General features: G+C 39.8%; 93 protein-coding genes, 3 pseudogenes and 1 CRISPR repeat array. Of the genes and pseudogenes, 17 read left to right on the top strand and 79 right to left on the bottom strand.

The features are described 5' to 3' along the window. Positions 1 to 15: 15 nt before the first annotated feature. From IEV91_RS00460 to IEV91_RS00430, 8 genes are all read right to left on the bottom strand, one after another. Positions 16 to 723, bottom strand: a complete 708-nt coding sequence (locus IEV91_RS00460) for a metallophosphoesterase family protein (RefSeq protein ID WP_188494974.1) — start codon at positions 721 to 723, stop codon at positions 16 to 18. A 405-nt stretch (positions 724 to 1,128) separates the two neighbouring features. Continuing rightward, positions 1,129 to 2,208 (bottom strand): Gfo/Idh/MocA family protein, encoded by a 1,080-nt coding sequence (locus IEV91_RS00455; protein WP_188494972.1) that lies wholly within the window; start codon positions 2,206 to 2,208, stop codon positions 1,129 to 1,131. Between the two features lie 101 nt (positions 2,209 to 2,309). Further along, positions 2,310 to 3,338 carry a sulfatase-like hydrolase/transferase gene (locus IEV91_RS00450; protein ID WP_229745329.1) on the bottom strand — a complete coding sequence of 343 codons (1,029 nt, stop codon included), beginning with the start codon at positions 3,336 to 3,338 and terminating at the stop codon, positions 2,310 to 2,312. A 96-nt stretch (positions 3,339 to 3,434) separates the two neighbouring features. Beyond that, on the bottom strand, positions 3,435 to 3,785 hold the full coding sequence (locus tag IEV91_RS21555; protein ID WP_229745328.1) for a sulfatase-like hydrolase/transferase: 351 nt from the start codon (positions 3,783 to 3,785) through the stop codon (positions 3,435 to 3,437). 73 nt (positions 3,786 to 3,858) lie between these two features. Then, positions 3,859 to 5,154, bottom strand: a complete 1,296-nt coding sequence (locus tag IEV91_RS00445; protein ID WP_229745327.1) for a sulfatase-like hydrolase/transferase — start codon at positions 5,152 to 5,154, stop codon at positions 3,859 to 3,861. A 111-nt stretch (positions 5,155 to 5,265) separates the two neighbouring features. Then, positions 5,266 to 6,087 carry an MBL fold metallo-hydrolase gene (locus tag IEV91_RS00440; RefSeq protein ID WP_188494968.1) on the bottom strand — a complete coding sequence of 274 codons (822 nt, stop codon included), beginning with the start codon at positions 6,085 to 6,087 and terminating at the stop codon, positions 5,266 to 5,268. A 34-nt stretch (positions 6,088 to 6,121) separates the two neighbouring features. Continuing rightward, on the bottom strand, positions 6,122 to 7,867 hold the full coding sequence (locus tag IEV91_RS00435) for a glycoside hydrolase family 35 protein (protein WP_188494966.1): 1,746 nt from the start codon (positions 7,865 to 7,867) through the stop codon (positions 6,122 to 6,124). A gap of 172 nt (positions 7,868 to 8,039) precedes the next feature. Further along, positions 8,040 to 9,551 (bottom strand): sulfatase family protein, encoded by a 1,512-nt coding sequence (locus IEV91_RS00430; RefSeq protein ID WP_188494964.1) that lies wholly within the window; start codon positions 9,549 to 9,551, stop codon positions 8,040 to 8,042. A gap of 398 nt (positions 9,552 to 9,949) precedes the next feature. On the opposite strand from IEV91_RS00430, the gene IEV91_RS00425 reads away from it, so the two are divergent. Together IEV91_RS00425 and IEV91_RS00420 are read left to right on the top strand one after the other, a co-directional pair. Next, entirely contained in the window at positions 9,950 to 11,182 is a 1,233-nt protein-coding gene (locus tag IEV91_RS00425) for a winged helix-turn-helix domain-containing protein (protein WP_188494962.1), read from the top strand. Between the two features lie 414 nt (positions 11,183 to 11,596). Beyond that, positions 11,597 to 12,118: a GNAT family N-acetyltransferase gene (locus tag IEV91_RS00420; RefSeq protein ID WP_188494959.1), complete on the top strand. Its 522-nt coding sequence runs from the start codon at positions 11,597 to 11,599 to the stop codon at positions 12,116 to 12,118. Positions 12,119 to 12,163: 45 nt separating this feature from the next. Here IEV91_RS00420 and IEV91_RS00415 read toward each other — a convergent pair whose 3' ends face one another. The 11 genes from IEV91_RS00415 to IEV91_RS00365 form a co-directional block, all read right to left on the bottom strand. Further along, positions 12,164 to 14,101 carry a DUF2207 domain-containing protein gene (locus IEV91_RS00415; protein WP_188494957.1) on the bottom strand — a complete coding sequence of 646 codons (1,938 nt, stop codon included), beginning with the start codon at positions 14,099 to 14,101 and terminating at the stop codon, positions 12,164 to 12,166. 1,287 nt (positions 14,102 to 15,388) lie between these two features. Continuing rightward, entirely contained in the window at positions 15,389 to 18,544 is a 3,156-nt protein-coding gene (gene ebgA, locus IEV91_RS00410) for a beta-galactosidase subunit alpha (RefSeq protein ID WP_188494955.1), read from the bottom strand. Positions 18,545 to 18,793: 249 nt separating this feature from the next. Further along, on the bottom strand, positions 18,794 to 20,383 hold the full coding sequence (locus IEV91_RS00405; protein ID WP_188494953.1) for an APC family permease: 1,590 nt from the start codon (positions 20,381 to 20,383) through the stop codon (positions 18,794 to 18,796). Between the two features lie 434 nt (positions 20,384 to 20,817). Continuing rightward, on the bottom strand, positions 20,818 to 21,423 hold the full coding sequence (locus IEV91_RS00400) for a response regulator transcription factor (protein WP_188494951.1): 606 nt from the start codon (positions 21,421 to 21,423) through the stop codon (positions 20,818 to 20,820). Positions 21,424 to 21,425: 2 nt separating this feature from the next. After that, positions 21,426 to 22,568, bottom strand: coding sequence for a sensor histidine kinase (locus IEV91_RS00395; RefSeq protein WP_188494949.1), 1,143 nt, complete (start codon positions 22,566 to 22,568; stop codon positions 21,426 to 21,428). 153 nt (positions 22,569 to 22,721) lie between these two features. Further along, complete coding sequence (gene desA, locus IEV91_RS00390) at positions 22,722 to 23,774, bottom strand: Delta(5) desaturase DesA (RefSeq protein WP_188494947.1); 1,053 nt, start codon at positions 23,772 to 23,774, stop codon at positions 22,722 to 22,724. A gap of 485 nt (positions 23,775 to 24,259) precedes the next feature. Then, positions 24,260 to 24,787: a YwhD family protein gene (locus IEV91_RS00385; RefSeq protein ID WP_188494945.1), complete on the bottom strand. Its 528-nt coding sequence runs from the start codon at positions 24,785 to 24,787 to the stop codon at positions 24,260 to 24,262. 28 nt (positions 24,788 to 24,815) lie between these two features. Further along, a complete protein-coding gene (locus tag IEV91_RS00380; RefSeq protein WP_188494943.1) occupies positions 24,816 to 25,061 on the bottom strand; it encodes a YuzB family protein in 246 nt (81 codons plus the stop codon). Between the two features lie 26 nt (positions 25,062 to 25,087). Further along, on the bottom strand, positions 25,088 to 25,927 hold the full coding sequence (locus tag IEV91_RS00375; RefSeq protein ID WP_188494941.1) for an FAD synthetase family protein: 840 nt from the start codon (positions 25,925 to 25,927) through the stop codon (positions 25,088 to 25,090). A gap of 14 nt (positions 25,928 to 25,941) precedes the next feature. Further along, positions 25,942 to 26,178, bottom strand: coding sequence for a 4Fe-4S dicluster domain-containing protein (locus tag IEV91_RS00370; RefSeq protein ID WP_188494938.1), 237 nt, complete (start codon positions 26,176 to 26,178; stop codon positions 25,942 to 25,944). A gap of 70 nt (positions 26,179 to 26,248) precedes the next feature. Beyond that, on the bottom strand, positions 26,249 to 26,866 hold the full coding sequence (locus tag IEV91_RS00365; protein ID WP_188494936.1) for a superoxide dismutase: 618 nt from the start codon (positions 26,864 to 26,866) through the stop codon (positions 26,249 to 26,251). 183 nt (positions 26,867 to 27,049) lie between these two features. On the opposite strand from IEV91_RS00365, the gene IEV91_RS00360 reads away from it, so the two are divergent. Continuing rightward, complete coding sequence (locus IEV91_RS00360; protein ID WP_188494934.1) at positions 27,050 to 27,670, top strand: helix-turn-helix transcriptional regulator; 621 nt, start codon at positions 27,050 to 27,052, stop codon at positions 27,668 to 27,670. Between the two features lie 116 nt (positions 27,671 to 27,786). Here IEV91_RS00360 and IEV91_RS00355 read toward each other — a convergent pair whose 3' ends face one another. Both IEV91_RS00355 and IEV91_RS00350 read right to left on the bottom strand, forming a co-directional pair. Continuing rightward, complete coding sequence (locus tag IEV91_RS00355) at positions 27,787 to 28,803, bottom strand: Gfo/Idh/MocA family protein (RefSeq protein ID WP_188494931.1); 1,017 nt, start codon at positions 28,801 to 28,803, stop codon at positions 27,787 to 27,789. Between the two features lie 34 nt (positions 28,804 to 28,837). Further along, on the bottom strand, positions 28,838 to 29,725 hold the full coding sequence (locus IEV91_RS00350; RefSeq protein ID WP_188494929.1) for a sugar phosphate isomerase/epimerase family protein: 888 nt from the start codon (positions 29,723 to 29,725) through the stop codon (positions 28,838 to 28,840). Positions 29,726 to 29,914: 189 nt separating this feature from the next. Between IEV91_RS00350 and IEV91_RS00345 the strand changes: the two genes are divergently transcribed. Next, positions 29,915 to 30,775: an AraC family transcriptional regulator gene (locus IEV91_RS00345; protein ID WP_188494927.1), complete on the top strand. Its 861-nt coding sequence runs from the start codon at positions 29,915 to 29,917 to the stop codon at positions 30,773 to 30,775. Positions 30,776 to 30,802: 27 nt separating this feature from the next. Here the strand turns inward: IEV91_RS00345 and IEV91_RS00340 are convergent, their stop codons facing one another. The 29 genes and pseudogenes from IEV91_RS00340 to IEV91_RS22025 all read right to left on the bottom strand — a co-directional run bounded on the left by IEV91_RS00340 (position 30,803) and on the right by IEV91_RS22025 (position 66,675). After that, positions 30,803 to 32,257, bottom strand: a complete 1,455-nt coding sequence (locus IEV91_RS00340) for a flavin monoamine oxidase family protein (protein WP_229745325.1) — start codon at positions 32,255 to 32,257, stop codon at positions 30,803 to 30,805. 154 nt (positions 32,258 to 32,411) lie between these two features. Continuing rightward, positions 32,412 to 33,470: a tartrate dehydrogenase gene (locus IEV91_RS00335; RefSeq protein ID WP_188494925.1), complete on the bottom strand. Its 1,059-nt coding sequence runs from the start codon at positions 33,468 to 33,470 to the stop codon at positions 32,412 to 32,414. A gap of 281 nt (positions 33,471 to 33,751) precedes the next feature. Then, complete coding sequence (locus IEV91_RS00330) at positions 33,752 to 34,453, bottom strand: SDR family oxidoreductase (RefSeq protein WP_188494923.1); 702 nt, start codon at positions 34,451 to 34,453, stop codon at positions 33,752 to 33,754. Between the two features lie 72 nt (positions 34,454 to 34,525). Next, positions 34,526 to 35,269 carry a cis-4-hydroxycyclohexanecarboxylate dehydrogenase gene (chcB2, locus tag IEV91_RS00325; protein WP_188494921.1) on the bottom strand — a complete coding sequence of 248 codons (744 nt, stop codon included), beginning with the start codon at positions 35,267 to 35,269 and terminating at the stop codon, positions 34,526 to 34,528. Positions 35,270 to 35,427: 158 nt separating this feature from the next. Beyond that, positions 35,428 to 35,700 carry a hypothetical protein gene (locus IEV91_RS00320; protein WP_188494919.1) on the bottom strand — a complete coding sequence of 91 codons (273 nt, stop codon included), beginning with the start codon at positions 35,698 to 35,700 and terminating at the stop codon, positions 35,428 to 35,430. A 19-nt stretch (positions 35,701 to 35,719) separates the two neighbouring features. After that, positions 35,720 to 36,280 carry a class I SAM-dependent methyltransferase gene (locus IEV91_RS00315; RefSeq protein ID WP_188494910.1) on the bottom strand — a complete coding sequence of 187 codons (561 nt, stop codon included), beginning with the start codon at positions 36,278 to 36,280 and terminating at the stop codon, positions 35,720 to 35,722. A gap of 36 nt (positions 36,281 to 36,316) precedes the next feature. Then, positions 36,317 to 37,015 (bottom strand): hypothetical protein, encoded by a 699-nt coding sequence (locus tag IEV91_RS00310; RefSeq protein ID WP_188494908.1) that lies wholly within the window; start codon positions 37,013 to 37,015, stop codon positions 36,317 to 36,319. Between the two features lie 394 nt (positions 37,016 to 37,409). Further along, a complete protein-coding gene (locus IEV91_RS00305) occupies positions 37,410 to 38,108 on the bottom strand; it encodes a GOLPH3/VPS74 family protein (RefSeq protein ID WP_188494906.1) in 699 nt (232 codons plus the stop codon). Between the two features lie 177 nt (positions 38,109 to 38,285). After that, positions 38,286 to 39,266 (bottom strand): aldo/keto reductase, encoded by a 981-nt coding sequence (locus IEV91_RS00300; RefSeq protein ID WP_188494904.1) that lies wholly within the window; start codon positions 39,264 to 39,266, stop codon positions 38,286 to 38,288. Between the two features lie 172 nt (positions 39,267 to 39,438). After that, positions 39,439 to 39,798 (bottom strand): YciI family protein, encoded by a 360-nt coding sequence (locus tag IEV91_RS00295; RefSeq protein ID WP_188494902.1) that lies wholly within the window; start codon positions 39,796 to 39,798, stop codon positions 39,439 to 39,441. Between the two features lie 162 nt (positions 39,799 to 39,960). After that, positions 39,961 to 43,083 (bottom strand): FAD-dependent oxidoreductase, encoded by a 3,123-nt coding sequence (locus tag IEV91_RS00290; protein WP_188494900.1) that lies wholly within the window; start codon positions 43,081 to 43,083, stop codon positions 39,961 to 39,963. A 112-nt stretch (positions 43,084 to 43,195) separates the two neighbouring features. Further along, on the bottom strand, positions 43,196 to 45,301 hold the full coding sequence (locus tag IEV91_RS00285; protein WP_188494898.1) for a YyaL domain-containing protein: 2,106 nt from the start codon (positions 45,299 to 45,301) through the stop codon (positions 43,196 to 43,198). Positions 45,302 to 45,349: 48 nt separating this feature from the next. Beyond that, complete coding sequence (locus tag IEV91_RS00280; protein ID WP_188494896.1) at positions 45,350 to 47,185, bottom strand: MBL fold metallo-hydrolase; 1,836 nt, start codon at positions 47,183 to 47,185, stop codon at positions 45,350 to 45,352. Between the two features lie 195 nt (positions 47,186 to 47,380). Next, positions 47,381 to 48,667: an ABC transporter substrate-binding protein gene (locus tag IEV91_RS00275; protein ID WP_229745350.1), complete on the bottom strand. Its 1,287-nt coding sequence runs from the start codon at positions 48,665 to 48,667 to the stop codon at positions 47,381 to 47,383. Positions 48,668 to 48,748: 81 nt separating this feature from the next. Further along, positions 48,749 to 49,630, bottom strand: coding sequence for a carbohydrate ABC transporter permease (locus tag IEV91_RS00270; protein WP_204871235.1), 882 nt, complete (start codon positions 49,628 to 49,630; stop codon positions 48,749 to 48,751). 12 nt (positions 49,631 to 49,642) lie between these two features. Further along, on the bottom strand, positions 49,643 to 50,548 hold the full coding sequence (locus tag IEV91_RS00265; RefSeq protein ID WP_229745322.1) for a carbohydrate ABC transporter permease: 906 nt from the start codon (positions 50,546 to 50,548) through the stop codon (positions 49,643 to 49,645). A gap of 286 nt (positions 50,549 to 50,834) precedes the next feature. After that, complete coding sequence (locus tag IEV91_RS00260) at positions 50,835 to 51,836, bottom strand: LacI family DNA-binding transcriptional regulator (protein WP_188494892.1); 1,002 nt, start codon at positions 51,834 to 51,836, stop codon at positions 50,835 to 50,837. A 456-nt stretch (positions 51,837 to 52,292) separates the two neighbouring features. Continuing rightward, positions 52,293 to 53,288: an SPFH domain-containing protein gene (locus IEV91_RS00255; RefSeq protein WP_188494890.1), complete on the bottom strand. Its 996-nt coding sequence runs from the start codon at positions 53,286 to 53,288 to the stop codon at positions 52,293 to 52,295. A 30-nt stretch (positions 53,289 to 53,318) separates the two neighbouring features. After that, positions 53,319 to 54,095, bottom strand: a complete 777-nt coding sequence (locus IEV91_RS00250; RefSeq protein ID WP_229745321.1) for a TPM domain-containing protein — start codon at positions 54,093 to 54,095, stop codon at positions 53,319 to 53,321. Beyond that, entirely contained in the window at positions 54,092 to 55,120 is a 1,029-nt protein-coding gene (locus IEV91_RS00245; protein ID WP_188494886.1) for a TFIIB-type zinc ribbon-containing protein, read from the bottom strand. Before IEV91_RS00245 ends, IEV91_RS00250 begins: the two co-directional genes overlap by 4 nt. A 35-nt stretch (positions 55,121 to 55,155) precedes the next feature. After that, complete coding sequence (locus IEV91_RS00240) at positions 55,156 to 55,806, bottom strand: PspA/IM30 family protein (protein WP_188494884.1); 651 nt, start codon at positions 55,804 to 55,806, stop codon at positions 55,156 to 55,158. Positions 55,807 to 56,919: 1,113 nt separating this feature from the next. Then, positions 56,920 to 57,366, bottom strand: a complete 447-nt coding sequence (gene lspA / locus IEV91_RS00235) for a signal peptidase II (RefSeq protein ID WP_188494882.1) — start codon at positions 57,364 to 57,366, stop codon at positions 56,920 to 56,922. Positions 57,367 to 57,521: 155 nt separating this feature from the next. Beyond that, a pseudogene (locus IEV91_RS21550) lies at positions 57,522 to 57,605 on the bottom strand (hypothetical protein); the annotation flags it as partial. After that, positions 57,587 to 57,874: a hypothetical protein gene (locus IEV91_RS00230; RefSeq protein WP_229745316.1), complete on the bottom strand. Its 288-nt coding sequence runs from the start codon at positions 57,872 to 57,874 to the stop codon at positions 57,587 to 57,589. The gene IEV91_RS00230 and the pseudogene IEV91_RS21550, both read right to left, overlap by 19 nt. Before the next feature lie 534 nt (positions 57,875 to 58,408). Then, a complete protein-coding gene (locus tag IEV91_RS00225; protein WP_188494880.1) occupies positions 58,409 to 58,588 on the bottom strand; it encodes a hypothetical protein in 180 nt (59 codons plus the stop codon). A 98-nt stretch (positions 58,589 to 58,686) separates the two neighbouring features. Continuing rightward, positions 58,687 to 60,176: direct repeats of the CRISPR family, unit length 36 nt; unit sequence GTGCCCTTTATTACTGCTTCTTCTCTTTGTTTGGAC. Positions 60,177 to 60,526: 350 nt separating this feature from the next. Then, positions 60,527 to 60,820 (bottom strand): CRISPR-associated endonuclease Cas2, encoded by a 294-nt coding sequence (gene cas2 / locus IEV91_RS00220; RefSeq protein WP_188494878.1) that lies wholly within the window; start codon positions 60,818 to 60,820, stop codon positions 60,527 to 60,529. A 12-nt stretch (positions 60,821 to 60,832) separates the two neighbouring features. Continuing rightward, the gene (gene cas4g/cas1g / locus IEV91_RS00215; protein ID WP_188494876.1) at positions 60,833 to 62,503 is read right to left on the bottom strand and encodes a CRISPR-associated endonuclease Cas4g/Cas1g; all 1,671 of its coding nucleotides are present in this window, start codon (positions 62,501 to 62,503) and stop codon (positions 60,833 to 60,835) included. Then, positions 62,485 to 65,880, bottom strand: a complete 3,396-nt coding sequence (gene cas12b / locus IEV91_RS00210; RefSeq protein WP_188494874.1) for a type V CRISPR-associated protein Cas12b — start codon at positions 65,878 to 65,880, stop codon at positions 62,485 to 62,487. Before cas12b ends, cas4g/cas1g begins: the two co-directional genes overlap by 19 nt. Positions 65,881 to 66,594: 714 nt before the next feature. Further along, positions 66,595 to 66,675, bottom strand: coding sequence for a putative holin-like toxin (locus IEV91_RS22025; RefSeq protein WP_373284384.1), 81 nt, complete (start codon positions 66,673 to 66,675; stop codon positions 66,595 to 66,597). A 232-nt stretch (positions 66,676 to 66,907) separates the two neighbouring features. Here IEV91_RS22025 and IEV91_RS00205 point away from each other — a divergent pair, with 232 nt between their 5' ends. Then, positions 66,908 to 67,630 (top strand): M48 family metallopeptidase, encoded by a 723-nt coding sequence (locus IEV91_RS00205; protein WP_188494872.1) that lies wholly within the window; start codon positions 66,908 to 66,910, stop codon positions 67,628 to 67,630. A 35-nt stretch (positions 67,631 to 67,665) separates the two neighbouring features. Here IEV91_RS00205 and IEV91_RS00200 read toward each other — a convergent pair whose 3' ends face one another. From IEV91_RS00200 to IEV91_RS00190, 3 genes are read right to left on the bottom strand one after another with little or no spacing between them, the layout of a single operon-like run. After that, positions 67,666 to 70,611, bottom strand: coding sequence for a type I restriction endonuclease subunit R (locus IEV91_RS00200; protein ID WP_188494870.1), 2,946 nt, complete (start codon positions 70,609 to 70,611; stop codon positions 67,666 to 67,668). Further along, on the bottom strand, positions 70,608 to 71,747 hold the full coding sequence (locus tag IEV91_RS00195; RefSeq protein ID WP_188494868.1) for a restriction endonuclease subunit S: 1,140 nt from the start codon (positions 71,745 to 71,747) through the stop codon (positions 70,608 to 70,610). The genes IEV91_RS00200 and IEV91_RS00195 overlap by 4 nt, the downstream gene beginning before the upstream one ends. Next, positions 71,737 to 73,218 (bottom strand): type I restriction-modification system subunit M, encoded by a 1,482-nt coding sequence (locus IEV91_RS00190; RefSeq protein ID WP_188494866.1) that lies wholly within the window; start codon positions 73,216 to 73,218, stop codon positions 71,737 to 71,739. The genes IEV91_RS00195 and IEV91_RS00190 overlap by 11 nt, the downstream gene beginning before the upstream one ends. 188 nt (positions 73,219 to 73,406) lie before the next feature. On the opposite strand from IEV91_RS00190, the gene IEV91_RS22020 reads away from it, so the two are divergent. Then, a complete protein-coding gene (locus IEV91_RS22020) occupies positions 73,407 to 73,520 on the top strand; it encodes a putative holin-like toxin (RefSeq protein ID WP_373284377.1) in 114 nt (37 codons plus the stop codon). A gap of 286 nt (positions 73,521 to 73,806) precedes the next feature. On the opposite strand, the gene IEV91_RS00185 is transcribed toward IEV91_RS22020, so the two are convergent. The 6 genes from IEV91_RS00185 to IEV91_RS00160 form a co-directional block, all read right to left on the bottom strand. Next, positions 73,807 to 74,244 carry a hypothetical protein gene (locus IEV91_RS00185; protein WP_188494864.1) on the bottom strand — a complete coding sequence of 146 codons (438 nt, stop codon included), beginning with the start codon at positions 74,242 to 74,244 and terminating at the stop codon, positions 73,807 to 73,809. Positions 74,245 to 74,250: 6 nt separating this feature from the next. Then, entirely contained in the window at positions 74,251 to 76,248 is a 1,998-nt protein-coding gene (locus tag IEV91_RS00180; RefSeq protein ID WP_188494861.1) for an AAA family ATPase, read from the bottom strand. Continuing rightward, a complete protein-coding gene (locus IEV91_RS00175; protein ID WP_188494859.1) occupies positions 76,245 to 76,433 on the bottom strand; it encodes a hypothetical protein in 189 nt (62 codons plus the stop codon). Before IEV91_RS00175 ends, IEV91_RS00180 begins: the two co-directional genes overlap by 4 nt. After that, positions 76,430 to 80,596 (bottom strand): sigma-70 family RNA polymerase sigma factor, encoded by a 4,167-nt coding sequence (locus tag IEV91_RS00170; protein ID WP_188494857.1) that lies wholly within the window; start codon positions 80,594 to 80,596, stop codon positions 76,430 to 76,432. The genes IEV91_RS00175 and IEV91_RS00170 overlap by 4 nt, the downstream gene beginning before the upstream one ends. A gap of 241 nt (positions 80,597 to 80,837) precedes the next feature. Beyond that, on the bottom strand, positions 80,838 to 84,611 hold the full coding sequence (locus tag IEV91_RS00165; RefSeq protein WP_229745315.1) for a PDDEXK-like endonuclease domain-containing protein: 3,774 nt from the start codon (positions 84,609 to 84,611) through the stop codon (positions 80,838 to 80,840). A 244-nt stretch (positions 84,612 to 84,855) separates the two neighbouring features. After that, complete coding sequence (locus tag IEV91_RS00160; protein ID WP_188494853.1) at positions 84,856 to 85,065, bottom strand: hypothetical protein; 210 nt, start codon at positions 85,063 to 85,065, stop codon at positions 84,856 to 84,858. A 260-nt stretch (positions 85,066 to 85,325) separates the two neighbouring features. Between IEV91_RS00160 and IEV91_RS00155 the strand changes: the two genes are divergently transcribed. Then, positions 85,326 to 86,198 (top strand): nuclease-related domain-containing protein, encoded by an 873-nt coding sequence (locus IEV91_RS00155; RefSeq protein WP_188494851.1) that lies wholly within the window; start codon positions 85,326 to 85,328, stop codon positions 86,196 to 86,198. Between the two features lie 359 nt (positions 86,199 to 86,557). Here IEV91_RS00155 and IEV91_RS00150 read toward each other — a convergent pair whose 3' ends face one another. The 4 genes from IEV91_RS00150 to IEV91_RS00135 form a co-directional block, all read right to left on the bottom strand. Further along, a complete protein-coding gene (locus tag IEV91_RS00150) occupies positions 86,558 to 87,673 on the bottom strand; it encodes a PDDEXK-like family protein (RefSeq protein WP_188494849.1) in 1,116 nt (371 codons plus the stop codon). Between the two features lie 176 nt (positions 87,674 to 87,849). Next, the gene (locus IEV91_RS00145; RefSeq protein ID WP_188494847.1) at positions 87,850 to 88,104 is read right to left on the bottom strand and encodes a hypothetical protein; all 255 of its coding nucleotides are present in this window, start codon (positions 88,102 to 88,104) and stop codon (positions 87,850 to 87,852) included. 174 nt (positions 88,105 to 88,278) lie between these two features. Continuing rightward, entirely contained in the window at positions 88,279 to 89,097 is an 819-nt protein-coding gene (locus IEV91_RS00140; protein WP_188494845.1) for a VOC family protein, read from the bottom strand. A 501-nt stretch (positions 89,098 to 89,598) separates the two neighbouring features. After that, complete coding sequence (locus tag IEV91_RS00135) at positions 89,599 to 90,345, bottom strand: restriction endonuclease (RefSeq protein ID WP_188494843.1); 747 nt, start codon at positions 90,343 to 90,345, stop codon at positions 89,599 to 89,601. A gap of 258 nt (positions 90,346 to 90,603) precedes the next feature. Here IEV91_RS00135 and IEV91_RS00130 point away from each other — a divergent pair, with 258 nt between their 5' ends. The 3 genes from IEV91_RS00130 to IEV91_RS22015 all read left to right on the top strand — a co-directional run bounded on the left by IEV91_RS00130 (position 90,604) and on the right by IEV91_RS22015 (position 92,990). After that, on the top strand, positions 90,604 to 91,368 hold the full coding sequence (locus tag IEV91_RS00130) for a BRCT domain-containing protein (protein ID WP_188494841.1): 765 nt from the start codon (positions 90,604 to 90,606) through the stop codon (positions 91,366 to 91,368). A gap of 66 nt (positions 91,369 to 91,434) precedes the next feature. Continuing rightward, the gene (locus tag IEV91_RS00125; protein ID WP_188494839.1) at positions 91,435 to 91,932 is read left to right on the top strand and encodes a hypothetical protein; all 498 of its coding nucleotides are present in this window, start codon (positions 91,435 to 91,437) and stop codon (positions 91,930 to 91,932) included. A gap of 581 nt (positions 91,933 to 92,513) precedes the next feature. Further along, a complete protein-coding gene (locus tag IEV91_RS22015) occupies positions 92,514 to 92,990 on the top strand; it encodes a type II toxin-antitoxin system PemK/MazF family toxin (protein ID WP_188495432.1) in 477 nt (158 codons plus the stop codon). A 283-nt stretch (positions 92,991 to 93,273) separates the two neighbouring features. Here the strand turns inward: IEV91_RS22015 and IEV91_RS00115 are convergent, their stop codons facing one another. The 3 genes and pseudogenes from IEV91_RS00115 to IEV91_RS00105 form a co-directional block, all read right to left on the bottom strand. Then, complete coding sequence (locus IEV91_RS00115; protein ID WP_188494837.1) at positions 93,274 to 94,098, bottom strand: phosphoenolpyruvate hydrolase family protein; 825 nt, start codon at positions 94,096 to 94,098, stop codon at positions 93,274 to 93,276. Beyond that, positions 94,064 to 95,328, bottom strand: a pseudogene (locus IEV91_RS00110) (Tm-1-like ATP-binding domain-containing protein). The gene IEV91_RS00115 and the pseudogene IEV91_RS00110 overlap by 35 nt, the downstream one beginning before the upstream one ends. Before the next feature lie 90 nt (positions 95,329 to 95,418). Beyond that, a complete protein-coding gene (locus IEV91_RS00105) occupies positions 95,419 to 96,618 on the bottom strand; it encodes a phosphoenolpyruvate hydrolase family protein (RefSeq protein ID WP_188494835.1) in 1,200 nt (399 codons plus the stop codon). A gap of 254 nt (positions 96,619 to 96,872) precedes the next feature. On the opposite strand from IEV91_RS00105, the gene IEV91_RS00100 reads away from it, so the two are divergent. Beyond that, positions 96,873 to 97,451: a hypothetical protein gene (locus IEV91_RS00100; protein ID WP_188494833.1), complete on the top strand. Its 579-nt coding sequence runs from the start codon at positions 96,873 to 96,875 to the stop codon at positions 97,449 to 97,451. 90 nt (positions 97,452 to 97,541) lie between these two features. On the opposite strand, the gene IEV91_RS00095 is transcribed toward IEV91_RS00100, so the two are convergent. From IEV91_RS00095 to IEV91_RS00085, 3 genes are all read right to left on the bottom strand, one after another. Further along, entirely contained in the window at positions 97,542 to 98,084 is a 543-nt protein-coding gene (locus IEV91_RS00095; protein ID WP_188494831.1) for a PadR family transcriptional regulator, read from the bottom strand. A gap of 52 nt (positions 98,085 to 98,136) precedes the next feature. After that, positions 98,137 to 99,300, bottom strand: a complete 1,164-nt coding sequence (locus tag IEV91_RS00090) for a YhgE/Pip domain-containing protein (RefSeq protein WP_188494829.1) — start codon at positions 99,298 to 99,300, stop codon at positions 98,137 to 98,139. A gap of 409 nt (positions 99,301 to 99,709) precedes the next feature. Then, entirely contained in the window at positions 99,710 to 100,030 is a 321-nt protein-coding gene (locus IEV91_RS00085; RefSeq protein WP_188494827.1) for a hypothetical protein, read from the bottom strand. Between the two features lie 343 nt (positions 100,031 to 100,373). On the opposite strand from IEV91_RS00085, the gene IEV91_RS00080 reads away from it, so the two are divergent. Both IEV91_RS00080 and IEV91_RS00075 read left to right on the top strand, forming a co-directional pair. Then, entirely contained in the window at positions 100,374 to 100,703 is a 330-nt protein-coding gene (locus IEV91_RS00080) for a PadR family transcriptional regulator (RefSeq protein ID WP_188494825.1), read from the top strand. After that, positions 100,703 to 101,380, top strand: coding sequence for a DUF1129 family protein (locus IEV91_RS00075; RefSeq protein ID WP_188494823.1), 678 nt, complete (start codon positions 100,703 to 100,705; stop codon positions 101,378 to 101,380). Before IEV91_RS00080 ends, IEV91_RS00075 begins: the two co-directional genes overlap by 1 nt. Positions 101,381 to 101,451: 71 nt before the next feature. On the opposite strand, the gene IEV91_RS00070 is transcribed toward IEV91_RS00075, so the two are convergent. From IEV91_RS00070 to IEV91_RS00050, 5 genes are all read right to left on the bottom strand, one after another. Further along, positions 101,452 to 101,910: a GNAT family N-acetyltransferase gene (locus IEV91_RS00070; protein WP_188494821.1), complete on the bottom strand. Its 459-nt coding sequence runs from the start codon at positions 101,908 to 101,910 to the stop codon at positions 101,452 to 101,454. Between the two features lie 49 nt (positions 101,911 to 101,959). Next, on the bottom strand, positions 101,960 to 102,385 hold the full coding sequence (locus tag IEV91_RS00065; protein WP_188494819.1) for a MarR family winged helix-turn-helix transcriptional regulator: 426 nt from the start codon (positions 102,383 to 102,385) through the stop codon (positions 101,960 to 101,962). Positions 102,386 to 102,531: 146 nt separating this feature from the next. Continuing rightward, on the bottom strand, positions 102,532 to 103,434 hold the full coding sequence (locus IEV91_RS00060; RefSeq protein ID WP_188494817.1) for an NAD(P)/FAD-dependent oxidoreductase: 903 nt from the start codon (positions 103,432 to 103,434) through the stop codon (positions 102,532 to 102,534). A 72-nt stretch (positions 103,435 to 103,506) separates the two neighbouring features. Beyond that, on the bottom strand, positions 103,507 to 103,929 hold the full coding sequence (locus IEV91_RS00055; RefSeq protein WP_188494815.1) for an RrF2 family transcriptional regulator: 423 nt from the start codon (positions 103,927 to 103,929) through the stop codon (positions 103,507 to 103,509). Positions 103,930 to 104,286: 357 nt separating this feature from the next. Continuing rightward, positions 104,287 to 104,754 (bottom strand): DinB family protein, encoded by a 468-nt coding sequence (locus tag IEV91_RS00050; RefSeq protein WP_188494813.1) that lies wholly within the window; start codon positions 104,752 to 104,754, stop codon positions 104,287 to 104,289. A 338-nt stretch (positions 104,755 to 105,092) separates the two neighbouring features. On the opposite strand from IEV91_RS00050, the gene IEV91_RS00045 reads away from it, so the two are divergent. Then, entirely contained in the window at positions 105,093 to 106,085 is a 993-nt protein-coding gene (locus IEV91_RS00045; protein ID WP_188494810.1) for an aldo/keto reductase, read from the top strand. 226 nt (positions 106,086 to 106,311) lie between these two features. Here the strand turns inward: IEV91_RS00045 and IEV91_RS00040 are convergent, their stop codons facing one another. After that, entirely contained in the window at positions 106,312 to 106,533 is a 222-nt protein-coding gene (locus tag IEV91_RS00040) for a hypothetical protein (protein WP_188494801.1), read from the bottom strand. A gap of 413 nt (positions 106,534 to 106,946) precedes the next feature. Here IEV91_RS00040 and IEV91_RS00035 point away from each other — a divergent pair, with 413 nt between their 5' ends. Beyond that, a complete protein-coding gene (locus IEV91_RS00035; RefSeq protein ID WP_188494799.1) occupies positions 106,947 to 107,657 on the top strand; it encodes a response regulator transcription factor in 711 nt (236 codons plus the stop codon). Beyond that, the gene (locus IEV91_RS00030; protein ID WP_188494797.1) at positions 107,635 to 108,957 is read left to right on the top strand and encodes a sensor histidine kinase; all 1,323 of its coding nucleotides are present in this window, start codon (positions 107,635 to 107,637) and stop codon (positions 108,955 to 108,957) included. Before IEV91_RS00035 ends, IEV91_RS00030 begins: the two co-directional genes overlap by 23 nt. Before the next feature lie 90 nt (positions 108,958 to 109,047). On the opposite strand, the gene IEV91_RS00025 is transcribed toward IEV91_RS00030, so the two are convergent. The 4 genes from IEV91_RS00025 to IEV91_RS00010 form a co-directional block, all read right to left on the bottom strand. Then, the gene (locus IEV91_RS00025; RefSeq protein ID WP_188494795.1) at positions 109,048 to 110,328 is read right to left on the bottom strand and encodes a VTT domain-containing protein; all 1,281 of its coding nucleotides are present in this window, start codon (positions 110,326 to 110,328) and stop codon (positions 109,048 to 109,050) included. Between the two features lie 511 nt (positions 110,329 to 110,839). Next, positions 110,840 to 112,756: a squalene--hopene cyclase gene (shc, locus tag IEV91_RS00020; protein WP_188494793.1), complete on the bottom strand. Its 1,917-nt coding sequence runs from the start codon at positions 112,754 to 112,756 to the stop codon at positions 110,840 to 110,842. 215 nt (positions 112,757 to 112,971) lie between these two features. Next, on the bottom strand, positions 112,972 to 113,925 hold the full coding sequence (locus IEV91_RS00015; protein WP_188494790.1) for an NAD-dependent epimerase/dehydratase family protein: 954 nt from the start codon (positions 113,923 to 113,925) through the stop codon (positions 112,972 to 112,974). A 146-nt stretch (positions 113,926 to 114,071) separates the two neighbouring features. Further along, a complete protein-coding gene (locus IEV91_RS00010; RefSeq protein WP_188494788.1) occupies positions 114,072 to 114,599 on the bottom strand; it encodes a TetR/AcrR family transcriptional regulator in 528 nt (175 codons plus the stop codon). Positions 114,600 to 114,999: 400 nt separating this feature from the next. On the opposite strand from IEV91_RS00010, the pseudogene IEV91_RS00005 reads away from it, so the two are divergent. Next, positions 115,000 to 115,343: pseudogene (locus IEV91_RS00005) on the top strand (transposase); the annotation flags it as partial.

The raw sequence follows: 115,343 nt of genomic DNA, 5'->3' as shown, positions 1-115,343 counted from the left end.
TAATAGTGAATAGCATCAAGGTCCTTCAGTCGGTGGGTTTAAAACATGGTCGGCGAAATCCCTTGCCATTGGCACCCCTGACTTGAGAATGTGTTCTGCTGCAAGCTGATAATTATATTCTGTCTCACGCAACGCTACATCAGGACCAAGTATGGCCCAACAAGCGCCTCTTGCAGCACTTTGAAGCCCAACGCTTCCCGCATTAATAATCCTTTTACCTTTTATCCTTCGGTCAAACTGAACATGGGTGTGACCGCAAACGATAATGTCTTCTTCTACCGAATGAATCATCGGTTCAATCTCTATTTCTGGAGTAGCTTTGCGAATCGCTTCTTCATCACTTCTCGGTGAGCCATGAACAAATAAGACTTCACCTAATCCATCGATATGTAGCGTCACCTTTTCTTGTAAATTGTTAAGGAATTCGAGTTGAGATTTCGTCAATTGGTCTGTGCACCACTGATTGATTTCGGCTGTTCCCTCATCGAGTCCTTGTTCAACACCATATCGTCCTGCCACTTCTCTATCAGCATTTCCTTTTATAAAAAGAACATTGCCCTCAAGAGCCATCAGCCGCTCCATAACCAATGCAGGCTGTGGTCCCCAAGCCAAATCCCCACCAACGACAATGGTATCAACGTCACAGTTACGGACTTCTTCCAAAACAGCATTTAGAGCAAAATCATTGCCATGAATGTCATAAATCGCTGCGACTTTTCTCATCCTTCTCTGCCCTCCCGTTTAACCTATATAGGCTCTTCAACGCTCATTAATAATCTAAAATTACAAAGCACTCTGAAAAACATTATTGGGATTTTAAAGTTGAAGATTGCTGATCTCAACAAGCATCCTCTATCTTAATATGAGGATTTCTAGAGTGTAATGCCTTTAAAAATTCACTCTTTTGGGGGAGATCTTAACACTTTTTTGCTGGAGTGCTTTGTTATAAAAAACTCAATACTTTTGAAGGCACCCGTCAATCTTATGCAAGATCAATCAGCATGACCTTTCCTAGCTTGTTTTAAATACTACCCTCCCCACCCACCTTTAAGAATGCTGTATATAGAGAAGAAGGCCGAAAGTATGTAACACCTTCGGCCCCTCATGTTATACAATGCTAATTTCATCTTAAAAATAGACAGCTTCCCCAGTTCTAGAGGATTCATAGATTGCTTCTAAAATCTGTGTCACCACTAATGCCTCTTCTGGTTTAACAACCGGTTCGGTATCATTGATGATACTTTCAATCCAAAGACGTGCTTCAAGATCGGCATCGCTTTCGGCTTTACCGTCATAGAAGGCTACCCCACCTGCACCTAATTCGACCTGAGTAGTATAGAGCTTGCCTTCATTTTCACCATTAATGCGCAAGCCATCTTTCATATCCGCTCCGCCTTCTGTACCCGCTAATGTACATTGAGCTTCGCGAACGTCTAAGGAATTAAGGGCCCAGCTTGATTCCAAAACAATCGAAGCTCCGTTTTCCATCGTAATAAAGCCGAAGGCAGAATCTTCAACAGTAAACTTCTTAGGATCCCATGGTCCCCAAGCATTAGCCGCATTTTCTTTTTGACCAAGTTTGTGATAAGTCGTTCCTAAAACAACTTTTGGTTTATAGTTATTGAGCATCCATAATGTAAGGTCAAGGGCATGTGTCCCAATATCAATAAGTGGACCGCCGCCTTGCTGCTCTTCATCAAGGAACACTCCCCATGTTGGCACCGCACGTCGACGAATCGCATGCGCTTTAGCAAAATAAATGTCACCAAGATCGCCTTTCTCACATACGGTATGTAAATATCGGCTATCTTCTCTAAAGCGGTTTTGGTAACCAATGGTAAGTTTTTTTCCTGTTCGCTTGGCAGCTTCGACCATTTTCTGAGCCTCAGCGGATGTTTTAGCCATCGGTTTTTCACACATGACGTGTTTACCTGATTCAAGCGCAGCAATTGAAATCTCTGCATGAGATGCGTTTGGTGTACAAACATGAATAACATCTATCGAGCCATCCTGCAAAAGCTCTTTATAATCGGTATACACCTTTGCTTCTTCAACACCATATTCCTGAGCTGCCTTTTCAGCTCTTTCTACAACAAGGTCGCAAAAAGCAACGATTTCAGCCTGCTCGACCTTTGCTAGACTAGGCAGATGCTTTCCATTTGCGATGCCCCCGCAACCAATAATTCCTAAACGTAACTTTTCACTCATCCTTCAAACCTCCATGGAAAAATAATTTATCTCTTATTCTATTAAGATATATTAAATGAAGAAAAAATGTAAGCGTTATAACTCAATTTATGAAAATTTTTTTATTTTTCCTCCTTATGAGCGATGTCAAATCGTTCATATTGTTCAGAAGGGGCATCATGTTTTCGCATTAACGCTGCCATATGATTGACCATAAGTGCTTCAATATCAGGGTCTTGTATGGGATGTAACTGCTCCGGATCCTTTTCTAAATCAAACAACAGAGTGTCTTGAAGATAGGGATTAACCAACGTATTGGCCTTTATTTTTAGTACCTGACAGCCTTTTGTAAAACGAAAAGGTGCTACTAATTCCATATTGGACAATTCTTCAATATTAAATCTCCTATTCATATGTGTAGGAAACAAGGTATATTCAAAAAGAGGTTCATTATTGGCAGTTACCGGTGCTCTCATATAAACATATCTGCCATCGGTACAATTCAACTGCCCCCCGTGAATACCAAATAAAGCAGCCTCTCTCGCCTTAACTTTTGATCGGATGACCTCCCCTAATGGCGTCCCTTCCACATCAGGAGTAGGCTCTAATCCGAAGTAATCTAACAATGTCGGTGCTATATCTATCGTTTGAACTAAGGCATCTGACCGTTCATTTTTCACATTATATCTCGGATCCCATATAAAAAGAGGGATATTGACAATCTCATTATAAAGGGGCTGAATGTTTTTTCCCCACCATTCTTTCTCCCCAAGCATAAAGCCATGATCCGTATTTACAATCAACATCGTATCTTTCCAAAGATCATAGCGGTCAAAGGCGTCTAGGACCCTTCCTAAAGAATGATCACACATACTAAGTAACGCCGCATATTCCTTCACAACGTGGTCAACTTCTTCAGCATTCTCATTCACCTTTCCATAATCAGGCCAGTCAAAATGCTTACCACTATACTGATGGGGATATAAATCTTTATACTTTTGTTGTGTGAAATAAGGCTCATGAGGATCAAAGGCTTCAATTTGTAAGAACCAATCATCTTCATCATGATTACGCTCAATAAACTCTAATCCATGGGAGAAAGTGACAGTTTGTGGATGTTTCTCTTCAGTATCCATAAACTTCCGATTCACTCAATCATGACGCCATAAATCGCCTGTTCTGCGGGTTAGGGTTTCAGGAATATCCGGTTCAGCCACGACGCCTTTCCAGTGATCACCTTCTTGCCCTCAAGCAATCTCCCACGAATTATATCTTGTATGATAGGTCGCGCCACCGTCTTCTAAATAATGCATATGATCTGTTGCTAGATGCGTATAGATTCCCTTGTTCTTCAAAAGATCAATCATTGAATCATCAAAAGGTTCTATTGGCCCCCAACTCCGGTGCAAAAAATTATATCTTCCCGTGTGGAGTTCCCTTCTTGCTGGCATACAAGGGAGACTCCCCGCATAGCAATTATCGAAAGTCACACAACGTTCTGATAATTTTTCGAATTGTGGGGCATGAACCCAATCACAGCCATAGTTTGGAAGCATCCGCCTGTTTAAAGAATCAAACATTACCATAACTGCACGCATTGATCAATCATCTCCACCCTATAAATTTTAATAGTCACTTGTGCAAAAAAGGCTAAATCATAGTGGTAACACCTTATAATACACCGATCTCAATTGACCATGCTTCAAGGTCTCGTTCCAGTCGGGCAGCTAGATCTGGATATTGGTCGACGAGATTCTTTTGCTCTCCAGGATCCGCCTCCATATCAGAAAGGTGCAGGCTATCTGCCACTTTTCTATCAAAATCTAGCATGCCATCTTTAACAAGCTTCCACTTTCCTTCTCTCACCGCCAATTGTCCACTATATTCCCAAAACGCTTGTTGATGCGGACTCTCTGCTCTTTCAGTCACCATAGATAAGATATTTTCTCCATCCATGTCTTGAAGCTCATGATCATCCACACCACAGATTGCCGATAACGTGGGAGCGATATCCATCATCATCCCGACTTCATCACACACCTGACCTCCAGGAATGACTCGTGGATAGCTCAAAATTGCCGGCTCGCGAATGCCACCATCGAACAAGCTCCCCTTATGTCCGCGGAATTGTCCAGCACTGCCTCCAAAATAAGGCGTTTCTGTGCCATCGAGATAATTACGAGATTCAGTAGATGGGCCATTATCACTTGAGAAAAATATAATAGAGTCTTCATATTTATCAATACTGCGTAAGGTTTTTACTATTTCCCCGACTCCATCATCAACCGCAGCAATCATAGCGGCCATAATACGCTGCTCGGGAGGTAAATCCGGAAAGCGATCAAGATAGTGCTGTGGTGCATGCATAGGATAATGGGGTGCATTATAAGGCACGTAAAGAAAAAAGGGGTCTTCGGCATGTTCCTTAATAAACTGAGTCGCTTTTTCCGTAATTACTTCAGTCAAATAAGAGCCATTGTCCCAAACTTCCTTCTCATTGTGCCAAAGATCATGGACCGGGTTAACCCCGTTCGCCTGCTGCCAATAAAAAATGTGAGAATAATAGTCGACACACCCAGCCAGAAAACCAAAAAACTCATCAAAGCCGTGAGCATTGGGACTATTCTCAGGTGTCACTCCCAAATGCCATTTTCCAAACAAGCCTGTCGCATATCCTTCCTCTTTTAATCGCTTCGCGAGAGTTATTTGGGAAGTGGGCAAACCTTCTGTTCCACGTTTACCACCAAGAATTTGACTCACCCCTGTCTTATAAGGGTGTTTTCCCGTTAGTAATGCCGCTCGAGAAGGTGAACACACCGGTGAATTAGAGTACCAGTTGGTAAAACGGACACCCTCTTTGGCCAATTGATCGAGATAAGGTGTTTTCATCGTTTTTGAACCAAAACAACCTAAATCCCCATATCCCAAATCATCGCAATAAATAATAATCACATTAGGTTTACCCAATCGCCGTTCTCCCCTTTCATTATTCATTCTCCATTAATCTAACGTACATCGTACCTGACGCCCATTGGCCAAAGATTTCATAGGAAGAGGTGATCAAACGCGCCCTATATTTTATAGATAAACTGTCATCCCATCATAAGCGACCTGGATATCGTAGGGCTTAAAGGCTTCGACGAAGTCATCATGAACAAGCTCGGCGTTATGCGTAAAATGTGTGGCAATAATTTGACCCCTAGCTTTCAAAATTCCAGTCCTTTCAAAGGCACTTTGGACTTCTAAAACGGTTTCAATACACATGTGATTTCGACTTCGTTTATTCGAATTATAGCCGCCGGTACAATCTAGGATGGCAAGATCAAGTGGTTTGGTTTTCAACCATTCCCATGTCTCGTCAGGAAACCAGCCCGTGTCATTTCCATATAGGATAGTTTTGCCATCCTTTTCAATATAGTATAGCAAGCAAGTTTCCATTGGATCATGGTCAGCAAGTAAGGGTGTAATTTTAGCTGTCTGTGTCTGTACTTCCTTGAATGGAAGGACGCGGTGATAGGCAAACCGTTTGCCCTCTTGTAACGTTGGTAACGCTAGCCTACAGCCCTGAATCGCTAGATCGTTTCCATAAATATGTAGCGGTTTATCGATCCCGTGAGCAAACCCTTCAATACGCATTTCCAAATCAGCAGGATTATAATGATCACAATGTGTGTGCGTGATAAGTAAATCCTCGACTTTAGACAAATCGATTCGGTCGCGAAGAGCATGGTAAAACGAATCCGGAGGATAATCTACTTTTAAAGTTTCATCGATCAATACTGAAGTCCTTGAACGAATGTTACGGCCGCCAAGATGTCTTGTTTTTTCACAAACCTCGCAGTGACAAAAAGGGTTGGGAACACCTTCAGCCGCTGCTGTTCCCAGAAAATGAACTTTCATTGTTATCTCTCCTTATATTCTTAGATTCATAGTCTTATCCCAACACAGCCGAATCGCGAAAACGTACGACAGGTTCCTCCGTGCCATGTAATTCAAAGATGACAAGATCATTCTCACCTTTTTTTAATAAGGGCCCAGGAACATATAACGTTTTTTGTGGCCCAATCTCCCAATAGCGGCCGAGATTAAAGCCATTGATAAAAGCGACCCCTTTTGTCCAACCTTCAAGTTCTAAAAAGGTGTCTCCAATGTCATCAATATTAAAAGTCCCTTTAAAAAAGCCTGGTCCCTCCATCATATTATCTTTTATCTGTTCAAAGACCAAAGGCGATACATCCTCTAAGGGTAAGGCATATATGGTCCAATTGTATAAAAACTGTTGCCCGAGTTGAATCCCCTCTGTTACCCCTTTGCGATCACGTAATTGCGGGCCATAATTGATCCGTCCCATATTTTCAACTAAAACATCAAGCTGTCCACCTTCTTCTGGAATGTCTAAAACAACAGTAGAGGGTTTGCCACGTTCAATAACGCCTTGATAGCTGCCATCTAAGAATATCAGTGATCGATCATGAACTTCCCGAATATTAAGCGTCATAGAAGTTTTAGGGCCACTAACTTTCGTTCGATAAAGAATAAATCCGTAATTTTGCCCCAATTTTTCCATCGGTTCGGGATGGGTACGCTCTACGGCTTGACTTAACTGCTCCAAGGACGCAAATAACTGAGCATTTTCAGTCAGTTTAACAGCGCCATAAGCCCTTTTGGGAATGGGATCAGGAAGTTTAAGCTCACCAATTTTTTGATAGCTTGCGAGGACCTTTCGGACAGCATGAAACTTCGGCGTTACATCTCCTGCCTCACTTAATAACGAATCATAATCATAGCTTGTGATTGTCGGTTCGTAGTGCTCACTCATATTAGCTCCACTGTAGAATCCAAAATTCGTCCCCCCATGAAACATATAAAAATTGACAGAAGCACCCGCTTGCATCATCTCGTCAAAAGTTTTAGCTGCATCATGCGGTTCTCGAGTATGGTGTTTCTCGCCCCAATGGTCAAACCATCCATTCCAAAATTCCATACAGACTTTTGGTGAACCAGGACGATACTCCTCTAATTTGTCAAAGGCTTCAGTTGCCCTTGAGCCAAAATTAACTGTCGCCAGAATACCGGGAACAGTTCCTCCTTGGAGCATAAAATCAGTCGGTCCATCCGATGTGAATAAAAGAACATCAATCCCTCTTTTGATCATCGCCTCTTTTAAATACGTTAAATAATCAAGGTCATTCCCATAGCTACCATACTCATTCTCAATTTGCATGGCAATAATAGGACCTCCATTTGTACTAAGTAAGGGTCCTAACTTTTCCATTAAAACATCGTAATAGCGATCAACCCTTTTTAAAAAACGTTTATCCGATGAGCGAATGCGCATGGTATCATCGGCAAGTAACCAAGCAGGAAGCCCCCCAAACTCCCATTCTGCACAGATGTATGGGCTGGGTCTCACAATGACATGGAGATCGAGGCTTGCCGCCGTTTCAATAAATTGGACAACATCCGCCATGCCTTCAAAGTTGAACTCATCAGGGTTAGGCTCATGAACATTCCATGGAACATAAGTTTCGACTGTGTTAAACCCACACGCTTTCAACTTCAGCAACCGATCCTCCCAATATTCAGGCACCACTCGAAAATAATGGATGGCCCCTGATATTATTTGAATTGGTTTTTCATCATAAATGAATTGATTGCCTCTATAACTTAATTTCGCCATATCACTTCAGCTCCTATTTAAACAATTCCAATAGCATAAATATCCTAAAATAATAAATCCGATCTACGCTAGACCATCCCCTGATTCGTGCACCTTTCTAAAGCCAAAGCCTGATTTTGTGACTTAGACTTGCTCTTTTGAAATTGGCAACACTTTTTGAAAGGACCAATGATTACGCACCTGAAGTTCTTGGCATAGGAAATGGTTCTTTACCCAGCTCGGCCCAGATATACTTTAATAAAAGTTCAGATTTTAAGGATGCTGCATGCGGATCATTCCATAAATTATGAATTTCATCGGGATCATTTTGTAAATCGAAGAGCTCACCATATGTTTGATTAAAGTAGACTGTGATTTTATAACGTTTATCCACATAAGTCTTTTGATGAACTCTTGTAGGCTGCGTACGGAATTCACATATCGCATGGTCTCTCACTGCTCTTTTCTCCCCTAACCATACGTCTTTTTGGTCAATCCCTGTCATTGACCTTGGTACTTCAATACTCGCAAAGCTTAAAAGGGTAGGGGCAAGATCAACGAGAGACTGAAAGGCTTGTGAGGTCTTTCCACTTGGTATGCGCCCTGGATAGCGGGTAATAAAAGGCAACCGGATTAAATCTTCATAATGGAAGCCGCCTTTATCATGGAGACCATGCTGACCAAATAAGTGGCCATGATCCGTAGTAAAAACAACGATGGTATCCTCGGACAACCCTAGTTCATCTAATTGATCTAGAATTTTCCCCACATATTTATCTAGCATACTGATCATCCCATAATAAACCGCCATATTTTTTCTGGCTTCATCATCGGACACGTTGGCATGAGAGTGGTAGCCAATGCTTCCAAATGCCGTTTCCTGATAGTTTGAAAAATCAGGAGCGTGTTCTTGGGTCAATTGAAAATGCGGAGGGTTATGTTCATGTTCACCAGGGACAAGCTTAGGAACGCTAAGATCACTGGGATTATAAAGTTTATCCCAAGGCTCGGGCACTAAGTAAGACGGGTGGGGATCAAAAAAACTTGCCCATAGAAAAAAAGAGTCACCATGCTTTTGATAATGCTTAAGTCTTGCATTGGTCCGTTCAGCAATCCACGTATTGTAATGATATTTTTCAGGAAGTGGCCATTTGTACTTCATAGAGGAATCCATTGTACCCGTTGGAGGTAAAAAATAATCGCGCCAATTTTCGAGTCCATTTTCCTCCATCCATAAGGCATAATGTTGACCAACATGGGCCTCATTAGTGTGATTCCGTGCTAATTCAATATGTTCAAAGCCATAAAAGGGACCATGGAACCGCCTCCAATAGTCTAAATCTTGAAGTATAGGATAGGCCTCTAGGGAAGGATACTCTTCTGTTGAAGCGAGGGGCTGAAAATGTGCCTTTCCAATTAAGGCTGTACGATAACCTGCTGCTATAAAATCCTCCCCCACTGTATGGCGATCCTCCAATAGCTTAGTGCCAATGCTGTAGGCGCCATGCTGACTGGGATAACAGCCTGTAATAATCGAAGAGCGTGAAGGTGTACACGTTGGATTTGGGCAATAAGCTCTCTGAAATGTTGTTCCTTCATTTACAAGTCGATCGAGATTCGGTGTTTTAATATCTTCATTAAATGCACCAATCGTATTCCAATGTTGCTGGTCAGTCGTTATAAGCAAAATATTTGGTCTTTTCAACTTACAAACACCCCATTTTCATTGATTGATCTCCTCTTTGTCCCTTATTCATCCTGACATTCCTTCAATAAATACTCTCAGAAAATCACTAAACACCTTGATGAACCATATTTACGAATACGTCACTCTTACACCCCTCCCCTCCATCTTTTCCTGCTCCCCATTCTTTATCTAGCCTTAATCCTTAAATACAGTCTACTAAATATTCAGAAGTAAAGATATAATAAACCTTAAAGAGAAATGCCAAAGAAAATGTGGTAAAGCCTGGTCTTTATTAAAGCACACTGAAAAAGTTTTTAATGCTAAAAGCCACTTCAGCACCATTGAAATACTTATATTAGGTGTGTTCCTCAGTGTCACTAACTCAATGATCTGACGTTATAACAAAGGAGGCAAAAATGAAGCCACCCTATAAAATCTCTCGTAAGGCAGTTCGACAATTTTTACTTCACCGTCAACATCTCTTTTTGCCTTATTCTTCTAGACAAGGAACCCAAGAGCGCACCTTGGACATGCTCAAGCAGTTAGAATGTATCCAGATTGATTCCGTTGCTTCTGTCACTAAGAATCAACATCTTGTCCTTGATGCTCGCTTGCAGCAATACAAACCGGACTTTCTCAACACTTTACTGAGGCAGAAAAAAACATTTGAGTACTTCGCCAATGCCATGTGCGTGATTCCGATGGAGGACTTCCCCATCTTCAAGCCTATTCGTGAAAGATTACAAGCGCAAATAGCGCCTTCTCTTAAAACCTTACAATCAGTCTCTCAAGAGATTTTAACGTGCTTGGCGGCAGAAGGACCACTCCCTTCCAGAGCCTTCAAGTCAGCAAACAAGGTCCATGGGTATTGGGATAATACCCATCCGAAAACAAAGGAAACCTCCCATGCGCTCAACCTGCTCTTTGATAGTGGTGTGATCCAAGTGGCTAAGCGTGAAGGCTCTGAACGTTTTTTCGATCTCACCGAACATTGTATTCCTAAAGATATACTAGACCAAGCAACAGAAATATCCTTGTCAGAAGCGCAGCAGGTCCTCATTGAAAAATATATAAGGGCTTATCGTATTTTTTCTGGGCACACCTCACGATTTGGTTGGTTGAATTTAAAAGCTGCTGAACGCCAGACCCTATTAGATGACCTACAACACCAAGACAAGATCCAGACGTTAGAAATAGAAGGTATCAAAAGGCAGTATTATATTAGGACTGAAGATCTTGAAGAGCTCAATGCCTTCGAAACGACACCTAAAAAGTATTTCTCTCATCCCATCGCCTTTTTACCTCCACTCGACAACTTATTATGGAGTCGAGAGCGCATCCAAGATTTTTTTGCTTTTGATTATAAGTGGGAGATTTATACACCGCGTGCTAAGCGCCGCTATGGGCCATATGCGATGCCAATCTTATGGAAAGACAAGTTTATCGGGAGAATCGATGCCACATTATCCAAGCAAAATCAACAATTCACCGTGCGTTTGTTACAAATTGAGCCACACATAAAGATCACGAATACCTTGAGGAAACACTTAGTACACGCCCTCAATACTTTTGCACAAAACCATGGCGCTAAGACGATCACCATTGAAAAAATTGAAGGACAAGAACTAACGATTAAAGAACTTTTATGAGAAAAACCGAGCGAAAAACATGCCCGATCCACATTCAGTTGGAATTTAAAATGTTTTTTCATTAAAATGCTTCTTCAGTATCAAGTGAATTGGAGCGGAAGACGCGAGATTCGGAACACTTATACAGAGTGTGTTCCTCAGCGCCGCTGACTCACGGATGCCTAAACTAGAGTCCTTCGGGAACAGCACGTGTCCGAAGATCCATTTTGGAACACACAGATTAACCATTACAAAATTAGCTGAGGCCACTAAGGACAATCGACTAAAATCGTCACGTCCTGTGACAACACCGATCCTACCCACTTCCTGTGGGCATGAGGAAAGCGAGCGTTCTGTAGCGGAAATCCACACCGTCCTGATGACCAGCACTTTATAATTTCGGATCTTTTGAAAAAGACGGGAGGTAAGATCAAAATGAACAAAGAAAAATTAGACGTGAGTATAAAACCTGCAGAAGCTGATCAACTCGAACTGCTTGTCAAACAATTTTCTCCGGATAATCCGATGTTTCAATATAACAGATTCGACGTCCAATCAAATGGGAAAGGCCTTTACTTAATTGCTTGGCATCATGAAGTTCCCGTAGGTCATTTCTTGTTAAGATGGTCAGGACCAGAGGATGAGGCTGTCACTCAACGCCTCAACATCGCACAATCCGCTTATCTTGAAGCTGGTTTAATAATAGAAAAGTATCAAGGAAAAGGAGTAGCCACAGCGATCATCCACGAATGCGAACGTTTAGCAAAACAAAAAGGTTGCAACCATATTGGCTTGGAAGTCGGCTTAGAGAACTTCAAAGCGAGAAGCCTTTATGAAAAATTAAATTATAAGGCCTGGGAACATGGCTCCTTTTCAATCAGTTGGGAATGCCTCGATGACAAGGGAAATATATCAATTGACACGGAAGTCGTCACCTACATGCAAAAGGCTTTATAGGAAGACACCTATAAAGCCTTTTTAGAGTTTAGTCATATCTCATTTTTAAAAAGCCCCTGCTCCCCCACCGCCTGTTGAAGTCGGCGTAGAACTGGTCGTCGAGGTGGCGCTCGAACTTGTTGCAAACATCAGAAGAAACAAGCTCGGATCCATGCCTGAAGTCATAAGATCAGGATTTTGCAATAAAGGGGAGGTCTTTTCGAGCGTCTGATAGCGATCATCTTTTTGATAAGTAGCCATAAAGTCCTCGCTGATCCCTAAAACAATGGCTATATATAATAGATCCTCTAAACGCTCCTGATCCAGAAAGTTAACAGAGAGGCGCTCGGCCTTCACACTGCGTTTCCAAGCTTTTAATAACCGCCGTTCATTTAATTTTTCCTCAAGCCATCTTTCACTCGGGATTATTACAAATAAACAAACAATAGCCAAACCGGCTAAAAGACTTAAGGCTATAGGGGCTCCAGTATGTAAAAACAACAGACTGATCAAGCCCACGAAAAAATAGCCATAGAAAACGATCTTTATATGATGGACCATTAAATAGACAATAAAGCTAGCGAGCAGCAGAATAGCAAGACAAATATTAACCGCAACGATCACCCCAATTGCCATGCCATCAATAAAGAATAAAAGGTTAACAACGCCGGCAAATACCACTGTCAGAAGCAAGGCTATGATAGGGAAAGCACGCACAGACGTCTTGAAACGCTCTCGTGAAAAAGCAGGCATATCTAAGAGTAAATCCTGCCATTCTGAAAACTTTTCTTGAAAACGCTCTGCCTTTTTCTTAAAAGCCTTCTCAGATTTCTCTTTTTCTTTTTCTGTTGGTCCATAAATACTATCTAAAGTAAAACTAGGTTTTCCTTCATACCTTTCAGTGAATAACCAGCTTACAAGAAAGCGATCGGCTTCAGATAAAGACTTTTTATCCACTAAAAGAGTGAAACGTAAGGTTTCATTTGGAAAGTCTTCATCCTTTATGTATTTTTCATGAATTGTCGCCTTCTCAAGCCGCACCACTCGTCTTCGAACCAAAGATAATAATCCCGCGGTTAAAGCGCCATGAGAAAACGCTAATCGTTGATCCAAAAAATGAACATATAAGGGATCAAGCTCCCCTATCTCCATTTCAACGATCTCCTCTCTTCGACTCATTCTTCTCTGTATCTTTATGATCAACGCCATAAAGACTAAAACAAGCACAACCCCCGACAGCACCAGTAATGGCTGTTTAATCCCTTCAAGCCGTTCGGAGCGGTGAATGAGCCGCTCATGAAGCTTATCCTCCTTTTGTTGTAAGGCTTCATATTTGTTTTCAGGTGCATCTGTTGCTTTTTCTGAGAACGCTGAAGGCTCGAGCAAGAAATGAACTTCCGTTGAACTTCCAGCGGGGAGAGTATCAATGTGATAGTCAAAGCCTTTCTTTGCCTTTTGAAGCTCAGCCTTCCCTGTATAGTCATGAAGATAAGCATGATCCCGCTCATTTAAGGCCTGAGCAAACTGATAATGAATCGTCACATTATGTAAATCACTTTCATTCTCACTATCGTAAAAGGAGTAATTGATGAATGCTGCATCCCTATACTTCTTGACAACATTTTTTACTGTATAAGTGTAAAGCACCTGCTTACTTTCGTTCTGCGACTGGGTATACGTTTTATAGATAGTATTATCATCATCGTCCTTATCTTTCGTTGTTTTTAACGGAATAGCATTCTTTGTGCTAAATTTATCTTTTGTATTTGAAGGAATGAGATAAGCCTTAAAATTTTCAACCTTCGCATCATGAATACTACGGGTGGTTCCTTTAAATGATCCCTGAAAATGGTAGTTATAGAGTTCCTTCACTGTCATAGAGCCATCTGCTAAAATATCGGTCTTAATCTCTACTTGGTTAATAGTAAACGTCTTGTCTCCGCATCCTGCAAGCAGGAAAAAGACACCAAGGAAAAAGATAAGACTTCCCAAAGCTTTTTTCATTTCCATTCTCCTTCCTACTTATGTTGTATACGACAAAAAATAGAAAAAGTTTCAAATGGGGCTCTCATTTCCATAGGAATAAAGGACATCTAGGAGAAGTATAATGTCCGTTTTCAGATGGAATAGGCAAACGAGCTTCAAAGCCCCCTTTCTATGAATCAATTACTTTAAAATTTCGCTTTGAAATCAAATGTTAAAGTAACAAATTGTCATTATCAATAAAATTCCAATCGTAAATGACATGACTCAAAAACATAAAAGGCATGATTAGATACATGATTCATATAGATTGCGACGTATCTTCAAGAAGAGTAATGAAGGGTTAATCGTGTAGATTTCCGCTCTAGGTCGCTCGCTTTCCTCATGCCCACAGGACTAAGGAAAGCGACTAAGAGATTAGTCCTCGCAGAAAAATCGTGTTCTTACGATTTTTTGATGTGGGTAGGATCGGTGTTCGACGCACCATCGGGGTCCCCGAAAAGTGTTCTTTACTTTTTGGGGTGGTATTGAGGTGCTAGCTTTGACGTTGTCACACGGATGTGACGGTTTTAGTCGAAGTTCCTTAATGACGTGACGCTTTTAACCGATCGTCCTTAGTGGCCTCAGCTAACTTGGGAATGGATGATTTGGTTCCCAAGTATTTATGAATAAAAATCTCCTGTTCCTGCGTCTACTCGTACCGCTTCGCAGTCAGCTTTCTCGGAACAACTCGAAGTGTATTCGTGAAGTCACGCTGGCCCCGTTCCCGAAGGAGCCAAAGCGCCTTTCACTCCAATCCACTTCCATGCTGTCGATGCTTATTGATGAAAAGATTGGGCATCTTTGCTTTTTTTAAGCTAATATTAACTCTAGTTGCAAGTAAATCAGATCATCTTACCTAGCGTAGGCAGAATACGCGGACTCCAGTGGGAACAACACGCGTCCGAAGATCCACTTTGGAGCACCAAAAAACTGACTCCAAAGTTAGCTGAGGCCGTGCCCACGGAAAGCGAAGTATTCTGCCGAAGCGGTTGTTAAACACCAAATATAATAAGGTATGAGCTGTCAAAGCCGATCGAATTGACGTCGCAATTTCCTTCAACTTTAAAGCACATGCCTAAACAACATCTATCGACTAGAACCCTTCGCATTATTTGAGAACTATTAAAGAGGTGTAAACAGTGTTATTTAAACAAGTTGTTAGACACTCCAACATATTCAATAGAACCTCAAAGTCTAAAAGCAAAGAAGCCTGCCGAGAGAGTTCTCGACAAGCTAGATTAAGAGTATTGAAATTTTAAACAGCTCTTAAAAAGTCAGTTTTCCAAGCTGTTCGGCTTGAATTTCATTGGTTGAAAAAGGTTGGAATAACACCTTAAAAGTAAAAGCCTCAGTATAAAGGCGATAAGGTTCTAACACATCAGGACCGCAACTCGCAGAGCCAAGACCATGATGCTTGTGATCTAAACTAAAGGTAATCGCGTCCCGCTCTTCTAATTCATACGTATGCTTTGCTTTTTCAATATCCGCGGTGGTGTAATAATGTGCAGTAAAGTGGTAGTTTGGTGTGCCAATTAGAGAAAGGCCAATGCCCTTATCGTTGGTGAGTGCAGACCACTTCACATCGTAACGCAAACCATTTTCTTGTGGCAATACATAAGGTGTAAATAAATCTTCAACCCTTTTTGTCCAAACCCCATAACGATTGGCTTGCTGACTATCCGCATAAGCCTCTCCGGGTCCTTTTCCATACCATTTCACATTCGCCAAATCTTTCGGGAGCGTCAATTGCACACCAATACGGGGTAAAGTCTTTGGCGCTTTGCCTTCAGGCCGCCCATTCACTTCCAAAAGAATAGCACCATGAGCATAAATCGTATAAATGTACTCTGTATTCATCCCCCAAGCCAAGCGTGGAGGCGCCACACGTGTATTGACCTTAATGAGAGCATACCCCTCATGCTTTTCCAGTTCTACAGAATACACATGATGCCTCATATCCCGCAGTCCGTGTGTTGTCCAATCCGCAAACGTTGCCGTATCCATCCAGTCGGATTGTGACCAAAAGTCATTATCAATCGGCGCCCGCCACAAGTTAAGTCTTGGTCCCTTATCTAAGAGACTCACCCCTTGGTAACGCCAGTCTTCTAAGACCCCATATATTTTACTGAAGGTACATTCAAATGCATGGCCTTTAAAGTTGAAGCTACTCATCGTTTCTATAATTTCAAGAGAGCCACCATCAGGAACCGAAACAGGGTTCTCTTCAGTTTTCCCCATCGGCAATTTAAATTGTTCCCAAGCTATTTCATACCCTGCTTGTGCCCAGTTAGTATCGTAAGCTAACCGAAAAGCGATATTGAGTAAGTACTCGGTATTCGGTTTGACTTGCTTTTCTCCTGTTGTAAACGGGATCTGTATAGCTGCTGTTTCATGGGGTCGAAGAATTGGAATGCCACAAGTCCCTTGTTCAAGGACCACACCATCTGCTTCAATTGCCCAAGAAAGCTGAAGATGATCCAGGGTGATAAAATCATAAAGATTTTTCAGGAGGAGTTTTCCTTCCCTTAAATCCTTGGATGTCACCTGCACAGGCTGAATCACTTTCTTATACTCTATTAATCCGGGTGATGGAGTATGATCAGGTCGGACTAAACCATCAATAACAAAGTTCGAATCGTGTGGCTGTTCGCCAAAATCACCACCGTAAGCATAATACACTTCTCCATCTTCGGTTTCTTGGCGAATGCCATGATCCAACCATTCCCAAACAAACCCTCCCTGTAAACGGCGGTGCTTATAAAAGGTTTCCCAATACTCCTTAAGGCCCCCTGGTCCATTTCCCATGGCATGAGCGTATTCACAGAGAATGTGTGGCTTACGAAGATCTTCTCGCTTCCCGAGTTGATCCATAATGTCAACAGCTGTATACATCGTTGTATGAACATCAGAGGATACAGGATCTCTCGGCGGCTCATTTTGATGCCCTTCGATACTCATAAGCTTCCTTGATTCCCCTTCGTAATGAATCAAACGACCCGGATCCCGATCCTTTGCCCAGTTCGCCATGGCGACATGGTTACACCCATAGCCTGATTCATTCCCTAATGACCACATGATGATCGCTGGATGGTTCTTATCCCTTTCAACCATCCGTTTCATACGATCCAAGTAGGCCGCTTCCCATTTTGGATCGTCACTTATCTGATCACCATTCCCTGCAATTTCAAAGCCATGACACTCAAGATCGGCCTCATCAATAACATATAATCCAAATTCATCACAGAGTTCATAGAAACGCGGGTCATTAGGATAGTGGGAGGTACGTACAGCATTAATATTGTGTTGTTTCATTAGTTTTACGTCTTCTATCATCCAATCGAGGGGGACAGCCTTCCCATAAACAGGATGATGATCATGACGATTCACACCTTTGAACATGATCTCAACGCCATTGACAAGAATCACTCCGTCCTTTAATTCCACTGAACGAAACCCAACCTTTTGAGGAATCACCTCGAGAATCTTTCCATCACTATCTTTCAATAAAAGGAGTAAATCGTAGAGATAAGGATGCTCCGCAGACCACTTTTCTGGGGTATCGACAGGCATTTCAAGAGTATGATGCATGTTTGAAGTCGATAGAGTCATCGACAGTTCACCACTCTCTACCACTAAACACTGCTTGCGATCATAGAGTTGAGCTTCAATCTTTAATGCGCCATACTCATCTGTCTGATTAACAAGGTCGGCCTCAATACGCAACGTCCCATTTTGATAGTGGTCATCCAAATCAGTATGAATAAACACATCATGAAAATGGGCTTTTGGCTTGGTCACTAAATAGACATCTCTAAAAATACCGCTTAGCCACCACATATCTTGATCCTCTATGTAACTACCATCTGACCATTGATAGACTTGGACAGCGATTTTATTTTCCCCGGCTAATACATAGTTGGAGATGTCAAATTCACTAGCAATTCGACTACCTTGACTATAGCCAACCTCTTCCCCATTTATCCAAAGGTGAAAGGCACTATCCACCCCTTCAAATCGCAAAATAATTGTCTGTTTTAACACATCCTCTGACAAGTAAAACGAGCGAATATAACAGCCCGTCGGATTCTCTGTCGGAATATAAGGTGGATCTACTGGAAAAGGATATTGCACATTCGTATAATGAGGTTTTCCATATCCGTGGAGCTGCCAGCTTGAAGGTACAATCAGGTCGTCCCACTCATTCGCATTATAGGTCGTTGACTGAAAACCTTCAGGGACTTCATAAGGTGTTTCAGCATAAAAAAACTTCCATACCCCATTTAACAATTGAAACCCACGTGACAAACCCCTCTGATAAGTTAACGCTTGTTCAATAGAGGCATATGAAAAAAAATAAGCATGTTCTTTTAAGCGATGGCGCTCCAAAACATTCAAATTTTCCCAATCAGGTCGTTTACTCATTGTCTCTCTCCCCCTTCTTAAATTCTCAATAAATAAGCACTGTTGCAACCGATTACATTTTAGTCTAATCTTTATTAATTAAATTAATTATATATTCTATTTTATTAGACCACAGCTGCTTTCATGAGTCAATTCTAACGCTGTCATAAATCAGGAACACATGTGTTTTGATAAAAAAGAGCCAAACAATAAAACGACCTCCCATCAATCCAACGATCAATGAGAGGTACTGTTCATCCAAGGAGGCTCTTAGCGCTCTTCTTGTTGGTGGTCTTCTCTTTCTTTTCCTTCAATTTCTGGTGTCTTCCAACCACTCTTGACTCCCCATAAATAGAAAATCAATGCAGAGATGACAACGGCTACTGTATCCCAGCCGGTTGGGATAATATTCAATCCACCAAAGTCTGAACTTCCAATAAGGGAAAGAACAACCATCCATAGTAAATAAATAATCATCCATAAGCCCGCTTTTAAGTGTGTAGAAAATCCTCTGAACTTATTTTTGAATTGATAATAGAAATAAATAGGTAAACCAATCAGCATGACGATAGTGATTTCCCCTGTCAGCGGCCACCTCGACCAGTAAAGCATCAAGGAACCCACGATAAAGGCGATTGGAGCCAATATTTTAATCCCTTTTAGTCGAAGTGGGCGCTGGAGGTCATTCCCAATATTACGCAACACGACAACAGAAATTGGCCCAATCAAATAGGAAATAACCGTCGCGACTGAGATCACATCGGATAACGAACCCCAGCCTCTAAATAAGTACAAGAAAATAAACGAAACCACTAGATTTAGCCACATGGCTGGACGGGGAATCCCCAATTTAGGGTGAACCCTCCCAAATACTTTAGGGAAATAGCCATTCTGTTCCATGCCATAAATCATCCGTGCCGTTGTCGCCGTATAGGTCATTCCTGTTCCAGAGGGTGAAACAAAGGCATCTGCAAACAATAAAAGAACCAACCAGTTTAACCCCCAAGCAATGGCCAAATCAGCAAACGGAGAATTAAGATTAATATGGTTCCACCCATGTGCAATCATCTCGGGTTTGACAGAACCGATGAAAGTGATTTGTAAAAGAACATAGATGACTCCAGCAATTAAAATAGAGCCAATGACTGCAATAGGAATCGATCGCTTAGGATCACGTGCCTCGCCTGCCATATTAATAGGACTTTGGAATCCATTAAAAGCAAAAACAATGCCAGACGTCGCAATTGCCGTAAATACACCCGACCAACCATAAGGCATAAAGCCCCCCGTTTCGTGACTTGTAAAATGACTGCCATGAAAAGAAGCAATGATTAAACCAATAATGGCAAGAGCGGGGATAATAAACTTAAAGATAGTAATAGCAGTATTAACCCTTGCAAAGAGTTTCACAGTGAAATAGTTCAGTATAAAGTAAACAACCACTAGAGCCGCGGCAATCCATAGTCCCGGTGTTGTTAATTCCTTTCCATCATATAATTGATGGGCCCAATCAAAACGCCATGAGCTCATGTATTGCGCAGATGCTTCAGCTTCAACAGGAATAACAGAGACAATTGCAATCCAGTTAGCCCAACCAGCTAGGAAACCAACGAGAGAACCATGTGTGTAATGTCCATATCGGACCATACCGCCTGCTTCGGGAAACATGGAGCCAAGTTCGGTAAATGTAAGCCCTATGATTAAAATAATGATCGTTCCGATAGCCCACGATAATATCGCTGAAGGTCCAGCAATCTTAGCGGCCTTCCAAGCACCAAAAAGCCATCCCGATCCAATAATTGAACCGATGCCTGTCATCATTAAAGCAAAAGTTCCAATATCTCTTCGCATTTTATTCATCTTAGGTTCTTCCTTTCTTGTAGTCACTCACTTGATGTCATCCACAATGGATTAGAAGAACAGAGCCTTTGACATTTCTTGAGATGACCTTTTTGAATATAAATTTCAAAATGTTTCAAAGGAAAAGGCACATTCCAACTCCTTATTCAGCTGTGATGAATAGTGACCGCTTTCCTTAAAAAAGACTAGATTTTCACCAATAGCATTATATCATAAAAATGTTAAACCGCGTCAGAACAATGTTCTTAATCTAGTAATCAACATAATGTTCTTAAAGTTCAGACATGGATATTTACCCTTTTTATCGTTCAATTAAACCCCATCTAAAAGGGCGTCATGATAAGAAAGAAAACGGAACCATGAATGAGCTTTTCCTTTGTTTAAAGAAAACGTCTCCCATCAGGGTTCCATCTTAAACTTCTTATATAGCTTCCCTATTTAAACCAACCCTTTTCCCTAAAACGAGAGACCGCCTCAATTCTATTACTCACATTGAGTTTATCAAGAATGACAGAAATATAATTGCGTACTGTCCCATTCGTGATAAAAAGTTCACCTGCAATTTCTTTTGTGTTTTTGCCATCAGCCATTAACTTGATCACTTCTTCCTCGCGTTTGGTTAAAGGACTTTGACTCTCATTCGCAAAAGCCATATCCACAAGCTCTGGGGCGTATACGCGTCTTCCTTCAGTAATCAATCGAATAGAACTTGCAAGTTCTTCGCTTGGACTGTCCTTTAATAAGTAACCACTTACCCCTGCCTGACGGGCACGCTGAAAGTAACCCGGACGAGCAAATGTGGTGAGGATGATGATTTTACAGGGATCATCCTTTAAAGCTTCAGCAGCCTCAAGTCCACTTTTGACAGGCATTTCAATATCCATAATACAGATATCAGGTTGATAGTGTTTGACTAGACGAAGTGCTTCCTCCCCATCCCTTGCTTTACCCACCACGTCCATATCTTCTTCCAAATCTAGAAGTGATCCGAGTGCACCTAGTAACAGGCGTTGATCTTCAGCAATGACAATACGAATCATAGTTACTCCTCCTGTTTCGCCGTCTCTCTAATAATATGAGGGACCTTAAATATAACCCGAGCCCCTTCTTCGGACTCTGTTGAAAAGATATCTAAACTCCCATTGACAAACTCAAGGCGTTCCCTCATCCCATTGAGCCCATTCCCATGATGAGCCTCTCCCCTATTTCTAAATCCAAAGCCATTATCAACGACTTCAATCAAAACTTCATTACTCTCTTGCTTAATTTTGACACGGCATACAGAAGCTTCACTGTGTTTCACGACATTGGTCACTGCTTCCTTTAAACACATACACAACACATTTTCAATGAGAAGTGGGGTATTTTCAAGACGGGGACTACCTTCTAAAATAAAATCAATCTGGGCCGCTTCCAATATTTGTCCAATATGAACGACCTCATTCTCTAACTTGACGCCTTTCATATCTGACACCATTTCCCGCACTTCTTGTAAAGCTGTCCGTGCCGTTTGATTAATATCAATAATCTCAATCTTAGCATCCTCTGGCTTGACATCGATTAATCGCCCTGCTAAATCACTTTTTAAACGAATAAGAGAGAGCTTCTGCCCTAAAGTATCATGCAGGTCGCGAGCAATCCGCTGCCGCTCCTCTAAAACAACCAATTCAGATATCTTTTTATTGGCATTTTCTAGTTGGTCTTCAAGAATCTCACGCTTATTACGATTGTACATGTTGAAGGGTAAAAGAATCACGCCAATAACACTGATAATCACGAAAGGTAATTGTGAAGTAAACAGCGTCGTTTCTATAAAAAAACCAGTGGTAATGGCCGCAATGGTTGTCACAAGATGGGTGATATAGAGCGTCAAAAACCCGCCTCTATTTTTTATATTTCCAATAAAGTAAGCTAAAAAGAGTGCAAAATAGACATAACCAAAAAACAAGGTCGTAAATATACTAATCGCCATTTCTATACTGACCCATAGATAAACAAATCCAGTTTTGGAATTAAAGGATAAGCGATACGCCACAAAAAATAAAATAATCATGACAATTCCAAAACAAATATCCATCAGCGATGAAGACCGCATAATTACATAGAAAGGGAGAATACAAAAGATAATCCAAACAAAGGTGCTGAGTCCTGTATTCTTGGGAATCACATGAAACCAGTTCCGCATAACGGCCTCCTTTATACGCTAAATGAAATAGCGCCTGCAAGAATAATATGCTCTCTTTCACTGTCAAACTTGCCTAATCTCTATTAGAACAAACGAATGACGGCAAAATTAAAGACAAGAGTCCGATACACGATCGAATTCTTGCCCATAACCTTATTTTTCTTGTACACTCGGAGTTTTGTTCACCCTCTGCGTTGATTTCTTTTTCTGATCTAAAAGAGGCTTAATTTCCTTAAAAGTGACGAATGTCTTGTTGGCCTCATCGTAAAGACGAAAGTGTATCGATTGCAGACTTGTAGACAATGTAATCGTCGTGACATATTGCAATTCAGGTGTCGAGTTATGAGCCACTTCAAGATTGTAGTTAGGGACCCTAGGAATTAAGTGATGGACGTGGTGGTAACCAATATTACCTGAAATCCACTGCAATACCTTAGGCAGCTTATAAAAAGAACTCCCTTCAACAGCTGCTTTTACAAAATCCCACTCTTCTTCGCTTTCAAAGTAGGAATCTTCAAATTGATGCTGAACATAAAACAGCCAAATCCCAAAGGAACCAGCAATCATAAGGATCGGAAGTTGAATAATCAAGAAGGCTTGCCAACCAATCATCGCAATTAAAAGGGCATAAATAACAAGAATAGAGATATTGATAATATAAGTATTCCAACGCTCTTTCTTTTTAACACCTTTTTGGTTAAAACGACTTTTGATAAGAAAAAGAAAGAGTGGACCCAATCCAAAGAGAACGATCGGATGACGATACAATCGATATTGCAGCCTTCCCCAAAAGGAAGCTTCAACGTATTCATCCACTGTCATGACCCAAACATCCCCCACTCCACGTTTATCTAAATTACTGCTTGTCGCGTGATGGATGGAGTGCTCTCTTTTCCATTGCTCATAGGGAAACATCGTGATAATTCCAGTTATCGTTCCGACAATACGATTGGCTCTTTTATTTTTAAAAAAGGCGAGGTGGGCACAATCATGAAAGATGATGAAAATACGAATGACGAATCCTGCTGCCAAGATGGCTAATGGAATCGTTAACCAAACAGATATGCTTAAACTTTCATAGGCTAAAAACCAAAGTCCGAAAAATGGAATAAGCGTGTTTATCATTTGTATAATGCTTTTTTTAGTCTCTGATTTTGCGTAAGGCGCTACACTTTTTTTCAATTGGGTTATTTTTTGCTTACTCATGCGTCTTCCTCCTTATTGGATAGACCATTGCTTCTTGTATTTAGCTTAAACAAATGGCATGACCAATAATAGACATAAACGTCAGGGAAGGCACATGACAAATGTCATATAAGGTGCCTAAATCACTTTTGTATCTTTAGAAAACTTAGCTTGCACATCACTCCTTTGCTAAGTACAGCCTATGTTTGGGCTTCCGCACTAACCCACTACGGTTGTCGCCCATCTTTAATGGCGAGATCAACAGAAGCGGCCTGCTCACCAAAAACAGTTGGGAGGAATAAAAAAAGTGTTGCGCTCGCACATAAGAGGCCGTGGAATCACACATGAGACCGCCACCCGCACTAAAGACAGCCGCTATTCACAAATCGTGCACGAATCAAGGGTAAAACGATTAAAAGAGCGCTGACCACGCACATAAGACGCCACTAACACATGTAATAGGAACAAAAAACGACCACCTTTGCTAGTGGTCGAAAATGTTTTTGCTATATATCCAATGCTTGACGTAATTCTTCACGGGTATTCTTCCATAGATCACCATGTTCAGTCTCTAAGAATGCTTTTAGTAATTGTTTGGAGTGATCATCCATTTGCTCCACAATAATGTTACCTTTCAAAGCTTTGTCTAGATGATTCACGTGCTCGGGCATTGATTTGTAACCTGGTCTTATCCGCCTTTCCTCTGTTGACACCAGGATCTCGCAGGCTGCAATTCCACTAATCATCGGACCCGTTTTGTCTCGGTCAACGACGACCCAAACAATCCAATACAAGTTAGCATCCTCTAAGCCTTCTTTACTTGGCTTAAAGCGTACCCTTTTTTCCACTTTACTACGGCCATGCATCGCTTGCATGTCGATATAGACATTATCTGTCTGCGGATCAATAATAACCGGCGTCACATTGTCCAAGTTGATTGTTCCTACACCAAAGCTACCGTCTCCACCCGTTGAATCACCGCTTAGAATGGTAAACTGTTCCTTATTTTTCTTATCAAAAATATCTTTAGACATAGTAACCTCCTAAAATGAAAGCTTTGACTCAGGAATAAAACGCGAGCTCTTCATCTATTTTAGCTTTAATTTTATTTAAACATTCCTCAGGCGTTTTAGCAAAGACTCGTTTATTATTGACCATGGCATAGGGTTTCAGCTTACAAATACCACAGAAGGATAAACAATCACTCTTAATGACGGCGACCTCTGGATATTCCGCTTCCAATACTTCTTCTATATTTAAAGTATTAATAAGGCTTGCATCGCAGACCTCAACTATCACAATTCCCATTATTCTCACCCTATAATAACATCATTTCACTCAATTCTACGAACAAAGGTCGCTCGAATGTCGCGATTATTTAAAGCTTCTATTGAGTGTTGCTCATTTGATAGTACGAGATGGTAGCGATCTTCATCATGAAGCGAACGAAAACCTTTTGCCATTAAAATGGGGCCATCAAGATCACCCTGGACCATCATTTCATAAGCACCCTCTACTGGTAATACGTAACCATCAACACCATCAGGATGTTCTTTCGGTAAACAAAGCTCAAAATGATTCGGTCCCTTTAATTTTACCTTACCTGAGATATAATAGTCACGACCGAGTAAGACCTTTGCCTTCTCAAATTGGCCATCCGATACATAATGGCGAATATCTGTGCTACTAATTTTCAAGCCCTCTTCACTTAGAACTGGAACTACAGTAACTGGAACATTAATCTGACGGCAAAGAGCTTGTAAAACCTCTGTTCCAGACTCATAAGGTTTCCCAAAATTAAAGCCTTCACCGACAACAATTCTTTTTAAATTCAAGCGAGTTAAATGTTCAAAAACAAAAGTATCTACATCTGTTTTAGCATATTCTTTTGTAAAATGAACGCGATAAAAACGTGAAACACCATACTTCTTAAGTAACCGCAGTTTCTCATTGATTGGCGTCAATGCTCTTTTATACTTCTCATTTCCAGTTAAAGCCCAAGCTGGATGTGGAGAGAAACTCATTACCGCGAGTTGATATCCTTCCATTAATGCTTGTTCTGCTCTTCTGAGTAATTTTTGATGACCAATATGAACACCATCAAATTTTCCGATACATAAGACGAGCGGTTCAAGACTCCTTGGGGGCTCATAGGCTATGTCAATCACTTTCATCGTTTTAGCACCTTTTAAAAAGAAAAGAATTCTTTGTTCAGCTTAATAAATTCCTGCTCCTCTATGGGCACCTCGTCCATTGCATAAATGGCTTCAGCCGGACAAGCAACCTCGCAAGCACCACAGTCAATACAGACTTCAGGGTCAATGAAGTACATGTTCCCGCCCTCTTGTATGCAATTGACAGGACATACCTCGACGCATTCTGCCCACATCTCACCGGCACAACGCGATGTTATAACAAAGGCCACCTCTACACAACCCCCTAAATCAAAGAAGAAGGCACCTTTTTAAAGGCACCTTGTCTATTACATATAATAATTATTTACTGATGGCTTGTAAATACTTTTCTGATACAACATCCCAGTTGATGATATTAAAGAAACTTGCGATATATTCAGGACGGCGATTTTGATAGTTTAAATAGTAAGCATGTTCCCATACATCTAAACCAAGAATCGCTGTCTTTTCTTCCATAATCGGATTGTCTTGATTAGCTGTACTGATAACTTCAAGCTCACCGCTATTATTCACAACCAACCAAGCCCAACCTGAACCAAAACGAGCCGCTGCAGCTTCAGAAAATGTCTCTTTGAACTGATCGAAGCTACCAAAAGCTTTATTGATTGCTTCCGCTAACTTTCCTGACAAAGCATTTCTCGAAGATGGATCAATGACTTCCCAGAATAAGCTATGATTAAGATGTCCGCCACCATTATTTCGAACCGCTGTCCGTACGTCTTCAGGCACAGCATCCAAATTAGCTAGTAACACCTCTAAGGATTTCTCCTGTAATTCTGGGTGACCTTCAAGAGCGGCATTCAGTTTAGTGACGTAAGTTTGATGGTGTTTGCCGTAATGGATCTCCATCGTTTTTTGATCAATATGAGGCTCCAAGGCATCAAATGCATAATTTAAAGTTGGTAATATGTAAGTCATCTTCTTCATCCTCCTAAAAGCATTTTTACTTTCTATACTAAAAAGTATAATAAGCATATAAATTGAAAGCAAGCATTATGCTTCGACAATAAAATATATTCCCTCTCAACCCTTATCTTTTTAAAATCAGCAGCTTTATAATATAATAGATTATTAAAGAGTAAAGAACGGGGGTGACTGCTGATGGCTAGTGGAACGACAAAGGATAAAATCCTTGAGTTATTAAAAAAAGAAGTGACATTAACTGTCAACGACCTCACCAATTTATTGAACATTACCCATATGGCCGTAAGAAAACATCTTAATATGTTAGAAAGAGATGGCCTCATTCAATCAAGAGAAGTGAAGCAATCGATGGGAAGACCGCTCCAAACCTTTTCACTTTCCGAAAAAGGTGAACGCCTTTTCCCTAAAAATTATGAAGGCATGAGCGTTGAATTCCTAAAGGATATTAAGGATTTACATGGAGAAGACGCCATTTATTATTTGTTTAAAAAGCGAGAAGCACGGCAAACACAAAGCTCTCTCGTTCGCATGGAGTATAAATCCAATGAAGAAAAAATAAATGAAATGGTCAACATACAAAATGAAAAAGGCTATATGGCCGACGTGTCTCAAATAGATGATACCACCTATGAAATCACAGAATACAACTGCCCGATCCTCGCCGTAGCCAAAGAATTCAAAGTGGCCTGTCATTGTGAAACAGATATGTTTAAAAACGTCCTAGAAACGGATAAAGTCAAAAGAACTTGCTGTAAGACCGAAGGCAATGCTCATTGTAAGTTTTTAATTCAATTTTAATCACTAATTAGCCCCCCAGAAGTTGCATTTTCACAATAACTTTGGGGGGCAGTTCATTTAAATAGAATTTGGATAGTTGGGTTTTATCCATAGTTAAAAACAGGAGACCTTCATATCTATAAAAAGACTTTTTTATGGGTTCTTGCACTCTCGACTGCCCCTAAAACCATGGCAATGCTTTTAATATTGTCGGTGCAATCCGTTTCTGCACGTCGCCCATGTTCTAGTGCATCAAACATTTCATCGAGGCATCCAAAATGACCACTCTGCCCCTCCCAACGTTCAGGGACGTCTAATGCTTTAAAGGCATGTATGAATGATGATGACTGTTCCTCATCGACCACTTCAACAATAGGGGTATGGAAGCCGTCCCATTTTGCCGAACCCTCGCTGCCAGTCACACGCCATTCTGATTCCCATGAGGTACCCAAACCTTGTGCACACCATGAACCATTATAGCTGAAAACAGAACCATCATTCATTTCAAAAATACATATCGCCGAAGCATTCCCTTTATACCATGATCCTGGTGGATTATATTCATGACAATATACAGATACCGGATCAGCTCCTGTTATAAATCTGGCCTGATCAAAAGTATGAATCGCCATATCTAAGATGAGCACATTGTCCATTTCTTCACGAAATCCCCCAAAATGTGGCCCTAAGAAAAAGTTAGCATGGATTGATCCAATCGTTCCAATGGCCCCTGTTTTCAAGACATCATGAAGAGCTCTAATTTGCTTTAAATAACGTCTATTTTGCATGACGCTATAACGCTTTCCCGTTTGCTCCGTGAGTTTGATGATTTCTCTTGCGTCTTTCATCGATTCTGCCATTGGTTTTTCTCCAAACACATTGCATCCTGCTTTTAATGCTGTCGTCACAATTTGTTTGTGGCTCGATGGAATGGTCACATCAAAGACCAAATTGGCGCCCGTTTCCTCGATGGCCACTGATAGGTCCGTAAATGTAGGAACATCAAGACCTCTCTTTTTAGCCATTGATTGAGCACTTTCCTCAAAAATATCTACAAGCCCTACTATTTCAACATTGTCCCTCTTGGCAGCATAATCAAGCCACTCATTTGACATTCCGCCACAGCCAGCTACCACAACTTTATGTTCTTTCACTTTTATCACCTCACCAGTAAACGCTTAATTTAACCTATTTCGGATTCGTTATAAAATCTCCGCCACGACATTGTTTTAAATAATTTAATCCATGAACCTGACCCGTCATTTCCCAATCTTCTCTATAAACGGGGTCATGAAAACCTTCAATATCAATGCTACCTTCATAGCGCCCTTGTCTTAATATTGAAATGATATCCGTCCAATTTGAATCACCAAACCCTGGTGTACGGTGCCAAACAAATGGTTTCGGCCCATGAATGCCGAATTCCCTCACAATATCCCAAGCAATGGTGGCATCCTTGCCATGGACATTAAAAATCTTGCCTTTCTCCAACCACCGTCTTAACTGCGGAATCGGATCAATTAAACTTACCATTTGATGACAGGGCTCCCATTGCAGCCCCATATTCTCAGCAGGAACGGCATGAAACATCATCTCCCACGCCGTCGGGTTATGAGCAATATTCCAATCTCCTTCTGCCCATGTTCCACCCATATCACAATTTTCAAAGGCCAACTTAACACCTGCATTTTCGGCACGCTTTGTCAGCTCACCAAAAACTTTAGTAAATTGGTGCATGGACTGGTCAATGGCTCCCGGCATTCTCCCAGTAAATCCAGTAACCAAATCTGTCCCAAATTCATGCGCGTGATCTATTAATCTCTCCCAACTTGCTAGAGTGTCGCTATTGTCTCCTTCTCCTGTTAAAGCATTCCCGAAGATCGATAAGCTTGAAATGACAATATCCTGATCGGCTATAATTTCCTTTACTTCTTTCGCTAATTCTGATAAGTCCATTTGATGTGTTGATTGCCAAAAAGTTAAGCTAAAAGATTCAAAACCATGGGGAATAATCTGTGGTAATAAACGAACGGCATCCATTCCACTAACAAGCGTTCCTATCCTTATTTGCTTCATATTTCCTCCTCGTCTTTATTTCTTTTTGCTTCTTTATCGTATAAGTATATGGATCAGAAAACTAGAAACAAAATTGCTTGTTAATCGCACAATATTATGATTTATATAAATAGAAAGCGTTGACATTTTTATTTTTTCTTGTTAATATGCAAAAAACGTGCGAATCATCAATAATAGGAGAGAACACACATGAACATGGGGAACTTAAAAGAACAAACTGTAATGCCAGATCAAGCGTTTCCTATTAATATCTTTTTTACTCATGACTTTCCTTTGCACTGGCATGATCATATTGAATGGATTTTTGTTAAGGAGGGGAAATGTCAGGTTCAAATTGATGCAAACTTTGTAGAACTTGATCAAGGAGAACTCGCCTTTATCAATTCAAAACAATTACATGGTACTGCTTCACTAGAGCCAAATACCGAACTCGTGTGTATTGTTTTCAATGAGACCTTAGTACGTGGTAATGGACTCGATTTTACAGACTATCATTATTTTCTTCCCTATCTTGATCAACGCATGACTTGGCCACGGACAATGAAAAAAAAGGCTCCCTACATAAATGAGATTAATCAGGCATTTGCGAGATTACTTGAAGAATTCACGGAAAAAAAACGAGGCTATGAATTACTTGTCAAGGCAGAACTGCTAAGAATTTTCGGCTTGTTTTTCCGCTTTGCACTGGAAGTCATTGACCGATCAATCACATACACTCAAAAAGGTTACGATTTCTCTAAACTCCTGCAAACCCTCCGCCAACGCTATGATGAAGCATTTACCATTAACGACGCAGCCAAAATAGTCAACTTAAGCCCCAATCATTTTTGCAGGACATTCAAAAAAGTCACGGGAAAAACATTTATTGAGTATCTCAACCTTTTAAGAATTAATGAGGCTGAACGAATGCTTATTGAAACCAATGAGTCTATAACAGAGATTGCCAGAAAAGTTGGATTTTCCGATATCAATTATTTTGGACGTACCTTTAAGAAAATTAAAAACATGACACCATCAAGTATAAGAAAAGTAAAAAAAGAACTCTATTAAGAGTTCGCCATCTGCTTCAATATTTTTTTAAGAAAGGTTATTCACTTCATTGGCCACCCTAATTCCTGATTGTACGGCGCCTTCAATCCATGCTGGAACGGTTGAAGTGTGTTCACCAGCAAAATGCACTCTGCCTTCAGGGGTATAGATCGAGGGATAAAGGTCTGTTTGTTGATTGGGCTTAAACATTGAAAAAGCTGCCCCACCGGTATAACGGTATTGCGACCAACTGTGGGAAGCCCCCACTAAAAAATCATCATAAATATGATCACCATGAATCATAGCCAAATTGCTTAATGCGTTGCGAATCCGATCTTGTTCAGGAATGTTGTCCCATGAAAGGGTGTCATCCTCCCATGTATAACTCGCAAGAACAATGCCAGAACCTGTTGAACCAATGAGATGGCTAGGGTAATAAGCAAATCGAATAGGCAAATCTGTTGACAGAGTGCCCCCTTTAATCCCTTCTGCCTCCCAAAAGCGATGACGAAATTGCAAACCAACTTTTGTAGACGGCACATAATGTAGTTCTCGAATCGCCTTGTATTTATTATGTGAAAAGGAGTTGCGTGGTTCGATCTCAACAAACTTTAGCATGGTAAAGGGAATCGTCAGGACGGCCACATCACCCGTCGTTTCGATAGCCCTTTGGCTTTGTGAATGAATGGAGTGAATAGTGACACTGTCGGGTTTTTGTGTAATTTTAGTCATTTGTTGATTTAAATTAATATCGTCTTTTAACTGGGGGATAAAGGCCAAGGGAAGTTGATCATTACCATTTTTGATTTCATAAAATACCATATCAGGTGAGAATAAAGGGAGCAATTCCCGTAGGACGGCTGGAAATGATAATTCTGGAAAACCTTCCAAGCCAAGTAATACTTTACACAATTCCACTGCTCCCGATGAGAGAGAGACGCCAACAGGATTATATCTTAAGAAGGTCTCCATAGAATAGCGATCATAATCACGTATCACCTTTTGCCAGTGATGGATAGGGTCTTGTTGAATAAAATCGATGACTGGCTTAATAGCGGAATAAAGCAGTTCACCGGCTGTTTTCCCCTTTTCCTGCGGCGAGACGGGGAACTTTAGTATATCAGGATTTTGCTGGTAGGCTTGCCGAGTCGTTTTCACACCACCTACAAATATGATGTCATTCGAAGTTGCGTTTAGAAAGGCATGGACATCTAAACCAAATTTCCTGATGTATTCAAGAACCAAATCATGATGACTAGGAATTCGCATGGCTCCCATATCAAGGTATAAATCATCGACAAACGGTGCCCGAAGTGTATAAATCCGGCCGCCCACTCTTTGGGTCGCCTCCAAAATAGTGATGTTGTGGCCAGCTTCTTTTAAAAGCGAGGCCGCCACCAATCCAGCCATTCCGGCCCCTACCACAATAATCTTTTTAGGGTTAGAGGTTTTTTGCAAACCTTGTCTTATGATCGCGATCATTTCCTTCGTAGTTAACGGCATTCTGGCCCCTCCCCTTGTTCTTCCAAAGTGTCGAGCGAGGATAGGTTGACTTTAGTTTTGCTAATGGCTTCCTAATATCTATAACTATGGCAGATATTTATTAAAATACCTTTTAAATACCGATTCTAAAATTCACACTCTAAAAGACAAGACACTAGAGGCTTTTTAATCTCTGAATTAGAGCTTCCGTCACTTCCTTGGTCGTTGCCGCACCACCAATATCCACCGTCTTGATCCCCTCTCCAATGACCGACTCCATGGCGTCCAAAAGGTGTTGACCTAGTTCTTCTTCCCCAAAATGATCAAGCATCATTTTCGCTGTCCAAATCTGTCCAACGGGATTCGCGATCCCTTTTCCATAAATATCGGGCGCCGAACCATGAACAGGTTCAAACATGGAAGGATACTTTCCATTGACGTTGATATTGGCAGCCGGCGCAATGCCGATACTCCCCATGATCGCTCCACCAATATCCGTTAAGATGTCTCCAAACAGATTACTCGCGACAATCACATCAAACACTTGCGGCCGGCTCACAAAAAAGGCGGCTAACGCATCAATGTGGTAGGATGCGGTTTCAACTTCACTATAATCCTTTTTCACCTCATCAAAGACACCATCCCAAAATGGCATAGAATGGACAATACCGTTGGACTTCGTCGCACTGGTCACGTGCCCACGTCTTTTTTGTGCCAGTTCAAATGCATAACGCATGGCCCGTTCGGTTCCTTTACGTGTGAAAATAGCATTCTGAATTGCGATTTCATCCTCGTTTTTATGAATCCGGCCACCGACTTCACTATATTCCCCTTCACTATTCTCCCTCACCACAATCAGATCAAAGTCTTTTGGGTTAACTAAAGGCGATTGCAGTCCTTTAAAATAGCGTGCGGGCCGAATGTTAATAGACTGCTCCATTTCCCTACGAATGTTGATCAACAATCCCCAAAGCGAAATATGGTCTGGCACCACTTGGGGATTGCCAACTGCGCCCAGAAAGATGGCATTAAAATTTTGCAGCGTCTGTATCCCGTCATCAGGCATCATCTTCCCATGTTGAACATAATAATCACAGCTCCACGGAAACGGTGTCCATTCAAAAGATAGTCCACCATGGATGTCGGCAAGAGTCTCAAGAACCTTCAGAGCCTCCGGGACCACTTCTTTACCAATGCCATCGCCAGGAATCACAGCGATTTCATATTTCTGCATGCTAATTCCTCTCCATTTCGTCTTTTTTTTGCCGTACTTGATTAGAAAACCTGGCTTGCACTTCACCGCTTCGCTAAGTACAGCTAGATGTTCAGGCATACGCCTTCACACACTAAGGTTGTCGCCAAACCTTGATGGCGAAAGCCAAAGGTCTTCCACTAAGTTATAAACGCTGTCGTTATAAAAAAAATCATACATTCCGTACACGAATCACCGTCATCATTCTCTTCCCTTTTAATGACGACATCGCTTCCACCTCTCATCCCAAATCCCACACAAAATTAGAAAGGCATAGGGTTTCCTTTAAAATCAATAAAGGAGGACTGACTTGTCACCTGTTTTTTCCCTTCAAGAATATCGATAATACTATGAGCTGTTTCTTGCGGTGAGCCCGGCGCTTGGTCTCCGCCCATATCTGTTTTAATCCAGCCTGGATGAACAGCATAGACAGAAACAGCTTTTTCTTTAAGATATTGACGGAGCTGTTCTGTAAACATATTCAGGGCATGCTTAGACAGCGCGTAAGGATAATCCCCACCGTAAGCATTTGCGAAGCTTCCTGCTTCCGAGGAAATATGAATAATTGCCGCTTGATCCCCTTGGGCTAAAATTGGGAGGAAATGCTTCACCACCCGCATTGGACCGAAAAGATTGACATCAAAGGACTTCTGGACTTCGGACATGTCCAATTGCTCAATGGTCTTCTCCCGTTCTGTCAAAAGACCCGCATTGCTAATTATCACATCAATATCACCTGTTTCCTCTTTGACTTGCTGTGCCGCTTGCCTGCAGTCCTTTTCATCTGTAATATCTAAAGGCACCATTGTCAACCGCTTGGGAAATAGGGCTTGGAGTTGTTGAAGTGCTTCTGTTCGTTGCTCGAGATCACGGACCCCGGCAAATACTTTATGGCCTCGTTTGATGCTCACCGTTGTTAATGCAAGGCCAAGTCCCCGATTTGCACCCGTTACTAATAGTTTCACCGTCTTTCCTCTCCTTTCTTAATCCATCCACATAAATATTGGTTAGTTCGACACCAGAGGTCCCTCTTCCTTTTACACCGCTGTATATCCCCCATCTACGTGCAGAACCGTTCCAGTGATAAAGGAAGCCTTATCACTGACTAGGAATAGAATAGCTTCAGCAATTTCCTCCGGTTTTCCAAGTCGCCCAATTGGATGATTCGCTATCATTGCTTGTTTCGTTTCTTCTGGTAATTTTGCCAATAAAGGCGTTTCTGTATATCCAGGAGAAATACAGTTAATACGTATCCCTTGTGTCGCATAAGTTACAGCGGCTGAACGGGAAAAATTAACAACAGCTGCTTTAGCCGCAGAATATGCTGTACTGTTCACTTGACCGACATGAGCCAAAATCGATCCCATATTTACAATAGCTCCAAATCCATTTTTCAGCATCTGTTGAATGGCGTATTTATTGGCAAGTACAACCCCGTTCAGATCGATGTTAAGCACCTTTTGCCAATCGTCTAATTGCATTTCATGAACCGGACCTTTTTTCTCGGGAATACCTGCATTGGCAACCAGTATATCTAGTCTTCCATAGGAAGCTGTCGCAGTCTCCATCAGATTCCGAACACTCTTTTCGTCTGTCACATCACACCGAACAAACAACGCCTCCCCGCCAACCGCTTTAATTTCTTCAACCACCGCCTCAGCAGATTGAGCAACATCACCAATAATAACCTTAGCCCCTTCTTTCGCTAACAGTTTTGCCGTTGCTTCCCCAATTCCAGAAGCCGCGCCAGTAATGACAGCAATCTTATTTTCAATCATCATATCCATCTCTCCTCAAAAACTTTAAGCCTATTCCTTTGCTTCTATATCAAAAACGCTTAGCTTGCTTCTCTTTTTTTATCTTCTAAGAATTGGACCTTTGGGTTAACTTCACTTTTTTTCTCTGTCTTCCGTTAACTTTTCTTCCACCAAAACTTATCTTAAGGCTCTTGAAAGCCATAAGTGGCCATTAGAAACACAAAAAGATGAAAGAAAAGGCTTAATAGATTCAAGATTAAAAGTGCTACTCTTAGATTTCCTTTCATCCCGAACCAGCCTAATATTAGTCCCAAAGCGTTCAATTCAAAGGGAAAAAAGGAATGTATACTTATCATTAGTTGATAGACTTGTAAGCCAAATTTTTCTCCTATAAGTGGAAGGAGTGTGACTAAAAAACATAGACCAGATCCAACAGAAAAAGTTTTTCTTAACATCTCATCCCCCTCCCCTTGGCTAAAGAGGTTTAATAGCATCAACAATCAACGATACAAAACCAAGTTCCCCATTTCTATTTCTGTGGTCAAAGCGCCTAGAACGATAAATAAAGCCTTGTTTTTCATCCCATTCTTGATAATGAAAATTACCGTTTTCATCACAATATTCTAGAAGCGTCACAGTAAAGCCCGCGTCCTCAAACATGCGACTCAAGGTTTGATAATTGTGGACGATTTTATGGCTTACCGCCGGATGATCTCTGGGACCAGGTCCCCCGACTTGGACCATCTGCTGGTATTCATCGTCAGGAAAAAAGCCATCAGGAACTGCACAACGGATGTAACCTCCAGGCCTAAGAAATTCATAGCCTATCTTTGCTGCTGCCATTCCTTCTTCATACGTTAAATGCTCCCAGACATGTTCAGCTAGAATAGCTTCTAAGGCGTTTTCTGCAAACTTTTTCTCCCAATCCGCTCTATTTAATAGATTTAATTCTTCCTCTTGTGTTTGTAACCATCCTGGATTATTATTGTACTCTCCAGCACCTACCACTACTTTTAAACGATCATCCAGTGTCATATCTCCACCCTCTTCTATTTTTATCCACTTATAGACTTAAGTTAAAGACAGAGTATGTAAAACCTCAGTTTTATCCACGCTCATATACCAGTCATTAACGACCAGTTCCAGTTCTGTAATCGGACTTGTTCCGAAATCAAATGCCCGATATTGCTTTAAAAGGCGGAGAAATTGAGAACCGTTATCGAGCTGAGCCGTTTTAAACCGCAGGCAAGTCATATGTGCCGTATGAGCACTATAGCGTTCATCTAAAGTACTCTTAAGGTTATATTTTTTAAAACGCGTTCTTATGTTTTCTCTTATTAATGCTAAAGTCGCATCCTGCGGAAACCCTTGAATCATCACGCTATCAGGTGAAGCAGTGATACCACGATAGGCAATATTAAAGCGCCTAAGATCTTGAACAGCCGTTTCAAGCACTTCAATATAGGAGCCGACATCACCTTTACTTACGTTAAAATCCACATGACACGTCATGATAGCGAGAACCGTCGTATGAAGTTCACTTGCTTGGTAAAAGTACTGCTCAGGTTCTAACTGATAGGCCTCTTTCAGAAAGGCAATGACGGTCTCCTGAATTTGAGGAGAGGGTCGACATATTAAAGTAAGTCCCTTACGGTGATCGCACGCCTTGTTAAAAAGATGAGGATCACCTCTCAATGCCTGTTCCTGAATTCCCTGAATGCCTTGACTCCATAATCGCTCATAAGTGGCTTTCATTTCGGAATGGTCCATCGAATCCTCCTTTTAAGACGGTCATTTCTATTGTGATCCGAGGGTACTTTTTTTGATGTCTTGCTTAGACCTAGATGCAGTACTCCCCCTTTAATCTCTCCAGTTAACATTCTCGGCTCACCATTTTATTCACTACAAGTAATTTCAATAAACACTTTCCATTTTCCTCCTTCACTTTAGTCTCCATTAGGCAAACCTTCAATTTTTTATGTTTATCTGCAGCCTTATTCTATAAGAAGTCCTTGCCCTTATTTCTCTTTGTTGCTTTGTGCCCTCTTGACTAATTTCAATCAAAATTCATGAGACTCATGTCCAGAGATAGCTGTAAAAATAATAAAGAGCCTATTTTGGAAGATATTCCAAAATGGGCTCTTTTTAAATATATGACATCATATTAATTGGAGGACGATGACGAATTCGCGGCCACTGAAGCAGCAGCGACCGAAGTCATAATGGCAGCCTGCATGGCTCGTATGGTATCTGATACCGCCTTGCCATAAGGCTGTTCCTTCACAATGATATCGATCTTCTTTTTAACGGCTTTATATTCTGCTTTTGAGAAAATTACTTTGATGGCTTCACACGCTTTTAAAAGAGCAATGAGCATGAGGGTTCTTACTTCAGGATCCTCATCATTCAACACCACATCACGGATTTTTTGGCGGATGTTAGCTTCAACATTTAAGCCTGCAGAAGGATAGACCTTTCTCGTAAACAGAAGAAAATAAGGTCGTTCTTTTTCAACTAAAATCCCTTTGGTTTGCAACCGTTCTAAAAACAACTGTCTGACTTTCTTGGATTTGATTTGCCGTCCTAATTTTTCAACCCAATATTTTATTTTCCTTCGCCGGGAATGCGCTTGATCCTTTTGCTTTAAATAGTTAAAAAGCTGCCGCAAAATGGGATCTTTAATGTTCTGATCATCTAGGAAAGTTAACACCTTGTCTTCGTATTTCACAGCGCCCAAAAGTGCCAACTCCATTAATACTGCTCCAGCAATACCATAAGGCAAGCCAAAGGAAGCCGATGACAATACCGTCCCTTTTTCATCATCATAGGCCACCAGCAATAATTCCTCAGCTAATGTGAGCATGCACATTCCTCCCGTCGTCTCTCATAGTAATTACGAAACTCCGATAAAAAGGTTCCCGAGTCGGACATTTGAATTATAGTTGCACGAAAAGGCGACAGCTATACAGCCATCGCCTTCTTTAAGATCACAATGTATTTATTCTAGATTTTCTTTACCCCGTAAAAGATCGTTTCGCTCTTATTGATGTCCGAGTACAACATGAGGAACATAAGGCTCTTCTAGCTTGGCAATTTCCTCTGGTGTGAGTTCAATTGAAAGGCTAGCCACCGCATCTTCTAAATGACTCATTTTTGTCGTGCCAATAATAGGTGCAGTCACCGGTTCCTTCTGTAAAACCCATGCTAGCGCAATTTGCGCACGCGGGACACCGCGAGTAGCTGCAACCTCCGCTACCCTTTCAACGACTGCTTTATCTGCCTCTTGGGTGTTCGCATAAAGCGTTTGGCCAAATTTATCCGTTTCTGAACGGTAACTGGTTTCCTCCCAATCACGGGTCAGCTTCCCCCTGGCCATTGGACTCCAAGGAATGACGGCGATGCCTTCATCTTTACATAGCGGTAACATCTCACGCTCCTCTTCACGATATAAGAGGTTTAGGTAATTTTGCATAGAAACAAAGCGTGTCCATCCATGGGTCTCGGCAACATGCAAGGCTTTAGAGAACTGCCAAGCATACATTGAAGACGCCCCAATATAGCGAGCCTTCCCTGCTTTCACAACATCATGCAAGGCTTCCATTGTTTCTTCAATTGGTGTTAGCGGATCCCATCTATGTATCTGATAAAGATCAACATAATCTGTCCCGAGTCTCCTGAGACTGTTATCAATCTCCGTCATAATCGCTTTACGCGAAAGCCCTCCACCATTAGGACCTGCATGCATTCTGCCGTGAACCTTTGTGGCAATCACAACTTCATCTCGTCTAGCAAAATCCTTTAAAGCGCGTCCAACAATTTCCTCACTCGTTCCATCCGAATAAACATTAGCTGTATCAAAAAAATTAATGCCAAATTCAAGTGCCTTTTGGATTATTGGCCGACTTTTCTCTTCATCTAAAACCCACTGATGATTGCCCCGCTCTGGAACGCCAAAGCTCATACAACCAATACATAAACGCGAGACATCCAACCCTGTATTCCCAAGTTTTACATAATCCATTAACCGCCACTCTCCCTTTGCTTTTAAAATGCACTTCGCTAATACCCATCTGCACTTTGGATATTAATCTTCTAACTTCTTTTACAGTATAAGCTGACAGCCTCTCCCTTTGCGAACAAAACGCACCACCTGAGTTCTCGCACTTTTCCCGAACACTAACGACCTTTGGACTTTAAATAATCCCTAGCTTTTTCTGCTTTTTACGTTTGCGCTCGATAAAATCCAAGCCAACCTGAGGATTTTTATTTTCCAGCTTACTCATACCGACATTCCACTCTTTCATTTGGTAACTAAAAACCCCATTTTGAACGATGGGATCCTTTTTCACAAATGCTTTCGCTGCTTCCTCAGTGTCGAAATCAATAACAATGGCGCCGCCGCTAAAATCCATAAAGGGGCCAGCAAGTAAAACATGCCCTTGATCAAAGGCCTGTTGAACATAGACCACATGCTCCGGCATAAAAGGTTGATCATTAAAGAAGATGTCCTTTTTCCATTTGTCGGTTGGTGTAAATAGAATGAGAAACCGCACTAGCAAGCCTCCTTAGTTAAAAAGTTCATTGTTATGTAGTCTAGTCTATCCACTTTATGGGACTTCATAAAAGAAGTGGGACATAGGGTCAGGTTTATTGTCCCATGCCAAACAGACCGCACACTCTAGTAGCGGTCTGTTTCCTACTTTACATTGTGGCTCCTATTCTATTTCAGGCCCTAAATAAGGTTGTGGAATAAGTCGCGCCTTGGCTTCTTTTAACCATTCTAGCCATGCCCGCTTATCGTGACCTATAGTCAAACCGCTTAATCTTTTGAGCACTGTATGCGCTTGTTTACTTAGTAACGACCGCGCATCCCCAAGATAATTGATGAGAATGTCATAGCCTTCACTGCTTCCGCATCTTGCCAAGGCACGCCCAATCGCCAATTCAAGTAACGCACGGCGCTCTAAGAAATAATCCGCCTGATACCCCTCCTGACAATGTTGTTGATGAAGAAAGGGAATGCGTCGTAATTGTCTTAGAATAGGGATGGCATCCTCATGACCTAATTGTTCAGCACCTAAACAAACAGCATGAACATAATAGAAAATCCCCCACATAGGATCCTTGAAATCTTCCTCGCTCGGGTGCAGAAGTTCAACCACTCTTTGCCAAATAGCTAGACTCCGCTTATCCCTTGTCAGCCCGAGTGAATAGATGAGATAACACACATCTGGCATAGCCCCATGATCAGGAGGGAGCGTCACATATAAAATGTCCGCCGTTCTTTTTGGCAACTGATCTCCTCGGAGCATGGATGTGATTTCGGCTATTAGGGTAGACACACCTGCCTTGGATCTATACATCGCTAAAGCTTGAGCCAGTCTCACCTTACGAATCCCTTCTGCATTTTCATGAGCCTTCTCTAAGTAAGGGATAATGCGTCTTCCGGCAGTACATATTTCAACAAAAGGCATGCGCTTGTGATAGACTTCATCCATGGGCATGTTGGAATACTCGTATAATGGCTGATCAACCTCAATGGCATTAACCAAGGCCGCTAATTCCTCATCAGAATAAAGAGTAGGCTTTAAGTCTCGGTTAAGAATGTGCTGTGGTAACAGCCCCTTATCTACTAATTTTTCCTGCAGTCTTCTATAATCAATCTCTCGAGGCTCTTTCTTTTCTTTAATAGCCATGGAAGCAGCCAAGGCGGCAATGCCCCCTAAATTCTCTAAATCCGATTGCATGCGAATGGCAGGCAACGCATCATGAGTGGCGGAAATCGCCTTACCTACAACGAGCAATCCGTCTAAGCCCTTTGGTAGCAGCATCCGATAGGGAATTTCGATGTCAAGATTCGGTGGAATAAAACCTGTATATAACCAATGCGCTTCACTAATCCCCTTCATATCATGATTACTAAAATGAATATTAATAGTATCCGGCCATTGGCGGTGTAACAGTTGATCCTCCATCGTCATCGTGACATCCCCAACAATATGGCGACTCTCCCTCGGTGCAACATAAATGCCGTGGTCATGACAACTCTCTTTATTTAAGCGCCAACTTCTTCGCCCTGGTTGCCCCCTTCTTCTGCCCGCAAGAATCGCCCGAGTATAATCGCGAATATCCGCAACATTAACCATACTCGTAAAATTATTCTGTAATTTCCCGGGTAATTTATACTGTGAAAGAGAATACCACATGACAACATGATCGCGGGCCGCGCCATAATTAAAATTCGCTTCAGCAAATGCGGCAAGATCTCCATCACCTGTAGCATCGAGGACACAATCAGAAAAAATAGCACAGACTCCCCATCTAGTGGCGACAACACTTCCACAGACACGAGAGCCCTTGGTAATAGCCCCAAAAGTTATCGTATTAAAATACATGGCAATGTCGAGCTGATTGGCCGTTTCTAAAAGAGCGTATTTTTTTGCTTCAATATTCCATTTTGGTCCCTTATAACCAATACTTTGTTGGACCGCCTGCACTCGATCCATAATCTTCTTTGCAAAACCATGACGTTTCCCAAACCAGTAGCTATCCACGCCCCCAAAGGTACCGGTGCCACCAAGCCCCGGGTTAAGATCAACAAGAACGGTCTGCATGCCCTCTTGTGCAGAAACAATGGCCGCAGGTCCCCCACTTGATCCGCCACCAGCAACGAGGACTTGAGTACTTTTAGAATAGGAGATGGCTTGTTCTTCTACGTCTTTGAAGATAAAGTTCCCTTCTATAAAGTCTGTCGGGATCTTGACTGTATAAGGCTCTGGCCCTTGAGACACTCGGCGATGGGTTTCATGATGTTCTTGCTCTTCATCTGCACTATCGCTTAACAAACGCGCAAATTGCTCACCATATGCTGCTGCTTGGACAGCATCTAGCCACCCTTCATTCCCATTTTCATAAAAATCTTTGTAAAAACACCAAACATGAGGAAACTTACATCGAAGTGCTTCCAGCTGTAATGCTGTATTTGGTTTAGCCTTTGTCTTGTGAAAAGGCCCTTTCAATTCATAAGAGCTCAAACAAAGTAAGGCCTTTCGGAAGGCAGGTACCTGTTGACTGAGATACGCCGCAAGCGCCATCCCCTTTTTTTGAGCTTCTATTTCGCGTTTGCGATTTTCTTCTAAACTATTTTCCGCATTAAACTCCATTTGATATTCAACATAGAGATGTCCATCCCCATGAACACCCGGAAATATACGGACGCTATTTCCTAGTAGGCCTAACTCAGCAGGAATCGCGAGGGTTGTTTGTTCGAGGTCCTCAACTTTATTAAACTCTAACACACGTTTATAATAGCTCTGACCCTTATTCACTGTAGATGTTAACGGCGTCTTCGTTAAGAATGTTGTGATCGCTGTTTCGGTTGCATCGGCCACCCCGTTGCAGCGAATCAACTGTCTTCCCGATTTATTCGCAATGATTAACCCGGTTCGGTTGTCATCTAAAGACGTTATCCCGACCGGTAATGACGCATAAAGCAAGGAAATGCCGGCAGCCTGCAGGGCATCTTCCAGACCTAATTTTAATTGATCCATATGGAATGTGACCATCTCAGACTCTGCGCACTCTACTTTTTGACCACTCGCTTCTATACACGCTTGAATTAATGGCGGATGGACTTTTAACGGAAGAGTAATCCACGGACTTAATGTCGCAGTAAGTTCACTCCCTAGATACGTTCTCGATTCAACAACCATGACTTTTTTTCCTTGATTCGCGAGTTCTAAGGCTGTAGAAATCCCGGCAAAACTTCCACCAATAATAACGAAATCAACATCTGAGATTATCGGAAGTTTTTGGGCAGGTAAATAACACGTCGTCACAATCGGACCTCCTTTGATATCATGACCTTCACATGAAGAGTACTGACAGGAAGGAGAGTCACCGACAAAATGAGCATCGTCAAGGGTCCTTCCCATTCCCACACACTTATCCCTAATCCAGCACTCGTTTTTCAGAGTCTTGCAAATCAAGTTCTTCTAGGTATTCAGCAGCGGCCTGAGAGGCATAGAGGACGAGACCGACACACCAAGCGTGTGAAAGTGTAAGCATCATCCCTTTGGGTTGAAAGCAATTCGTATTATAAAAACGCTCTGTCACCATCCCTTTATAGGCATTAAAATCGCCGCCTTCCCGTGCCACACACTGAAGAAAGCAGGCAAGATGATCCCTATTTCGATCTAAGTAGTAACGGTCTCCGGTATAACGCCACAAGCGCATTAATTCTGGAAAACAAAATAATCCATAATTATGCAAATGTTGATTGGACGGAGAAGCTTGATCTGCGCCTCTAGAGCGAAAATCGAGTTGTTTCAGCATCGTATGTTGTGGAAATTCAATATTATAGGTCCAGCGAAAGGTCATCATCCAATCGGCCGCCTTCTTTGCTAAATCCAACCATGTTGAGTTTTGGTCTGCTTCATAAAGTAAAATATACGCAACCAGGGCATTATAAGCATCCTCAGACGTTGGGGTTAAATGGACATCTTCAGGGGCGCCATAAATAAACTCATTATGAATAAAGCTTTGATAATAGTGGCCCGCTTTTTGCGCCGCCTCACGAAAATCTGTGCGACCAAAGTAGCTTGAGCCTTCGAGTAAGGCAGCAATCCAGAGCATGCCTCCTGCTCCATCCCATTCTTCAACAGCACCTGTGTCACAATGGTAATAGGAGCCAAAGTTTCCGTCTTGACGCTGGCATGTCATCGCGAAGCTTAAATTAGACAGCACCGCATCCTCCCAGTCGGGGTGATGAACGCCCTGTTTTTTTTCAATATCTAAGGCACGAATCATAAAAAGTGTGGCCTCAGAAATTGTACGGGCTTGCAGCCAATCACGATGAGGATTCCAGCCAGAGCCCCACCCTCGTTCTTCTGTCCACTCCGCCCAAAAGATCCCACTTGGACTAACACCAGAGGCAATTTTATTCAAGACATTGACTGCCGCCTCACTATAATGTTCTATGTCATGCTGACGACCGTAAGTTAGCAAGCTAAAGGCATAAGGCGCCCCGCTCACCCAGGCCACATGCATATGTGGACGATCGCCCTGCCCTTTGACATTCCCATTAAATTCACGATCGAAAGCAGCCGTTTCATTTAAGATGTGATGGCGCGGGTTGTAATGCCAGGTATATAGACCATGTGCTGTTAATTCAGCAGCTTCTTCCACTTCGATCCATGGATTCAATGCATGGATGTCCTGATACTGTCGATACATTTCTCTAATAAACGGATCATAATCATGTAAATCTGCTGTTCCCACATACAGTTTAAACTCTAATTGTCGCTTCTCTCCTGGCTCAAAACGATGAAACTGACAATCCGCGGGTTGCGGGTCAACAGGACTATGGAAGGTGATAGGTTCCTCACGATAAGGAAAATTGAGCCAAACGGACGTCCCTTCTTTATTACCGGAAAAGCCAAGCCCTGTTAATCCGATATCTGACATTTCATCTGTACACAATGCTGCTGACATATCCTCATTCCATGCAAACACCGCCGGAAGTGCGGCGCGATCAGAGCGAAAGGACCAATAATCTGAAGCCATCGGATCCCCTTCGCCTCCCTCAAAGTCATAGCGCGGATACATGCGAGTATTGTGAGCAAAACGATTCTCTTTATAAAAAGCGCCTGGTATCATCCAAGTCGGCGTACCCTTTCCTATGAGATCCAGTTGAATTTTAATGCCTCGTTCAATGGCAGTCAGGCCGTTATACTTCACGTTCATCTGAACCTTGTAATACTCACAACTTCCCACATGCTTCTCAAGCGTCGCCATCACCTCAAAGTCATGAGCCGCCCCGCCGATTTCAACCCTGTCGTCATACTCTTGCACTTCTGAGATCGGCACTGTTTCCTCGTCGTATTTTTTACTAAGAAGTTTTATTAAAAACGGCAGACTCGCATAAGCAAGGTTAGGAGTCGTTGCTGAAGTAAAATGCAATGTATTATGGTGTTGCTTTTGTTCTATATCAAGATTTTTCACTATCATCCCGCCTCTAAGCTGATTCATTTTTTCATTTAATATCTTTCTTGCCAAAATGACGCCCCGCCACAGCCTGATGGATTATCATATCTATTGCCGGTCCTATTCAACGCTTGCTTTTGATTTGATGACTTCATCAATAAGCGGCCCTTTTGAAGAAATGGTGACCAGTGCTTCCGCCTGCTGCCCAAATTTTTCGTCTCCAATGGTGACATCAACCGCGATTCTTGCTCTCCTCACTTCAAAATCTGGGGCCGTGACGGAGAAGAAGAGCTCTGCTAACCCCTTTTCACTAACAGTCACTTGTTGCGCAGTTTCATGAACGCCCCAATGCTCTGGAACATGAAGGGCCGCAACAATGGATTTCTGCTCACTATATGGATTTTTCACAACGGCTGTGAGGGTAAAGGTCTCATTCTTCTGCACCATTTTTTGATAAGGGGATAATGTGGCCAGAGACCCATCCCCATTTAATACCATGCCTTCAGGTAGCAAATTCCGATGAATGCGTTCTAATTCTTCCCCTGTTTTCGTAAAGTCCTGCAAGATTTGCTCTGTGAGCCAAATGGGCTCGGAATGACCGGAAATTAAGAGGTCGGGTTTGAGCTTGTTATATAATGCAGCACTGTCTTTGTAATCCCAAATGCGAAAATCATTTTTATAAACGTAATTGGGACTTGTCTCTTGATATTGGTCACCAATCGCTAACACGCGTTGACCATCCACTTCAAAATCAATGGCAACGGCATAAAGGGTATGACCAGATTGCTCATATAAGGTAAATTCATATTCTTCCCATTGAAACACGCGATTGAGCGGAACCTTGCGATCAACCTTGATAGGATCATACCAAAGACAGGGAAGATCGTAGTGAGCTGGACGCTCTAAGATATCTGCAAAATTTTCTGCCGCCCACACTTGGGTGCCCTCAACATCACGCAGGACATTCAAGCCGCCAACATGATCATCATGGAAATGCGTGAGCAGTGCGACATCGATCTTTTCTACACCATAATCTTTCTTTAACTTTTCAATGTTATAAAGCCAAGGTCGCCGGGCAGCCCGATCCGTTCCTAGGGCCATTCCCGCCATAAAATCGTACCCATAATCAATAATCAGCGCTTTACCACTCTCAGAAAGCACCACATAAGAATGAGCCCAGCTCGTGCGATTTTTAAGAAGATGGGGCAACAGTTCTCTATAAGGCTTGTTTCTAAGCTCTAATAATTTTGTAGATTGCTTGCGATGATTCAGCAGGCTCTGTAAAGCCTCGACAGTCACATCAATAGCGGACGCGGGCTGAGTCATGATCTCCCCGTGCGATGGACAAATATAGGAAGGTGTTTTTTCCTTTAAACTCAATAAAGATAATATGCTGTAGGGCACACCTTCTGCGCCATTATAGGACCATTGTGTTGCGGCTAGCGACCACACCTTCCCTGGAGCAAAGATCAAGTCACCGGTGAAGCCCACTTTATTTCCATCAACATTAACTAGCAAGCTAATCGAGCCGATCGTATGGCCAGGTGTCGGAAGCACCTCCCAATCATAGCCAGCAAAGGTATAGGTCGAATAATCTTTTAGTGTCCCTGTAATAGAAATAGAATTGAGAATGGAAAAGCGGTCTTCGCGCATATTGTAATTGTTATAGATTTCTCTCCCTTGCCAATGATGGTCCGCTTCCTTAAAGAGGTCTTGCTCCATATGAGGGACCCAAATGTGAATTTTGTTTTGATCAATTTTTTCTAAACCCTGGGCCTGATCTCTATGGTGATGTGTCAGTAACACATCGGTGACTGTAGTGATGCCAATGTCTTCTAAATGTTCGAGGACGCCTCCACTTCCGAAATCCACTAAAACGGCCTGTTCTCCATTTTTAATGACATAAACATTGCATGTATCTTTGTATAAATAGAGATTTTCTAATACTTTTAACATGGAAACGCTCCTTTACCAACATCAGGATGACGACTTTCTCTGTAGAAGTAAATGATAAGCCTCACCTTGTGACTTTTTTCTATGAAACGTTGAAAGCGGTATTCATGCTTTACCTCACTTTCGTCATGCACTATAAAAGGGTGAAAGGCGAACCCCAATTTGGGATTAGCCTTTTCAACTGTCATTCAAATGACATTACTTGAATTTAAATTCGGGATAAGATTCCTTTACCTTTTCTTTTAATTGATCAAATGCCCATTGGTTGGACTTCCCTTTATTCAGCATGTCGGTTACAATGCCGCCAAAAGTGGAATTAATATCCGCCGTATACTTCCCTGCAGGAGCAGCTGGAATTTGTTCAGAAATATCCTTATACATGTTTAACACTTTTTGGTCACCGTACATCGGTGGTGTATAACTGTCGGCGTTTTGATCATAGACCGAGAGAAGTGAAGGCATATTTCCGGTATTTTTTAAGTTATAATTTTGCCATTTTTCACTGGCATCGAATTGGACAAATTCATATGCTAACTTCTTCTTAGAGGTATTCGCATAGATCGCCCGATACGTCCCACCATCATAGGAACCGACGGGGGCTTTTGCTACGCCAAACTGCCCATCAGCCTTTCCATCTTTCGTATCGACATCCATCGTTGCCCACGAAGGAACACCGAACATAATCGCCTTTCCAGCCGGATCATAGTTGTTCAATGCCGACCCCCAACCTGGAGAGGAACCTGCTAGCTTGGCATCCACATTCTCTTGACGAACAGTCCGCATCGTGTTCAACACGTCGTTCCATTTTGAATCAATTTGAAAGACATTGTTTTTAACCCATGGCTGCATTTGATATTTTTCCATATCGTAAATGCTTCCGGTGGAATCTAGTAAATGGACCTTGCCATTACTCTCTTTATACACTTTTTTACCGAGAGTAATGATTTTATCCCAGCTGTTGATCATAGCCGAAATTTTGTCAGGATCATCTGTGCCGAGCCATTTTTTCGCTGCCTTACGATGATACCAGAGCCCTATGGGAGAGGAAGAATCCGCAACTGCTTTAACATGACCATCATCATCCTTACCCAAATCGGCGACATAAGGCACCATATCTTTTACCAATTTATCGCCACCCATATCAGATAAATCAGCGACAAAAGGTGTGTTAATGAATGAGCTAATATACCCTCTTTCCAAATCAAAGACATCAGGAACATTGGTCTTTGTTTGTAAAGCCGTTTGAAGCTTAGTTTTATATTGATCACCAGGGAAAACCTTGACCTGGACATCCACATTAGGATGTGATTTTTCAAATTGCTTTGCCAAGAGCTTAACCTGATCAAAAAACGTCCAGACCACTAAGGTTTGCTTTTTTCCCGAGCCATCAGAGGAAGTCGATTGCGAACCAGAACTAGAACACCCTGAGAGTCCAAGACAAATGACTAAAAGTAAAGCAAAAAGAGATAGACCTTTTCGTTTCATCACTTCATCATCCTCCATATTTTTAAAATTGGAACGTTCCCACTTTCTTGACATTCGCTTAACTTTTTTCTAAATAAAGTCCTATTCCTTCAGTGCCCCAGCTGAAACACCATCCATGATTTTTCGTGATAAGAAGGCGAACAAGAGCATGATCGGAACTATGGATATGACAATTCCCACATATTGCGCACCGTAATCGGTACCAAACTGTCCCCTTGTCATCGCAACCATAACGGGGAGTGGCTGCAGGTTATTATCAAAGAGTGTAATCACAGGTAACATAAAGCTATTCCACTGTCCGATGAAGGCTAAAATCCCAAAGGTGGCTAACGCCGGTTTCAGTAAGGGAAGAACTAAGCGGTGAAAGGCTTTCAGTTCACCACAGCCATCCATCCGCGCGGACTCAATAATTTCACTAGAGACAGCCTGATCACAATTTTGTTTAAGAAAAAAGGTCCCGAAGGCATTGGCAATCCCCGGTAAAATCAATGGCCAATACGTATTTAACATATGAAAGTTACCCATCAATCTAAAAAAGCCAATAATACTCAATTCTCCAGGAATCATTAAAGTGGCTAAGACACAGCTAAAGAGAACTTTTGAGTACTTAAAGTCATATTTTGAAAAGCCATAGGCGGTCATCGCTGAAAAATATAAGGTCACCGATGTCCCAACGACAGTGAGGAACACGCTATTGAGAAATCCTCTCCAAATCGGTACAATCTTGATCAACCTTTTATAATTCTCGATAAATTGATCCCCGGGAAGGAGTAGAAACTTATTGGAAATATCCGTATTCGAATGCGTTGAGGAAATAATCATGCTGTAAAAAGGGAGAAGGCAGATGGCTGCTCCTACGATTAAGATCAAGTAGATCAAGCCCCGAACAAGCATCCTCTTTAACCGGTAGTTTTCAGATATTTGCTCTTTCGTTTTGTTTTTTACTTGTGAATTGAGTTGCACGACCACACCCCCCTATACACTTTGCGTATTTTTCTTCCTGCTCCGCGACACAAGTAATGAAATGATCGAGAAGATGAGAATAATAATAAACATGCCATAAGAGATACTTGATGCATAACCATATTGAAAACGTGTAAAAGCCGTGTTATATAAGTAAACCATCATCGTTTGTGTAGAATCCCCTGAAGCATTTCCCGCGACTAAAGGAACTTCAAATATTTGCATACCGCCAATGATAGATGTAATGACTGTGAAGAGAATAACGGGTTTTAATAGTGGTAAGGTAATATTCATTGTAATTTGAAAACGATTAGCCCCATCAACCTCAGCTGCCTCGTAAAGTGTTCTCGGAATGGACTGCAGCCCAGCTGTAAAAATGAGCATATTGACGCCAAACCATTGCCAGCACATGACAGCCGAAATAATGATTTGCGCTAAGAACGAATGCCCGAACCAGTTAATCGGATGGTCGGTAATGTGCAAGGCCATTAACAGTTTGTTTATACTCCCTGTTTGCCAGTCAAACATGAGATTGACCAATACCCCAATCGTTATCGCTGTCACGATATTGGGAAAATAAAATACCGCTCGGAAGACATGTTTACCCTTCACAAACCTTTCATTGAGAATGAGGGCGAGCAGTAAAGCAATAATTAATTCTGGAACAATCGAGACAATCCAAATAATCAAGGTATTAAGGATAGAATGGTAAAATTCTAGATTAGTAAACAATCGCTGATAATTGTCTAAACCGATAAAGACAGGTGGTGAAAATCCATCCCATTTTGAAAAGCTTGTATAAAAGGAATAGATAATCGGATACAGACCAAAGATTAGAAAGACGATAAAATAGGGTGCTATAAAGAAATAGCCAAAACGTGATTTTTTAAGACTCTTTATCCTTTTTGTTTTTCTCAAACCCCTCCACCTCCTAATAAAATAAGTAATATAGGAGCGTTCCCACTTTTCTTTAAACTGATGTTCACACTAAACACCACAATGATGGCGTTTACATTTTAATGAGTAATGAAACCCGTTTCTAAGACGGGTTTTAAACATCTAAATGATGCTATTATTTTAGGAACGTTCCCAAAACTAATTTAACTTCATTATAGACGAACAATTCTAAAAGTCAATAAACTTTTAAATAGAAAAATAGAATTGTACCAACAGATTTAACCTCTATCCGCACGCATCCTAAGGTTTATAGATTGAGGCAAGAATTGCGAATCACCAAGTTGGGTTTTAAGAGTATGCGTGAATTGGCTTGCTTCTTAGTTCCTTTTATCTTCTCAAAGAGAACCTCGGCAGCCTTTATTCCGATGTCAACAAAAGGTTGCCTCACCGTCGTTAAGGAGGGATAAATCCATTTTGAAATTTCAATATCATCAAAACCGACAATCGAAAAATCCTTGGGGATACTATAGCCTTGCTCATGCGCTGCACCGATCGCGCCTAATGCCGTCTGGTCATTAGAAGCCACAACAGCCGTAAAGCCGCCGACTTCCAGCAATTGCTTCATCGCCTGATAGCCCCCTTGGTTGGACCAGTCCGAAGACACCATTAATTCAGGGTTAAACGCCAACCCCAGTTCTCTTATCGTCTTTTCAAACCCATTGGTTCTCTCTTGGGTCGCACCTGCTGATTCAGGACCAGTAATATAAGCAAGCTGTCGATGGCCAATTCTGTGGAGATAGCGCACGACATCACCCACGCCACTAAAATTATCCACATCAATAGAGCTTACATCCTGGATGCCAGCATCATCACCAATTAGGACGACAGCAAATGCCGTATTTTTCATCTCTTCAACGACTTCTTTTTCCCGTTTTGAAAAGTTCAAGAAAATCAGCCCATCCACCTGTTCCTCATAGAGGAGATTGATAAAATCCCTCTCACCTTTATGGTTAGACATCCAGGAGTAAAAGACACAATCAAAGCCATTTTTATTAGAAACCTCAGTGATACCTTTTAAGATGCCCGAATAAAAACTATTTGAAATGTCATCGACAACAATCCCAATAACTTGTGTTCGATTCAGCACTAACCGTCTCGCATTCATATTGGGATGATAATTCAATTCTTTAATGGCTTTCTTCAAAGCTTCTTCTGTTTCTTTTTTCACTGGTTTCCCATTTAAATATCTAGAAACCGTGCTTTTTGATGTTTTTGCTAATTTTGCGACATCAATGATCGTCGGAGCCATAAAGTTCCCCCCAATAGTTCAGCTTAAAGATAGTTTTATAGAGAAATGGAACTGCTTTTTTATAACATCATACATCATATATTATACCTTTGTGGAAGAGCCTATAAGCAAACTAGAGCTTTTGCCGTTAAACTTAGCGAAAACTTTGATGTCTGAAACCATGTACCTGAACATCTGGTTGTACTTGGCGCAACAGTGAAGTACAACCTAAGTTTTCTGGTTTCCATATTTTTTGGAACGTTCTTATTGTCAAATATTATATCATATGGTAACTTCACCATCCAAAGGTTTTGAAAGTAATTGGTGATTCTTTATCCATCTGTATCCAAAATTATATTTATCTAACAAAAGAGGGCGCCAATATGCATTCAGCTTATAGATGCTGACGTTTCACAAAAAACTCTCCTTCAAGTCTAGTAAAGACCTGCAAAGGAGAGTTTCTGTCTTCCTATTTATTTATACGAGTTTCTGACCGCAGTTCGAGCAGAAATTGGCCTGCCCGGTTTTCGCTCCACAGTTCGGACAAAAGTTTGGCCGCTGCTGACCATTGCCATTAGGTGCTGGCTCTGTGTTTTGATTCGGCGCCGGCTGACTTTGATTTTGTGATGGTGGGTTAATATTATTCATCATTTTGTTCGCCACGTTCATCCCCATCATCATCTCAACCATATCTGAGGTGATGCCTGATCCACTCATCTTTCCAGACGCCATACCATCGGTGATTGAGATTTGCTGGTACTTATCCATATTGCCGACCATACCGTAGGAAGCATTTTTAGTAATCATATCTTGAATCTCTTTAGGATAATTAAAGCTCATCACATTAAACCCGGTGATAGTGATCCCACTCTTGATCATTTGCATGTCTAAATCCTCTTGAATGCCTCTAGAAATGTCGGAGGCATTGGCTTGAAGATTAAACATATCCTTCCCCTCTTGGGTAATCCATTTCATCAAGAGCTGATCTAAGACCGAAGTGATACGTATTTTAACATCATCAACTAAGTATCGATCCTTTACACCGGCAATTTGGTCAATTAAAGCCACATAATCATCGACTTTAAAGTTAAAGGTACCGTTCGCTCTGATCGGCATCCCTCCTGGCATTCCTGGCGCCGGAATATTAATCGCGCTCTTTGTTCCCCATTTGACGGTGAATTCCTTCGTATTCACAAACAGCACTTCAACGCGCATGCCGCTATTAAAACCAAACTTAAAGCCTTTTAACGTGGACAGAAAAGGAACAATTTCAGAAACAATATCATACTCCCCATCCTCACGAAAGACCCCTTCGATTTTCCCGTTGTTCAAAAATATCGCGTCTTGACCGGGACGAATAATCAATTTACTCCCTTTTTTAATTTCATCATTGTTCCATTTATAAAAAATCATATCATCTCTAAATTCTTGCCATTCGACGACATTCGCGAATTGGTCTCTAAAAAAACCCACCTAGCATCTCTCCTTTTTAGAACTTTACCATTAAAATTTTCCGCTTGATCCGCTATGCGAGTGACCGCCTGGAGTCACACCGCCGCCACCGCCATCTTTAGAATTATTGGACGGCTTTCTTCTTCTTGTCACCGTTCTTCTTAGAAAATTATCATAATCACTGACAACGCCAGAGTGTTGATTATCTAAATACGTCCGGGCATTGACCGTCACTCTTCCGCCAGAACGATAGGCCATCAAACCGACAACGATGAGCGCTATAAAGAGGGACGCCGCGATTTGGAACCACCATTTAAACAGAATACTATTTGGATTCACGCCCGGTTTATACCCCATATAGTCATGAGCCTTTTGTATGAAGTCCGAAAATGCCTTGTAATAATCGCCATCGGAAAGTGCTGGCGTAATCGCCTCACGAATTTGGTTCATCCGGTCACTATCCAAATAGTCCTCTGCCTTTTCAAAGCCGGCTAAATAGACATCTCGATCTTTCATATCAATGGCGAGAATCGCCGTATTGCCATGCTTTTTATCGTAACCAGGAGCTTCCTTATCATAAAAATCTTCAACGTAATCCTCGAGTGTTTTTCCATCGGTACCGTTCACCGTTATGATCAGAAAATCTGTCTTTCTGTCTTTGCCTAGTTTACTAGATAAGGATTCTAGTTTCGCTTTCTCATTATCCTTTAAGAGATGTGCTCCGTCATAAATCACTTCATGCTTTGAAGCGGCTTGTGCAAAGCTCCCAAAAGAGACGACGATAAAAAAGGTGATGAGCAGTAAAAACAAGCTTCGTTTATTGATCACCAAAAACCACCTCCCATGATTAAGGAGACACATTTAAAAGCGAGCAGAGCACCAGCGGCGATCCCGCCAAACCAGGCTGTCATTTTCCCTTTGCTTAACGGCGGAAAACCAACGACCTTTCCCGTCTCACCATTCATGGCAAAGGTGTACACCTTTTTATTGTAATCATAGTTCACCATCCATACCGGCAACAGTACGTAGAAGCTATTCACATTCTTTGTATCAACATGCTTCTGCTTATAATCGACCGAATGGTAGCCTCTGAAAGTCGAACGGATATAAGATTCGATATAGCCACTGATTTTATCCTTCACACGCGGCTCCAGATCCTCATCCGTATAATTATATTTTTCTGCCAGATATCCTACAAGATAGGGCGTTTTAAACTCTTTTAATTGATCATAGGAAAAGGGCTCCAATTTATCCATTAGACCATCGTCCATTTTCTCAGAAGCATCAACGGGGATCTTCATATAATTCAAATTGATATCACGGAAGGCCTCATAATACTCTGTTTCCGTGCAAATATAATCTCCCTCTTCATATGTATGCTCTCTCGTACAAATGGCTCGCACCTGAACTTTACTATTTAAATCAAATAACCAAAAAGGAATATACATGCCCGTAATGCTCTGAATGCGATCCGCTGACATAAAACCCTTCGGAGTCAACAGCCCTTTTCGACACCATTTCTTAAAAGCCGCAGCAGCCTCATCCTTAGTAATTGTAAAGGGAATCACTTTTTTCGGTGCCAAGTGGCCTGATACGCGATCACCAATGACAACTCCCGCCCCACAAAAGCTACAGTGGGTCGCGACCGTATCGGCCGTCGTAATGAGAACAGCACCACAGTTCTCACATTGGTACTCCTTCGTCTCTTCTGGAGAAAACTCGGCTTGCTTTAACTCCTCAGGGTAGGTTTCAATGTTTTCAACCCTACCACAGCTATCACAGGTTAACTCCCCTGATTTCGGATCAAAGGTCATATCACTGCCACAACTCGGGCATTTGTAATAAAGGATCATCCTCTGTCCCCCTCATTTCATAGACTTATAAACCGCTAGTTTTTCTTCATGCTTTCTTTAAGCGCCTCGAGATCGGCGTCGACATCTGTTTCTTTATGAGTTTTAGCAGGTTCTGCAGGATCTTCTAGCTCATCTAGCGGATTGCTGCGCAATTCCGCCAAGGCTTCCGCTTCAAATAACGCGCGGTCAACCTTGTCTTCCATTTGCCCAAATGTCGCGCTAGAGCCCGCGACCTTTTTCTGTGTTTCGGACGAAGTCATTTTCATTTTTAACGCCTGGCTACGAGCTTCGAGTTCACCGATATCAGCGGTCAGTTTTTCCAGCAATTGTTTCATTTGAGCAGCCTCCGAGGCTACCTGCTGGTAAGAGGTTTCCCATTCGGATTGCTCTGAGGCAAACGCGGCCTTCTTCTCTAAATAGGCTCGCGCATCGTTTTCATCGCCCGCTTCGATTGCCTTCATCGCGTAACGTTCCATTTTTTCTATATTACTTCGGCACTCGTTTAATGCCCTTTTTATTCGCTTTTCTTCTTCCATTAACGCGACCGTCTCTGCTTTAACCTTCCCTAAGTCAAGATTAAGCGTTCTTAAAGTGTCCTCGATGATCTTCTCCGGATTGTCGGACTTATTTAAAACATCACTGATATGGCTCGACATAATCGTTTTAAATCTTGATAAAATCCCCATATCCCAGCCCCCTTTGCTTTCGTCTTATATTGAAATATGAATAGATCAATTTTAGATCTTAGTAACATAAGAAAAGTGTTGACGCTAATGAATATTTGAAAAGACTGATAGGGTTGCCCTTGCAGTCCCTGACTAGTGCTGACTTTTGTTGTGCACTTACATTTTTTGTTATCCAACCAACAAATGTGGTCAAAATTACATTTTCGTTATCACTCAAAAATCCGTGTTTCACTAACGAATTGAGATTATAACTCCATTATACTGTTTTATTAAAGCGCGGTGTATAATCATGTGAAAATCATCAAATCATTGTGTTTTAATGGGGAATCCCGACAATACTTCTGTATTATATATACGGTAAAAAGCGCCTTTACGTTTCAAGAAAATGTCTGGATGAAAATGGAATAAACGTTGTTTAGGCCCTATCAAGACATAATTTTCTTGATGGGAACTGTTTAGAGAGGTATAGAAGAGGAGCGATCGGGAAAGCAGCCTGTTTTCTCACTGATTCCTTGACTCTCAAAGTTTAACTCGGACTATTCGTAGAAAGATGTTAAGTTTACTATCGCTTACCTTAGATCGCATGCAGACGGGGAGGTTGGGACAGAAGTATTTTTCTTTATTCTTAGGCATAAGGCAAATCGCTCCGTCAAAATACTTCGCTTTCCACAGGCACGGTCTCAGCCAACTTGGGAATGGATAATTTGGTTTCCCAAGTATTTATGAATAAAAATCCCTTGTTCCTGCGTCTACTCGTACCGCTTCGTCGTCAGCTTTCTCAGAACAACTCGAAGTGTATTCGAGAAGTAACGCTGGTTGCTGTTCCCTTTGGACTAAGGAAAGCGACTAGGAGAATAATCTTCTCAGAAAAAATCGTGGTGCTTACGATTTTTTTGAGTCTCCACGCCTAAGCTAACAAGTTATAAAATCTGGTGATAGTTAAAAAATTTTATAAAAAACCTAAAATCCCCTTCACTTTAAAAGATGAGGGGCTACTTGTTTCCATTAGGAATTAACGTCAACAGAAAGCAAAGACTCTAATGACATTACCCTATTTTTATGAAAATACCTTACTCGTCTTGAGATATTTCTAATGCATTTTTATGTACTTTTCTAGAGGCTCTGATTCCTTTTACTCAACCAGGTAACGATGCCATAAATAATAAGCAATAGCCCCCCCATCTCAATGGCATGGTCGGCCAGGTTAAGAATTCCACCAGAGCGCACGATAAAATCTGTCACCTGTCCAAACAAAAGTCTATCAACGCCATTTCCAATTGCTCCTCCGACTAGGAATCCCAAACTACTATCGATAAGAGCACCCTTCGTTTCTCTGGTTCTGCGAAAATATAAAACACCGATGACGAACAGTATAGCCACAACGCCGAAGATCCGTGCATAGCCTTGAAATAAACTTCCTGCCATGCCTCTATTCTCGATATGTGTAAGTTGTATTCCCCATAATGTAAAGGATTCATTAATGTCAATGTAGGTACGAATGAGATATTTAGAAACCTGGTCCATCACAATAACTAGGATTGCAATAGCATAAAATAGCATATATTTTCCTTCTCTCTTGCAGAATTATTTGCATCCTAATCATCACAGTATAATGGATAGCTTTAATCTATTCATTCACGAAGCCCTTAATTGTTGTTCAGCCTAAATGGCAAAGCTAAAATTGTCCTTATAAGGACTTCCGCTTAGTTATAATCGCCTGGCTTAAGTAAAGTAATGAGATTATAAAGCTCTTCCAGATGATTTTGAACAGGAGTCGCTGTTAATAAAAAGATATATTTGTTATTAATCCCATCCACAAACTTCCAAGTTTAGGTGCTGCAATTTCTTCCTCTACCGTCTTACCTAGCCCTACCTCATCACAAAGTAATGCGCGTCCTTTAAAACGATGAATGACTGCTTTAACTGTTTTTATTTGGTATTCAAAAGGTATTGCTTCTCGAATGTAAGGAAGCGACATTAAACGATCATCCTTCGCAACTACAGTGAATTGTTGAGCCATCTGGTACCATTGAAACCAGGTTTTTGACTCTTGATTGAAACCTTTCATGGCTTGTAGCACCGTTTCACGTCGGTCTTTATCAACGATTGAATCTTCTATAGGGGAAGAAGATGTCGCAGAACCATCAGAAACCTTAATGTCCCCTTCGATGTTCTTTCAATTATAAAGTATGTTGCTTGATAGGGTGAGAAAAAACCTTTTATTCCACTGCCTTGGAGGGTATTATCCTCCCAATCCTCGATCATTCATCATCGAACATGAATTTGAAGTATCAATATCTATATTTTAAAAAAATGTTGAAGTCCCCGGGTCCAATTCCATTGCATTGAGCTCTAGTAATTCTTTACCTAGTTTAAATAAAAACTGCAAAGGCACTTTATCACCATACATGGTATTTCTTTTTTTCTACCAAAGGAAGAGTACCTGTCACCACCCAAAATATTGTTCCACAGAAAAAGAACTTGCATTCGATATAGAGGAATAATGTGCTTAAGATTATGTGAGTCTAGTAGCCTTTCGAGTAATGGTTTCTTTAATGGGAGTCGGAAGTTTCTGACTCCCCTTCATCAACCCATTAACCTCTCATATTTTCTTTGACTTATTCCGATTGGCGATTTGTTCGTTTAATCGGATATAGTTAAAGTGATGAAGGATGTTTTCAATTAATTCTTTTTTAGTGGCTCTCATTTTAAGTTCAATTTGAATAGATTGACCGATGGCAACGAGTTCAGCCTTTTTAAAACCATGTAAATAACTAGCCATACTGTCTTTATCTAAGGCTTCTAATTCATTAATGATCGCCGAGCAATCTATCGTTAATACCTGACGTGGTTTCCTTTAAATATTTAAGTTGTTTTAGTAATGCCCTTATTACTGCTTCTTCTCTTTGTTTGGACGTTAAGACTGCGTGCAATCGCGCGTATTTCCGTGTCGCGTGCCCTTTATTACTGCTTCTTCTCTTTGTTTGGACAGAACGATAGAGGTACGATTAACTGGAATAGTGTTGTGCCCTTTATTACTGCTTCTTCTCTTTGTTTGGACTAAGAGCAATTCCCCGTCCTTGATGATGCCGTATTTTTGCATGTGCCCTTTATTACTGCTTCTTCTCTTTGTTTGGACTGATAATAATCAGTTGCATAAGGTATTCCGTCTGCTCTGTGCCCTTTATTACTGCTTCTTCTCTTTGTTTGGACCTTGGTCTTATCGTCAGTATTCGCTATATCCTTATGTGCCCTTTATTACTGCTTCTTCTCTTTGTTTGGACTGAGTATCTTGTGAAGCACCACCATTCAATTCATTGAGTGCCCTTTATTACTGCTTCTTCTCTTTGTTTGGACCATATAGCCGATCTTGGTATCGACTATTTCTGCGTCGTGCCCTTTATTACTGCTTCTTCTCTTTGTTTGGACGAAACTGATGGTGCGCTAACATACTCCGATATGACCGTGCCCTTTATTACTGCTTCTTCTCTTTGTTTGGACTCAGCCCCGATTGTCCTTCAAAAATTTAAGAGATGGTGCCCTTTATTACTGCTTCTTCTCTTTGTTTGGACGTATGCAAGGGGTAGAAATTGGCGATAAACACGTTGGTGCCCTTTATTACTGCTTCTTCTCTTTGTTTGGACATCCCAATGGGGCAGGTGTTCATGTTTCCGATATAAAAGAGTGCCCTTTATTACTGCTTCTTCTCTTTGTTTGGACTTCATCAAAATAAAGCAATGGAGAACAAAACATACAGTGCCCTTTATTACTGCTTCTTCTCTTTGTTTGGACTCCCCATGTCGAATATCCTACAACTCGTTGTTCATCGTGCCCTTTATTACTGCTTCTTCTCTTTGTTTGGACTGGTATATTGGAATTGTGAAAGCGAAGGGGAACTGAGTGCCCTTTATTACTGCTTCTTCTCTTTGTTTGGACGAAACGACTTTACCGATGATTGGCGCCAACTGCTGGTGCCCTTTATTACTGCTTCTTCTCTTTGTTTGGACCGTAGAGACTATTCAACATAAGTTTAGCAAGTAGTTGTGCCCTTTATTACTGCTTCTTCTCTTTGTTTGGACCCACGAAGCTAGCCGTGCGCTGAATATAGGTCGTAGGTGCCCTTTATTACTGCTTCTTCTCTTTGTTTGGACTAATAGTGGAGGTTAAACTAAAATACCTGTTTGTTGATGCGTGCCCTTTATTACTGCTTCTTCTCTTTGTTTGGACTCCTTCCGCAATCCTTTGAAACTACCGGACTGAAAGTGCCCTTTATTACTGCTTCTTCTCTTTGTTTGGACTCCCCATGTCGAATATCCTACAACTCGTTGTTCATCGTGCCCTTTATTACTGCTTCTTCTCTTTGTTTGGACTGCAGACGCTCGAACCGCTTGGTACTAAAGCTTTTTCAAATTTAATTTCGAGCATCCTTATTTTCAAATGATTAATACCAACAAAAATAACCATAAAAAACACACTCACAATTAAAAGATGTTGTTATTTTAAACACTTCGAGCACCTCCCGGTCATTTTGACCTATAGAGGTGCTCGACAGCATGTCCAAACAAAAAGAAGAAAAATGTAATAAAAGTGATTGTTAGAGTGTTTCTACACTCGATGCACAAACAATCAATTGCTACAACATTAAGATGTAGCTTTATTACTTCTATTATAAAGGATGCCCACTAATAGTCAAGATTATGCGTCTAAATTATAAAATTTATTAGAAAATTAATTTTTCTAAATCCATCGGCATATAATCTCTCCCTACTGTTGAAATTTTCTTTTGAAGTTGATTACTTGTTACCGGACCAAATTGAACAAACATCACTTGATCTTGATTTTGATGTACAATTTCATTAAGTGCCGCTTTCAGTTTAGCTAATTCAAGTTCCGAAAGTTGACAAATAAATACTGAATATTGAACATGCTCACCAAATCCTTTCATCGTTTTAAATACTTTTCGCCAGCGTTTTTGATCGGCTATATCATAAGAAACGAGATAATATTGTCGCACGATTATTTCCCCCTATCTTGTCATAAGTGGAATATATTCCTTTATTTCTCCCTCAATGAAACGTGCTAACATTCTGAGATGAAGCTCAATCATTCTTCGATAAGAAATCTTATAACCAAAAGTCGGGTCAGTAATTTTGTCATGCATTCTTCTCTCATACAACGCGAAATAATTGTTTCTCCCACCCTTTTTTAACTGACAACTGTCTGAACCCATGTAAAAGTTATCTAATGTTAATTCCCCAGTATTTAAAGCACGGAGAACAATACTATCGACAATGAGTGGGCGAAAGGGTTCCATCATATCTAATACTAAGGCTGGACGACCTGCTTCAGGTCGATGATAAAAACCAAGCATTGCATCAAATCCAACGGATCCACAAGCTGCTTGAAAGTCTCGAACCATTAGGGTATAACCTAAAGAAAGCAAAACATTGACAGGATCCTTAGGCGGACGGCGATTCCTCCCTTTCATCACATCTATGTGTGTAAGGTGGCTTTTGAACATCGTTGAAAAGTTTTCAAAATAAATTTTTGCAGCCATGCCTTCAAGCCCTCTCAACTTGTCAATCGTTTCAGCTTCCGAAGACTTTTCACTTAATCTCGTTAAACTGTCTAGAGCATAAGAAACCTTTGATCCCGCATTCCTTCTTAAAAGTGTCCGCTGATTCCTAATTTTTGCATATACGATTTTCTTTGCTAGTTGAAGTGAGAATTCAGGGTGATTAAACTTGATAAATTGCTGTCTTCGAGTGTATATGTTTTTAGTAAGAGGAGGTGTCGAAACTCCTATCAAGCGTCCATGACTCGTTAAATAACTTATTGTAACATTCGCAAACATAAGCGTTTGCAGTAATTGAGTAGAACATTGGACATTTCCAATCAAAGTAATGTGAATAAGATCTTTAATCGGGACCCCTTGTTTTCGTCCATCTTTAAATTGAATTATTAACTCATCACCTGACTTACCTAATCGAGTTCCTGGTTCCGATACATATAAAACACCACCATCTACTCTTGAAGGAATAATTTTTCTAATATTATTTGAAACACCTAATAAATAATTGGTTTCATCTGGAAGACAAATATAATTTAGTGAACATCGAAAACACTTTTTTGAATCTGTTAATGGCTTGGGGACTATCTCAGGATGAGCATTTAATTTTCTAGCCTTTGCAATACATAATTCAGTCGCTTTTATCAATTCAGGTGTAAACTCAATTTTAACTTTCTTCTTATTTCCACGATAAAAAAGATACCCATAATCACACGGGTATCCGTTGGAGCGCATAAGAAGGCCTTGAGCACATAATTGAATTTGATCATTTGGCCAAGCCAAACCACAAATCGTAAAATTATCAAAATTGAACGCTTGAGTACCGTCTGGAGCACTACTATGCTTTGCTTCAACAGGTGCCCATTTTCCACTTTCATAATTTACAGAATCTAAGACACCATGAATCTGCAACTGTTCATCACCTAACCGTAGGCTTTTAGGCATAGATCCCCACAATTCTTCTGGGGCCATTTGCCCCCGCCTTAGACGTTTTTCTGCCCTTAAGTGTTGAGCAGAACCTTCCACCGTATCGGAACTTTCTTCAAAAAGACCTTGGACATGCATTAAATGGAATAATCGTTCGCAATATTGAACCTCATTCAACATCCTTATAGGAATAGATCCCATTCTTCATCATCCTCTGCAATCGGTCTCTTCAATCCCCCTTGGATGCGCTGCTTTAATTGCTTCTTTATTCTACCTTCAATAGTTCCGAAATAGCGCCCACCTGTATACCATAGGTCACTTCTAAACATTTGACCACTAGGATCTCGATAAAGTGTGATAGATTCACCGCTGATTTCTTCAGCTATTTCAAAAATATCATTCATTGCTTCTGTTTCTTCCGATGTTCGCTTAGATTTTAGAGACACTTTTTGTTTTAGTTTGTCCCTAGAAACCCATTTATATACTTCACCTTTATTATCATCTATCATAATAAAATAGCCTTTACTAGATCCGTATAACTCTTGAAGTCGTTTTTTGGTATATTCCTTGGGGACTAATATTTGACCATCATCTGATTGGATAACATAGCAACTTATTCTAAAGAAACCATGGTTTCTTGTCCAAAAACGTTTTTGTAAATTTTGAGCAGCATTTATATCTGCATCAGTAAGAATTAAAGATCGATCTCTGGAAAGAGTTGCAAACTTCTCGCCACCTTTTGACGGGATATAATCTCCCGCTTTGATCAATTCAATCTGCTCTTCTTTAATAAAGCCTCTTTGAATAAGGTCTTTTTTCATCCAATCATTTTGCATATCCATTTCAGTGAGTTTATGACATCTGATTCCAGGTGCCCCCGTCTTCGCATGAAACCTTGATGAAAATTGTGCACCTATATCCCCTACTTGTAAGCCATAAAGTTCACCCTGAAGCGCAACTTGTCTAGGAATCTCCCTTCTGGACCAGCGCATCAGCTTAGAGTTCTCTTGCCTGGAGCGCTCTTCCCTAAAACCATATTCTGATAAGTCTTCGAATAAAACCACCTGACAGGCCGGCCTCTCAGCGACCCAGCGTTTATGTTTGCCACGGTATTTATAGCCTAGTGCCGTCATCACTAGAAGGTTCGCCATTTTTTTTATACGATCATCTTTTAAATCATTCAAATGAACCTGTTGATCAATGGCAAAACGCTTTCCCTTCTCAAGTCTTTTTGGTTGTCCAGGTTCTGTGGAACGATTACTCCAGCTTAATAATAGTCGGCGCGAGCGTTCAATCTCCTCAATGTTTTTTAAAGAAATACCATAAACGCCTTCACGATCATCACTAATCGTGCTACGCCATTCGTGAATCTCTCTCCCTATACTATGTTCTAGCTTGCTATAAATTTCTTTCAACGTTTTGATCCAAACATCCTGCGGACTATATAACACATTTTTTAATTTGGATTGATTCTCTTCATAAAGTTCCTTTTGAGTAGAGTCTTCCCTATCTAACCATCGTCCCACTTTCTTTTTACGTTCTTCTACATTCTCCACGAGTTGAAGATTTAAGATATTACGAAGAAAAGTCAGTTTACGGCTAAGCTCTCTGATTCTTTCGTCTCGCTTATTTTGTATCTTCTCTCTCTTTGTCGTTCGTTTTTCCCCAGCCAGTTTCAAGTTCAAACTTCGATTATGCACAGCAAATAACTCTGTATCTTTTATAGGATAATAAAGTTTATTTTCTGGTTTAATATCAGAAACCTCGAAAAAGCTTACTGCAGCTGCCTGGCGCTGCCCCAGATCCACACTCATTATCCGCAATCCAACTTTGAGTGAGTCAGGACCTTTTACGAGTGGCAACTTCTTACTTTGGGAAATTAATTCTGTTAATTCCTTTGGTTTAAAGTTAACAACTTTCAAATAGTCGTCATTATAAGTCGATAAGGCTTTGCCAACAGCAGTCTGGAGACGTCCTGTTCTTCCGATTTCCTGTAAAGGAACAATATTAAGGGTCATATTGAAATAAATTTTGCCAACATTGGCTTTTGCTACTTGATTAGAATGTCTGCGTATATAGTTACGATCAAATTGAATTCTTGCGCCTCCTAAATAACCATTCAATTCCATTCCGGTTGCCTCATCTACATATTTAAATTGATGTTTACCTTTGCCCTCGTCCTCTTTTGAAAATAAAACCTGATTATAAAATTGGCGTGAGGGGGCTAATTGAAGTTTATATTTAGCTTCCTCTAAGTAACCATCCTCTCCGTTTGGGACAATGAAACGATCAACCTCTACCGTTAGAGGGACTTTTCGCTTCTCAGACTCTTTTTGTTCATCACTAGTAATCATTTTATATTTATTAAGATTGGTGCCACTTCTTTCTTCAAACCTTACCCATAAAGGGTGCTCAATAGGATCAGATAGAGTAAAGGTCGCCTGTTTTTTAGCATTCATTAACTTGAGTTTCGTTTCACTATATTTAGCGTATAAAAACGGAAACTCCTTATTGTTCCTCCATATAAAATGATTTTCAGGATGACTTAAAAAGTTATAGACCTCAAAATCACCAGACTCACGAGAATGGCTCCTTTGGTAATCTTTATAGACTTCGATATAATCAGCAAAGGTTTTATTTTCAGAAAAACGAATCCACTTATCTACAATGACTTTCCAGCCACGCAATTCTCGGGTACCTAAATAATATGTACTGTTGTGAAATGTTGTGATATTTTTCAATTCCTCTATACGCTTTTCTTCAAAGGAACCAAGTGCATCAAAGGCTTTTGAATCCATCTGAATTAAGGTGGCTTTAAGACTCTTATATTTGCTTGCAAGTTCCTCATACTCTGTCTTAACCTTCTGATTCCAGGATTCCCATGAGAGGAAGCGTTCTATTGCTTGATTAAACATATCCTTATCCCATTTTCTTACACTCTGCTTCTTACTCTTTGGAAGCCACGTTATATCACGCACAAAGGGATCCTCTGAATCAGTAAAAAGAGGAAATAACGGAAGTAAGCCATAGGAATCTAACCTATTCATTATCTGAAGCTTAGGATCTTTTTGTCTTTGCTCTGCCCACTTCTTCTTCTCTTCTTCCCACGAAGGGTCTCCAGCTCCTTTTAAATTTTTCCATCTTGGTTTTCGACCTGAACTCGCAGTTCCCTTCCCACTTTGACTATTTGCGTCAGTAAGCGGATATAAGTATTTATTGCAGATTTGATTGGCTTCCCCACTCTCGCCAGCAGCACTTGGTACAAGCTGTTCATACAGAAGACGTAGAGTTTCTAGTACCTCTTGCTTATTTACCACACTTGTAAATTCATTACGATGTTGTGCTTCTCTTACTCGGGTCCATAGTTCCTCTTGAAGCCTTTCTTTAGTTCTTGAAGGGGTGTCTTGGGTGGTTATCTCTTCGTTCAACTCAAAAAGATCCTCCTGGCGTAATAAAGATAGCCATTCCATGTAATACGCTACGCCATAGTTATGTAATTCATGAGTTTTCCAAAGTGCTTTTCTAAGTTTTTCATTCTGCCCAGCCATGATTTTTAATTTAAAGCTCCGTACTGCCATTTCTACATCACACCTTTATTGAGTTTAGTCTTAATTACATAAAACTCGGCCTTTTTCCAGTACCTTTGATGCATAAAAGAGTTTAACTAGAGGGATTCATATTAACATGATCTCCAATTTGAAAAAGGTTAAAAAATAGTGAAAGAAAATAACTTATTTATTCTAATCTTAGTTCTAGTTCTAATCATCATAGCGATAATTTCCCATTAAAAGGGCTATCTTTATGTTAGTCCCGTGTGCGGATGTGCTACATGAGTTACAACCTCATAATCGTACATAGACTAATGTCTAGCACTTTTAAATACTTGATATGGATTTAGCATAGAAACTTGTTATCATTTAAAGTTTTCGACACTAACCAACGAAGTCCTTCCATTTTTTTCAACGTTAAAATTCAGTTTAATAATCGAATTTAATTGAAAGGACATACAATTCGTCATTCAAGATGTCAGGATGTAATTCCATCATTATCTAAAAAGTCTCTTACAAAGGTTACAGTTGATAATGACAGCCGTCATTTTAATTTGAAAAATCAAACCCCAGATTGTAAAATATAAATATAAACTAATATTCTACGTATAATAATAATGGTCGCAGGTACTATGAACACCTACGACCAGTGACAGTCGATTCCCCTTTAAGGGGGTCGGACGCATGTCATTCGCAGACACAACAAGTGTCAGGAATAGACCGCGCGCTTATGCCAAGGGCGGTCTATTTTTCTTTGCCTTGTAACAAAGCAATGATCACAAGCCCAAATGTGAGCATGATCATCAACGCTTGATATACAGACATAGAGGCATCACCCCCTCTCAGAGGCGCGCCGACCACCCTTGGAAAACCTTCTAGTCACATTATTATTATAGCAAATATAAAATAATAATAGGAACGTAATTTCGTATTTGTATTTAAATCTTTCATATAAAGAACATGCTAGTTTAAATAAATACCTTACACAAACTGTTCAGCCACTTTCAAAACTTCTTCCTTTACTGGTACAATTATCTACAGTGAAAGGAGCATTTCCATGGCTATTTTCAAATACGGATTAACTGAAATTGAATATGAGTTAATGCTTCATGATAGAGACGACATCATCATATCGGTGGATTGGATCAATGGCTTGGAAGTGAAGGCCCCAGGTGAAGTTGAGAAGGACAGGCTTGAAGCCGTTCTTCATAAAAAGGCAAAGTGGATCATGAATAAATATAATGAAATTTACGATATTGTAAAGACTCCTTTACCTAAGGAGTTTGTGAGTGGGGAAAAGTTTTCTTATTTGGGTCGAGCATACCGCCTCAAGGTTTTAAAAAAAGAACACACAAAAGTAGACCTCACTTTTCATCAAGGAAAATTCATCGCAACGGTTCCTACTAGTTTATCTGAAAGAGAGCGCCAGGATAAACTCAAAAAAGCTTTCAAAAAATGGTACAATCAACATGGTCTTGAAAAAGTAAAACAAAGATTAGCACTGTATACAGAAAAACTAGGTGTTCAGCCATTGTCGATAACGCTCCGCGACCAAAGACTGCGCTGGGGAACGTGTACACCTGAAGGGAATATCTATTTAAATTGGCGGTTAGTGATGGCTCCAATCCCGGTCATTGATTACGTGATTGTTCATGAACTCTCTCACTTAAAACATATGAATCATAGTAAAGACTATTGGGCAGTGGTAAGAACGTTGCTTCCGAATTATGAACAGCATAAAGAGTGGTTGAAAAATAACGGCCCGCTACTGACACTTTAAAAAGGACGCACAAGTTAATTTGCACGTCCTTTTTGTTAGATGATATGCCTATAATGGACTTCAGCTAAGCTCATGAGCTGTGCGGTTAGATTTTCGATTCTATTACTCGGACATTTACTAGCTCTTAGTTGCTTTTTTATTCGCTTTCTCATTTCCCGCTTAACGTCTTCTTTTTCATTCCATTCAATGACTGCTTGTTCTTGGATGATTTCTGTTATGATCTCGGTTAATGCTTCAAGTGCTTCCTCATCGGTTACCTCAAGTTCTTTTTCTAAAAGTTGATAGAAAGGATACTGCTGTTTGGATAGGCCGTGCGCTTGACCTTCTTGCTCATTTTGGCGCATTTGTTGCATGATTTCCCGATACTCTTCCAAAAGCTCTTCAATCGTCAATTGGCGGTCTTTACGGCGCTGGATAAGTTCTTCAAGTCTTTCTTTAAGGGAGGTATAGAGCACTGGATTTTCATCAAGTTTTATTCGTATCTCATGTTTAATTGCGTGTTCCATCTCCGCTGCTTTTGCCTCAGGCGTCTTCAGTTCCTCTAACTTCTGCTCAAACTTAGTTGATAAAATATCTATTGGCTCGTGTAAAACAGAGGGCGTAGTCGCATAGATATGTTCTTCAATGAGTTGTTTCACCTTTTCACCACAATCAGAAATATCAGCGCCACCGTCTTCACGGAATCGTGATTTAGCTAATTTAAGGATCTTCCCAAGATGCTTGAGATCCTTCACATAACCCTGTGCCTTCGGACTCGGTAATACTCTATCCATGCTTTCACCAAACTTTTTGAAAGCAGTCTCAAATTCATTGCGCACATCCTCTGGCTCTAATACATTGAGACACCCTTCAAGGTCTTCGCGATTAATATAATCAAAAAACCGCATGGCTTTCCTATGGCGGGACTGCAATCTTGGAATCTCAGAATCGATATCATGGAGGGCTCCTTTGATATCCTCTTTGTGGAAAACACCTAACGCTTCCTCTAAAAACCGCGAAACGCCATAGTAATCGACAATCAAGCCATAGCTTTTTTTATCGTAAGTTCGATTTGTTCTGGCGATAGCCTGTAACAAGTTATGCTCTTTTAAAGGCTTATCTAAATACATCACCTGCTCAATAGGAGCATCAAAACCTGTCAATAGCTTATCGCACACAATCAAAAAACTTAAAGCGTCTTCAGTCATTGGTTGTTTAAATCGCCTGATGACTTCTTTTTCCTCTTCCTTTGACAAGTGGTGAACCTTTAAATTGTCTTCATCATTATGCCCACCGGAGATAATGACTTTTGACTCATAGTCACTTAATTCATCAAGCATCTCTTTATAAAGTGCGGCAGCTTCCCGAGAGATCGCTACAATCTGTGCTTTAAATCCATTGGGCTTAATATGTTCTTCATAATGCTTAATAAGATCAAGGACAATACTTTTGATCCGTTTAGGGGAAGCGGTAATGGCTTCTTCTGTTGCATACTTCTTCTTAATACGCTCGCGGTCTTCTTCACTATAGTCTCTAAATTGGCGATCAAAAAGATCATCCAAGCTTTCCCCTTGAACATGCAAGTCAACCATCCGGGCTTCATAAAAGATGGGTACTGTTGCTCCGTCTTGAACGGCTTGTTCAATTGTATATTTGTCAATATAGGTTCCAAAAGTCCGCGTGGTGCTCTTATCCTCTTTATCAATCGGAGTGCCTGTAAACCCTAAATAACAAGCATTTGGCATTCCCGTTCTCATATTCATGGCAAGTGAACTGTATTGCGTCCGGTGTGATTCATCGACCATAACAAAGACATTCTCTGATTTTGTGAGTTCAGGGTAACCGTTCGTCTCCGCATCTTCTTGGAACTTTTGAACGAGCGTGGTTACAGTCGTTCCTGGGCCTTGTTGTAAAAGTTGCTTAAGCTTTGCAACGGATTCCGCTTGTTGCGGGTTAGGAAATCCACACCGTCTAAACGTATTGGAAATTTGATCATCTAAATCTTTGCGGTCTGTGACGACCACAATGGTTGGATTTTTTAATTCTTTAATTCTCCGAAGCTTCACGGCCAAAAACACCATGGTGAGCGACTTTCCCGAACCTTGTGTATGCCATACAACACCGCCTCGATAACGTGAGTCCTGCGCATGTAAAATCCGATCTACCGCTTTTCTTACCGCACGAAACTGCTGATATCGAGCAAGCTTCTTAATGACTTTATTCTCAATGGGTTCATAAACAATAAAATTTTGGATTAAATCAAGCAGCTGTTCTTTAACCAACATCCCTGTGACTAAAATATCTTGTGGCGTGGGGTTATCTCCTATTTCAGCGACAGCTCTTGGATACGGGTCTTTCCATTCACTATAATGTTGCGCTTTTGCACCAATAGTTCCTGCTTTAGCTCTGTCATTACTTGTAACAATCATAAATTGATTGTAATAAAAAAGGGATTCGGAGTCCTTTTGATAGCGGGTTAATTGTTTTACACCTTGTCCAATTTGGTCATCAGGAGATAGGGTTGGACTTTTGCATTCAATAACAACTAATGGGAGGCCATTAATAAAAATCATCACATCAGGACGTATGGTTCCATGTGCATTGGTGATTGAAAATTGGTCAACAACAACAAATTCATTATTCGTTGGATCCTCAAAATCCAGCAAGCGAACGGTTTGGCTTTTACGCCCTTTTCCTAAATCCTGCTGAACAGAAATCATGTTGATTAAATAGTCATGAAAGGTCTGATTGGCCTCCATGATGTTTGTCGCATCCATATGAGTGATTGAACGCATGACTTTGTTTAAGTTATTATCTGAAATCCAGGGATTCAAGCGTTGAATGGCATTGGCTAAGCGCGCCTTTAAGACAATCTCTCCCTGAGAATCCCTTTCCACATCCAAAGAAGGACCATGAATATGCTCATAGCCCAACTCTCTAAGATGATTGATTATGCGATTTTCAACTAAGCCTTTTTCATTCCATTCATTTGTTGAGGTCATGTATTAGTCACCTCAGATTCATTGACTTTGACACGGACTTTACCTGTTAGAAGGACTTGCATAAGACCTCGTTTCATTTCCTTAAGTCTTTCTAACTTCTTACTTTCTAAACTGATTTTTGATGTGAATGACATAATAACTGATGCTATTTTTTGTTGTTCTTTTATACTTGGATATGCTATTAGAATATTCCTTAACGATTTTTGATTAAGTTTTGGTTGTGCTGAACCAGTAATATAAGACTCGTAATTTATTGATTCCAAATATATTTCAAGAAAATTAATATTAATATTAGAAGGTCTTAAGATATGCGCATGATTATTAACCCAAGTTTTCCCTTCAATTCTAAAAGCCACAGGTAATGAACGAGACCTTAAGTTTTCACCGTCTTCAGCGACAAGGATTAATGGTTCATTAAATATAAAGTCGTTGACCCAATCAATTATTCCTGACGCACCATAGTATGGGATATCACCATCAATTAAATCTCTATCTGCTTTTTTGATTGGCCTTCTTTGTCCGTCCAGGATATCTACTATTTGTTCCAGTTTTTTCAATTCCCACTCTACAGGAATCTCACCCATCTCTGTTTTCTTAAACTTAGTATGTCCAATCCCTTTAGTCAAAAGTTGTTGCATTAAGCCCTTTTTTACTTTTTCCGTTTGTTCAATAATGGCCTCTGTTTTTTCGATAGCATCATCGACAGAGGAAAGGATTGCTGCTATTTTATGTTGTTCATTTTTAGTCGGTAAAGAAATAGAAATAGTGTTCAGATTTGTCTTGCTCAAACTTGGAACCCCTGTAGCCTCATTAAGACGTTCTAGTTTATAGTGGTCTAGAAAGTAATATAACCATTTCAAATCAACTTTTTCCTTATTATGAAATAAACCAAATGCTGTATCAATTATCCAGCAATCTTCTTTTATATATAACGGCTTATCAATTGTCCCTTTTCGCCCAATCAAAATTAACGGCCCATTAAAAAGTGGCTTTCTCGCATATCCATTCAAACCACTAGTACCATAGATAGGAAAGTCTGATGATTGTACTTTTATATCCTTTGGAGACTTTCCATATTTTAATTCAGATATATCTTTCAATTGGACTTCTTCCCAATTTAATACACTACTCACCATACCCCAACTCCTTCAAGTACCCGTACATAGTGGTCTCAATTTCATTTCTTTCTTCCTCAAGTTGTTGGAGTTCTTTTAAGGCTTGACCTACGTCAATTTGTTCTTCTTCTTCAGTTGTATCAATATACCGCGCAATATTGAGGTTATAGTCATTTTCCTTGATTTCATCAAGACTCACAGCTCGGCAATATTTTTCAACGTCTTCCCATTTATCAAAAGCATCTACAATTTTCGTAATGTCTTGTTCACGTAATGTATTTTGATTTTTTCCTTCTTGGTAGTCATCAGCTCCGTGTATAAAGAAGACTTTATCTTTTTTGTCTTCATCCTTGTTACGGTTAAGAATGATGATGCTTGCTGGAATCCCTGTTCCGTAGAAAAGGTTTGATGGTAATCCAACAACTGCTTCGACGAGGTCTTCTTCTAATAGTCCTTGACGGATCTTTCCTTCTGCCCCGCCTCTAAAGAGAATACCATGGGGCATAACAACGCCAGCTTTGCCCATATGATTGAGTGTGGCAACCATATGTTGGACAAAGGCTAGATCCCCTTTATCCTTTGGAGGGATGCCAAAACGAAAACGACCATATTCATCACTCTCAGCTTCTTCACGTCCCCAGTTACTGAGGGAAAAAGGTGGATTGGCAATCACCCGATCATAAAGAATAAGTTCACCATCTTCAGTTAGCTTAGGCTCACGTATTGTGTCACCTTTCTCAATACGATGGTCACTTAAACCGTGGAGTAAAAGATTCATTTTACAGATTGCCCAAGTATTAAGGTTCCGTTCTTGACCGTGTAAGGTGAGATTACGTGGATTGCCGTTTTGAGATTTAATGTAATCCACAGATTGGATAAGCATTCCACCACTTCCGACTGTTGGATCACAAATCCTCATCCCTTCTTCAGGTTTAATTAAGTTAACGATCAGTTCAACGACTTTACTTGGTGTGTAAAACTCGCCACCCTTTTTACCCGCATCATCGGCAAACTGTTTAATGAGATACTCATAGGCGCGACCTAACATATCAGGCTCAGAGAGATTTTCATTACTTAAATCTATAGATGTAAAGTGTTGAACCAATTGAAGTAATAACTTATCGGGGAGCTTTTCCTTATCATTAAAATCAATGCTTGCTAGAACACCTTGTAATGAGCTATTTTCCTCTTCTAATGCTTCAAAGGCCTTATTAATAGCATCACCGATATCTTGTGTTAATGATTGAACATGCGACCATCTTGCACGTTCAGGAACAAAGAATTGGTGCTCATCACGGTCATACCAGCCGTAATCGTCACCTTCTTCAACCTCAATACGTTTGGCCGTCTCAACAAAGACATCATTTAAGCGCTTTAGGAACAATAAACCGAAGATATAATTTTTATAGTCTGATGAATCAATACTTCCTCGTAATATATTGGCTGATTCCCATAAATGGGATTCCAATTGTTGTAATGTTAGTTTACTCACAGAACTTCCTCCTAGTCACTCTTACCTATCATAATCATAGCAAAAATAGCCCCATCAGACTACATACTTCTAATATTTGTCATGAATAAATCAGAGCACAAAAATAACCGTGAAATTAGCTAACGGTTACACCTTGGATATCCAAGAGGCGGTCGGCGCACTCCCATTACTTGTCGTGTTTTTGCGGCATGTTATTACGGAAGGGGGGTGAGCCTATCACAGTCTATGAAGCCTTAGGTTTGATGATCCAATTCGCAATACTTGTTGTTGTGATTTTATCATTCCCAGGGAACACAAAATAGACCGCCCTTGATCAGAGACGACGGTCTATTTCCACCCGTTCGCCGACTCCCTTGAAGGGGAAACGACTATTGGATGGCGGTAGATGCACTAACATCTGTGTCGTTTTTAAAATATTTCGTTTACGTGTCTATTAGACCACTGCCATCTGTTTTTAAAAACAATCCTCATAAAATCATTATCATTTATCTTTGAAAATGGGCAAGTTATATAAGACAATGCCTCTTTCCCAACCAAATGCTTTTTATTAATGAGTTTCCCACGTATTCTCACTTAATTTATATACTTTTAAAAAGGCACTTCTTCTTTCTGTTTCATCACATAATCCATAATTTGTAGCTCAAGGTCTTCTAAGTGGCCCTTTAAATGATAGTTTCCTTCTTCATCTTGTAGGACATAATCTTGTAAATCATTATCTATCAAGTAAGTGAGACCCGCATGAGCATATTTTTCAGCTTCTTGAGTGAGTTGTTTGTAGCTACCTAATTCACCCTGTGTCTGATAATAGAGGGCACGTAATGAAATCCAGTCGTGCTCTGTTAAAGTTATGGCACGGCAGAGTTCGTGTTTTTTGGATACATCCAAGCTTTGCTGCAGGTGAATGCCGACAAAGGTACATAGAATAAAAAATTCACTGTTTTGAGTAAATAATGTTTTTCCTAATTCATGATAAATAGGAAAATAGTGCTCTGATACATAGATTCGTAATTGACCGATTTCATCCATAGCTAATCACCCCTTCACTAATGCTTGGCTATTAACTTCTTCAATAAGTGTGACACCAGGTTCTGTGGAAGTTAAGCGATACGAACGCCCAATAGCATTCGACTGCCTAAAGAGAGCTTGTTCTTCTGGACCGTATTCCCGATCTGTCACAAGTAAAACCCATTGCGAGCAAATTTTAGGTAAATATTCTAATAACCCTTGTTGATGGACAGAGGATAAACGACCAAAAGGTGTATCCATTAATAATGGCATCTCTAAACTTGTCTTTCCACCCGCAACTTGAGCTAGGGCGGTGATAAAACTCAAAGATAATACCTGGCGTTGGCCTTGTGAGATATTTGCCAAAAACGGTTGGTTATAAGCATTTAAGATTTCGATTGAATAGTCTGGATTAATCTTTACCTTTTTCATCATCGCTCTTCCGGCATCATCAAGAAGATATTGTAAATTTTGTTGCGTTGTCATCTCTAACTCTTGCATGAGTTCACGTTCAAATGTAGCAATAAGTGATGTTAAAGAAGCAACGGCTCGTCTAAGGATATCGTGCTTCTGCAATAGTTGATCACGGATGCCGCTTTTACGCTTAAGTTCTTGAACATTCATTTCTAAATGATCAATATCACTTTTTAAGTCTGCCTGTTCTTGAGCTATTTGTGTTAATTTCACTTCAAGTTGAATCATCGCTTGTGTCAATTCTGTACGTTCCTGATTAAGAGTATAGATCTTTTGTTCTCCAACAGCACTCAGATTGCGATTTAATTCTTCGAGTTTCCATTTGACTTCTTCTTGATCGCCTTGAATTTGTTTGACTTCATTTAAGATAAAAGCGACAGAATCTTGTCGTCCTTCAAGATAGGAGATAAGCCCTTGCAAAGACTGATAAAGATCATGAAAGGTCTTGTTTTCCTCGTATGCTTCTACAGATGCTTTTAATGCAGCCAGTTGTTGATACTCAGGAGACTCCTTTGGAACGGACGCTCCACAAATACAGCGCATGTCTTCCATAAGTTGATTAATAAAATCGGATTCTATCCCTGATGTATTAGACAAGTTGATGTCTCCTCGCAATTTTGCGAGTGTTGCATGATACGTATCCTCGCCCAAGAGTAAAGGAAGGTATTTATTCATTTTCTTAAGTTGTTCCATTTTACTCATAAGCGCTTGCTTGAGCCGATCTTCTTCCTTTTCAAGTGTCTCACGTTCAAGAAACAAGGCTTTCATACTTTCATATTCTTTTAATTGCTCGTCAATTGAGAGAATCCGATCTTGGTTAGCGTTTTTTTCTTTTAGAATGGTTTCTTGTTGTTCAGCCAGTTTTTCCATACTTTGTTCTTTTTGAGTGAGTTCAATCAAGGCTTTCTTATACTCACCCTTTGAATGTTGTTCAAGTTCTTTTTTTACTTTTGAAAGGACTTTATTGATGACCTCTTTTGATTTCATTACATGGTCTATTTTCAACAAATTTTTTATGCCAATGGCGATTTCTTCACGTTGTTGTGAAGAGACACGTGTCAGTCTTTCTATACGTTCACCATCAAAAAAGAAATAATGTTTAACACGTTCATCGACTATTTTTCGAATCATCGCTTGTACTTCTTGTTCTTTTTGCCATGATTCATTTGTCGTCACATTGTCCAATGAAACCTTTAACAATTGCTCATGAATAACGCCATCTTCAGTCTTTTGTGCAAAATAGGTGCGCCTTAATCGATAGGTCTGCTGTAAATGTTCAAAGATGACCGTAACCCCACTTTGGACACCTTGTGTTTGTTCTTCTAGGGCTTTGATATTCGTTAAAATGATTTCGGCCTCTTGTGAATCCTGTTCCAGCTTGGTATCACCAAAGAAAGCTAACATCATGGCCCGATATATACCGGTTTTTCCTCTTCCGTTTTCCCCTAGAATAACAGTAACAATTTGCTCCCCTTCTGAGGAAGCAAATTGGATAGATTGATGACCATAATATTGACGGAAATGGTCCATTTCGAGAGAATGAATGATCACTCGGAATCACCTTCCCACTGAATTAATTTACGATCCAGCATCCGTTCTATTTTCTTAGCGTGTGCCTCTACAGACAACGGGTGCTTTTCCACTTGTCGAATAGTATCTAAAATAAGGTCGTGCACATGTGGATCCTCTTCTTCTAGCAGAGAGGATAATCTTGCTATAAGCGCATTATCTGTCATTTTATAACTCCTTTATTTAAGCTTTCGAGTATAAGTTCATCGCCGTCTACAACATAAGGGGCTTGACCAGTTCGAAGTGCTTCTTCAACTGAGAATAACAGTTTACCTTCCTTAGAATAGCGAATATCCGCTAAAAAACTCCGTAAATCTCTCAATTTTACAGCACCATTAAAATGATGATCTATAACATATTCTAGAAAGGAAATATCATCCACTATTTTGTTATGATTTATTGGTAATAGAATTTCGTCGTATGAGCCTATAGTTGTCCACTCGCCCGATTTTTTCAAAATATCTCCAAGTAAATCTTGGCTCCAAAAGACTCCCGCTCCCAACATAGGTAGGAGAGAGTCATCATATAATTCATTTAAGAAGACATAATCTCTTTGTTTAGATAGAACGATAGCTTCATAACGTTGACGTACGATATCGTGAATCTGAGTTTCCTTTCGCTCATCTATTCCAATAACCTTTCGATGGATATATTCGCCAAACTGGCCTTTAGTATAATACAAAATATCGGGAACCTGGACTAAAGCAACATCTAAGACTCTGTCGTTTTCTCCAAACACCTCAGCTACCCAGCTTTCAACTTCCTCACGCGCCACAATGTCTTCCTGTTCTAAAATAAACTGTTCAATAAAACGAATCCCCGAAAGCGTATCGAACTTATGCGTTAATGAAACGATATAAGGGTAGCGAGGAAATTTCGCCTCGATCTCATTGCGATTCTTTAATATTGCATAAAGAATCTGTTTGGTCTCAATCCCCAAACTTTTGAGTATGACCTCATGTTCATCAAAAATGGCGCCAATTGAAATAAACGGCGTTTGACTTATCTTCTCTTCAATAGCTTCAACTACAAAGGGCATATCGCTTAATTTAATATGATCATAATTGGAAAGCAGCGTATACTTACCATGTTGATATAGAATAAATTGCTCCTTTGAAGAAAGCGTAAATTCAAGCGTGAACTTTTTCCATCCTCGTTTACCAACAAAGAGCTCAACCATATCCTTGAGATCGGCACGTCCACCATTTTCACGAATAAATTGCTCAATGTATTCTGAATTCATTTGTTTTTCCATTCCCGCTGGTTGAATCATCGGAAACTTATTTAAAGCAAGTGATCCTAGTGGATAGTGTCGAATAAGTGTATAGAGGGCATATTCGTTTGGAACATTTCTAATTTCCGCTTCTTCCTTAACCTCTTCATATAATTTACTGACATGAATAAATTCTTCCTCTTTTAGCCATTCCTCAGCTATCCTTTGGACACTTTGAATCCATGGTTCATCCTTAGTAACGAAAGTCGAGTGTATATATTTGCCCCTTCCCCAAAGGAAGATACGATCCGCCATATCCTGACGTGTCGCAATGGCATAAAAATCACGCTCACCCGTAAATTCACCAGGCATTAGATCGTTGGCTTTATCATTAAGCTCATCTTCTCGTTTATACACCTCTACTCCATTAGGATATTGCAACATTACCATTTCAACCGCATGGTGTTTTCGCACACTTTTCAAAATGCCTTGTTCCGTTGATAACCATTTTATATAAGGCGCAGCTAGTATTTTTATGAGGCTCGCTTCAACCCCATCTTCCTCTTCCTTCTCTTCACAATAGGTTTGTAATTCAGTAGGCGTAATAACATGGAGATAAAAAGCCTCTTCGATGTCTTCCTTAATATTGGTTTCATACTCATCAATCTTTTCTTTTTCTAAATCAGTTATTAAGACGCGAGTCCCTTTAGAAACAATTGTTAATCCAATCGCCTCTAATGCACTTTTTAAAACAAAGTGAACAAATGAAGTAAGATCTATAAAGGAAGCCATCATTAAGTGACCTTTTTTGTTAAGTAATTGCCTTAGTAGATCATTGAGTGCTTTCAATCTTGTGGCAACGCGCTGGTCTCCTTTGGACAAAATTTGGCGTATTCGTTCACGTGTTAGCCCTTCCCCTTCACCGAGCATCTCGAGTGTCACATGTTCCCCTTTCAAAAAAGAATTAAAACGAGTCTTTAGAAGTTTTAAATATCTTTGAGGGATTTTCTCCGCTTTAAGGAACGCTTCATCTTCCTGCAGTTTTGCCATCCAGTGTTCAAAAGTCGTTAACTCAAAGGTTAGCCTCTCATCGGGAGATAACTGTTCCAAATGATGTTGTTGCTGCTCGCGATTAATCACCGTCTGGAGCCGCTCCACTATTTTCAAGAGCTTTGTCCTTCCAATTCGATCTAATTTTCCAAGTTCATTTAGAGATGTTGGGAGCTGCCCCAATGTTTTTATACCATTCTCTATTAAACGCTCAACAGCTTTCTCGACCCCTGGAAAATCATCTATTTTTAATGGAAAAGTTTCTAAAAAAGTCGGTACAGCAAGTGTGGTTTCGTTTAAATACACAAGCTTATTTCCCTCAGTGTCATGGGAAGGCTGAGTTGCGACTGGCTCCTCGCTATTGATTTTCATTAATTGGTTCCAAAATTTCTCTACCGTCTTGGCCCCAACACCTTGTAATTGTTCATGAAGTTCATCTAGCTTTTTAGGAAGATCTTTCAATGCGTGGATGCCCATTTGAGATAATTGTTGCAACATGTTATCACAGCCAGTAATACCTAATTCATTCATATGAGTCCGAATCAAATCCATCTTTGCTTCAATTTCGACACCCTGAAAAGATAAGATCAAAGCATCACCATCCTGATTAACCCCAGTGGATGCCTTTTTTTCTACAAGGTGTGAAACTGTTATAAAATCAGCTTTGTTGATTTGATTGACCAATATTTGTATATCAATTTTTGTTATCCATTGAATTGACGTCGCAAGCATGTCATGAAGATCTTTAATTCTTTGCACCCCTTTATTTTCCAAATATTTCGCAATATTCGGCGTAATAAGAGAACGTAATTCCTCATGACCAGATCCTTTTACAGTGATGCGATGCTCAGGTTTCACCGTTGGTCCGGGTTGAAATGAAGCCAGCCGATCAGTAAAGCGACATCCTAACCAATACAATTCTTGCATTATATAGTGAAAGTCTTCTTTAGTAGCTTTATAGACAATGCGTAGATGATCATCTGTCAAATCGCGAAAGGTCTTTATACCAACATGTTTTTGTAGGCGTTGGATCCCTTCTAAATTGATTTGATTCACTTTTTGATCTAAAAGAGAATACGGAACAAGGAGCTGACCCGAACTTCTCCAATATTCTGTAGTCACTTCCTCCAAGGAAAGTATTGTTTGGACATGATGATTTTCATTTAATACCGATTCATCAATGGGGAGCTCTTCTTTTCCCCTCTCCTGCTTTGTTGGCAATGAAGATTCAGTCGATGGATCATCCAAATGCTTATTTAAAAGGAACCAAGCAGGTTTATATTTGGTGGCCCGACTTCCTTTTTTTACATATCGAAAATAAATCTTATGCTTTTTTAAAGGGAATAACTGCTCGTTAAGTTCCCAACCCCCAACAACCCATAAGGCACCTTTTCGTTCCCGCTTGTCAATATACTGAAGCTTTTGTTCGTTTAAGTAATTTAATAAAGAAAACTGAATTTTTGACTCCTCTGCTTTTTGCAGTTTTGCCTCTTTTTCCTCTGTCTTTTTCTTAGACAACTTAATTGCTTCTAATTCACGTTGAATCTCCCTACGCATTTCATCCATCTGCTTAAAGCTTTGATCCATAAATGGCTTAATCAATTCTCCAAGATCATGCGTAGAGATCGTATTCGCCTCTTGAGAAGGCACAGGTAGCTTATAAATCGGCGCTTCAAAATCATAATTAACATAGACTTGCATGTACCAGACACTAATATCAAACAGATACTTATGTGCTTTGAGTCCATCTTCAAATTCTACCGAAGAAACATCATGTGCCGCTTTATTACCTTTTTTACGTATCCATTCCAACTTAATATACATATCTTCTTCAATGGCATTTTGGCGATAAAGCTTTTGAATCCGTTCAACATGCTTTAAAGGATAAACTTCCTCAAGTCCTTCTTGCTTACTCACGACTTTTACTAACTGTTCTGTATATAGACGTGCTTGCATTAATACTGTTTGCGGCTGTTTAAACAGCGCTTCCTCTAACTGAACAACGATATCGAATAATTCACTAGAAAATTTCTCAACAAAATCAAACAATCCATGATGGTCCGTCATTTGACAACCTCCTAAAAAACCACCTTTCTTTATTATTACACCACAAAACTTCAAAAAATGACATAGTTTTCACGTTCTAAAATATTTCCATATACGATTTTTTTATTATCAAAGAAAATTTTTGATAAGAAAACAAATTTCCTCCCAAATTCATCTATGTTTCTAATATTGAAAATGGACACCTAAATTAAGTAATAAAAAATCACCAAATGGGATGTGATTTCCCACATGGTGATTTTCCTTAATTCAGTCCTAATTTTAGTGCTTCTTTTATCTTTTCTTCCTCAACCAATTTCTTAACAAGTTGATCGATCTTCTCTATTTCACCGACTGGATCTTTCCACCAGTTCCGGCTCCAAATGCGCGTAATCTTCCAACCTTTGCTTTCAAGAAAGCGCTGGCGATAGACATCGCGTTCTTTGGCTGATGGTGCACTATGATACATGGCGCCATCACATTCAATACCCAAAATATATCTTTCTGGATGATCTGGATGAACGATGGCCTGGTCGATTCGATACCCAGACATCCCTACTTGTGTATCTACCTTATAACCAATATCGGTGAGGTGTTTATAGACTTGTTCCTCAAATGGTGAATCAAAATCTAGATTACCTTGTTGGCGTTTTGTATTCATTTCTTCATTGAGATTAACAAGGACTGACTCAATCGTATCCTTTTGTAGGTTTGAAACAGCTTCTGCATATTCCATGTAGCTCCTTAAGAACTTAGGACCATCATTTTTTACATTTGACACATTTAATTCATGAGGTTCAATACTTGAAACAAGATGGATCTCTTCTTTCGCTCTTGTGACAGCAACGTTCAATCGATTTTCACCACCCTGTTGGCCTAATGTTCCAAATCGGTTATAGACACGACCTTGTTCATTTTTAGCATAAGCAATTGAGAAAATAATGATATCGCGTTCGTCACCTTGAACATTTTCAATATTTTTGACAAATATTCTTTCATCTAAATCCCGGCTCATGACTTGTTGATAGACCGTATTGAACTCTTTATCCTTTTCAGTACGTTGATCGATAATATCTTGTATCTTATCTTGTTGTTTGGCATTGAAGGTGATAATACCAATGGTTTTTGACGCATCCTTAACTAACAGCGACTTCAATAGCCTAACAACAGCTTCAGCTTCTACTTCATTGCATTGATTTATCCAGTTACCATCGACTTTGTGCCATTGAATGCATGCAGGATCTTTTAAATGATCGACATTTGGAGCAATTTGGACATTTCCATTGTAATAAGCGTGGTTAGAAAAATTGATCAGTTCCTCAGATTTTGACCGGTAATGCCATTGCAATAGCTTGCTTGGGAAGACTCTCTTTGTTAGATTCAATAAACTTTCTGATTCTTCTATTTCATCTAATTCCTCGTCCTCATCATCCTCGTGCATTCCGCTTTTAAATAAATTGGAAGGTGGCAACTGTTTCTCATCACCGGCCACAATGACTTTTGATCCCCTGTAAATAGATGGCATGCCATTTTCTACTGTACACTGTGAAGCCTCATCAAAAATGACTAAGTCAAACAGATCCTTTTCTAGTGGGAAGATCGCTGAGGCAGTTTCTGGAGAAACAAGCCAGACTGGCATGACATCAAGTAAACCCTCTAAGGAATATTTTTTGACTAATTTTCGGACTGGCCATACTTGCCGTTTCTTTCCAGTTTGATGAATGATATCTTTGAAAGCATTTTGATGCTGGAGCTGTGTTTCATTAAGAGCCTTAATCATTCGATTTTGTAGAACTTTAGCTGATAAGTTTTTCTTCTTTTCAATTAACTCTTTAAAAGAACTTCTTAACTTATTGAACTCTTCTGTTCCCACTTGACGTAGTTCTGGATAACTATTTTCAATCTCGTCAATCCAATGGACAAATGTAGACTGTTTTACAGCATCAACCCATTTCTCACTTAAATCATATTGCTCATTTAATTCTTCTTTACCCTTCAGCTCTTTAATAATTGATTGGATAAAAGGCAAACTTTCTTCGTAGATTCTATCCATATTTCTCAAATCTTCAAAGTCTTGTATAACATATTCATGTTGTTGTTTTAATGCTTGTAATGGGATATCTCCTTTACTTACTTGCTCTTTATATTTATCCAGTAGAACTTTTGAAAAATAGGAAGATAATGATTGAATTTCTTTAGTCATTTCCTCAGATACGTTTGATAGCTCATAAAGAATTTTCAAGCTTTCTCGAAGCTTCGGCCACTCTTTAGAATCCAAACCTTTAAACTTATCTCCATGAATCAATTCCTGAACGATTGATTTTCCGGTAAATGATGTCCACCACCAAAGTCTTAATTTCTGAAGTGTCTTTTTCTCTTCAGGATTCAAATCATCATAAATCTTACTTAATTTATCATTGACTCCCCAACTATATTCAGGGGTTATCTCTTCATCTCTTTCAAAATGGTCCAAATACGCAATACTTTCCTCGGCCTTGTCTATTGCCTTTTTCAATATCTCGATAATGTTTAGACGATCTTTAATTTCTAATTTTGCAAAAGAATTACGGTCCTTCAACGGGTAGTCTTCTTGACCAAATCGACTATAATATCCCCCATAAGAAAATATTTTCATCAAGACTTCATCTAAATTACTTTTATTAAGTGCCCGTAATACACTCGAAAGGTTAAGGGTAACCTCTTGCTCGCTTAATGGCTTTCCTAATCCATATAAATCAAACGCACGATAACCATATGGTTGAACTTCATAAAGACCTTTTGCGATTGCATCTAATTTTGCTTCACGATTTTCTATTTTTCTAGATAGGTCTTCAAATTCTTGTTCAAGATCCTCATGAAAAGTATCTACAGTCAAACGCGTGTGTAACTTACGATAAAGTCTTTTTCTATCATTCTTTTCATCATGAAGAAGCCCGATATTAGCGGAAAGTCCAAGTGCATCTAGCCTCTGGTAAACAACATCAAGTGCAGCACGCTTTTGACAAACAAGTAAAATTTTCTTATTTTGAGCCATAGCATTAGCAATAATATTAACGATAACCTGTGATTTACCAGTTCCAGGTGGCCCATGAATAACAAGACCATCAGTTTTATCCACTGAATTAATGATTTCTTCTTGTGAAGCATCTGTATCTAAAACAAAAAAGCGATCTTTTTCTTTTGCTTTTTGTGTTTCACTTTCACTTATTGATGGCGCTAAGTTGTCTACTTCATATGATTCAGTTATATCTCCTAATCCCAATAAAGGTTGTAGAATGCCTAAATCAGTTTCCCCCTCTTCTAACTGATCTATAAAATCTTCATAATCCTTTAAAAGTGCAGAGTTTCCTTGTGCAAAATGGCCAAGTAATGCATTATTATCTATTTGGAATTCACCTTTATCAAATGAAGGAATCGTGTCCTTAGTGTAATTTTTAAAAAGCTCTATGTTTTGTTTCCCTTCCCAATCAACATTTATAGAATAGCTCTTTAACCACTCAATATAATCAGGAATATTTCCAGTTGATGCTTTTTCTACCGCTTCATCAAATATACTTTCAGGGACATTTAAGTCGCTCATCTTTTTTAAAGCAAGAAACAATGTCCTATTAAGCTGTGGTTCTGATTCTTCATCAACATGGATTTCCCATTCTGTTCCGTGCCCTTTTACCTTTTCTAATTTAACAGGATATAAAAACAATGGAGCTCTTACATACGTCCCGTCCATCATTGCCCCACTGATAAATGGAAAACCAATAAAAAGATCATAAAGACCTGTTTCATCCTCAATGGCTTTAATATTTCTGAATAAATTGGTTAATTTCTGAGACAATATTAAAGACTCTTCATCACGAATATCTTGCTTCACAATGGATATTTTTTTATCACGACCCAGAATTTCCTTTAAAATATCCTCAGGTTCCTTACCGACCTTCTGAAGTCGACTTAAATCAAAAGACCACTTATCATAACTCTTCAACATTCTAATGGATCGATTACGTCTACTCAAATCATTAAGTCGATCCTTTAGAATTATCATTTTTTCCTTCATTTCATCACCCAATTGAATTTTAATCCCAAGACACTACGGACATATTACATCAATTATACCCATCATTTTTTGACATTAAAAGACAAAAGGTGAGGTAAATCTGCTAAATTTTCTCAGGGCGTGCTTTTAATAATTTTATTTTCCACTAAGATTATAGCTGGTCATGTTTATTTTTTTTCTTCTGCTTTTGTAAAACAATATCCAGTTAATATCTTTCTAGGAAGGGTATAAACTAAGTTTGTTTTTCGCGAAAACCTTCATCGTAAAATGTCCCCGGTTTTAAATTAAATACTAAACTAATATGATTTTTACCGTCTTTAGCATCTACTAGCCCCCCTTTTATACCATTTTTGTTATAAGGAACAAATTCTTCTCCTTTTTGACGAGAGTTTATTGTTCCATAAGCATTCGAGTAAATATCTATAAGCTTTATTTTCATCATTATCAAACACAGCATGGACTAACTCATCTTCTTTCCAATACCGATACTCTGGCTTCAGCTTCTTTCCACCTATTATCCACCTATTTAAACTATTACCTTTTAATTATGCAAAGTTTTTAATTCATATAATAAAAAGCAGTTATTAAGCTTCAAATTAACTCTACAAAATGAGTTTTCTTGCCGATAATAACCACGTAAGTTTAATCTTGTATTTGGACATTCATTAATAAACAAAAATAAAGAATATGAAGGAGATCATCATGTTGCTATTTATCAACCTATTTAGGAAAAAACACAAAGAACCGCAGAATAAAAAAACATCTAAATCTACGCCTAATGAGACCAAGACAACTAGAACCCATGAAGAAGTTGCAGCACGAAAAGGTGAGCTAGGTGAATATAAAATAGACATCCAGTTGGAACAACTACCAAAGGATTGCCGCTATATAAGTGATATGTTGATAGCGAACTCTAAAACAAAGTCAGGTTATTCTCAAATAGACCATCTGGTTATTACTCCATATGGAATCTATGTTATAGAAACAAAAAACTTTCAGGGGACTATTTATGGAGGGAAAGACAAGAAGACGTGGTTGGTTAATGGAAAATTCAAATTCATGAGTCCCTTTGTTCAGAATTACGGCCACATTCGCGCATTAGAATCTATTATTCCACAAAAATATCATAACTACTTTATATCCATGGTTTCATTCACTAAGCGAAGCACATTTAAAGTGGATACAGAATATCGTGAGATTTCCTCTAATGAACTGATCGTCTATGATGTTGAGTTATCAGAGTTTATCCATAGAAAAAACTCTGTACTAAGGCTTACAAACAAGGAATCATTATTAACAGAACTGGATATCTCAACAATTTATGAAGCTTTATTAAAGGCCAATATTACAAATAAAGATACTAGGAAGAATCATGTTGAGGCATTGAAAAATCCTAAAACGGATGTTTCACCAAAAAAGGATTATAGTTGCGTTGTATGTAATAAACCAGTCTCAGAAAAAGTAAAAACCTTTTGCTTATCAAACAAAAAGTTCAATGGAAAGATCTATTGTTATGATCACCAGAAATCTGTTAGTAAGGCAATATATAATTTAGCAAAGTCACCGGAGAGTTGAAATCCTTGTTGCCGCAATTTAAACGACCACCTGCTAAAGCAGGTGGATTTGGACATAAATGTCGAGGACTAATTAAAATACACAAGTGCCTGTCACCACTCGAATAATACTGTCCCACAAAACGTTTCACAACCTGAGTTCATGCAGCGGCTTTTAAGGCTAAGACTATTTAAAATCAGCCCAATTTTCTCTTCCATTCTTCCATACGAACCTTATTCACACCTTTGAAAAAGCATTATTGAGGGAGCAAAACAATCAAGAATGAACGAAAGTATTCTTAAGATTACATTTGAACTGTTTACAAAAAGGAATTCCTAAAAGTAAGAGGATAGTAGTGAAATGATTATGGTTACTTCATATTATTTAATTAAATCCTCTGATTTCATGTCAATAAGTACCTTATCTATACATTCTTCTATTGCCCTGACTTTTTTTATCATATTTTGTACAGTATCCCGAATAGTAGGAGCATGAATAGGAATAGTCATAACAAGTAACTTTGTATTTTTACGCTTTGCAACGATTCCATTTTGTTTGGCAGCTTTGAACAATTTCTCGCCAAAAATATCCTTTTTTTCTTTGAATTTTTGGTATCCATTTAGATTATCGATTTTACTATGTGGAGTATAGGGAAAGGATTCAAAACGAATGCCAATTTCATCAACACCATTACTCCCTCTTGTATCCAACATATTAATATAAGTATCAATGTGGATATTAAAGGTTTGCGCAAGTCCGACATCATGATAGGACTGTTCACTCGTCCAATTAGGCTTCGAAATTAAGAACAAAAAGTTATTCCGCCCTGCGCCTCCAACCTCACCCCAATCCAGTAGTAACTCAGGATACTGAGAAAATGCTGCAAATAAAATTGATTGCCAGCAAATTTTACGCTGTATAGGTTCCAATCCTATATCCGATTGAAGGGTATTTAACGGCTCCATAAGTGGTTTATAAAAAGACTGTAGCTTGTTTTGAAAATCTCTAAAGATTACTTGAAGTGTCTCCTCATTTAATGACCACTCGCCCACTAAAAAGCGATCATAATTCAAAAAAGTAAACTGCGAATTTTTAGGCTTAGCTGTTGTATCTAATGCTAAAAAGACAAAGTGAAATTCAATATTATCCATCTTCTCTTTATCAATACCATACTTTTTTACAAACCGCTTTTTCGCCTCTTCTGACTCATAACGATTCGTTTGTTCGTGTCCCTCAGCAGCACCCATTTTATTTTCCACAATAATGAAATGAATGGAGCTATCACTTTTTGCAAGAATGACAATGTCAGGGGTTCCAATACTTTTCCCTAACCCCACCCGTCCTTTTATTTCAAAAATTGAATCCCCTGGAACTTTAATGTTAGCTTCAATTAAGAATCGAATTAAAAACTCCTTAGAGTTTCTAAAGCAATTAATAAGAAAATCCGAAATAGTATCTTCCCTATAAAAAATATTTAGCGCATCAAAAATGTTCATTGTTTAATCTCCTATTTTTTATATCTATTCTCTATTCTACAACGTTCTATTACAATTTATTAATTGATTCTTTAACAAAAAGCTAAGGTTGCCTGTCCTCTCCCCAATCTCACTTATTATCAGTTCCATTTAATACGTACATGTGTAAGCTTATTTCTATTTATTGAAATCCATTATTACATATTTAAAATCTCTCTTATTTCCTCTTCTATTTCTTCTTCCTCTAGTTCCCTATAGTAATCAAAAACCTGTTGCATATCAGATAATAAACGGTCATTTTGCCACCAACCTTTTCTTTTTTTGCCTTTAGTTTTTATTGTATTACAAAAGGGATCAAACATATCTCTCTTATTTCGTAAGGTTGTTGGCTTAACACCTAATATATTACCGATCCTTTCAAACACTTGACCTTGATTTAAACTAGGGAACAATTTATTATGTTCAAAACGACTTAGGTAATAAGCTAATGTATTCTTTATTTGATGGAGCTGATAGAAATAAATGACTCAACTGTTTAAAAACTTAATTTTGTTTTCTGTGTCTACCACAATAAGATCAGCGTCTTCAAACATTCAAGAACCATTATTAATCACCCTCGCCATGTATTAGAATATATTCTTTCCCCAATACCCGTTTAACTTATTGATCATTTTGCGTTCCTCTGCGCCCTTGAAATTAACTAAAAACGGTGTTTCTCCTCTTTCGGTCAAAACATCCTGAGCTATGCCTCGACCATTTGGTGTACAAAATATCAATTTACTTTCAGACAGTTCTAATTCCCTATAACTCGCACTTAATATTTTTGATTGATAGGTTTCTCCTGGAGTTCCATCTATGAGTCTAGCCCACTTATTGACGGTTTCATCTAAGTTTCGAACTGCAATACCTACACTTTCTATTTTCAGATTATCGGCTATATGTTTACCCACTAAGCCTTTGTCTTTAAATGATGCATATCGGACATCGTCGGTTTCTTCCCACTGGATAAAGAATGGGAGTTGAAGCGTGCTTGCTGGGTCCTCTGGAAATAGCAAGGACCATTTAAGAACTTCGCCCTCTTGAGTCATTCTTTCACCTGGAAAGGGACCGAAAACTGCTAATCCCTGCTTCTTAAATTTCTCTGCAAGCTCTTCTATATGATTAGTTCGAATCGCAATTCTTGCTGGACCTTCACCATTGCCTTCAGACATTGCTTCTACTATGTGAATAATAAGGCGATTGTGTTTCTCCTTCTTAGCTATTGACACGTTTTTTATCCCTATGAATTCAATATAGCTTAACCCGAAGTAGGCAAGACTATTGTATGTCCCCCATTTTTCATGACGGCCACCCTGGATAGCATGAATTCCCATGCCTTTTAGTTCGTCTATAGCAGCTTCAGGTTTATGAGCAAACCATACGAGGTGATCTAAGCTTAAAGTCATAGTACCCCCACTTTCTTGTCAGTTGTATTTTTCAGAATTATTTACTTTTATATAACCACCCTTATTCTTATGAGTCAACGGAAATCCCCAGTTCCATTACCTTATAGTTATTTGACAATTCAAAAAACACTTCAAACTTAATAACATAAACTCTACCACATTTTCCATCCTACTACTCTCATAATAATCACAGATGGGAGGATACACAATTCACCTAGTTCTGAGTATTCTACGCATTTCCCTATGAACATTCATATTATTTAAATCACCAACATTGATTTATTTATAGATTACGAGAAAGAGAATAAAAGATTAGAAACTTTAAAAACTGCCTTCACTCTACCAATGTTGTTCTATTTCTCTGAAATCTTTAATGAAATGCATCTCATTTTCTGCCCCCATCGTATTTCATAAAAACTTCCTCCCGTGAAATAAGTTCCTTTGCTTGCTGATTTCAAAGTAAAAACGAGACAGGAATTTTCTTGTCTCGGTTTTACTCCATTAAGAGCTTCTTTTCTCTTTTCTAAATCGTAATAATAGTAACCGTCTCTTCTTTAATGCATCATGATACTGTTGTAATAATATTCGTAGTCCCTCACGATCAACCAATTTTACATGATTTCTTACTGCCGTTTTTATCGCAGCATCTGTAAAATACCTATTTGTAATCACCATTTTCTTATCAGCTTTCCAGTATCCTGCGCCACCAACGACTTCATTAATCGCTTTAACACCCACTGTTTTTCCTTCGCCATAGCATTTAGCCTGTATTGCAGTTAATGTTTTGTTCTTTATCATTTTTACATCTACACCAAAATCCCCCGAAGATGGTGTTACTTCAGTATAATATCCTAAACCATCAAACAATTTTGCCAAAAACACCTCAAATTCAGTGCCTGTCATCCGATCAATATGTTCTATGTCTTCAATTGTTCGTCTTGAACCATACCCTTTTGGAATATAAATTTTCTTAGACAAAGCTTGTACTAATTCCCATAAAAATTTGCTAAAAAAAGTTAATGTGAAACATAAATACCCGATAATTGCTACCACTCCAACGATTTCTTGTGGGCTTTCACATAGAGCTATTGCACCAACAAAGCAAAGAAAATGCAGTTTAACCTTTTCATCAAACTTCCAATATTTGATCTTGTTTGTTCGTTTCCAAGCTTTGTGCAGCCCTAATACTCTCCAGAAAATAGATAGACCTATAATCCATACAAAAATAAATCTAATCACTTCATTCATCCTTTTACCAATCCAAGATTTTCTTATTTTTTCCTATAAAGTTAAATACCAAACACACAAACTGTAATAAATAACCATATCCACACTTCCAAGTTCCCATTTTCTAGTGTATAATCAAATGACAAAGACCTTTTTATGATCTTCAAACAAACGATTAATCGTTACTTAAACAAAACTAACCATATACTTACACCAAGACATGCTAACTTTTAATTGCGTGTCTTTTTTTGTGAATATTTAACAATTAAGGAGGGTCTGATGGATTTTATAACGATTGATTTTGAGATTGCCAATAATAATCTTAATAGCGCATGTTCTTTAGGCATGGTTTTTGTTAATGAGAGTAAAATTGTAGATGAAAAGTATTATTTAATTCAGCCTCCTGAATTAAAATTAGATAATAGAATGTCCGCAGTTCATGGAATCAGTACAAGAGCTTGTAGAGGAGAAGGAATAGGCAACTCGCTTGAGGAACGCGCTAAAAGATTTGGTGTAAATCTGAATGACCATCATAATGCCTTATCCGACGCGAGAGCTTGTGCTGAGCTTGTCCTAGCTTGCATCAAAGCTAAAAAACGGAAATCATTCGCCTCCTATTGTTCTACCTACAGCAGTCTTTCTGAAAAGACATTTAGTGAATTGAAATTTCAAAGTACTTTTATGAAGAGAAATAATAGATTTAAAAAAATAAATATAACTGATCTCACTCCCTCACATACTGATTTTGATAGTCGACATCCATTTTTTGATAAACAAATGGTATTCACAGGTGAACTTGAGAAATTAGATAGAAAAGAAGCTATGCAAAAGGTTATTGATGTTGGAGGGATAATAAAGAGTGGTATCAGTAGGAAGACCGATTATCTAGTAGTTGGTAAACAAGACAAATCATTAGTTGGAGATGATGGACTTAGTACAAAAGAAGAAAAAGCCTATGACCTTATCAAAAAAGGTTATGGTATAAACATCATTAAAGAGGACGAGTTTTTCGACTTATTAGAACAAAAGACTTTAAGCGTCTGAAACCTAAAATTCATAAAAAATTTTTCACATCATCCATGTCAGAAAAATAAACAGGAGTAAATTTAGGTGGAAATAAATACCGATCTAATTCAAATTCAGTGGGAAGGTCCATATAAATTAATTGATCTTGTTACAATAAGAAATGAAGAATATGATTATGGTCTTTATCAAATATATGGAAAACATCCGATATATGGTAGCAATGTATTGCTTTATATCGGAAAAGCAGATAGTCAAACATTTGGAATAAGAATATCTCAGGAGAATTGGGTTGACACCAATGATTCCAATAATATAAGTATATATGTTGGCAAACTACATGGTGAAGGTACTCCTTCAGAAGAACAATGGTCAAAAGAAATTGACTTGGCTGAACGACTTTTAATCTATGTCCATAAACCAGCCTATAATGCTAGAAGTGTTTCGTCATTTCCTAATACCAAATTACAATCTATACATATTCTAAATTGGGGAGATCATAGAGACCTTTTACCTGAGGTTTCTGGACTAAGATATACAAGCAAATTAGATCATTTTGAATACAAGCCATATAAATGGGAGTAAAACGAGCTACTCCCTTTTCTTCATTATATAAAATTTTCAAAAAATAGTTTTTACATTCTAAATGGTTAAATTTCCATTTTTCTAATCCTCTAAGTATTCCTCCGCCATGGCGTAGACTTACAGAGGCCTTTTATTTACTCCAATACCCTTTTGTATCATGCACCGCTCATCAACACACAATGGGTACTGTACTTGGACTTAAAAAACATAAATACATATTGAATACCCATTCCAATTATCCCTTCAAATAACTACAATATGACGCCCTAAAAAATCAAAGCCCGTCGTTCATTAACCATCATTTTTTTGAAGGGTTGCTATACTATTGAGTATCCAAAGTAGCAGTGATCCGTGGAATTTTCAATATGTTTATTAAACATTTAAATGAAGAAAAGTACTAGAAAATCAATTGCTCAGTTTTCCAGGGCTCATAGACTTCCACTATAAAAGGAAAATCAAATTTATTCAACAGTTGCTCTAACACCACAAATTTTTGAGAGATTTTTATAAAATTGATGGAACATATTCTTCATATCAGTGGACATATTTTACCATAATGAATACAATAAAAGGGAACGTATATTTGTATTGCGGGGTGGACATTTTGGGGTTATCAATATAATCGACATCAACTGGCTTTAAAATGGACAGGACTACAAGCTATTATCAATGATAACTATGGTGGAGAAATTAATTTTCATATTCCAAGACGATCAATTTGTACTGTTTTCTTAGGTGAAAATATAGGATATGAAAAATCAGGTCAACGTCCAGCTGTTGTGGTATCTGTAGATAGTAGTAATAAAACGAGTGGAAATGTTTGTATCGCCCCATTAACCAAGGCTCTTAATAAAAAAACTGATAGAACGGTCAAGTTATTAAAATCACAATATATTTTGTACAAAAAAAATTACAAGTTGAATTATGACTCTGTTGTTCAATGCGAAGATATTAGAATCATTAGCAAAGCAAGGATTGGTAATATCTTCGATTATGTTACCCACACAGATATGAAGCAAATTGACCGAAGATTAAAGTATTTCCTTGATCTTAAGTAACCAAGATTTGATTAATTCTCTTGACTATGAAGGTGTAAAGTATATAATTTTTGTAGTTACATATAATTATATCGTCTGCTAGTCATTTGGACTATTCGTAGACAGACGTTAAGTTTACTATCGCTTGCCTTAGATCGCAAGCAGACGGGGGCCCCTCCTGATGGAGGGGACTTTTTATATAGTCAAAAAATACCTTAAAGCTTCTCAAAAACCTTAGGGACCTGGTGCCTAGACCCATTAAAATTTGCTATAGCTAAAATGAGAACTGTCCCTAATTATCCTTTTAACCTTTTATCTTTTTAAACGCTTTGGTTTGTTCTTTAATGCCTTTTTCGGCTGCAAACCGTTCAATGCTTGAGGCGCCGAAAAAGCCTACAATACCTTCGACTCTTTGAATGACGTAATCAGCATCTTCTGGTTCAGCGATACGCCCACCGTGGCAAATCACCAGTATTTCTGGATTAACTTTTTTTCCTGCATTGACGATGCCTTGGATTCGCTCAACACAATTATCTAATGTCAAAGCTGTTTTTGCCCCAATAGTACCTTTAGTGGTCAATCCCATGTGAGCCACAAGAATGTCTGCACCAGCTTTGGCCATCTTAGTGGCTTGTGCTTCATCAAAGACATAAGGTGTTGTTAACATATCTAGTACATGAGCTTTTCGGATCATTTCCACTTCAAGATCATAGCCCATGCCTGTTTCTTCAAGGTTTTGACGAAATACACCATCAATGAGGCCAACGGTCGGGAAATTTTGAACACCACTGAAGCCTTGATCTTTTAATTGTTTGAGGAAGACGTCCATCACTCTAAAAGGATCTGTACCATTAACGCCCGCTAAAACAGGGGTATGATCCACTACCGGTAACACTTCCCCACCCATTTCTACAACGATAGCGTTGGCATCTCCATAAGAGAGTAAGCCTGCAAGTGAGCCACGGCCGGCCATTCGATAACGTCCAGAATTATAAATAATCAGCATATCCGCTCCGCCCGCTTCACTGCTTTTGGCGGTGATCCCCGTACCTGCGCCAACACCTAATAATATTTCTCCATTTTCTACTTTTTTCCTAAACTCTTTTAGTATTGTTTCTCTTGATAGCATTTGAGTTTTCCCCTTTCTTATTTTCAATGAGATGCAACAACCTCTCGGCTGCCGCTATTGCAAAGGCTTGATCATTAATGTGAAGAGGCTTTTCGATAATCTCAACACCATTTGTGTCGATGTTTCTTTTTAAACTTGAGATTAGCGCTTGATCCTCTTCTGGTCCATAAAAAGCTTGTCCTTCTATGTCTAGACCGGAAAACCCTTTCAAAGGGATCATTAAAGTCGTATGTCCTTTTGCCAAATTTAACTTTCTAGCGATGATTTCACCTAACTTATAATTTTCTTCAACCGTTGTTCTCATAAGCGTTACCGTCGGATTATGTTGGTAAAAGTGACGGCCCTCAAATGCATGAGGTACAGAATCACGGGGTCCAAAGTTAACCATATCTAAGGCACCAAGAGAAACGACTTGTGGTACGCCACATTTCGAAGCGGCTTCAAGACGATTTGGACCGGCGTTTAACACACCGCCAACGGATTCATCCGCCCATTCCGTCGTCGTCATATCAAGGACACCCTCAAAAAATCCATTTTCAATTAAGTGTTCCATTGTCTTTCCACCAACACCGGTGGCATGAAACACAAGCACTTCATAGCCTTTTTCTTCTAGATAGCTTTTGGCATAATTAATACAAGGGGTAGTTAGTCCAAACATGGTGGCTGCAATCAGGGGTTTCTTCTCCAGCTTATTTTTCTGTTCAAACTGAAGCATCCCACAAGTGGCAAAGACAGCATTTGTAAAAATTTTAGTTGAAACACGTTCAACCCAGCAACATCAACAATGGAAGGCATCATGACGATATCACTTGTACCAACGTAGGGTTGGATATTTCCAGAGGCAACGGTGGAAACCATGACTTTTGGCACCCCCACTGGTAAGGCCCTCATGCCAGGGGTAACAATAGATGTGCCGCCTGTGCCACCAAGGGATAAAATGCCGTCAAACTCACCTTTTTCATAGAGCCTTGGTAATAACTTCTCCATCCCCTTAGCAAGAACTTCTGTAGCTCTCGCTCTTCCTTTTCCTTCTACAGCGATTTCTCGTATGTCTTCTCCAGCCGCTGCTGCAACTTCTTCATGGGATACATCGGGTGTAAACTCTGGATCATACACACCAGTATGAATGGTAAAGGTGTTAAATCCTAATGATTCAATGAGTTCTTTAACAAATAAAAATTCTTTCCCCTTGGAATCAAACGTTCCAGCTAATGCTATAGTCTTAGCCACTCGAATCACTCCCTTATCAATATTTATAGCCCCTTCCTAATATTTAATGTTATCGCTTTCATAAGAGATTTTACATGTCTTTTTGTTTTATCATTTTGTCTTTATGTTATGTAAGTACGCTCTCGGACTCACACCAATTTTCTTCTTAAAAATCTTACTGAACGGCGCATATTCTGAGTACCCAACCATTTGAGCAACGAGGGTTAAGGGGAGCTCTTTTTCTTGCAGGATTTCGATGGCTCGGTTCAAACGGAAATGAATCAAATAATCTTTAAACGAAATCCCCATTTCTTTTTTAAATAGAGTGCTTAAAAAAGACCTTGAGAGGTTCATAATATCCGATAATTCATTCAATGAAATTTCTTCTTGGTAATGTGCCGTAATATATTTTCTAATAAAATCGATATAGTCTGCTTGTGTGCTCATACCACTAATAATTTTTTGAACTAATGCATCATATTTAATATCACTGGTTGTTTTAAAGGATTGTGTGACACTTGAAATCATATACTCAGCGGGAATTCTTTCAAAAACCGAACCTCCAATATAACCATTGATGTCTGTTCCGTCATACATAAATTGGACATCCACGGGTTTATTAACAGGGCCACCATAAATCATCTTGATTACACTTGGCTTAAGTGTATGACAAACATTAAAGATGTCAGTGGCTAACTTCTTCGCCGTTTGCAAAGATTTTATTTGCTTAGCACCAAGGACGCCACCCGTTGTCAAGCCGAGATGAACACAAATAACGTCAGCACCTGCCTCCACCATCTGAATCGCCTGTGCTTGATTGAAGACAAAAGCGACTGTAAAGAGACCTATTTCACTCCCAATACGGATGGCTTCAACTTCTCTTTCAAAAACTATTCCCTCTGTTTTTAACGCCTCTCCAAATTCCCCATCGATCAAGCCAATCGTCGGATAATTATTGATACCATCAAAACCACTCTTTTTTATCCATTGAATATAGTTTCTTAGGTTAATATGCGGGTCGGTGGCAAAGAGACCAAAGATAATGGGTATTTGAATAGATTTTGGTAACAATTCCTTCATACCAAAGGCCATAACAACATCATTACTATTAGAAAAGGGTAAATAAGCCGCCAGTGAGCTGACGCCTTTTTGTCTAAAATATCCAGAACTTAAGGCTAAGATAAAATCAGCACCGCCTGCTTCAGCGTATTTCGCCGTTAACCCAGATCCTGTCGAAACACCTAAGATATGACGGTTGGTTTTAAGTTGTTTTTGCAGTTGAGCTATGATTTCAGATCTTGCCTTTTTCATCCTTACTCACCTGTTTCATTAAACTTACAATTCCAACTCACTTCATTCGTATTGCTAGTTTTGGCTAAATGCCTTTTCCTGTTAACTCCATCGTATCACAGCCTTAACGGTAAATCTCTAGTTATCCTCCTCGTTTTAATGGACTAGCATAACTAACCTCTAACTTGTGATCAAACACTTATTAAACTGGTTCCAAGTATAACTTTAATTGTAAAAGGAAAATATGAGGATAAAAATTAAGGTGAGGATTGATCATGAACATAGATTCTGGAAAACAAGAACTGCTTCATAAGCTAGTTAATATACAAGAGCGTTTAACAGATACAGAATTCCACTATTGGAAGATCTATTCAGACTACGGAACATGGCAATTTTGGGTCAATATATTAATGCTGATTATTCCATTAATTGTCCTCTATTTTGCAATCGACAGAGAAAGAATATTCCTTTTGGGCTTCTATGGAATGCAAATTCATGTATGGTTTACTTATTTGAACAGTGTAGGTCTCCGAATGGGTTGGTGGGATTACCCCAATCGTATTGCCCCCATCTTCCCTTTTTTTAGCTTTAGTGCATCGTTTATTCCCGTTATTTATATATTGGTCTATCAGTGGACGCTTAATCATCAAAAGAATTTCTATCTCTATACATTGATTACTTCGGTGATTATTTCTTTTATTATTATGCCAATATTTGTAGCTACAAATTTCTTTGTTTTATTTAAATGGATAAACTATGGATGGCTGTTGGTATTTATAGTGATTGTGTTCCTTTGGTCTAAATTAATCACGAATGTGTTTATTTTCATGCAAAAAAGAATAAAAAAGGCCTGAGCCCAATTTTCAGGCCTTTCCATTTTTCTCATCGTCCAACCTTACATAATAAAGCTGTAGGAATTCAATTTCCCACAGCTTTTTCTTTGGTTATTCATAGTTTTTTATAAACTCGAGGAGCTTTTCCATCCATTCGATGTTGAAATCAATACTCTTAAAAGAATGTTCACTGATGAATTGAACCGACTTATTTAATAATTTTTCATCGACGGGGGTGCCTTTTTCCTTCATCTCTTCGAAGGTTTGTCGACGTTTTTTTTCTTGCTTGATCGTCTCTTCAAAAAAGACGGCGACTTTACTAGTATCCACAAAATCCAACAAATAAATCGCAATATATAAGTCTTTAATATGCGTGATTTTTTTAAAGCAATTATAGATTTCTTCTTCAAGGTATTGCTTCCCTAGTGGCGTGATTGCATACAGTGTTTTATCGGGACGTCTTTCCTCATGAACAACTTCGGCCGTTTCAATGTACCCTTTTTTCTGAAGTGCCTCAATTTGGTAATAGAACTTGCCATCACTAATGGAAACGAAACTAATATCAGGTAGGGCATCCACTAATCTCTTTTTTATCATATAAGGATAGTCATTACCCTTGGCTAAAGTTCCTAATATATATAATCGAATGGACACGCTCCAAACTCCTCCCTATAAAAACAATGCTCATGCCACTATCATAACAAAATTAGGACTGGGATGGCACGCTTTCAGTAGGCGTTTCTTTTCCTCGACGATGAACCAACGCCACAACAAGCACATTAATAATGACAACCACAACGCCAATCAATACCAAATGCCATTCATAATTGGCTAAGCGTCCGCCGCCAAAGAGCAGGCTATAGTCAGATTGCACGCTGTAATACATAGGGGAAATATAGCTCATCAATTTATATGGAAGGTACATCATTTCCCGCGGTAAAACAGAACCATTGGCAATCACTTGAATGAGCATGATCGGTAGATTGATAATCATCCCTAACTGTCCAAAGAGTAGGCAGAAAACTGACGTAAATTCAAGGGCCACAATTAACTCTAACGCATGATGGAACCAAAGTTGGAGGAATGTTCCGCCACCATATCCATGGATAAGATAGAGAATCGAAATACCAATCAGCGGTGCGATTACTGCGATGATCAGAGCCACCGTTTGATGATAGAAAATGGCTTTCCACTTCCCAATAACTTTACTTACTCCCTTAAAGACCCCTGATAAGGTGAGAGAAGCGATCATGGCTCCTACATAGGAGACAAGCGTTAAGAACATGGGTGCCATTTGATTGTGCATACCATCAGGCATTTTATGAACGGTAATGGTATTTGTATCTAAACTATTTTCGATAGAAGCGGCAAGCTGATCGGCTTGTTTTTCTGGCACATTGAGATTCGTCAAAATGCCTTTAGCTTTATTAACAGAGAATTGCTCACTGATTTTTGAATCGATTTGACTCGTGATGCTCGTGAGTGTACTCGTAATCATTGTTGGATTAGAGCCATTCACATAATAATCGATGTTCGGTTGCTTGTTTTCCGTGCTCTGCAAGTTCGCACTAAAATCACTTGGTATATGAATGACCATGCTTATTTTGCGATCTTCTAGTAAATCTTGAGTTTCTTTCAGTGTTTTATCCGTATCAATTTCTTTAAACGGCAGTGATTCTTTCAATTGCTTGGCAATGGCTTTTCCATAATGATCGTCATCATTGACGATGGCAACATGCAACTCATCAATATTTTTCGGTACAGCGCTATAGCCAGGAAGATAAATCACCATAAAAATAATTTGGTAAAAAATTGCCATGAACAGAGCAGCAATTACGCCCTGGTTCTTTAAAAATTTTCCGAAGCTCATCATATCACCCTTTTATCTCTATATACTAAAATAAAATTACTCAAATTTGAGTACAATGATTATAGTAAACCTATTAACGAAGGGTGTCAATCAAAACTTTTAAATGTGATGGCGTGTTTAGGTACAAATCCATAAATTATGGTGCCCGTGCTTGACATGTTCTTTACCTCTTTGCTAATCACAGCTTGATGTTCCACCATCTGTCCTCACAGGTTAAGGGTGTCACCAAGTGTTATGGCCAGTGGCTTCGTTTCTTGTCTTTCTACCATAAAACCTTGCCCCCCTACGTCATGAAGGCTTTCTTATAATGCAAAAAAAACCGTAGCTGCTGCAACACTAGGCAATACTACGGGGTTATTCCACAATTTTTATTGATGTCTTTTTATGAACGACTGCCTTCAGACTCCCTTTACCCATTACTCTGAGTTATATTGCTTTCCATCCTTCTTTTTTCTGCTCGGAAATTGATTAAGACTTCCCGAGCCTTTCTCTCATCCTGTTTACGAACAAGAAGACGTACCGGACTTTCGTAATATCCAAAGCAGTAGACATTATGCATGTTATATGGCATGTGATATTTAACTGAGATTCGCTTGGCCTTTAGAATCCAATAATAATCCATTGCTTCTCTCAACGTTGATTCTTTACCTTCGTATACGGTGACATATTTCTGCTTTTGATCTATAAAGTAAAGGATAATTAAACCTAAAATCGCTAGGCTCAGAATCATAGAAACCCTTCCCTCTAACTGTTCTTGGCAACCATCCTTTCCATTTATGCGACCGTTAATTCAGTTTTATATTCACTTCTTCCCCACTAGACACTCTCTTACTCAAGCCCCCTTTCACTATAGGGTCTCTAAATTATCCATATTAAGTGATTAATTTTCTCGTGATGCACCTTTTTTCCTAATTTTAGCGTCGAATTTCATCAAATAATGTATCCCATAATAGCCTCCTCTTGTGTTTCAAGAAAAATTTATGTACACTAGGAACAAAGCTATTTTGCATAACAAGATAGCTGATTTTAGAATGGGTATCTTGCTATACATAATAGATAAGGGATGTATGAATATGGCAATGAGAAGCCAGTTGTTAAAAGGGATCTTAGAGGGATGTATCTTATCCATTATTCATAAGGAAAGTGTTTATGGGTATGAGCTGTCACAAAAGCTCCAAGCCTTCGGTCTCAATGATGTCAGTGAAGGGTCTATTTATCCTATTCTGCTTCGCCTGCAAAAGGAGCAGTTCATCGAAGGGGAAATGAGGCCTTCGCCAACTGGGCCTAAGCGAAAGTATTATAAAACGACAGAAAAAGGTTTAGAGGCTTTAATCGCCTTTCAGCAAGAATGGAACAGCATTCAAAAACCCGTGGAAACCATTATTAATTGGGGGTTAAACTAATGCATGCGAAACAATTAATCGAAGAAAATAACCTTAAGCGAAATCAATTGACAGAGGAAAATGAGAAGTACTATGAGGATATGCTCATATATATCCGTACCCATCTGTTCATTTCTGAACAACAGACCGAAGAATTAGTCATGGAATTATTGGATCATTTAATTGAAGCTCAAGAAGCCGGTAAGTCAGCCCAAGACGTGTTTGGTGACGACCCAAAAACTTATTGTGATGACATGATCAAACATTTACCTAAAGAAAAAGGAAAAAGTGCAGCCGTTTTTATAGGCTACTTAATCCTTCAGTTTCTCGGTTTTTTCGCATTAGCAAGTGGTGCTGTCACCATCATCGCAAGCTTTTTTACACAAGTGAATCCTTCAATAGCCATTGGCTCTTCTCTTCTTACTTTCATCATTGATGCAGGTGTGATTTTCGCTGCCATTGCCTTCATTTTTGTGTGGATCAGGCGCTCCATGTTCAAAAGGTCTAATAAGATAAAAGACGGTATTGTCATCGGAAGTATCAGTGCTTTTACAATGGCCATCTTTATTTTCTGTCCCAGACTCATGCCATCCTTCGGCTATCGGATTGAAATCGGTGGATACGATTATCTTCTTGCTGGTCTGGCCATTATGGTTATTTCTAAAATCATTAATCGAAAGTTTCAAATAACTCAATAGGACTATCCTCTTAAGGAAGCAGTGTACATCAAAAAAGCTCAGTAGTGGGACTGAGCTTTTTCGTTTTTTTATTAAAACATCTTTTCGGCCTCAAATTCCAACCATTCATCAGCGGCTTTGAAACCAAACTTTTCATAGACGGGTCTCCCTAATTTAGAAGCTCCCAGCCATATTTTCATAACACCTAAGGCCTTCGCTTCCTCAACTAATTTCGTGAGGACCCGAGTGGCGATGCCCCTTCCCCGGTACGCCTCTTTTGTATACATATTCGTAATATAAGCCTTTTTTCCACTTTGATTGGTATACGACGGTGGGAATTCATAAAACATGACGGCCCCACATGCGATCATTTCTTCATTATCCTCTACTACCCATTGAATTAATGATTCATCACTGAGTTTATTTTTGAAAAAGAGATGGAGCTCAGAATCAATGTTAATACAAGGTTCGATTCCCTCATCGACTAATTGTTTTTTCCTTAATGCTATTAATGTATCTATATCATTAATCGTTGCCCTACGATAATTCACTTTCTTCACTTCCTTTTAAAATCCTGATAATGGTTAAAAAAAGTTTTTCTTAATTTCTTCCTACCGTTTTTGCTCGCTCCTGCATTAAGGCAAAAGCAGTAAAGATGAGTTGTCTTTCTTCATCACTCATTTTTTCAAAAAGAAGCCGTTTCAGTTTTTCTTCGTCGAGACTGGAATGGCGATGTAAAACATCGCTGCCCAAGTCGGTAAGCCTTAATATCACCTTGCGCTCATCCTTGGTACTCCGACTTTTAAAGACATAGCTTTTTTCTATTAAACGTTTAATATGTTCTGAAGCGGTATTGTGAGATACTTGGATGGCTTTAGCGATCTCTTTTATCCCGACTTCATTCTCCTTTTCAATCACTTGCATGATCCGAATGCTTTGGTGCGTTATTTTTTCCTCATGGTTATAGCGTAATTGATAGTAGATATCTGTCCAATGGTGATTTAACTGCTCAATTTCTTTTAACATATTCCCTCCAAAAATATCTTATATTAAGATTATATCTTATTATACGATATTTATAAAGTAAAAAACATTCTTCTTCATCATCATGTTCTTTACCTTAATGAAGAAGAATGTGTCATAGTCTATAGTTAAAGCAGATTATGGCGTGTTTAAAACTCTTCATGTATCACATCATTAACAACACCACTTGCGGTCATACTTCCCTTAGCCGCTGCTATAATCAATTGCGGAGGTTCAGTAAATGTAGTATCCCCACAGGCATAGACACCTTCGACAGATGTACGGCCGAATCGATCGACTTCAAAGCCTCCCATTTTATTCATGGTGCAGCCTAAGTTTTCAGCAAGTGGACTCGCCTGTTCTTGCCCTGTCAACACAAAGCCACCTTCTCTTAAAATTTCTTGTCCATTCTTGAATCTCACCTTTTGTAAGCGTCCTTCTTCACCTTGTAAGCTGTCAATTTTCTCTTCAATGATTTTGATATTTTTCTTAGTGAACAACGCCTTTTGCTCATCAGTAAAAATCTTTTTGCCATTAGTACTGACCACAAGATCCTGACTCCAATTAAAAATCATTTTTGTATAATGAAGGGCATGCTCATCTTCAGAAATAATAACAACAAGAGGACGGTCTCGTAATTCCCAGCCGTCACAAAAAGGACAGCTAAAGAGGCTCGTACCATAAAATTGTTCAATACCTTCTATAGAAGGCAGCACATCTTTTAGACCTGTAGATAAAATCACCTTTTTTGAACGATAGGAATGCCCTTCGCTTGTTTGTATCGTAAAGGAGTGATTTTCTTTTTTTATATCAATAACCCGTTGTTCTTGAATAGATAGGCTGGGATATTTCTTAAGCTCTTCTTTAGCAATCCGCTTAAACTCTGAAGGTCGAATACCATCTCTAGTTATAAAACCGTGAGATTCGTGTGTGACCGCATTCCTAGGTTGATCTTCATCAAACAAAACAATCTGCTTTTTTGCTCTTGCAAGAACAAGCGCCGCATTCAGACCCGCTGGTCCCGCACCAATAATAGCACAATCTAATAACATGTTAACTTCCTCCTTGAATTAAATATATTAAAGATTCCTAATATCTATAATTAGTATAAAAAATTAATAAGCCTATTTTCTCTCCATTCTCGACTCAATCTGTTCGGCTATATCCTTAATATACTTTTTGCCCAATTGGTCCATCATATTTCTTTCTGCTTCAATCATGACATTTTCAATTAAACATTCACCACTATCATCATCTTCATGCTCCAAAGAACAACTGAATAATGAGGTCTTCCCTTCAATCGCATGTATGACATCTAAAAAGGAAATATCACCTGCGTGTTTGACAATGCTATATCCCCCTTTTACACCAGGAGTTGATTCAATAAGTCCCGCTTTAACGAGCTTTGTTAAAATCTTCGAGAGATATGTAGGCGAAAGATCTTGAATTTTAGCCAATTGCTCGACGCCAACAGACTTCCCTTTGGGTGCTAAGGTTAAATAAACCATTGTGTGTAAGGCATAATTTGTCGCTTTCGAATATTTCATACAGATCACCTTTTTAAAACATATTAAAGACCTTTAATATCTGTGATTAATTTTAAACTAAACTAAAAGCAATCACAAGTCTTAAGTATCACCATTGACATTTTCCATATTCTTCTGTTTTATGTAATGGGTTGAATACAAGACTTCCATATTTGCATCGAAACAACCAGTTCAATGTCTTCATTCTAAAGAGGACAAAAACAAACCGCCTATATTTGCATTAGGCGGCATTCTCTTCCATCGAGCCAGCTCTCTTCAAGAGAACATGGCCAAGGATGTAGATCTGAAATTTATTTAAAACGTGAACCCTTAGCACTAAAGCTTAATCAGTGGGACAAGAAACCTGACCCTATGTCCCTATTCTGAAAATCGCTTGAGGAGGCTGATTGTTTGAAAGTGCATGCCCTCATGGTAGAGTGAGAACGTCAGTAATTCCCCTACGGTGTTTAGGGTAAGACCACTCCCCGTTGTAAACGGCTTTTTAACCTGTTCATCCAAACGATTTTGAAAGGTTTCCTGGATGCGTTGGGCTTGTTCCTCAAGCGCTTTGAGCAATTCCTCTAGCGTTGGCACCTGTTCGTTCCAATCGGCAGGTTTAGTCCCCGGAGAGAATAAACGTAGGTAGTTTTCGGGAATTTGCACCGTTTCTCCGGTTGTTTGAAAGGCAAATCTTTCTTGAACGACATAGACATGTCCTAAATTCCATCGGATGTTGTTATTGAACCCTTTTGGAACAGTGTCTAATGTCTTATCAGAGAGGTCTTTTACTGCATTGATGGTTCGTTGTCGTACAAATTCAAGTGGCTTAAATACCGTTTGATCCATGATCATCCCTCATTCTTGGTTTACTTTCTATCATTATATAATGATTGTCGTCTATAACTCTAATACCCTGCTCTATTACGAACATAACATGATATTCGTAAAAAGGAGGTATATGCTCGCCAGGGCAAAAACAAGGGAAGAGTTTTCTTGCTTTGATAAGGTCGCTTTTGATTCTATTAGAAGAGAGCTCTGCTTTTGACGCAACAAGGTTTCTTCTCACGTCTCTGCTCTAAAGCCTTGTCGCTCAAGGTAAAAGCTACAGCCAATCCCCTGTTCAAATAGTTGTTCTTTCTCATTCAGTTTGTTAATATGTAGAAATTAAAAAGGAGGTATGTCCATTGGATAAAAGAAGGATTGGACAAGGAGGGCCATTCGTTTCCCAGATTGGGCTCGGCTGTATGGGAATGTCGGACTTTTACGGAGAAACAGATCGTACTGAAAGTATAGCGACGATCCATGAGGCTCTAGAAAAAGGCATAACGCTTTTCGATACTGGCGATTTTTATGGCGTAGGTCATAATGAACTCCTTCTTGGTGAAGCATTAAAAGGTAAACGAGAGAATGCCTTTATCTCTGTTAAATTCGGCGCGATGCGTTCTCCGGATAAAAGCTTTATCGGCTATGATGCCCGACCAGAAGCCGTGAAAAACTTCCTAGCCTATACACTTCAGCGCCTCGGTGTCGATTATATTGACCTCTATCAGCCTGCACGTGTGGATCCTAATGTCCCCATTGAAGAAACAGTGGGCGCTATTTCTGACATGGTCAAAGCAGGATATGTTAAACACATTGGTCTTTCAGAAGCGGGTGCAGATACCGTCAGACGTGCGCATGCCGTACATCCCATCAGTTGGTTGCAAATTGAGTACTCCCTCTTCAGCCGCAATCTGGAGACCTATATTCTACCGACTTTGCGTGAATTGGGTATAGCTTTGAATCCTTATGGCGTGCTCTCCCGCGGTCTTTTAAGTGGAAAATGGTCCAAAGAACGGACGACAAATCAAAAAGACTTCCGTAGCCATTCCCCACGATTTTCAGGTGCAAACCTAGATAAAAACCTTCAACTGGTTGAGAACTTAAGAAAAATTGCCGATGAAAAACATACCACGGTCGCTAAATTGGCCATCGCATGGGTGCTTGCACAAGGTGAAGATATCATTCCGCTCATTGGCGCTCGAAAAAGATCGCAACTTGAAGATGCCACTGACGCTCTAAATATACAGCTCAGCCAAGAGGACCTCGAGCGAATTGAACAAGCCATTCCTGCTTCTGAAGTTGCGGGTGATCGTTACAATGAAAGTGAAATGAAGATGTTAGACAGTGAAAAATAAGAGGACTGCCAAACGTAGAAATAAATCTCTTTAAAATGCCATTAGCTTCATAGAATGACGAAGTGCCCTATATATCATTAAACCCAGTAAAAGACGTGCAAAAAATTTTTGCACGCCTTTTCTTTGTTCTTCATCTCTCTCGTTCAAGTCAGGAAAACCCAATCGTCATGCTTCTTGTGGTGACGTCCCTTTTTCCCATCACATACTGAACTTGTCCCCCCACCCTTTATTTTGAGAGAAGCTCTTTTAATCTCTGAAATTCCCCTTCATCCAAAGTGCCTTCTGCAACACGCCTTTTAAGAATCGCAAGAATATCTCGACGCTGTTGCTTAGAATCTTTGTAACGATAGCGAATAGCAAAGACTCGCACCGCTACGAAACACAAGAGTGTGAGACAAAATAGAGCTCCAAAAGGAAAAAACGTGAAACTGTGATGATCTAATCCCATTGAACTTCCCCCCTTTAAGTCTTAAAATGATAGACTAAAACTTTTTACTTGCTTTAGGTTCAAAAACAGGATAACTATGAAATGTCTCAATCGAAGGTGTAAAAAAGTCACAAAACAATCAACATTTCATCACAAAGCGTGCAGTCAAGCTTGTTCCTTGTGGGTAACATGATAAACTTAAAATGACTTTTAATTGAAATCGTATAAAACGGTTAACAGATCGAAGTCACTGAAAATGTCAAATTCAAGAATAGAATTGCAGAAATAAGCTCGGGCTCCTGCGGGAACAGTGAGCCAGGCAAGCCCCCACAAAGCACATCATATCAGGCCTTGAGGAGGCTCGCGGAAAGCAAGTATATTTCTATCACATTCATGTTTTTCAGTGGCCTCAGCAGATCAGAGGTGTTTTTTTAGTGAACGAATTACAGACGATTCTGGTGGTAGACGATGATCAGAGTATCGTGGAACTACTAAGGGATTTTTTAGAAAATGACGGATTTTATGTAAAAATGGCTTATGATGCTTCTCAAGCCTTGGAGGTTTTTCAACAAAACATGATTCATTGCATCATTCTTGATATTATGATGCCAGGGCAAAACGGTTTCGATCTCTGCCGGCAATTGCGAACAGAAAGCGACGTACCGATCCTATTTTTAAGCGCGCGCAGCGATGACGTCGATAAAATCCGGGGCTTAGGCCTTGGTGGGGATGATTACATTGTCAAAACAGCTTCACCCGGTGAGATTGTTGCTCGCGTGAAAGCCGTATTACGGCGTTCCCGCCTGCAACAGGCAAACACGAGTCGAAAACTCGATTATGGCCGTCTCACATTGGACCTGTCCACACGGGAAGTCTTTGTCGCAGGGCAAAAGATCTCTCTCACACCGAAAGAATATGATCTCTTGCGTTTGTTCGCCGAGCATCCAAGATATGTATTTTCCTACGATCAGTTGCTCGAAAAGTTTTGGGAAGGTGTGGGTGACAAGCACACCATTCGTGTCCATCTCAGTCGTCTCCGTGAAAAAATTGAAGCCGATCCGAATCAGCCGCAATATCTTATCAACGAATGGGGGATTGGTTATCGCTTTGAGGGTGGTAAAAATGAGAACGCTTCGCATTCGTAAGTTCACTATACTCAGCCTTTTTTTCATTCTCACGTTGCCGTGGATATTCTTTGTAACGGCCCACCTCATTGAAACAAAAACGCTGCATTTCGGAATATCTGATACACAACAAAAAAATGTGGATCGAACCCTTCACCTGATTGAAGACCATACAAAAGACTGGACGGATGCCGTTTGGCAAAAGCAATTGCGCAGTCAATTACAGAAAATGAACATTGATGCGACGCTTCTTTCCCCATCAGACCAAAAGATTTTCCAAACTGCTGACAATCTTGCTTTACGATCGTCTGAACAATTTTCCGTCATCCAGAATGGACAAGTGCTCGGAAGGGTCATCCTCTACCTCCCGGCTTCAAATGTGATTCAAATGATTGCAGCCTTTTCAGGACTTCTACTGGCCTTTTTTATTGTTGGTTTCGAAATGCGAAGGTTTATTCTTAGACCACTTGAAAAGATGAGTCAGGCTGCTCAAGATATTGCAGATGGTGATCTGGACATCCAGCTCCCGGCCACCCGGATCAGTGAAATTGCAAAGGTACGAGAGGGGTTTGAAGTGATGGTGAAAGGTCTCAAAGAGGCCTTTCACAAACAAAGGGAATCTGAAAAAGAACGGCGCTTTATTATTGGAGCGGTTGCTCATGATTTACGCACGCCATTATTTGCTTTGCGGGGTTACTTAGAGGGGCTGGAACAAGGCATTGCCGATTCTCCGGAAAAGAGGGCCAAATATCTTGCGGTGTGCAAGGAAAAATCAGCACAATTGGATCGGTTGGTGGAAGATCTCTTTGCCTTCACAAAGGTCGAGTATTTGGAAACGAAGCTTAATAAAAATCCTGTGGACCTTGCAAAAGTATTACAAAGATCGCTAGACAGTCTTGAACCCCTTGCTAGAGAAAAACACATTTCTTTTGTTAGACATGTGGTAAAAGACTGCGTCGTTTTCGGCGATGCCCACTTACTGGAGAGAGCCATAAGTAACTTATTGGATAATGCCGTGAGACACACCCCCTACCAAGGCAATATTTTTGTTCAATGTGATCACACCACACACAAGGTCACCTTCACTATTCGGGATACTGGACCAGGCTTTACTTCAGAGGACCTTCAACATGTATTTGAACCCTTATATCGTGGGGAAGAATCAAGAAATCGTGCAACTGGAGGCGCAGGATTAGGGTTAACCTTTGCCCATAGCATCATTGGACAACACGGTGGTGCACTTGAAGCAAGAAACCATCCTGACGGCGGGGCACACCTAACAGGCTGGATACCGTCCATGGTCAACGCCCTACATGATTAACCCTAGACATCCCCTAACCTTGAACCAGCAAAGCCGCATCTCCCTAAGGACATGCGGCTCTATGTTTTCATTACATTTTTCTTTAATTGTTTAGTCATTACTGTCTTTAATCAACGCCAACAGGCGGAACATTTCTAATGAGAAAACCATTCCTGTTACCCAGACTGCGCTAAAGACATAACCTGCTGCTAAGTCACTTGGCTTAAGATCATGAACGTAAATACCACTCACAAAATAAACCATTAGAATGAAAATGTAGACTAAAAAGACAATCGTCGCAAAGAGAAAGTCTTTAGTATGGCGAATAAGCATAATCATGAAAAAGCCATAAATAGACAATAAAAGCATCGCTTGTACATTTGGAAAATCCGGGCTGATATTATTTAACATAAAATGAAAGAGCCAGTGGATCCCTTTTGAAAACAGGAAAGTCCCAAGCAAAGTCGAAATAAAGAAAAGGAATTCAAGCCATCTATTTTTGTTATGGATGAAAATCACTACGACGGTGGCCAAGGCAATGACTCCAAAAGCGATCCATGAAGACAGGGTATAAAAAGCGGTCATAATGCCTTGCCAATGTTCATTAAACATGGAGGAAACGATGGTTTTAAAAATAATATTGAAATGACCAAATTCATTTCCAATGAGATCTTGAATAATCCCCACCATTAAAGTAAAAAACACCACAAACAAAATCAAAATGAAAAGAATAATGAACTTTATCTTCAAAAAACTTCTAAACTTTCGAAAGGTGGCCTGATAAAGCAGCAGTAACGATTCTTTGATGTAATCACGATTTTTCCTCACTACAAAGTAAATCACCAAAAGAATACCAATGACAATACTAATTAATACGAGCCATTTTTCGATTTCACTTTGATATCGATCCCAACCAGGGCCAAGAGCATTCCCGAGCACAATAAAGGTTCCTACCCATAGAAAAACCCCAATATAACCGAAAATCGCAAAGGAGCGGTAAGGTAATTTGATCACACCCGTAATGATACTCGCAATATGTCTTACACCTGGAATAAAGAAGGAAATGATCAGTAACACTTTTCCGTACTTACTATACCACCCAGACATCTTTTCTAATTTATCAGGTCCCATATGTATATAATGACCAAATTTCTGAAAAAATGGAGCCCCTAGTTTATATCCCACCCAATAGGAAACTGTCGCGCCTATTGCACCACCCACTCCCGCAACGAGAATGGAAAGGACCAAGTTCATGTCTCCCTGGAAGCACAGGACTCCAACATAACTCATGAGTGCTTCGTTAGGGATCGGAACTATAATAAGTTCCAGCATGAGTGATAAAAACAAAATGATATAGCCATATTGATTTAATAAATGGATGATCTCGTGCATTTATTTATCTGCCTCCTATAGAGGATCTTTTTCTATTGATTAGATAGGAGTTCGTCTCTATTTTATAATCTTTCTTGGGTAAAAGCTAATGCTTCAAAAAATAACATTGATTTAAGTGAAAATCAATCCATAATCTCTTACGTTGATTTCAAACCTCTAAAGTTAATAAATACCATCACTTAAGTAATGCCCGTTCGAGCGCCAATTGTCAATATGCTTTTGAAATCTGTCATCATAAAGAAAAATTTAGAATCTCTATGCCCTAATGAAAGGAGACATACTTCCCCATAGTAGCGCTTATCCAGCAAATTATTTGTTTTTAAAAAAGAGTTTGCTCTTCACCGCTTCGTTGGGCCCCTCCTGAAGTTTAATCAAAGGCCGTCACACACAAAGGGGGCCTCCAATCCCTATAACACATAGCCTCGTTTTCCCCCATCAAACATTAATCACTACACCCGTTTTTATGTATAAAAAAGACCGAACCCAATAAGATTCGATCCTTCCCTGAATACTATTCATCCGAAAGCTCTCCAAACTTCTTTTGATAATGCGCTAGAGTGAGAAGCGGCCAGTATTTTGGATAGCCGTGATAATAAATATAAAATTGTCCAGGAAGACCGATGCCCGTTGGATAACGGGGCTCGAATGCTGTCGTGTCACTATTATGCTTAAGCAAAAACGCAATCCCTCTCTCGATCGCGTCTGTCGGCTGCTGATGTGTAGCTATGAGTGCATCAATAGCCCAGGCTGTTTGAACAGAGGTACTTTGGCCTAAAGGTTCATAGTGACGTTTGGCATCGCTTTGACAAGATTCTCCCCAACCCCCATCCTTATTTTGAATGCTGTGTAACCATTTAACACCTTTTTGAATAGTCCGATCCCCATTTTCTAACCCCACCGCACTTAAACCTGTCAGCGCAGCCCACGTTCCATAAATGTAACAAACACCCCACCGTCCACGCCAGGAGCCATCCCTTTCTTGGCGATGCCGTAACCATTTGACTGCCGCTGCAGTATGGCTATGGGCATTAGTGGTTTCCCCCAATGTCCCAATAGCGTGCAAAACTCTCCCTGTAATATCAGGAGTCGAAGGGTCAATGGCGGCATTTTCTATCTGTGACATCGGGAGTAGCGCGAGTAAATACAAATCAACATTTTTTTCAAAGGCGGCCCATCCCCCATCACTATTTTGCATAGAAAGGAGCCAGTTAAACCCTCGCTCAAAAGAGGCATTAAATCCATTAGAGAACATCGTATATGCCGCGATCGTTCGCAATACCGTTTGGGTATCATCCATATCGGGATGCCGAGTGTTAGAATCGGAAAACCCCCAGCCGCCTGGTGCCACTTTTGGATTATGGTGCGCCCAGTCTCCAACGTTCTTTTGTTGTTTGTGAAGGAGGAACTCTGACGCTTTCATGATTGCAGGATGATCAGGGGAACAGCCTGCTTCCAATAAGGCATAGGTCATCAGTCCAGTATCCCACACCGTAGAAGGTGAGTTTTGGAGATGAAAGAGATCATCTTCAAAGATTAACGTGCTCAGTCCCTGAACAGCCTTCAGAATAACAGGGGAATCTTTGTGATAACCCAAGGCAAGAAGGCCGTAGATCATTAAAAACGTTGAACTTGCATAACTCAGTAACGTGCCATTAGCTTCAAGATGGGAATAAATATAGTGCTCAATCCAACGATCAGCGCGTTTTAACAGGTGACTCGGAATTTGTTTCCACTTATAGATTTCCTTTTTAATTTGACTCAATGGCCAGGCCCGCTGTTCTATAAACAATTGATCTACTTCTGGCCAAAAGGAGCGCTCTTCTTCGCGATGAGATCGCGGAGTTAATACCTCAAGATTCGGAGGCTGTTTCGTTTTTATTGAAAAGCGATGTTCAAACGCCGCGAGAACAGGTGCAAAATGCGCACGGGCATAGCTAGAAAAGGAATAAAAATTGATCGGTGACAGCCTTGGAAGTAACACTAGGTAAGCGGGATTAAAAGGAAAGTGTGGCCAAGGATAAAGCCCATTCATCGCTAAAAAAGCTCGTGTGAGTAAACCCGACTTTTTCAAGCCGCCATGCGCCCGGATAAAAGCATAAGCTTTTTTCATTTTTTCGTCATTTGTCTCTACATAGCCAGAATATAAAAGAGCAACCACCGCTTCAACGGTAGCGGAAAGATTACCTTCTGGCTCATCCGGATAAACCTTCCACACCCCATTGTCCTCTTGAACCGACAGCAAACGTTCAACCAACCTTTTAATCAAAGGTTCTTCGTCTATTTCCAATGCTCTTAGCGTGATAATCATATAAGCATCCGTCATGACAGGACCTTCGAAACAGTAGCGCCAGGCCCCATCCTCCCATTGCTCCTGTAAAAACAAGTCAATGCGTCGCTTGATTTCTTGAGAGACTTCTAACCCGTCCATCCTCTTCCCCACCTTTTAAACACTCTTAAGCTATCTTATTAATAAGGGTTTGAAAAGATGTTTATGACGAAACTTTGAGCCTTGGTTCATCATCGTCTATTGATTGCTGCACGCTTAACTAAAATCAAAGACTTTATCTAAGTATGAATCAAAAGACAGAGCACCAGCGTTTCCTTTTTCCAAAATGTCACTTTTATTTCCGACGATCGGTATTCTTAATGTCCATCAGGCATTAAAGCACGAAACGTTTCTTCTAAACCTTTTTTAAAGGGAGTGATGGGAATTGTCCCAATGCTTTTTTCATATTTTTCCCCACTCAGAACAAACCCTTCTTTCGTTAGATACATGATCTCTACCACTTCTCTCATAAAAGGATCAAACATGCCCATCAGTCGAATCGCCGTTTTATTTAGAGGAATAACGCTTTTTCGATAGCCCGTAATCTCACGTGCGAGCTGAATAATGTCTTTTCCTGAAATTAAGCCCGCGCCTGGGATATTCCAGTTCTCTCCGTAAGCATCGTCCCTTTCCGCGATATTGACAATCATCTGAGCCGCATCTGGTAAATAAACATACTCACGTGGTGTCTTCAAGTTCCCTATAAAAACGGACTTTTTATTAGCGGCTATCCCTTCCAATGTCGGTTGTAAATAGGCGTTCTGCGAGGTTGCACCATAATAATCAGGAAGCCTCACTATTAAAGGGTTTGCTTTCATCCATTTGTTGTTGAAGATTAAATTTTCAAATTCAAGTCTTAGTTTTCCCTTTTTCGTATGGGGCTGTTTGGGATGACTTTCATCGCCTTTTGCCACTTGATGTCCGTACACATAGATGCCATCAACAATCACGATCTTCTTCCCAAGACGATCAGCTGCCATCATCACACTTTCTCCCAGCAAAAGGAGTTTACTAGCCATCTCTTGATAACTCACATTTGCACACTGAAAGATCACTTCCGCATTTTTCGCCGCTTCTACAATAGTTCCAGGATCAAAAATATCGCCCACCACATACGACAGTAATGGATTAAAATCGTGCTGTTTTAATAATGCGCCTAATTTCCTTTCAGAACGTCCAAACGCTGTAACGTTTATCCCTCTTGTTAATAATTCAGAGACGATAACCTGACCAGTTCCTCCAGTAGCCCCTAACACAATAGCAGTCTTCATTCATTCTCCTCCTTATAGTTAGTGATTAATCAATAACTAATTTTGTAATAGAAAAAACTTGGCTATTTGCCAAGCCTTAATGTGAAAGCAAAGTTGTATATATTTGCTTCCACCAGGTTATAACACAACGTTGTCAAAAATCGATGTCAAATGCCTATCGATTTCCCACCATCCACAAGCTCTGGTAGATCTATAAAAGAAGCAATATTGCAAAGCATACCTCTCGCTAAAAAGGTTGTGACTTCTGTTTCAGGTTTGGCAATCCCGGCCGCACGAAACCTTTTCAGTGTATACTCTCTAATGCGTGAAAGGCCATTTCTCGTGCAGGCTTGAATGGGGGCTTCCGTAACTGAAAGTCCGATCACTTGCAATGCCATTTCATTGGGATGTGACTCCGAGAGTGCTTCGTAGGCTGCAATCATGCTAGCAACAAGTTGGTCTGGACTTGCCTCAACCGACTTAAATGTGTCTAAAATTCTTTCAAAGGCTCGATCTAAGGCCACAAGAAATAGTTCTTCCTTTGTTTTAAAGAATTTAAAGACATAAGGCTGCGAAATTCCGGCCTTTGCTGCAATATGCGCAGTGGTTGTATTGTAGTATCCACTTTCTGCGAAGACTTCTAGTCCTGCCTCCAATATAGCTTCCCTACGCTCTTCCTTACTCGATCTTCCCATTGTCGATGCTCCTTGTTAGTTAGTGATTAATCAATTACTAATATCTTAAACGAATGTGATGAAAGATTCAAGGTATGATTTTATAAAATGACATGACCTATGAAAAAGAGGGTGTCCCAAAAGCCTAACGGCTTTTGAGGATACCCTCCACTTTTTAAACCTAAATTATTGATGATATAAAAATGGAATCCACTCGCTTGCCGCGGGCGATCCGCGAGCCTCCTCAAGCCCGAATAACAATGGCTTTGCGGGGTCTCGCCTGGCTCGCTATTCCCGCAGGCGTCTCGTAGATTCCTTTTTTGTTTCAATGATGATTTTTAACAAAAATGAAAAGTAAAAAAATCGCCCTTTTTGTATAATTAAAGTACCACCAAAAACCATACAAAGGAGCGATTTTCTTATGAAAGATGATCATATGAAAAACGGACAATTAAAGCCGGGATATAATGTCCAAATTGGAACAGAAAATCAATTTATTACTGGATTTAGTTTACATCAACGTGCTGGTGACCCCGGATGTCTTCGACCTCATTTCGATTTACTAAAATCCTACGGAAGAAAACAACCCCAAGCGATTATCGCTGATTCTGGCTATGGAAGTGAGGAAAATTATACTTTCTGTGAACAACAAGGCATCGAAGCGTTTGTGAAATATAACACCTTTGATAAAGAACAAACGAGGGCGTGGAAGAAGCAAGTTGGACGTATTGAAAATATGACCTATGATGAGGAGCTTGATGAATG

The organism is Pullulanibacillus pueri, from assembly GCF_014639255.1.
In the GTDB taxonomy this organism is placed as follows: Bacteria; Bacillota; Bacilli; order Bacillales; family Sporolactobacillaceae; genus Pullulanibacillus; species Pullulanibacillus pueri.
This window is presented reverse-complemented; position numbering and strand designations above follow the sequence as displayed.

What these genes read in the sequence shown, in the direction of transcription:
- IEV91_RS00360 (WP_188494934.1), top strand. Translation starts at nt 27,050, where the DNA reads ATGGCTAGTGGAACGACAAAGGATAAAATCCTTGAGTTATTAAAAAAA.
- IEV91_RS00060 (WP_188494817.1), bottom strand. Translation starts at nt 103,434, where the DNA reads ATGTTATTAGATTGTGCTATTATTGGTGCGGGACCAGCGGGTCTGAAT.
- IEV91_RS00385 (WP_188494945.1), bottom strand. Translation starts at nt 24,787, where the DNA reads ATGTCTAAAGATATTTTTGATAAGAAAAATAAGGAACAGTTTACCATT.
- IEV91_RS00310 (WP_188494908.1), bottom strand. Translation starts at nt 37,015, where the DNA reads ATGGACCATTCCGAAATGAAAGCCACTTATGAGCGATTATGGAGTCAA.
- IEV91_RS00105 (WP_188494835.1), bottom strand. Translation starts at nt 96,618, where the DNA reads ATGAAAAAGGCAAGATCTGAAATCATAGCTCAACTGCAAAAACAACTT.
- IEV91_RS00365 (WP_188494936.1), bottom strand. Translation starts at nt 26,866, where the DNA reads ATGACTTACATATTACCAACTTTAAATTATGCATTTGATGCCTTGGAG.
- IEV91_RS00395 (WP_188494949.1), bottom strand. Translation starts at nt 22,568, where the DNA reads ATGCGGAACTGGTTTCATGTGATTCCCAAGAATACAGGACTCAGCACC.
- IEV91_RS00305 (WP_188494906.1), bottom strand. Translation starts at nt 38,108, where the DNA reads ATGCTCACATTAGCTGAGGAATTATTGCTGGTGGCCTATGATGATGAA.
- IEV91_RS00375 (WP_188494941.1), bottom strand. Translation starts at nt 25,927, where the DNA reads ATGAAAGTGATTGACATAGCCTATGAGCCCCCAAGGAGTCTTGAACCG.
- cas4g/cas1g (WP_188494876.1), bottom strand. Translation starts at nt 62,503, where the DNA reads ATGGGATCTATTCCTATAAGGATGTTGAATGAGGTTCAATATTGCGAA.
- IEV91_RS00315 (WP_188494910.1), bottom strand. Translation starts at nt 36,280, where the DNA reads ATGACACTGGATGATCGTTTAAAAGTAGTGGTAGGTGCTGGAGAGTAC.
- IEV91_RS22020 (WP_373284377.1), top strand. Translation starts at nt 73,407, where the DNA reads ATGTTATTACGGAAGGGGGGTGAGCCTATCACAGTCTATGAAGCCTTA.
- IEV91_RS00065 (WP_188494819.1), bottom strand. Translation starts at nt 102,385, where the DNA reads ATGTTAAAAGAAATTGAGCAGTTAAATCACCATTGGACAGATATCTAC.
- IEV91_RS00175 (WP_188494859.1), bottom strand. Translation starts at nt 76,433, where the DNA reads ATGACAGATAATGCGCTTATAGCAAGATTATCCTCTCTGCTAGAAGAA.
- IEV91_RS00415 (WP_188494957.1), bottom strand. Translation starts at nt 14,101, where the DNA reads ATGAAAAAAGCTTTGGGAAGTCTTATCTTTTTCCTTGGTGTCTTTTTC.
- IEV91_RS00380 (WP_188494943.1), bottom strand. Translation starts at nt 25,061, where the DNA reads ATGGGAATTGTGATAGTTGAGGTCTGCGATGCAAGCCTTATTAATACT.
- IEV91_RS00080 (WP_188494825.1), top strand. Translation starts at nt 100,374, where the DNA reads ATGGCAATGAGAAGCCAGTTGTTAAAAGGGATCTTAGAGGGATGTATC.
- IEV91_RS00245 (WP_188494886.1), bottom strand. Translation starts at nt 55,120, where the DNA reads ATGATCCTTTATTACAAATGCCCGAGTTGTGGCAGTGATATGACCTTT.
- IEV91_RS00435 (WP_188494966.1), bottom strand. Translation starts at nt 7,867, where the DNA reads ATGGCGAAATTAAGTTATAGAGGCAATCAATTCATTTATGATGAAAAA.
- IEV91_RS00300 (WP_188494904.1), bottom strand. Translation starts at nt 39,266, where the DNA reads ATGGATTATGTAAAACTTGGGAATACAGGGTTGGATGTCTCGCGTTTA.
- desA (WP_188494947.1), bottom strand. Translation starts at nt 23,774, where the DNA reads ATGAGTAAGCAAAAAATAACCCAATTGAAAAAAAGTGTAGCGCCTTAC.
- IEV91_RS00195 (WP_188494868.1), bottom strand. Translation starts at nt 71,747, where the DNA reads ATGGTGAGTAGTGTATTAAATTGGGAAGAAGTCCAATTGAAAGATATA.
- IEV91_RS00055 (WP_188494815.1), bottom strand. Translation starts at nt 103,929, where the DNA reads ATGAAATATTCGAAAGCGACAAATTATGCCTTACACACAATGGTTTAT.
- IEV91_RS00205 (WP_188494872.1), top strand. Translation starts at nt 66,908, where the DNA reads ATGGCTATTTTCAAATACGGATTAACTGAAATTGAATATGAGTTAATG.
- IEV91_RS00040 (WP_188494801.1), bottom strand. Translation starts at nt 106,533, where the DNA reads ATGGGATTAGATCATCACAGTTTCACGTTTTTTCCTTTTGGAGCTCTA.
- IEV91_RS22025 (WP_373284384.1), bottom strand. Translation starts at nt 66,675, where the DNA reads ATGTCTGTATATCAAGCGTTGATGATCATGCTCACATTTGGGCTTGTG.
- IEV91_RS00150 (WP_188494849.1), bottom strand. Translation starts at nt 87,673, where the DNA reads ATGAACATTTTTGATGCGCTAAATATTTTTTATAGGGAAGATACTATT.
- IEV91_RS00350 (WP_188494929.1), bottom strand. Translation starts at nt 29,725, where the DNA reads ATGAAGCAAATAAGGATAGGAACGCTTGTTAGTGGAATGGATGCCGTT.
- IEV91_RS00440 (WP_188494968.1), bottom strand. Translation starts at nt 6,087, where the DNA reads ATGAAAGTTCATTTTCTGGGAACAGCAGCGGCTGAAGGTGTTCCCAAC.
- ebgA (WP_188494955.1), bottom strand. Translation starts at nt 18,544, where the DNA reads ATGAGTAAACGACCTGATTGGGAAAATTTGAATGTTTTGGAGCGCCAT.
- IEV91_RS00425 (WP_188494962.1), top strand. Translation starts at nt 9,950, where the DNA reads ATGAAGCCACCCTATAAAATCTCTCGTAAGGCAGTTCGACAATTTTTA.
- IEV91_RS00420 (WP_188494959.1), top strand. Translation starts at nt 11,597, where the DNA reads ATGAACAAAGAAAAATTAGACGTGAGTATAAAACCTGCAGAAGCTGAT.
- IEV91_RS00170 (WP_188494857.1), bottom strand. Translation starts at nt 80,596, where the DNA reads ATGACGGACCATCATGGATTGTTTGATTTTGTTGAGAAATTTTCTAGT.
- IEV91_RS00010 (WP_188494788.1), bottom strand. Translation starts at nt 114,599, where the DNA reads ATGGGAAGATCGAGTAAGGAAGAGCGTAGGGAAGCTATATTGGAGGCA.
- IEV91_RS00165 (WP_229745315.1), bottom strand. Translation starts at nt 84,611, where the DNA reads ATGATAATTCTAAAGGATCGACTTAATGATTTGAGTAGACGTAATCGA.
- IEV91_RS00460 (WP_188494974.1), bottom strand. Translation starts at nt 723, where the DNA reads ATGAGAAAAGTCGCAGCGATTTATGACATTCATGGCAATGATTTTGCT.
- IEV91_RS00185 (WP_188494864.1), bottom strand. Translation starts at nt 74,244, where the DNA reads ATGGATGAAATCGGTCAATTACGAATCTATGTATCAGAGCACTATTTT.
- IEV91_RS00090 (WP_188494829.1), bottom strand. Translation starts at nt 99,300, where the DNA reads ATGAGCTTCGGAAAATTTTTAAAGAACCAGGGCGTAATTGCTGCTCTG.
- IEV91_RS00260 (WP_188494892.1), bottom strand. Translation starts at nt 51,836, where the DNA reads ATGGCTCCGACGATCATTGATGTCGCAAAATTAGCAAAAACATCAAAA.
- IEV91_RS00135 (WP_188494843.1), bottom strand. Translation starts at nt 90,345, where the DNA reads ATGAATGAAGTGATTAGATTTATTTTTGTATGGATTATAGGTCTATCT.
- IEV91_RS00130 (WP_188494841.1), top strand. Translation starts at nt 90,604, where the DNA reads ATGGATTTTATAACGATTGATTTTGAGATTGCCAATAATAATCTTAAT.
- IEV91_RS00050 (WP_188494813.1), bottom strand. Translation starts at nt 104,754, where the DNA reads ATGGATCAAACGGTATTTAAGCCACTTGAATTTGTACGACAACGAACC.
- IEV91_RS00015 (WP_188494790.1), bottom strand. Translation starts at nt 113,925, where the DNA reads ATGAAGACTGCTATTGTGTTAGGGGCTACTGGAGGAACTGGTCAGGTT.
- IEV91_RS00400 (WP_188494951.1), bottom strand. Translation starts at nt 21,423, where the DNA reads ATGATTCGTATTGTCATTGCTGAAGATCAACGCCTGTTACTAGGTGCA.
- IEV91_RS00030 (WP_188494797.1), top strand. Translation starts at nt 107,635, where the DNA reads ATGAGAACGCTTCGCATTCGTAAGTTCACTATACTCAGCCTTTTTTTC.
- IEV91_RS00280 (WP_188494896.1), bottom strand. Translation starts at nt 47,185, where the DNA reads ATGTTAAAAGTATTAGAAAATCTCTATTTATACAAAGATACATGCAAT.
- IEV91_RS00230 (WP_229745316.1), bottom strand. Translation starts at nt 57,874, where the DNA reads ATGAAAGGTTTCAATCAAGAGTCAAAAACCTGGTTTCAATGGTACCAG.
- cas12b (WP_188494874.1), bottom strand. Translation starts at nt 65,880, where the DNA reads ATGGCAGTACGGAGCTTTAAATTAAAAATCATGGCTGGGCAGAATGAA.
- IEV91_RS21555 (WP_229745328.1), bottom strand. Translation starts at nt 3,785, where the DNA reads ATGCGTGCAGTTATGGTAATGTTTGATTCTTTAAACAGGCGGATGCTT.
- IEV91_RS00455 (WP_188494972.1), bottom strand. Translation starts at nt 2,208, where the DNA reads ATGAGTGAAAAGTTACGTTTAGGAATTATTGGTTGCGGGGGCATCGCA.
- IEV91_RS00085 (WP_188494827.1), bottom strand. Translation starts at nt 100,030, where the DNA reads ATGATTCTGAGCCTAGCGATTTTAGGTTTAATTATCCTTTACTTTATA.
- IEV91_RS00025 (WP_188494795.1), bottom strand. Translation starts at nt 110,328, where the DNA reads ATGCACGAGATCATCCATTTATTAAATCAATATGGCTATATCATTTTG.
- IEV91_RS00240 (WP_188494884.1), bottom strand. Translation starts at nt 55,806, where the DNA reads ATGGGGATTTTATCAAGATTTAAAACGATTATGTCGAGCCATATCAGT.
- IEV91_RS00160 (WP_188494853.1), bottom strand. Translation starts at nt 85,065, where the DNA reads ATGATGAAAATAAAGCTTATAGATATTTACTCGAATGCTTATGGAACA.
- IEV91_RS00225 (WP_188494880.1), bottom strand. Translation starts at nt 58,588, where the DNA reads ATGGCTAGTTATTTACATGGTTTTAAAAAGGCTGAACTCGTTGCCATC.
- IEV91_RS00115 (WP_188494837.1), bottom strand. Translation starts at nt 94,098, where the DNA reads ATGCTATCAAGAGAAACAATACTAAAAGAGTTTAGGAAAAAAGTAGAA.
- IEV91_RS00345 (WP_188494927.1), top strand. Translation starts at nt 29,915, where the DNA reads ATGAACATGGGGAACTTAAAAGAACAAACTGTAATGCCAGATCAAGCG.
- chcB2 (WP_188494921.1), bottom strand. Translation starts at nt 35,269, where the DNA reads ATGATGATTGAAAATAAGATTGCTGTCATTACTGGCGCGGCTTCTGGA.
- IEV91_RS00200 (WP_188494870.1), bottom strand. Translation starts at nt 70,611, where the DNA reads ATGACCTCAACAAATGAATGGAATGAAAAAGGCTTAGTTGAAAATCGC.
- lspA (WP_188494882.1), bottom strand. Translation starts at nt 57,366, where the DNA reads ATGCTATTTTATGCTATTGCAATCCTAGTTATTGTGATGGACCAGGTT.
- IEV91_RS00275 (WP_229745350.1), bottom strand. Translation starts at nt 48,667, where the DNA reads ATGAAACGAAAAGGTCTATCTCTTTTTGCTTTACTTTTAGTCATTTGT.
- IEV91_RS00155 (WP_188494851.1), top strand. Translation starts at nt 85,326, where the DNA reads ATGTTGCTATTTATCAACCTATTTAGGAAAAAACACAAAGAACCGCAG.
- shc (WP_188494793.1), bottom strand. Translation starts at nt 112,756, where the DNA reads ATGGACGGGTTAGAAGTCTCTCAAGAAATCAAGCGACGCATTGACTTG.
- IEV91_RS00340 (WP_229745325.1), bottom strand. Translation starts at nt 32,257, where the DNA reads ATGCCGTTAACTACGAAGGAAATGATCGCGATCATAAGACAAGGTTTG.
- IEV91_RS00405 (WP_188494953.1), bottom strand. Translation starts at nt 20,383, where the DNA reads ATGAATAAAATGCGAAGAGATATTGGAACTTTTGCTTTAATGATGACA.
- IEV91_RS00075 (WP_188494823.1), top strand. Translation starts at nt 100,703, where the DNA reads ATGCATGCGAAACAATTAATCGAAGAAAATAACCTTAAGCGAAATCAA.
- IEV91_RS00100 (WP_188494833.1), top strand. Translation starts at nt 96,873, where the DNA reads ATGAACATAGATTCTGGAAAACAAGAACTGCTTCATAAGCTAGTTAAT.
- IEV91_RS00320 (WP_188494919.1), bottom strand. Translation starts at nt 35,700, where the DNA reads ATGTTAAGAAAAACTTTTTCTGTTGGATCTGGTCTATGTTTTTTAGTC.
- IEV91_RS00140 (WP_188494845.1), bottom strand. Translation starts at nt 89,097, where the DNA reads ATGACTTTAAGCTTAGATCACCTCGTATGGTTTGCTCATAAACCTGAA.
- IEV91_RS00335 (WP_188494925.1), bottom strand. Translation starts at nt 33,470, where the DNA reads ATGCAGAAATATGAAATCGCTGTGATTCCTGGCGATGGCATTGGTAAA.